This is a genomic window from Ideonella sp., assembly GCF_036277275.1.
GTDB lineage: Bacteria > Pseudomonadota > Gammaproteobacteria > Burkholderiales > Burkholderiaceae_C > Ideonella.
In genome coordinates, this window is record NZ_DASUNH010000025.1 from 1 (window position 1) to 115,343 (window position 115,343).

Sequence of the window (115,343 nt, forward strand, 5' to 3'; positions counted from 1 at the left end):
GTATTCTCGCCGCCGATCAACGATTCGGAACCCGGAGCCACGACCGTGTTCGGGCCTTCGTTCCAGGTGGCGGTATCGGTGACGCGGTACCACTGCTTGCCGGTGCCGGGCCACGGCAGCGTGAAGTTCACGTTGCCCGACCAGCCGTTATAAGCCACATAGATCGCGCTAGCCGAATCGCCGAACTCGCTGCCGTCGATGCGCCAGGCGATGGCGTGGTTGTTGGCATTGGTGAAATAGGCCGTGTCGGCTTGCGCGCCGTCCGGCTTGAACCAGCGCAGCTGCTCCATCACGTTGCCGTTGTTGTCGACGCTCGAATAGAAGTTGACAGGCCGCAGCGCCGGATGGGCCTTGCGGAAGGCCATCAGCCGGCTGCTGAAGGTCTTGTGGTTGGTGGCGTTGGTGTCGAGCGTCCAGCTCAGCCAGTTGGCCGATGAGTCGAGGTTGTACGGGTTGTTGTTGCCGTTGACGGTGCGCAGCATCTCGTCGCCGCCGGTGATCATCGGCACGCCAGCCGAGAGCATCATGAAGGCCAGCCCGGTGCGGTTGGCACGGCGCTGCGCCCAGGCGTCGCCGCCCTGGTCCCAGCTGTTGTTGTCGTTTTCGCCGCCGTCCGACGGGCCATAGGGCCAGGCCTGGTTGTTCTGCTTGCTGTTGTAGGCGTAGAGGTCGCGCATCGTGAAGCCATCGTGCGCGACCATGAAGTTGACCGAGTGCCAGGGCTTGCGGCCGTCGTCGCCGTACAGGTCGGACGAGCCGGCGAACCGTGACGCCAACTCGCCGGTGGTCACGACGTCGACGCCGAGCTTGTTCTGCGCCTTGCGCAGCGCGTCGCGGTATTTGCCGTTCCACTCGATCCAACCGCTGGGAAAGCCACCGACCTGGTACGAGTTGCCGCCGATCGCCCACGGCTCGGCGATCAGGTCGGGGCCGCTGCCGCCGCCAGCCGGTCGCGGCGGCAGTTCATTGACGATGCGGTTCAGCGCGTTGCCGCCGTCCATCTTGTCGAAGTTGAAACAGCCGTGCTCGCAGGTGTTGCCCAACACCGAGGCGAGGTCGAAGCGGAAGCCGTCGACACCGAGCGTGTTGCGCCAGTAGGCGAGCGAATCGACGATCAGGTTCTGCGCCGTCGTGTTGCGGGTGTTGTAGTTGCCGCCGACGCCGGTGTTGTCCCACGAGTATTGGAAGTTGCTCGTCAGCGAGTAGTAGGTCGGGTTGTCCAGGCCGCGAAAGCTCTGCACGTTGTAGACGGTCAGGCCGTCCGAGCCGCCCCAGGCGCCGCCCTCACCGGTGTGGTTGTAGACCACGTCGATGTAGACCTTGATGCCCGCATCGTGGAAGGCCTTGACCATCGCCTTGAACTCACGCGTCGGGCCGCCGGCGGTCTTGTCGCTCGAATAGCGCCGATCGGGTGCAAAGAAGGCCAGCGTCGAGTAGCCCCAGTAGTTGTCGCCGCTGGCGCTGTTGGGGTCGACGTCGTTGGTGTCGTTCTGCGTCTCCTGTACCGGCAGGAATTCGACCGCGGTGATGCCCAGCCCCGCCAGGTAACCGGCCTTGGCCGCCGCGCCGGCATAGGTGCCGCGCAGCGCCGGCGCGACGCTCGAGTCGCTCTTCGTCAGGCCACGCACATGGACCTCGTAGACGATGTCGTCCTTGAAGGCCCGTGTCGGCTTGGTGCCGGTGGACTGTGTGTCGGCCGCCAGCACGATGCCCTTGGGTGCGCAGGCGCCACTGTCCTTGGTGCGGTGCGTGGCACCCGAGGCGTAGAGCGTGCCGTCGCTGCAGCTGGTGGTCAGCATGTCCTGGCTGACCTCGCGCGCATACGGGTCGAGCAGCAGCTTGTTCGGGTTGAAGCGGTTGCCGCTGCCGTCGACGTCGTTCAGGAAACCGGTCCCACTGCCCTTGGTCCAGCCGCTGTTGTAGGGCCAGTTCGGGCCCCACGCACGGTAGCCATAGTAGACCGGGCCGGTGATGCCGTAGGTGTTCTGCAAGGTGGCGACCGAGACCGTCTTGGACCAGACGTTGGTCCCGGCGTCCTTGGTCATCACGTACTTGACCTTCTCTTGCGCACCGGACGCCGTCTTGTAGATCCAGACCTCGATGCGCGTCGCACGCGACGAATAGACGCGGAAGTTGATGCTGGCCTGGCTGCCGTCATAGCGGCCACCCAAGGTCAACGCATCGATCGCGGCCACGGCCGGCCCGGCCCACAGGCCCGCCACCAGCCCCCACACCAACGCGCATGCGGCGCCCCAGCGCCGCCACGCGTGCCCACTGCATCCCGACTTCATGCTGGACCTCGCCGACTCGATGTGCGCCGACCAAGATCTGCCCCAAGTTGCGGCACGAGCGCACTCGATGCAGGCATCGACGGACCGCGGGCAGGTAGTAAAACTAGCGTCCAATCGTAGTGAGCACCGGATCAGTGCACAACCGGTTCACCGTCCAGAGTTACCCGCGCTAGCGCTTACCCGCAGGCGTCATCCTACGCGCTGAGCGGTTCAATGTAGTTTTTATGTAGTCAAAGTACACCAGTTTCGCCGGAAGATTGAACCGGATCGGTCAGGTGCGGTTCGACAGCACTTCCCAGCGCTCCAGCAAACCCATCAGTTCGTCCTCGATCGCTGCGTGGCGCCCGGTGACCTCGGCGATGCGCTGAGGTGTCTCGGTGTACAGCGCGCTGCCGCCGATCTCGGCGGCGAGCCGGGCCTGCTCGGCCTCGAGCGCCTCGATGCGTGCCGGCAACTCTTCCAGCTCGCGCTGCTCCTTGTAGCTGAGCTTGCGCCTGGCGGCAGCCGTCGGCGCAACAGTCTCTGCCGTGGCGCGAACCTGCGGCGGCGGGGGGGCCACCGCTCGGGAGGCGGCTTCCGCCAGTGCAGCGCTGCGCGCGGCCTGCGCCTGCCAATCGGCAATGCCCCCTTCGTACTCGCGCCAGCGGCCGTCGCCTTCGGCCACCACCGTGCTGGTGACGACGTTGTCGACGAAGCGGCGGTCGTGGCTGACCAGGAACACCGTGCCGTCATAGTCCTGCAGCAGCTCTTCGAGCAGCTCCAGCGTCTCGATGTCGAGGTCGTTGGTCGGCTCGTCGAGCACCAGCACATTGGCCGGCCGCGCGAACAGGCGCGCGAGCAGCAGCCGGTTGCGCTCGCCACCCGAGAGACTCTTGACCGGCGAGTTGGCCCGCGCCGGCGCGAACAGGAAGTCGCCGAGGTAGCTCATCACATGCTTGCGCTGCGACCCGATCTCGATCCACTCGCTGCCGGGGCTGATGGTGTCGGCCAGTGTCTTGTTCGGGTCCAGCGCTTCGCGCATCTGGTCGAAGTAGGCAATCTGCATGTTCGAGCCGGTGCGTACGGTGCCGCTGTCGGGCGCCAGCTGACCGAGGATCATCTTCAGCAGCGTGGTCTTGCCGGCGCCGTTGGGGCCGACCAGGCCGACCTTGTCGCGGCGCAGGAAGATGGCCGAGAAGTCGCGCACGATCGTCTTGTCGCCATAGGCTTTCGACACGCCTTCCAGTTCAGCCACCAGCTTGCCCGAGGCCGCGCCGCGGTCGATGTCCAGCCGCACGCGGCCTTGCTGCTCGCGCCGCGCGGCATGCTCTTCGCGAAGCTTGTGCAGCCGCTGCACGCGGGCCACGCTGCGGGTGCGGCGGGCTTCGACACCCTTGCGGATCCACACCTCTTCCTGCGCCAGCAGCTTGTCGAAGCGGGCGCTGGCCAAGGCCTCGGCGTCCAGCTCACGCTGCTTGGCCGCTTCGAAGGCGGCGAAGTTGCCGGGGTAGCCGTGCAGGTGGCCGCGGTCCAGCTCGACGATGCGGGTGGCCACCGCGTCGAGGAACGCCCGGTCGTGGGTGATCAAGACCAGCGCGCCGCGGAAGTTGGTCAACAGGCCCGCCAGCCAGTCGATCGCGTCCAGGTCCAGGTGGTTGGTCGGCTCGTCGAGCAGCAGCACGTCGGGTGCGGCCACCAACGCGCGGGCCAGGGCCACGCGCTTCTTCGTGCCGCCGGAGAGCTGTTCGATCGTGCCGGTGGCGTCCAGCCGCAGGCGCTGCAGCGTTTCATCGACGCGCTGCTCCCACGTCCAGCCGTCGAGCGCTTCGAGCCGCGTCTGCAGCGCATCGAGGTCTTCATGCGGCTCATGGGCCTCGAAACGGGCGCGCAGTTCGCGCGCCTCAGCCACACCCTCGGCGACGGTGTCGAACACGGTCGAGGCATGGTCGAAGACAGGCTCTTGCGGCACGTAGATGACACGCACGCCGCTTTGCAGTTGCAGGTTGCCGTCGTCGGGCCGCTCCAAGCCGGCCAGGATCTTCAGCAGCGACGACTTGCCGGTGCCGTTGCGGCCGATCAGGCCGACCCGCTCGCCGGCTTCGAGAGAGAAATCGGCGCCGTCGAGCAAGGGCACATGGCCGAAAGCGAGGTGGGCGTTGGTGAGGGTCAGCAGGGCCATGGGTGCATTGTCGGCGCTCTGCGCAGCCGAGGCTGAGGGGCGACCGCCTCCGCTCATGCCCCCCGCGCCAGGCGTTGCCTGACGCTCCTCCTTTACTTCGCTGCGCCAGTCATCCCACAGCCCCGGCAGGCACCGTTCCGGCTGTTTCGACCTTCAACAACCGCGACGGTGGACTTCAGGGGGACGGGGCGTCCCCCGCAGCGAAGTATTAGGAGGAGCCGGCGGCCGCAGGCCGATGGCGGGGGACATGAGCGGAGGGGGACACCCCAGCGCCCTGGCGCGCCACGCCTCAACCAGGCAGCGCGTTCTCCAATGCATCGACAAACATCGCCGCGACATCGAATCCCGCCTGGTCGGTGATCTCCTGGAAGCAGGTCGGGCTGGTGACGTTGATCTCGGTGAGCTGGTCACCGATCACGTCCAGCCCGATCAGCAGCAGGCCACGGGCGGCGAGCTTGGGGCCGATCGTCTCGGCGATCTCGCGGTCACGCGCGGTCAGCGGCTGCGCGACGCCCTTGCCTCCGGCCGCCAGGTTGCCGCGGATCTCGCTGCCCTGCGGGATGCGCGCGAGCGAATACGGCACCGGCTTGCCGCCGATCACCAGCACGCGCTTGTCGCCGGCGCTGATGGCCGGCAGGTACTTCTGCACCATCACCGTCTGCGCGCCGTCGCGGTTCAGCGTCTCGATGATGCTGCCCAGGTTCAAGCCGTCTTCCTTGACGCGGAAGATGCCCATGCCGCCCATGCCGTCGAGCGGCTTCAGGATGATGTCTTTCTGCTCGTCGTGGAAAGTGCGGATGTCGGCGGCATTGCGGGTCACCAGCGTCGGCGTGATGAACTCGGGGAACTCCAGGATCGCGAGCTTCTCGGGATGGTCGCGTAGCGCCTGCGGCGAGTTGAACACGCGGGCGCCTTCGGCTTCGGCGCGGCCCAGCAGGTGCGTCGCGTAGAAGTATTCGCTGTCGAATGGCGGGTCCTGGCGCATCAGCACCGCGTCGAACTCGGCCAGCGCGACTCGGGTTTCGTCCTCGACCTTGAACCAGTCCTTGACGCCGTAGCCGGACGCACCGGTCAGCGTGATGTGGCGCACATGGGCCTCGACGCGGCCACCACGCCGCCATGACAGGTCGTTGGCCTCGCAGGCGTACAGCACATGGCCGCGCCTGGCAGCCTCGCGCATCATCGCGAAGGTCGAATCCTTGTGGATCTTGAAACCCGCGAGCGGGTCGGCAACGAAGAGGAGCTTCATGGGCAGCGAGTGTGCCCCGAACTGTTCAACCCGTGCTGTCGCAAGGCAACCCCTCGGTCGCGCCGGACCGCCCGCCACCGAGGCGCAGGCGCCCTGGCGCTGCGCCCTCAGGCCGGCGTGACCGGCTCGGTGCGCGTCATCAACCAGGCCAAGGCATCGCCGCTGAGTTTGGGCGCCAGGCGCTCGCGCACCATCGCGTGGTAGCGATTCAGCCAATCGGCTTCGTCGGCGCGCAACAGGCCCAGGTCCAGGCAGCGGGTATCGATCGGGCACAGCGTCAACGTCTCGAACTCGAGGAACTCGCCGAACTCGCTGGCCGGCGCCGGCACATTCAGCACCAGGTTCTCGATCCGCACGCCCCAACGGCCCGGGCGGTACAGCCCTGGCTCGATCGAGGTGATCATGCCGGGCTCCATCGCCATGTTCGCGTCGGGAATGGCCTTGCTGATCGACTGCGGGCCCTCGTGCACGTTGAGGAAGTAGCCGACGCCGTGGCCGGTGCCGTGGCCGTATTCGAGGCTCTCGGCCCACAACGGGGCGCGCGCCAGTGCGTCGAGCATCGGGCTCAGCGTGCCGCGCGGGAAACGGGCGCGGCTCAGCTGCAGCGTGCCCTTGAGCACCAGCGTGTAGTCGCGCTTTTGCTCCACCGTCGGCGTGCCGACCGGCCAGACACGGGTGATGTCGGTCGTGCCACCGATGTACTGCGCACCGGAGTCGATCAGCAGCAGGCCGTTGCCCCCGATTACTGCATGGTGCTCAGGGGTCGCGCGGTAGTGCGGCATGGCGCCGTTGGCGTTGTAGCCGGCGATGGTCGGGAAGCTCAGGCCGACGAAGCCCGGCCGCTTCGCGCGCTCGGCGCTCAGCCTCTCGTCGATCGTGATCTCGGTGATGCGCTCGCCGCTCGCCAGCGCCGGCTCGAGCCAGGCGTAGAACGCGCACATCGCGGCGCCGTCTTCTTCCATTGCCTGGCGCACGAACACCGCCTCGGCCGCGGTCTTGCGGCTCTTCATCAGCGTGCTGGGGTTGATCGCCTCGATCACGGTGAGCCCCTCGGGCGCCGCCTCGCGCAGCCCCAGCGTGACACGCTTCGGGTCGATCAGCAGGCGCGTGCCCGGGCCCAGGGCAGCCAGCGCCGCCGGCGCCTGGCCGTAGTCGGCCAGCGTGATGCCATCGGCGGCGAGTTTGGCGGCCAGCTCGGCATTGACCTTGCCTGCGCCAACGAACAGGGTCGCCGCCTGATGGCTGATCAGCAGGTGGGCCAGGAACACCGGGTTGTACGCCACGTCGGCGCCGCGCAGGTTGGTGACCCACGCGATGTCGTCGACGGTCGAGACGAAGTGGTGGGTGGCGCCATGGCGCGCCATCGCCTCGCGAACCAGCGCCAGCTTGGCCGGGCGGGCCACCGGCGCCTGCGGCGCCACGTGGTCGAAGACCGCGGCGGTCGGCAGGCTGGGCCGATCGATCCAGGCCGATTCGAGCAGGTCGACGTTGGTCAGCAGGCGGATGCCGGCACGTTCGGTCACCGCGCGCAGCTGTTGTGCCGAGGCCAGCCCCAGCACCTGGCCATCGACCGCCAGCGCCTGGCCGGGCTTCACATGCTCGGCGATCCAGTCCAGGTAGTGCGTCGCGGCGCCGGTCGGGATCTTGACCAGCGCAATGCCGCTGCCCTGCAGCTCAGCCTCCGCCTGCGTCCAGTAGCGGCTGTCGGCAAACAGCGCGGCCTCGCCGATCGTGACGACCAGCGTCGCCATCGAGCCGGTGAAGCCGGAGAACCATTCGCGGCCCTGCCAGCGGCCGGGCAGGTATTCGGACAGGTGGGGGTCGCTCGACGGCACCAGCACGGCGTCCACATGGTTCGCGGCCATCACCTCGCGCAAGCGGGCGATGCGTAGGCGGGCGGGGGCGGTGCGGGTGTCCATCGTGGGGCTCCGTTGGGGCAGGTCGGCCGGCGGCGCAAACCGGGTCGGTCCACGCTCGGCCGCAGGGGTGAGAGGCCGGCCTGCTCTGAGCCGGGTCAATCGATTCTAGGAGTCAGCCCACCGAAGGAAATTCAGAAAGCCCATGCTGGCAGGGGCGTCTGCCGAATGTTCGGCATCAGCAGGTCGCTCGTTCGCCATTTTGACATTCGTAACCATTTGCATCAAACGCAACTGCAAATGCGCAGCGCTTAAAGCAGCGGCAGCACAGCCGACGACACCGTCACAAACGGCAACGACGCACGTTTGTATTTTCAGGGAGCGCGTCATGCAGAGAAGATCCTTCGTGCAGGCTTTGTCTGCGGCATCTGCCGTGGGCCTGGGCACTTCGATGGGGGCGTGGCCCCTCGTGAGCCGCGCGGACACCCGCGTCGTGCGTTTCGGACAGTCGGCATCCCTGACCGGTGGCCAAGCCACCTACGGCCAGGACATGCGCAACGGTATCGCCGCTGCCTTCATGGCGGCCAATACCCAAAACAACGGTGTTCGCTTCGAGCTGAACTGCCTGGACGATGGTGGCCTGCGCGCGACCTGCATGAAGAACGTGCTGTCACTGGCGGAGACCGATACCCTCGCCCTGATCGGCCTGACCAGCGGCGTTGGCGCCGAAGCCAGCCTGCCGGTATTCGAGGATTCGCGCATCGCACTGCTGGGCACCGCCAGCGGCAACCTCGGCCTGCGCGGCAACAACGTCAAGAATGTCTACAACGTGCGGGTCGGCCACGACGCCGAGTACCGCCGCATGATCGGTTATGCGAAGGACTTCGGCCTGAAGGGCGTGGGCATCGTCTACATGGGCGACGCCGCGGCCAGCAACCTGAATGCGCTGAAGCAGGCGCTGGCCGACGTGAACATGTCGCCCAAGGTGGCGGTGGCGATCGACCGCAACGCGTCCAACTTCGAAGCCGCCGCGCGCGAGCTGCTGGCCAGCCGGCCGGATTGCGTGATGTTCACGACCAACGCCGAGCCGATCGCCAAGATCATCGAGCTGATGTCGGCCGCCAAGTACTCGGGCCTCTATTACGCCTCGTCGTACTCGGGTCAGACCTTGATCGACAAGCTGGTCGCACGCCAGCAGGGCTGCGTGATGAGCCTGGTGGTGCCGCGCCCGTCGAGCATGGGCACGCCAGTCGTCAACCAGTGCCAACGCGACCTGGCACTGCTGAACAACGGCACCCGCCTGGGCGTGACCACGCTCGAGGGCTACATCGTCGGCCGCATCGCCGTCGAGGCCACGCACTCGGCGATCAACAGCGGCCGGCTGAGCCGGGCCCGCTTCGGCGACGTGCTGGCTGGGCTGCGCACCGACCTCGGCGGCTTCCGCGTCGACTTCGGCGGCGGCACGCAAGGCTCCAAGTTCGTCGACCTGATGGCCGTCGACCGTTACGGTCGTCTGGTGGGCTGATTTGTCTGAAAGTTCGAGAAAGCGCAGCATGCAACGCCGCCACTTCATGATCGCAGGCGCCGCAGGTTGCGCCACCTGGCCCCACCTGAGCCACGCCGCCGGCAAGGCCGTGCGCATTGGCCAATCGGCCTCGCTGACGGGAACCCAGACCCAGTACGGCAAGGACGTGAACCTGGGCCTGAACGCTGCGCTGGTAGCCGCCAACAAGGCCGAGGGTCCGAACGGACTGAACTTCGAACTGCTGGCGCTGGACGACGGCGGCGTCAAGGAGCGCGTGGTCTCCAACGCCAAGAGCCTGATCGACGTCGGCGCGTCGGCGCTGGTGGGTTTCACCAACGGCATTGGCGCCCAGGACTGTTTGCCGTTGCTGCAAGAGCACCAGATCGCGATGATCGGCACCGCCAGCGGCAACATGGGCATCCGGGTTGGCAGCCAGCCCGGCACGGCGCATGTGCGGGCCGGCTACGACGTTGAGTACCGGCAGATGATCAACTACGTGAAGACCTTCGGGCTCAAGAAGGTCGGCTACGTCTATCTGCAAGACACCTCGAAGATCAACCTCGCAACGATGACCGCGGTGATGGACAGCGCCGGCATCAAGCCACCGATCGCCTTGGGGGTTGACCGCAACATCAAGGGCATCGAGGTGGCCGCCAAGCAACTGCTCGACGCCAAGCTCGACTGCGTCTTCTTCACGACCAACGCCGCCCCAGTGCTGGCGATCATGAAGCTCATGAACGAGGGTGGCTTCCCCGGCATGTTCTTCGCCACCTCGCTGGCAGGGCAGGACCTGATCAACGGCGTGGCATCGATAGGGCGCAGCGTCGTGATGAGCCTGGTGGTGCCGCGCCCGACGGCGTTGGGCATCGGTGTCGTGTCGCAGTGCACCCGCGATGTGGCGGCCATCAATGCCAACGCCAAAATGGGCGTCACGGTGCTCGAAGGCTACATCGCCGGGCGCGTCGCCGTCGAAGCGGCACGCGCCGCCGCACAGCGCGGCGGCGACGTGAGCCGCCAGCGCATCCGCGACGCGCTGGCCAACCTGAAGGTCGACCTCGGTGGTTATCGCGTGGGCTACGAATCGGGCAGCAGCCAGGGCTCGCAGTACGTGGACCTGGTCGTCGTCGACCGCTTCGGCCGAATTGCTGGTTGACCCCCACGGCCCCTTTCGGGGCCTGCCCCCAAGGGGGCTGAGCCCGGACATGAACAGTCCTGAGGACTGTTCATGCCTGGCGAAGGGGCGGGCCTCTGGCCCGCCGCGGTCTGCAAGACCGCGCAGCGGCCGGCAAAGCCGGATCCGCGCACGCCACTGGATGGTGAGCGGCGCTGCGCGCGCTCAGACCGTCTGGGCACGGCCGAGCGAAGCGGTACATCAAAGACTCGTGCGGAGTTTCCAGATTTCGGGGAACAGCACCGTGTCCAGCATCTTGCGCAGGTAGCTGACACCGCCGGTGCCGCCGGTGCCGCGTTTGAACCCGATCACCCGCTCGACGGTCGTCACATGGCGGAAGCGCCAGAGGCGGAACGCGTCTTCGAGGTCGGTCAGCTCTTCGCCGAGCTGGTATAGGTCCCAGTTCGCTTCGGGCTTTCGATAGACCTGCAGCCAGGCCTGCTCGACGCCGTCGTCGGCCTCGTACGGCTGGGTCCAGTCGCGTTCCAGGTGGCTCGCGGGCACGCCAATACCGCGGCGCGCCAGCAGACGCAGCGATTCGTCGTACAGCGAGGGCGCTTTCCACGCCGTCTCGACGATGGCCAACAAGTCCGGTCGATGCGAATGCGGCTTCAGCATCGCAGCGTTCTTGTTGCCCAGCATGAACTCGATGCAGCGGTACTGCCAGCTCTGGAAGCCGCTGGACTGCGCCAGGTACGGCCGGATCGCTGAATACTCGGGCGGCGTCATCGTCGCCAGCACGTCCCAGGCGTGCACCAGCTGCTCCATGATCTTCGAGACGCGGGCCAGCATCTTGAAGGCCGGCGGCAACTGGTCCGCCGCGATCGCCGCCACCGCCGCACGCAGCTCGTGCAGCATCAGCTTCATCCACAACTCGCTGGTCTGGTGCTGCACGATGAACAGCATCTCGTTGTGGTCGGGCGACAGCGGGTGTTGGGCGTTCAGCACCGCGTCGAGGTGCAGGTAATCGCCGTAGCTCATGTCGCGCGAGAAGTCGAGCTGGGCCCCCTCCTCCCGCACGATGGCCTCTCCGCTGCCGGGAGCGACTTCGGCCTTGTCATGCATTGGACAACTCATGTCACCGCCGCCTTCTGGTTGAAGCGCGCTTCGCGCCATTGCTCGGTCGACAGGATCTCGGCCAGCGCGGTGACCGCGTCGAACACGTCGACGAAGCGGGTGTACAGCGGCGTGAAGCCGAAGCGCAGCAAATCAGGCTCGACTTCCGAGCCGTCACCGGCGCGGAAGTCGCCGATGACGCCCCGCGCGATCAGCGCCTGCATCGCGGCGTAGCCGGGGACGCCCGGGCAGGCCAGCGAGACCTGGCTGCCGCGGCGTTGGCGGTCGGCTGGCGTCACCGAACGCAGGCCATGGCCGGCGCAGCGCGCCTCGACCTGCGCGAGGAACAGGTCGGTCAAGGCGAGCGACTTGGCACGCAGCGCCGCCATGCCACCCATCGGCTCGGCCGCCAGCAGCGTGTCGACGCCACACTCGAGCACCGACAGCCCGATCACCGATGGTGTTCCGCAGAGATAGCGCGAGACACCCTCGGCCGGCCGATAAGCAGTGTCGAAGGTGAACGGCGACGCATGGCCCATCCAGCCCGACAGCGGCTGCCAGAAGCGGCTCGCGTGGCGCGGGTGAGCCCAGACGAACGCGGGCGCCCCTGGGCCACCGTTCAGGTACTTGTAGCCGCAGCCGATCGCGAAGTCGGCGTCCGCGCCATTCAGGTCGACCGGCAGCGCACCCGCCGAATGGCACAGGTCCCACAACGCCAGCACTCCCTTGGCATGGGCCTGCGCGGTCAGCGCCGCCATGTCGTGGATCGCGCCGGTGCGGTAGTTCACTTGCGTCAGCATCAGCACCGCGACGCGCACGTCCAGCCGCGCGGCGATCTGGTCGCTCGTCGCCAGCTCCAGCTCGAAGCCGTGCTGCTTGGCCAGCGACTGCGCGATGTACAGGTCGGTCGGAAAGTTGCTGCGCTCCGACAGGATCACCTTGCGGCCCGGGTGGTCCTGCTTGGCGATCTCGATCGCCGCGCTGAGCACCTTGTACAGGTTGATCGAGGTCGAATCGGCCGTCACCAGCTCACCCGGTTTCGCGCCGACCAGGCGGCCGATCTTGTCGCCCACGCGCTGCGGCAGCGTGATCCAGCCGGCCGTGTTCCAGCTGCGGATCAGGCCCTCGCCCCACTCTTGTTGCACCACTTGTGCGGCGCGCGCCGGCGCCGCGGCAGGTAGCACACCGAGCGAGTTGCCATCGAGGTAGTTCACACCGTCGGGCAGCATGAACAAGGCGCGCAACGAGCGCAGCGGATCGGCCGCGTCGAGCGCGGCGCAGGCCTGTCGGGTCAAGGGTTCGGTCATCGTTGGCTCACAGCTCTCGTAACACGGCGCGGACTGGTGAGGCGTCCGCAGTGATCAGTTTCAAAGGCAACGCGATCAGCTCGTAGTCGCCTTCGGGGACATCGTCGAGCACCAGGTTCTCCAGCACACGCACGTTGTGCCGCCGCAGCACCTGGTGGCTCGGCAGCTCCTTGCTCGCGGCCGGGTCGACGCTGGAAGTGTCGATGCCCACGAGCAGCACGCCGCGTTCGGCGAACGCCTCGATCACGGCGGCGTCGAAGGCCGGCAGGTCGTTGTCGAAGTGGTCCTGCGGCGCCTTCTTGTAGGTGCGCACCAGCACGCGCGGCGGCAGGTCAGCCAACGCGTGGGAGACATGCTCGGTGCGCACCAGTGGGCCACAGTCGATCGCATGGATCACGCGGCAGCGGCCCAGGTAGGGCGTCAGGTCGACCTCGCCGATCGGCGCACCGTCGGGGTCGTAGTGCAGCGGCGCATCGGCGTGCGCACCGACATGCGGCGACAGCGTGATGGCCGAGACGTTGACCGGGCAACCCGGCGTGATCGTCGCGACCCATTCCTGGCGGTAGGCGGTGTCCCCGGGGAACACCGGCGCGCCGGCATGCACGGGGGGCGAAATGTCCCAGAGGCGTTTGCTCATCGGGCCAGCATAGGGCGAGGGGTGAGGCGGCGGCAAGGCGGCGCGGAGCGCCTCAGCCGGGTTCGGAAAAAGTATAGACCTGAATAGTTGACAAGTGAAGTAATTCGACCTAGATTTTGGTCAGCCCAACCTGGGAGCCTGTTCCATGCCCTTGCCGCTGCTGCCCAGCGCCCTTGCCGATTCGTTCGCCCGCGACCGCTTGCCACCACCGGAGCAATGGCCCGAGCTGGTGTTCGACCTGCCCGAGCTGCGCTTTGCCGATCAACTGAACTGCGCGGCGGCATTGCTCGATGCGCGCGTGGCCCGAGGCGACGGACAGCGTCTCGCTGTCCAGGGCGAAGGCGTGCGTTGGACCTACGCCGAGCTGCAAGCCCAGGTCAACCGCATCGCCAACGAGCTGGTCCACGGCCTCGGCCTGGTCAGCGGCAACCGGGTGCTGCTGCGCGGCGCAAACACGCCGATGCTCGCGGCGTGCTGGTTGGCCGTCGTCAAGGCCGGGGGCATCGCGGTCGGCAGCATGCCGCTGCTGCGTGCGAAAGAGCTGAAGCAGATCGTCGACAAAGCGCAGATCAGCCATGCGCTGTGCGACGCCCGGCTGGCCGAAGAGCTGCAGCTGGCGCGCGCCGACGGCGGCGCAGCGAGCCTGCGCGAGGTTGTGTTGTTCCACGGCGATGCGCCCGACGCGCTGGAGGCTCGCGCCGCTTGCCGATCGGACCATTTCGCCGCGGCCACCACATCGGCCGACGACGTCTGCCTGATGGCTTTCACCTCGGGCACCACCGGCACGCCGAAGGCGACGATGCACTTCCACCGCGACGTGATGGCGGCCTGCGCCTGCTGGCCGGTGCACGTGTTGCGCGCCACGCGCGATGATGTCTTCATCGGCAGCCCGCCGCTGGCCTTCACCTTCGGGCTGGGTGGCCTGCTGCTGTTCCCGATGTCGGTCGGCGCCTCGACGGTGCTGATCGAGAAGGCCACGCCGGACACGCTCCCGGCCGCGATCGAACGCTACCGTGCGACCGTCTGCTTCACCGCGCCGACCTCGTACCGCGCAATCGCCCTGGCGCTGTCCAACGGCGGACCGAAACACGACCTCGGCTCGCTGCGCAAGTGCGTCTCGGCCGGCGAGGCATTGCCCGCGGCGACGCGCAAGCTGTGGCGTGACACCACCGGCATCGAGATCATCGACGGCATCGGTTCGACCGAGATGCTGCACATCTTCATCTCGGCCGACGAGGCCCATGCCCGCCCCGGCGCGACCGGCACGCCGGTGCCCGGCTACCGCGCCTGCATTGTCGACGACGAAGGCCGCCAACTGCCGCCGGGCCAGGTCGGCCGGCTCGCCGTCAAAGGCCCGACGGGCTGCAAATACCTGGCCGACGAGCGCCAACGCCAGTACGTGCAGAACGGCTGGAACCTGACCGGCGACGCCTACCTTATCGACACCGACGGCCAGTACGTCTACCAGGCCCGCACCGACGACATGATCATCAGCGGCGGCTACAACATCGCCGGGCCGGAGGTCGAAAGCGCACTGCTGCTGCACCCGGCCGTGGCCGAATGCGGCGTGATCGGCGTGGCTGACGCGGACCGCGGCCAGATCGTCAAGGCCTTCGTCGTGCTGAAGGCCGGGCATGAGGCCGATGAGACCATGACCAAGGCGCTGCAGGACTTCGTCAAGCAGTCGATCGCGCCGTACAAGTACCCGCGGGCGATCGAATACCTCGCTCAATTGCCGCGCACCGAGACCGGCAAGCTGCAACGCTTCCGCCTGCGCCAACCCGCTTGAACAAGAAAGACGAGACGATGCACAAGGTCCTGCAACCTTCGCACTGGGCGCCGCCACGCGGTTATGTCAACGGCGTGGCCGCGCGCGGCACGCAGGTCTTCGTCGCCGGCCAAATTGGCTGGAATGCCGACTGCGCGTTCGACACCGATGACCTGGTCGAGCAGACCCGCCAGGCACTGCTGAACGTGATCGCGGTGCTGGCCGAGGCCGGCGCGACGCCGGATCACATCGTGCGAATGACCTGGTATTTGGTCGATCGCAGCGAGTACCTCGCCCGCGGCAAGGAGATCGGCACCGTCTTCCGCGACACGATCGGCTCCTACGCCATCGCGATGACCGCGGTGCAGGTGGCGGCGCTGATCGAATCGCGCGCCAAGGTCGAGATCGAGGTGACGGCGGTCATTCCGGGCTGATCGATCCGCCCGTCAATGACAAAGGCCACCCGAAGGTGGCCTTTGATCGTGCAGCGAGTACGGGTCAGACCGTGAAGCTCGACCCGCAGCCACAGGTCGTCGACGCGTTCGGGTTCTTGATCACGAACTGGGCGCCCTGCAAGTCTTCCTTGTAGTCGATCTCGGCGCCCATCAGGTACTGCAGGCTCATCGCGTCGATCAGCAGCGTGACGCCGTTCTTGCTCATCTGCGTGTCGTCTTCGTTGACGATTTCGTCGAAGGTGAAACCGTACTGGAAGCCGGAACAGCCACCACCTTGCACGAACACGCGCAGCTTCAGGTCCGGGTTGCCCTCTTCGGCCACGAGATCGGCCACCTTGGCAGCAGCGCTGTCGGTGAACAGGATCGGGGCGGGCATCACGCCGGCGTCAGGGGTGGTGGTTTCGGCCAGGGCGCTCATGGGGCTTCCTTCGAGAACAGGTCAAATCTTCAGGTCTTGGGATCGGGCGGCCATCATGCGTCGTTCGAAGCCGCCAAGATCAGCGCGGGCTTTTCGCCCTGGCTCGAATGGTGACGCAATTCACCATCAATGGTGGCGCCTTGGTGCATTTCAAGGGTCTCATAGCGAACTTCGCCAGCGATTCGGGCCTTCGGCTGGATTTCCAGCAGCTCCGTCGAATGGACGGGCCCCACAATCTCGCCGTTGATGATCACATGGGCAGCGATCACCCTGCCATGCACCCGGGCATTTTCGCTGATCACGAGCAAGGTCGGGCGGTCGCCTGCGGCGATGACGTCGCCATGCACCTCGCCGTCAATGCGCAGGCCATCGCCAAAACGCAATTCGCCATGAACGGCCGTGCCTTCGCCGATCAGGCTGCGGATCGGGGGTTGTTTCTTGCTGAACCACATGGGTGTGTCCTTTGCTGCTTTCCCAACTCGTCGCGTGCCTCATCGCGCCGCGTGCACCGGCGCCGGGGCGCATCAAAGCTTGGCCATCTGCGTGGCCATGACGGCTCCTGAGCCGTTCAACACCCTCACTTGCACGGTTTTTACCACGGCCCCTTCGGGATGGTCGATGCGGCCCTCGACCCGTGCATACTGTTTCACCTGCAGGGGTTTGGTGCCGCCAGGCAGGCTCGCCGACCATGGTTGGCCCTCGAGCTCGCCGTTCATCGTCAACTCATAGCGCCCCTCGAATGGCGCCGATGGTCGGCCGTTCTGCATGACCAGGAGCTGAAAGCGCAACTGGCTGGCGGTCGCCGGCTCCACATGGAAGCCCCGCACGGTCAACGCCCCGCCCGCGGCTGCGCCGCCCGCCACCGGCAGCAGACGCTCGAAAAATCCAAGGTCGGCCTTCAGCGCCAGGTTTTCCGCCTCCGCCTGTTTCAACTGGGCGGCCAGCCGTTCCTGCGCCACCTTCTCGGCCTTGAGCAGACTGTCTGCCGTGTTCGCAATCGCCTGCGCGCGCTCGGACTCCTCCTTCAGGCCGTCCAACTCGGCCCTCAGGCGCATCACTTCCTCTCTCGAGCTGCGGTCCAGGCCGGCGATGTCCTTGCCGAACTCGAAGGCCCACAGCGCGATGGCGGCAGAGAAACCCAGCGCAACGGCATAGATCACCCAGCGCAGGGGCCAGGGCAGGTGGCTGCGCACGATCATGCGCGGGGCACTGATCGACAGGCGGCGACGCAACAGCTTGAAGCGCATCGTGTCCGGAGGTGAACGGGGCCTGAAGACGCGAAAGGCCGCAAGAGCGGCCTTTCGTTTTGGGACAACGAACCTGTCGTTGAAGCGGAATCAGCGCTTGCTGAACTGCTTGCGGCGGCGAGCGCCGTGCAGACCGACTTTCTTACGCTCGACTTCACGCGCATCACGCGTCACGAAGCCGGCGCGGCTCAGGTCGGGCTTCAGCGCAGCGTCGTAGTCGATCAGCGCGCGGGTGATGCCGTGGCGAACGGCGCCAGCCTGGCCTGATTCACCGCCGCCGTGCACGTTCACCTTGATGTCGAAGGCCTCGCCATTGCCCGTCAGCAGCAGCGGCTGCTTGACGATCATGATCGAGGTCTGGCGGCCGAAATACTCGTCGACGGTCTTGCCGTTGACGACGATCTGGCCGGTGCCCTTCTTGATGAACACGCGAGCGACCGACGATTTGCGGCGGCCGGTGCCATAGTTCCAATTACCGATCATCACCGCTCCTTAGATTTCCAGCGCCTTGGGCTGCTGGGCGGCGTGCGGGTGCGTATCGCCCGCGTACACCTTCAGCTTCTTGATCATCGCGTAGCCGAGCGGGCCCTTGGGCAGCATGCCCTTGACGGCCTTTTCCAGGGCGCGGCCCGGGTGCTTGGCTTGCATGTCCTTGAACTTGGTGGCGTAGATGCCGCCCGGGAAGCCCGAGTGACGGTAGTACACCTTGTCGTTGGCCTTGTTGCCAGTGACGCGGATCTTGTCGGCGTTCAGGATGATGATGAAATCACCGGTGTCGACGTGAGGCGTGTAGATGGCCTTGTGCTTGCCGCGCAAACGGAGTGCCACTTCGCTGGCAACACGTCCGAGCACCTTGTCGGTGGCGTCAATCACAAGCCACTCGTGCGTCACTTCGGCCGGCTTGGCGCTGAAGGTCTTCATGAGGGTCTCTTGATGAGAGAAAAAACGGCTGTCTGAACGGCTCGTCCGGCTCCTTCGGCGCCGCTTGGAGGCCCAGCCTGCTGAATCAGCAGGCTCGACCGGCGGCCTCTCAGGCTCACCGGGCACCTTGCGCCACAGGGCGGGCGACCTATAGGCCGCGCCATGCGGGCAAAGCCCGTTCTCCCCGCCGAATAACGGGAAAGCCCGCGAGTATACCGCAGGCCATGCGTTCGCCAAACAACAGGCCAAGAAGCATTCGGGGGGCATTGGAGCCCGCTCCTCAATCAGCCTCGCTAGACTAGGGTTATCACCAAGATCCTGGAGGCCACCCCCATGGGCCAGTCCGATGATCGCCCCGAGCCTGCCGACGCGCATACCCCGCGCGCCGGCCCGGCACCGGGCACCGCCCCGGCCGCTACCGCGCCGGAATTCAGGTGGATTCCGATCCGCTCCCTTGCGCAACGCCACAGGCCAAAAGTGCTTGCTCACTTGCTGGCATTGGACCCGCAAGACCGCTATCTTCGCTTCGGCTACGCCGCCAGCGACACCCAGGTCAGCCGCTATGTCGATCTGCTCGATTTCGACCGGGACGAGGTGTTTGGCATTTTCAACCGCCGCCTGGCGCTGATCGCCCAGGCCCACTTGGCCTACCTGCCGGATTCGACCCGCCTGCGCCAGGCGGCCGAGTTCGGCGTGTCGGTGTTGCCCAAGGCGCGAGGCCGCGGTTATGGCGCGCGCCTGTTCGACCACGCGATGCTGCACGCCCGCAACCGTGGCGTCGACACGATGATCATCCATGCGTTGAGCGAAAACGCCGCGATGCTGAAGATCGCACGCAACGCTGGCGCCACCGTCGAGCGCGAGGGCGGTGAGGCCGAGGCCCGGCTGCGCCTGCCCCCCGAAACCCTGGGCTCGGTGATCGAGGAGATGGTCGAAAGCCAGGCCGCCGAGATCGACTACCAGCTGAAGAGCAATGCCCAGCGGGTGGACCAGCTGCGCCAGCTGTTCGGTGAAATCAAGGCCGGTATCCGCAAGGTGCGTGATTCGACGATCGAGTGAGCCGGCGCTTACCATGCGCCGATGCCTGACCACAGCACCGACGCCCCCTACGCCGACCTCGACCCCGCCACTGTGCTGGGGGCGCTGCAGGACGCCGGTTTCTGCTGCGACGGCCGGCTGCTGCAGCTGAACTCGTACGAGAACCGCGTCTACCAGGCACCGCTGGACGACGGTCGTGTGGTCGTCGCAAAGTTCTACCGGCCGGGCCGCTGGAGCGATGCGCAGATCGCCGAGGAACACCGCTTTGCCACTGAGCTGGCCGAGGCCGAACTGCCGGTCGTTCCGCCGCTGACGCTCGGCATCGAAAGCCCGGCCCTGACGCTGTCGGCCGACGCGCGCACGCTGGGTCACTACCACGCCGCGCCGGGCCGGGTCTTCCGCTTCTCGGTCAGTGAACGCTGGGCCGGCCGGGCCCCCGAGCTCGAGCGCCCGGACACGTTGGCCTGGACAGGTCGCCTGATCGCCCGCATGCACCGTGTCGGCACGCGCGAGGTTTTTGCCCACCGGCGCACGATCGACGCGCAGACGTTCGGCCACCAGCCGCGCCGACGCCTGATCGACCTGGGCTTCGTCGACCCCGAAATCGACCGCGGCTGGATCAACGCCAGTGCGGCGGCGCTGGAAGCCGTCGACCGGGCGTTCGAGCGCCAAGGCCCGCCTCGCCACCTGCGACTGCACGGTGACTGCCACGCCGGCAACGTGCTCTGGCGCGACGAAGGCGTCGGCGCCGGTCCACATTTCGTCGACCTCGACGACTGCTGCATGGGCCCGGCGATCCAGGATCTGTGGATGCTGCTGCCGGGCGAGCGCGGCCCGGTCGAAGCCGCCTTGCACCACCTGCTCGATGGCTACCGCGACTTCATGGATTTCGACGACCGCGAGCTGCTGCTGATCGAGCCGCTGCGCACGCTGCGCATGATCCACCACAGTGCGTGGCTGGCCGAACGCTGGCGCGACCCGGCCTTCCCGATCGCCTTCCCGTGGTTCGCCAGCCCGTCCTATTGGAACCAACAGGCCGCCGACCTGCGGGAACAGATCGAGCGGATGCAGGACGCCTCGGCAGCCGCTGGGCCACCTCTAGGCGACTGATCCCCTCGGGGGACCGACGCCGGAGGCGGCGCAAGGCGCAGACTCAGGCCGCCAGCAGCTTGGTCACCCGCTGCACATAGGCCGCCGGGTTTTCGAGCTGGCCGCCTTCGGCCAGCAGCGCCTGGTCGAACAGGATTTGCGCCAGGTCGTCGAAGCGCGGGTCGCCGTCCAGGCGCTTGACCAGCGCATGCTCGGGGTTGACCTCGAGGATCGGCTTCGATGCCGGCGCATCCTGGCCGGCTTGCTTCAGCATGCGGGCCAGGTGGGCGCTCATGTCGCCTTCGTCGACCACGATGCAGGCGGGTGAATCGACCAGGCGGGTCGTCACGCGGACGTCCTTGGCGCGGTCCTTCAGCGATTCCTTCAGACGCTCCAGCACCGGTTTGAAGGCCTCGGCGACCGCCTCGGCCTGCTTCTTCTCTTCCTCGTCCTGCAGCTTGCCGAGGTCGAACGCGCCCTTGGTCACGCTTTGCAGCGTGTGGCCGTCGAACTCGTGCAGGTGCGACAGCAGCCACTCGTCGACGCGATCGGTCAGCAGCAGCACCTCGAGTCCCTTCTTGCGGAAGATCTCGAGCTGCGGGCTGGACTTGGCCGCGGCCAGCGAGTCGGCGGTGATCACGTAGATCGCCTCCTGGCCTTCCTTCATGCGCTGGACGTAGTCGGCCAGCGACACGCCCTCGTCGGCATGGGTCGAGGCAAAGCGGAACAGCTTGGCCAGACGCTCCTGGTTCTGGAAGTCTTCGCCGATGCCTTCTTTGAGAACCGCACCGAACTCGTTCCAGAATGACTGGTACTTGGCCTTGTCGTCGGCCGAGTCGCTGTCGGCCAGGCTTTCGAGCATGCCCAGCACGCGCTTGGTCGAGCCTTCGCGGATCGCCTTCACATCGCGGCTTTCCTGCAGCAGCTCACGGCTGACGTTCAACGGCAGGTCGGCCGAGTCGATCACGCCCTTGACGAACCGCAGGTAGACCGGCATCAGCGCCTCGGCGTCGTCCATGATGAACACGCGCTTGACGTACAGCTTGACACCGCCGCGCTTGTCACGGTTCCACAGGTCGTACGGCGCCTTGGCCGGGATGTACAGCAGCTGCGTGTACTCGCTGCGGCCTTCGACCCGGTTGTGGGTGTAGGCCAGCGGCGCCTGGGCGTCGTAGCTCAGCTGCTTGTAGAACTCCTGGTACTCGGCATCGGTGACCTCGCTCTTCGGGCGGGCCCACAGCGCCGCCGCCTTGTTGACGGTCTCCCAGTCGTCCTTCGCAACGTACTTGCTGGCCTCCTGATCCCACTCCTCCTTGCGCATCAGGATCGGCAGCGAGATGTGGTCGGAGTACTTCGAGATGATCGAGCGCAGCTTCCAGGCGGCCAGGAACTCGGCCTCCTCGTCGCGCAGGTGCAGGATCACGTCGGTGCCGCGGGTGGGCTTGTCGATCGTCTCCAGGTCGTACTCGCCGGTGCCCTCGGAGCTCCAGCGCACGCCCTCGTTGGTGGGCAGGCCGGCGCGGCGCGATTCCACCGTGATGCGGTCGGCGACGATGAAGCCGGAGTAGAAGCCGACACCGAACTGGCCGATCAGGTTGGCATCTTTCTTCTTGTCGCTTTCGAGCTGCGCCATGAACTCGCGCGTGCCGCTCTTGGCAATCGTGCCCAGGTGCGACGCGGCCTCTTCGGCACTCATGCCGACGCCGTTGTCGCGGATCGTGACCGTCTTCGCCTCGGGGTCGAACAGGACCCGGATCTCGAGGTTCGGCTGGTCTTCGAACAGCTCGGGCTTGTCCAGCGCCTCGAAGCGCAGCTTGTCGCAGGCGTCGGACGCGTTGGAGACCAGCTCGCGCAGGAAGATCTCCTTGTTCGAGTACAGCGAGTGGGTGACGAGGTGCAGGATCTGCTTGACTTCGGCCTGGAAGGCGTGGGTGTGCTTGCTCATGGTGTTCGGCAACAAGAAGTGGCTGGTGACGCACGCCGGCCCATGACAAAAGGCGATCGGCGCGCACCGGCGGCAAGTGGGGCCGGCGGTCGGGGCTTTCAAGCCCCGCCTCGGCCCCCGATGGCGCGCGAGTCTAGCCCAGCGAAGGCGCCGTCCACGCCCCGGCCTCGGCCGCCGCGCGGGCATAGGCGGCGAACGGTCGCGGTGCGCGGCCCAGCGCCTGCTGCACGCCGTCGGCCGGCCTGGTGTTGCGGCCGTCCAGCACCGTGGCAAACAGGTACAGCGCCAGGTCGACCGCCTCGGCGGGCGTGCCGGCCTTCAGCATCTCGTCGCGAAAGGCTTCTGACCGCACGGGCATGAACTGCAGCGGCCGGCCGCTGGCCTGCGCGATTTCGTCCACGGCCTGCGCAAACGTCAGCGCCTCGGGGCCGGTCAGTTCGTAGAGCTTGCCCAGATGGCCCGGCTCCGTCAGCGCCGCCACGGCCACGTCGGCAATGTCGTCGACATCGACAAACGGCTCGGCCACGTTCGACACCGGCAACGCGAGCATGCCGCCATGCTGCAGCGGCTCTTGGAAGAAGCCCTCGCTGAAGTTCTGCGCGAACCAGCTGGCGCGCAGCACCGTCCACGGCACGCCCGACGCCGCCAGCGCCTGCTCGGCCTGCGCCGCCTCGACCTCGCCCCGGCCGGACAGCAGGACGATGTGCTGGACGTTCGCCCGCTTGGCATCGGCGAAGAACGCGCTCACCGTTTCCAACGCGCCAGGCACCGCCAGGTCGGGCTGGTAGCTCACATACACACTGGTGCAGCCGGCCAGGGCGCCGGCCCAGGTGGCGGGCAGTTCCCAATCAAAGGCCGGCTGGGCGCTGCGGGAGCCGGCGCGAACCCGCACGCCCCGCGCTTGCAGTTGTTGCAGTACCCGGCGGCCGGTCTTGCCGGTGGCGCCCAGGACGAGAACCTGTGCATCCGAGGTCGAGAAAGTGTTCATCACGCATTGCTCCTGATAAAGTGAGACAGCCTCACTTTTAAAAGATGATAAGTACTCATCTTTTGATCGTCAACACCATGGGAAAAAATCCGCCTGCGAAAACAGCCACGGCAGAAGCCGCCCCCGCCACCGGCCGCCAGCCGGTGCAAGACCGCAGCCGCGCGCGGCAAGAGCACATCCTGGGCATCGCCGCAGAGTTGCTGACAAGCGGTGGCAGCGAGCACCTGCGCATGAGTGAGGTGGCCAAGCAAGCCGGCATCTCGATCGGCTCGCTCTACCAATATTTCCCGGACAAGGCCGCGCTGATGCACAGCCTGGCGCAGAAGCATTTCGACGCCAGCCGCGCCTGCATCGAAGCCGCGTTCGCCGAAGCGCAAGACTTGCCCGCGCTGCGTCGCGCGTTCGAGCAACTGGTCGACGAGTGCTTCGAGATCTGCGCCGCCGAGCCGGTGGTGCGCGAGGTCTGGGCTGGTCTGCAGGCCGACCCGGCGCTGCGCGAGATCGAGTTGAAGGAGTCGGCCGCATGCGGCGCGTTGCTGGCCCAGGCGCTGGCGCGCGTGCGGCCCGCCGGCAAGGACTTGTCGTCAGCGTCTTTCCTGGCCTGGCACCTCGGTGAAGCCACGGTGCGCCTGGCGCTGGGCGTGCCCAAGGCCGAGGGCAGGCGGCTGCTGACAGCCTACAAGCAGATGGTCACGGCGTCGCTGTTCGAAGCGGCCTGATCGGGCCTGCGGCGGACCGAATCACCAGCGCTTCCACCAGGGCTTGGGGGTCTGAAGGGGTTTGGGCATGACCGGCCCATCGTGAAGCTCGGTCCAGCGCGCCTCTGAACCGGCATCGCCCTCGTCATGCTTGAAGCCGGTCACGCGCTGCGCCAGTTTCGGTGGCACCTGGAACAGGTGGTCGATCGCCGCGTTGGCGCCACCGGCCGCCGCCTGCAGCCTGCGGTGATCCACCGCGATGCTGGCAAATGGCGCCGGCGGCTCGCCGATGATGCGCAGGTGGTCGTGGCTTTGCTGGCCATCGTGCAGCACCTGCCAGACCTGCTCGCCGGCACGCCACAGCCCGGCGCTGCTGAACAGCCGGTGCTCGTCGACGGTGCAGGCCAGCAGTTCGGCGCTGGCCGACAGCAGGCCCAGCGTGTCCGGGTCCATCCACGGATGATCCGTCTGCATCGCGAACACGGCATACCAGCCGCTGCGCAGCCTGCGGCCACCCAGACGACGCTCGGCAAAGTCGATCTCGGCACCCGTCGGCGTCGCGTTCAGGTCGGCCAGCACCTGCTCGGGCAGCTTGCCGCGCACGGCCAACCAGGACAAGGCATAACCCACGTCGCGTTTCCTCTGTCGTCAGGGCGCTTTCAGCGCATGCGTCATCAGGTACTTGGCGATGCCATCGCCGTAGCCCTCGATCGTCGCCACCACCTCATAGCCGAGCGAGCGGTACAAGGCTGGCGCCTGGAAGCTGAAGGTCTCCAGGTAGGCCAAACGGCAGCCCCGCTCGATCGCCCGCTGCTCGAAGGCCCGAATCAGGCGCGTACCCAGCCCTTCGCCCCGTCGCTCGGGCTGGACCCACAGCTGCTGCAGCTCGACGCAGCGGCCCCACGTGCGGCCGACCGCACCGCCGACCACTTGGCCTTCGGGTGTACGGACGAAGCACTGCAGCGGCTGCACCTCGTGCAACGGTGCCGCCTGTTCGTTCGACGTACCCAGCCCTTCGTCGACGATCGCCGCGGCTTCGCGCCAGGGCTCGTCGTGCACGGTCAAATCAAGCGTGTTCGTCATCCGTTGCTCTTGCTCCGTGTGCGGGCCAGCAGCGCCTCGCGCCGGGCCAGGCTGTCGGCCGGCCAGAGGTGCTCTCGGTCGTAGTACTCGGGCACCGCTGGCGTGCCCGGCGGCAGCACCACCCACGGCTGCTTCGAGGCGGTGAAGATGTGGATATCCGGCGGCAGGCGCTCAGGCTCGTCGAGCGTGCCGACCCGCACGAAGCCGACCGCCGGGCCGGCCCCGGCGTAGTGGCTCCACAGCGCGACCCAGCAATGCGGGCAGCGCCAGATCTGCTGGCCCGCGCCACTGGCCGATGGCGTGTGCACCTTCGTCGGCACGGCGGCCAGCAGCGTCAGCCGGTCGGACTCGATCATCGCGTTCAATGCAAAGGACGCGCCGGTCTCACGCTGGCACCAGCGGCAGTGGCAGCAGTGCACGAACAGCGGGCGCGCTTCCATCCGGTAGCGGATGGCCCGGCAATCGCAGCCCCCTTCGATGGGAAACCCTTCTCCGCTCATGTGCCGGCCTCTTGCCGCCAATGCCAGACCCCGGCCTGGCGCGCCACGCGGCCGTCCTGTTCGAGCTTGATCAGGTGCGCCGTCAACGAACGCGCCGCGATCGCGTGACGCGAACTCGGCACGTCGCCGTATACCGCCGGCACCAGGGCCTCGGGTGTGCCGCTGCCGGCCGCCTGCAGCGCGGCCGCCACCTTGGCCTCGCGTGCCAGCCGATGCAGCACGAGCCGGCGCACTTCCGTCTGCGGCTCGGCCATCAGGAAGCCATGGCCAGGCGCGAACCACTGCAGGCCGTCGATCGACAACAGCCTTTCCAGTGAGGCGAGGTAGGCCGCCATGTCACCGTCCGGCGGGTTGATGACCACGGTCGAGCCCTGCATCACATGGTCGCCGGTGAACAGCAGCCCTTCTTCTTCGAGCAGCCAGCAGACGTGGTTGGATGCATGGCCCGGCGTCACGACCGCACGCAGCGTCGCGTTCGGCCCCAGCACCATGCGCTCGCCGTCGACCGGGGTTTGCCGTGGGTGGAACGCGGTGTCCTGCCACTCGGGGTGGTCGGCGACGCGGCCGATCAAAGGCGCGTCGGTCAGGGCCGCCAGTCGCTGCGCGGCCGGCGAATGGTCTTTGTGGGTGTGGGTCACGACGATGCGCACGATCTTGCCCGGCGCGGCCGCGGCCAGCACGGCCTGCAGGTGGCCGTCAGTGTGGTCGTCCAACGGGCCGGGGTCGATCACCGTCACCTCCTGGCTGCCGGGCGAGCGGACGAGGTAGGTGTTGGTGCCCGGGCCGGTCATCACCGAGCCATTCGAGCAGGTGACGCGCGTGACGCGGTCGGACAGCCGCACCGGCTGCAGCGGCGGCAACTCGAAGCAGACGTTGCCCAGCCCCACCGGGTCGAGCCGGCCGATCTCGGCGTACGCCCATTCACCCGGCAGCACCGGCCGCACCTTGCCGGTGGCGTCGCGGCCCAGCCGCGGCATCATCCGCGGCGGATGGCGGCGGGCATGGGCGTCGGCCAGGCAATCGGCCACGCTGCTGAAGCGGGCCAGGTCCTTCAGCGTTTCGCGGGTCACCGGCAGCAGCTTCAGCCCGCGCGCTTTCTCCAGCGCCTGCGCCGGCGTCAACCAGGCCGACTCGAGCGCCTCACCGGCGTCGACCACCGCGGCCTGGCCTTGCGGAGCGCGGGCGACGAAGAAACGGGTGTCGAAGCGCTTGGGCATGCCCGGCGGCGTCAACCAGTGGCTGTGGTACGCCAGTGCCCCAGCATCCAGCCGCAGGTGGTGACGCTCGCACAGCGCGACGAAGTCCTCGCCGCGTCGCACCAGCGCGCGCTCGCGCGCCGCCGCGTCGACATCACCCGCCGTCGCGTACAGCAGGCCCACCTCTTCGAAGCACTCCCGCAACGCTGCCACGGTGTAGGCCAGCGCGCCGGCGTCCAAGCCCAGCCGCTCGTTCGCACTGGCTTCGTTGTCACCGTCACAACGGGCCGCCAGCGCTTCATCTTCGGCGTCCAGCACGCCACCGGGGAAGACCCAGACGCCGCTGCGCATGTCGTCGTCACGCTCGGCGCGCCGCAACAGCAGCACCTCGGGCGCACCGTCGGCGCCGTCGCGCAGCACGATCACGCTCGCGGCGCGGCGCGCGCCCTCGGCGTCGCGGTCGTCGGCAACGACGGGCTTGTCGGCAGCAGGGATGGCACTCATGCCGGCATTGTCTGCCTGGCGCTTCCTCCTGCCAGCAGCGTGGCAATCTCGGTCTCGCTGTAGCCGGCCTCGGCCAGCAGCTCACGGGTGTGCTGGCCGATCAACGGCGCCGGCCGCGGCGTGCCGGGCCGGCTGCGGCCAAAACGCGGTGTCGGTGCGGGCTGCGTCACGCCGTCGACGTCGACGAACGACTGGCGCTGCTGCGCCTGCGGGTGCTGCGTGGCCTCGGTCATCGACAGCACCGGCGTCACGCAGGCATCGCTGCCCTCGAACAATGCCGCCCACTCGTCGCGCGGGCGACTGCGCAGGATGGCCGCCAACGCCTCCCGCATCTCGGGCCACAGCCTGCGGTCGTACTGGCGCTGGACGAAGCGCGCCCCCAGCCCCACCAGCTGGGCCAGCTCGGCAAAGAACTTCGGCTCCAGCGCGCCGACCGCCAGCCAGCCACCATCGGCCGTCTCGTAGGTCGCATAGAACGGCGCGCCACCGTCCAGCAGGTTGGCAGCCCGCCGGCTGACATCCCATTGGCCACCGGCGGCCAGGCCGTGGAACAGCGCCAGCAGCGACCCGACCCCGTCGACCATCGCCGCATCGACCACCTGGCCGCGTCCTGAACGCTGGCGTTCGTACAGCGCGGCCAGCACGCCGAATGCGAGGTACAGCGCGCCGCCGCCGTAGTCACCGACCAGGTTCAACGGCGGCACCGGTGCGCCCGCCTGGCCATCGTGACCGCCGATCGCATGCAAGGCGCCAGTCAACGCGATGTAGTTGATGTCGTGGCCCGCCGTCTGCGCCAGCGGGCCGGTCTGGCCATAACCCGTCATGCGGCCGTAGACCAGGCCGGGGTGGCGCGCATGACAGTCTTCCGGCCCCAAACCCAGGCGCTCGGCCACACCGGGGCGCCAGCCCTCGATCAGCACGTCGGCCGAGCCGATCAGCCGGCGCGCGGCCTCGCGGCCGGCGTCGCTCTTGAGGTCGAGCGCGATCGAGCGGCGGCTGCGGCCGGGCACGTCGAAGCGCGTCTGGACCGGCACGCCCAGCCCGCTCGGCTCGATGCGGTCGATGCGCACCACCTCGGCGCCCAAGTCGGCCAGCAGCATCGCGCACATCGGGCCGGGCCCGATGCTCGCCAGCTCGATCACCCTCAGTCCATGCAAAGGCCCCATCACTCCGCCTTGTCGTTGTGTCGTCAGCGAGAAGGCTAGCATCGGGGCAGTGACCACGGTCTCCCCCTCCCCTAGATTGCTCATCGAGCCGCAGGGCTGGGCCTTGCCGGTCGGGCCCGGCCAGAGCCTGCTCGAAGCGGCGCAGGCCGCCGGCGTGCAACTGCCGCGCTCGTGCCGCAATGGCAGCTGTCGCGCCTGCCGCTGCAAGCTGCTGCATGGCCAGGTGCGCTACCGCATCGACTGGCCAGGCCTGCTGGCGGAAGAAAAAGCCGAGGGCTGGATCCTGCCGTGCGTGGCGCTACCGGCGCTCGACATACCGGGCGACGTGGTCATCGAAGCGCCGTTCGCCAGCAAGGCACCGCAATTGCCGTCGGAGGTCACCTGATGTTCAAGGCACTCATGCTGACGCAGCACGACAAGCAAACCCAGGCGACCCTGGTCGACCTGGACGAGGCCGCGTTGCCACCCGGCGACGTGCGGGTGCGCGTCGACTACTCCAGCCTCAACTACAAGGACGCCCTGGCCGTGACAGGCCGCGGCGCGATCGTGCGCAGCTGGCCGATGGTGCCGGGCATCGATCTGGCCGGTGTGGTCGAGCACAGCGTCGACGCCGCCTGGCGGGTCGGCGACCGGGTCGTCGTCAACGGCTGGGGCCTGGGCGAAACCGCCTGGGGGGGGCTGGCGGAGAAAGCCAGCCTGAAGGCCGGTTGGCTGCTGCGCCTGCCTGAGCGTTTCACGACGCGGGACTCGATGGCCGTGGCGACCGCCGGCTACACCGCCGCCCTGTGCGTGATGGCGCTGCAAAAGCATGGCCTGCAGCCCGGCGACGGCGACGTGCTGGTCACCGGTGCCACTGGTGGGGTCGGCTCGGTGGCCGTGGCGCTGCTGGCCGGCCTGGGGTTCGAGGTCACCGCATCGACCGGCCGGCCGCAGGAGGCCGACTACCTGCGCGTGATGGGCGCACGGCACATCGTCGACCGCAGCGAGCTGTCGTTGCCCGGCAAGCCGCTGCAGAGCGAGCGCTGGGCGGGTGTCGTCGATTCGGTCGGCAGCCACACGCTGGTCAACGCGCTGGCACAGACCCGCTGGAGCGGCGCGGTCGCCGGCTGCGGCCTGGCCGGCGGCAGCGACCTGCCCGGCACGGTGATGCCGTTCATCCTGCGCGGCGTCACGCTGTACGGCATCAACTGCGTGTTCCAGCCGAACGGCGTACGCGATCAGGCCTGGGCGCTGCTGGCCGAGCACCTGAAGCCCGCACAGCTGGCACAGATGACACACGAGGTCGGCTTGAGCGACGTGGTGCAGGCCAGCGGCGACCTGCTGGCCGGTCGCATCCGTGGCCGCACCGTGGTGGACGTCCACCGATGAGCGCCGCGCCCGAACGCGATGACGACGAGACCCGCATCGTCGTCATCGACGACTACCCGGACGCGGTGGCCTCGCTGGTCGCGGCGCTGCAAGAGCATGGCTGCACCGTGCGTTCGGCCAGCGACGGCCTGAGCGCACTCGAGCTGATCGAGCGTTTCGAACCACATTGCGTGCTGTTGGACATCCAGATGCCGGGGCTGGACGGCCTGACGCTGGCACAGCGCCTGCGCGACCGGCACGGCAACGACATCGTGCTGATCGCGATCACCGGCGGCAGCCCGGCCGACAAGACGGTGGCCGCCACTTTCGACCTGGTGGACCACTGGTTCACCAAGCCGATCGATATCAAGAAGCTGATGCAGCTCGTTCGAGCGGGGTGATTTGGCCCCCACGGGCCCTTCCGGGCCCTGCCCCCCGAGGGGGCTCGCGCAGCGGACCGGCGAAGCCGGATCCGCGCACGCCACTTGGTCGGCGGCGGGGCTTCGCGCGCCTTAGAAGACGGGTCCCCTCGACATCAAAGGAATCGTTCGAGCAAGCGCTTTGAATGCCGGTCCAGCGCCAGCAGGTTCGGCACCTTGAAGACGATGCCATGGCCGCTGGTGATCAGCAACGCGGCGTGGCTGCCGGGCAGGCGGCGGATGTCTTCCTCACCCTTGAGCACCAGCTGCGTCGGGCCACGGTCGGTCTCGACATCCCAGGTGCTGGGGGTCGAGAAGGTCGACACTTTCAACAGGTGCTTGATCTCGGGCGTGAACTCGCGGCTGGCCAGCTCTTCCTCGAGCAGCGCACGGATGGCCGGCGACAGGCCCGACAACCGTGGCACCCACGCCAGCTCGCGGCCCTCGGTGCTGACCAGCGACAGCCCTTCGTCAGGTGCGCCAATCGGGAACGCGCGCACCGGCGTGATGCCCTCGTGAACCGCGCCGTCGCCGCCGATGAAGACCAGCCGCCCCAACGCGTCGCGCGACAGCTGGAAATCTCCCATTTCCGATCCGACGGCGCTCATTGACTCGCCTCCACGTGTGCCGACGGTTGCTGCAAGGTGCTGGCGATCAGCACCGCGTCATGGTCGGTGCCCTCGCCGTCGCTGCGTTCGGCCTCGGCCTTGCGGGCTTGCGCCTCGTACAGCCGCCAGTAGGCGCCCTGCTTGGCCATCAACTCGTCGTGCGGGCCGACCTCGACCACCTCGCCGCGGTCCATCACGACCAGCCGGTCGGCCTTGCGCAGGGTCGACAGCCGGTGCGCGATCGCGATCGTCGTGCGGCCCTTGACCAGGTTGTCGAGCGCCTTCTGGATTTCCTTCTCGGTCTCGGTGTCGACCGCCGACGTCGCCTCGTCGAGGATCAGCAGGCGCGGGTCGATCAGCAGCGCCCGGGCGATCGAGATGCGCTGGCGTTCACCGCCCGACAGGCCCTGGCCGCGCTCGCCGACCAGCGAGTCATAGCCCTGCGGCAAGCGCAGGATGAACTCGTGCGCATGCGCCGCGCGTGCCGCGGCGACGATCTCGTCACGCGTCGCGCCGGGCTTGCCGTAGGCGATGTTCTCGGCCACGGTGCCGAAGAACAGGAACGGCTCCTGCAGCACCAGGCCGATGTGGCGCCGGTAGTCGGACACCGCGAAGCGCCGGATGTCGACGCCATCGACCAGGATGCGGCCGTCGGTCACGTCGTAGAAACGACAGATCAGGTTGACCAGCGTGCTCTTGCCCGAACCGCTGTGGCCGACCAGGCCGATCATCTCGCCCGGGTTGATCTCGAGGTTCAGGCCGCGGATCACCGAGCGGTTGCCGTAGCGAAAGCCGATGCCGTCCATCGTCACGCCGCCCTGCAGCGCGCCGCCGGGCAACTCGCTCAACTTCACCGGGTTGGCCGGCTCGGGCACGTTCGACACATGGTCGAGGATGTCGAAGATGCGCTTGGCGCCGGCCGCGGCCTTTTGCGTCACCGAGACGATGCGGCTCATCGAATCGAGCCGGCCGTAGAAACGCCCGATGTAGGCGATGAACGCGGTCAGCACACCGACCGTGATCTCGCCCTTGCTGACCTGCCAGATGCCGAAGGCCCAGACCACCAGCAGGCCGATGTCGGTCAACAGCGAGACCGTCGGGCCGAACAGGCTCCAGGTCTTGTTCAGGCGGTCATTGACCAGCAGGTTTTGCTTGTTCGCGTCGCGAAAGCGCCCGGCCTCGCGCGCTTCCTGCGCAAACGCCTTGACCACGCGGATGCCGGGGATGGTGTCGGCCAGCACGTTGGTCACGTCGCCCCAGACACGGTCGATCTTCTCGAAGCCGGTGCGCAACCGGTCGCGCACCATGTGGATCATCCAGGCGATGAAGGGCAGCGGCAGCAAGGTGACCAGCGCCAGCCACGGGTTGATCGAGAACAGGATCGCCGAGGTCATGCCGAGCAGCAGCACGTCGGTCGCGAAGTCGAGCGCGTGCAACGACAGGAAGACCGAGATGCGGTCGGTCTCCGAGCCGATGCGGCTCATCAGGTCGCCGGTGCGCTTGGCGCCGAAGTAGTCGAGCGACAGTTGCAGCAGGTGCTCGAACGCCCCGACGCGCAGGTCGGCAGCGATGCGCTCGGAGACGATCGCGAGCAGCCAGGTCCGCGCCCAGCCCAGGCTCCAGGCCAGCAGTGCCGAGCCCAGCAGCCCCGACAGCAGCAGCATCACGTAGTCGGGATCGATCTTCTGCCCGTTCTGGAACGGGATCAGCACCTCGTCCATCAGCGGAATCGTCAGGTAAGGCGGCACCAGGTGCGCGCCGGTCGACGCCAGCGTCAGCAGGAAACCGATCAACAGCCGGCCCTGGTAGGGTTTGGCAAAGCGCCACAGCCGCAGCAGCACCCAGGTCGACGGCGGCTCGGTCAGCTCGCGGGTGCACATCGGGCATTCGTCCGAGTCCGGCGGCAGCGGGGCGCGGCAGCTCGGACACCGGGTCGGGTCGTCGCCCTCCGGCGTTACGCCCAAGGCGCGGGCATGTTGCAACTGTTCGAAACGTTTGACCAGCCGCAGCGCCTGGACATTTGCCCCCAGCGTGAAGCGCCAGCGGGTAATCAGACGATGCGCATCGGCCAGTTCCAGCGTGCCGACGCCCGCGTGGTCGTGGTGGCGCAGCGTCAGCCCAGGCACAAGGTCGTAACGTTGCCAGCCGCCGGTGGGCCCCAGGCGCGCCAACAATGCACCCTCGCTGAGCACCAGCTGGCCGGTGGAAAAGTGCAAGTCCTCGTCAAGGTCAACCTGGAGCGCGGCGAGCACGTTGTCCCCGGCAGCCAGGGGCGCTGCCGCAGGGGCAGCCGGGGTATTTTGTTGATGTTGCATGCTGAGCGCGGCATTTTCCTTGAAAGCGCGGCTGGCGCGCCCCCCGTGCCAGCCCCAGGCAGCGGCCGAGGCGCGGCGGGCGCAAAATTCGCTCCTCGCGCCAGCCGCCGGCAACTAGCGCTCCCTGGCCTGCCCACCCTGTAAACCCATCCATGACCGCCCAGAAGAACGACATCCAGCTCCAGCGCATCACCTACCTGCGCGGCCCCAACATCTGGACCTACCGCTCGGTGCTCGAAGTCTGGCTCGACCTCGGCGAACTCGAAGACCACCCCTCCGACAAGCTGCCCGGCTTCACCGACCGGCTGCTGCTGCTGCTGCCGGCGCTGGCCGAGCACCATTGCGGCGTCGGCGAGCGCGGCGGCTTTCTGCAGCGCCTGCGCGAAGGTACCTGGGCCGGCCACGTGCTGGAACACTGCGTGATCGAGCTGCTGAATCTGGCCGGCATGCCCACCGGCTTCGGCCAGACGCGCTCGACCAGCCAGCACGGCGTCTACCGCATGGTGTTCCGTTCGCGCAATGAACAGGTCGGCCGCACCGCGCTGGCCGAAGGCCATGCGCTGCTGATGGCAGCCATCAACGACAAGCCGTTCGACGTGCCCGCCGCCGTCGCCAAGGTGCGCGACGCGATCGACGACTGCTACCTGGGCCCCTCCACCGCCTGCATCGTCGCCGCGGCCACCGACCGCCGCATCCCGCACATCCGGCTGAACGACGGCAACCTGGTGCAACTGGGCTACGGCGCCCGCCAGCGCCGCATCTGGACGGCCGAAACCGACCTGACCGGCGCGATCGCCGAGACCATCGCCTGCGACAAGGACCTGACCAAGAGCCTGTTGACGGCCTGCGGCGTGCCGGTGCCTGAAGGCGAGATCGTCGACAGCCCGGCCGCGGCCTGGCGCGCCGCGCAGGATTTCGACGCCCCGGTCGTCGTCAAGCCAACCGACGGCAACCACGGCCGTGGCGTGACGCTCGATCTGACCCAAGAAGCCGACGTGCACGCCGCCTACGAGGTGGCCGCGCGCCACGGCAGCGAGGTGATGGTCGAGCGCTACATCCCTGGCCAGGAGCACCGGCTGCTGGTGGTCGGTGGCCGCGTCGTTGCCGCCGCCCGTGGCGAAACCGCCTGGGTCACCGGTGACGGCCAGCACAACGTGGCCGACCTGGTCGACCAGCAGATCAACAACGACCCGCGCCGCGGCACCACCGAAGACCACCCGCTGAACCGGTTGAACCCGCGCGAAGACGGCGTGATGCTGCTCGACCTGCAGCGCCAGGGCTTCACGCCAGACTCGGTGCCCCCCGCGGGCAAGCGGGTGCTGGTGCAGCGCAACGGCAACGTCGCGATCGACTGCACCGATGACGTTCACCCCGAGGTCGACCACTACGTTTCGCTGGCCGCGCGGGCCGTCGGGCTGGACATCGCCGGCATCGACGTGGTCGCCGAAGACATCAGCCGCCCGCTGCACGAGCAAGGCGGCGCAGTGGTCGAGGTCAACGCCGGCCCCGGGCTGCTGAGTCACCTGAAGCCGGCGGTCGGCAAGCCGCGGCCGGTCGGCCAGGCGATCGTCGAGCAGCTGTTCCCGAGCGACGAGCACGACGCGCACCCCGGCCGCATCCCGATCGTCGGCGTCGCCGGCACGCGCAACACCGACGTGATCGCCCGCGCGATCGCCTGGCTGGTGCACCTGTCGGGCCGTCACACCGCGCTGGCCTGCCGCGGCGGCCTGTTCGTCGGCCAACGCCGCACCGAGCCGGCCGTCGCCAAGAGCTCGGCCTACTGGGAAGCCAGCCACCGCCTGCTGATGAACCGCGATGCCCAGGCCGCGGTGTTCGAGAACGGCCCGGCGCTGATCCTCGACGAAGGCCTGCCGTACGACCGCTGCCATGTCGGCGTGGTGACCGATTTCGACGGCGCGCACGACCTGAAGCGGCACGACATCAGCGAGTCCGACCAGCTGTACAAGGTGCTGCGCACCCAGATCGACGTGGTGCTGGACGACGGTGTCTCGGTGCTGAACGCGAACGACCCGCGCATCACCGAACTGGCCGACCTGAGCGATGGCGAGGTGCTGTATTACGCGATCGACGGCGGCGGCGACGCGCCGCAGCTGCTGCGCGACCACAGCCTCGACGGCGGCCGCGCGGCGATCCTGCGCAACGGCCGCGTGATGCTGATGACCGGCGCCAGCGAACATGCCGGGCCCGACCTGCACGGCATCCTGCGACGCCACGGCCACGGCGGTGCCGGCGAGCTGGCCGCGCTGTCCGAAGCGCTGCTGGCCGCCGTTGCCGCGGCCTGGGCCTTCGGCATTTCGCCAGAGTTGATCGCCGCCGGCGTCGAGACGTTCGACGTCGGCCCGGCCCGCGCCTGATCGCCCTTGCAGCACAAGACCTGACGACGACCGCCCCATGGACATTTCCCGCATCCGCACCCTGCGTGGCCCCAACCTCTGGAGCCGCCACACCGCCGTCGAGGCCATCGTCTCGTGTACCGAGCCCGAGCGTGCGCTGAGCACGCTGCCCGGTTTCGAGGCCCGGCTGCGCGCCCTGTTCCCCGGCCTGGGCGCGCTTCGCCGCCGGCCTGAAGAGGCCTCGCTGGCCCATGTGCTCGAAGCCGCCACGCTGGCACTGCAGACGCAGGCCGGCTGCCCGGTCACCTTCAGCCGCTGCACCGCCACGGTGGATCCCGGCGTCTACCAGGTGGTCGTCGAGTACAGCGAAGAAAAGGTCGGCCGCCAGGCGCTCGAAGCCGCCGAGGCATTGATCCGCTCGGCATTGGCCGAAGAATCGGTGGCGCCGTTCGATTGCGACACCACGATCCACGCGCTGCGCGAACTGGACGAAGACATTCGCCTTGGTCCCTCGACCGGCTCGATCGTCAACGCCGGCATCGCCCGCGGCATCCCGTTCCGCCGCCTGACCAGCGGCAGCCTGGTGCAGTTCGGCTGGGGCGCCAAGCAGCGCCGCATCTGGGCCGCCGAGGTCGACTCGACCAGCGCGGTGTCCGAATCGATCGCGCAGGACAAGGACCTGTGCAAGACGCTGCTGCGCGCCGCCGGCGTGCCCGTGCCGCTGGGCCGCCCGGTGGCCAGCATCGAGGATGCGATCGCCGCGGCCGAAGAGATCGGCTGGCCGGTGGTCTGCAAGCCGCAGGACGGCAACCAGGGCAAGGGTGTCACCGTCAACATCACCGACACCGACGGCCTGGCTGCGGCCTACAAGACGGCCGAGGAGATCGGCCACCCGATGGTCGAGAAGTTCCTGCCGGGCAGCGACTTCCGCATGCTGGTGGTTGGCAACAGGCTGATCGCCGCCGCGCGGCGTGACCCGCCGCAGGTCAGCGGCGACGGTGTGCACACGGTGCGCCAGCTGGTCGACCAGGTCAACGCCGACCCGAAACGCGGCGACGGCCATGCGACCTCGTTGACCAAGATCCGCTTCGACGACATCGCCGTCGCGCGGCTGGCGATGCAGGGGCTGACGCCGGAGTCGGTGCCGCCCAAGGGCCAGCGCGTGACGCTGCGCAACAACGCGAACCTGTCGACCGGCGGCACCGCGACCGACGTGACCGACGACGTGCACCCCGAGGTCGCCGCGCGTGCGGTGGCCGCCGCGCGCATGGTGGGCCTGGACATCTGCGGTGTCGACGTGGTCTGCGAGACCGTGATCCGCCCGCTCGAAGAACAGCATGGCGGCGTGGTCGAGGTGAATGCCGCGCCGGGGCTGCGCATGCACCTGTCGCCGTCGTACGGCAAGGGCCGGGCGGTCGGCGAAGCCATCATCAACCACCTGTATCCGCCGGGCGACGATGGCCGCATCCCGGTCGTCGCCGTCACCGGCACCAATGGCAAGACGACCACCACGCGGCTGATCGCCCACCTGTTCGGCGCCAGCGGCCTGCGTGTCGGCATGACCAACACCGACGGCGTGCACGTCAACGGCCGCCAGATCGACTCGGGCGACTGCTCGGGCCCGAAGAGCGCGCGCAACGTGCTGATGAACCCGCAGGTCGACGCCGCGGTGTTCGAAACGGCACGCGGCGGCATCCTGCGCGAGGGGTTGGGCTACGACCGCTGCCAGGTCGCCGTCGTCACCAACATCGGCGCCGGCGACCACCTTGGCCTGAACTACATCACCACGGTCGAAGACCTGGCGGTGTTGAAGCGCGTGATCGTGCAGAACGTGGCCCCCACCGGCTACGCGGTGCTGAACGCGACCGATGCGCACTGCGTCAACATGGCCACCACCTGCCCCGGCGGCATCATCTACTTCGCGCAGGACCGCCACCACCCGGTGCTGGCCACGCACCGCGCGCAGGGCCAACGCTGCGTCTACGTCGAAGGCGACCAGATCGTCGTCGCCGAAGGCAACTGGCGCGAGTTCGTCGCGCTGCGGGACATCCCGCTGACGCGCCACGGCACGATCGGCTTCCAGATCGACAACGCGATGGCCGCGATCGCCGCCGCGTGGGGCGTCGGTCTGAGCTGGGACGCGATCCGCTCGGGTCTGGCCAGCTTCGTCAACGATGCCGACAACGCGCCCGGCCGCTTCAATGTGATGGACTATCGCGGTGCGACGCTGATCGCCGACTACGGCCACAACCCGGACGCGATGCGCGCGCTGGTGGCCGCCGTGGCCGCGATGCCGGCCAAGCGCCGCTCGGTCGTCATCTCGGGCGCCGGCGACCGCCGCGACGAAGACATCCGCGAGCAGACCCAGATCCTGGGCACCGCCTTCGACGAGGTGATCCTGTACCAGGACGCCTGCCAACGGGGCCGCGAAGACGGCGAGGTGCTGGCCTTGCTGCGCCAGGGCCTGGAAGGTGCGCAGCGCACCCGCCACATCCAGGAAATCACCGGCGAGTTCATCGCCATCGACACCGCGCTGGCGCGGCTGGAGCCGGGTGACCTGTGCCTGGTGCTGGTCGACCAGGTCGAAGAAGCGCTCGCCCACCTGGCCAAGCGGGTCGCTGAATAGAGCCCCCACGGGCCCTTCCGGGCCCTGCCCCCCGAGGGGGCTCGCGCAGCGGACCGGCAAAGCCGGATCCGCGCACGCCACTTGATGGACGGCTGCCCTGCGGGCGCCTGTAGTTGCGCGGGAGTTGTTTCCTTCTCCGTTCGGGCTGAGCTTGTCGAAGCCCAGGCCACCGCTCTACGGCAACACCTTGGCATTTCGTCCGGGTTTTCGGCGCTTCAGCCCGCCAATCGGACGCTTCGTCCTTTCCCGGATCGTATTTGTAACGGCTTGCAGTTAAGGTGCCCATCACCCGTCAAGCGCCCACCGGCGCCCGACGGGTTAGACCCGGGCGCCTATCCACGGCGCCTTTCGCTTGTTGGAAACCGCTGCTGATGAACACCCTGAAACTGTCGACGCTCGCCGTCCTCGTACACCTGGCCGCGGCCAGCTTCGCCGCTGCCCCTGTCGCGGGCCTGGACCGCCCGGGCTTCGACCCCGCGGTGCGCGCCCAGGACGACCTGTTCCATGCGGCCAACGGCGGCTGGATCAAGGCCACCGAGATCCCCGCCGACAAGTCGGAGTACGGCAGCTTCATCCAGCTGCGGGACCTGTCCGACCGGCGCGCCCGCGCGATCGTCGAAGAGCTGGCCAAGCAGCAGCTCAAACCCGGCAGCGTCGACCAGAAGGTCGGTACTTTCTATGCCACCTACCTCGACACCGACGCGATCGACAAGGCCGGCTTGGGCCCGATCCAGCCGACGCTGGCCGAGATCGACGCGATCAAGACGCCGAAGGAGCTGGCGACCTGGCTCGGCAAGGTGCAAGGCCGCGTCGAGGCGCCGATCCAGCTCTACGTGATGGCGGATTTCAAGAACCCGACGATGAACCAGGCATTGACCTGGCAAGGCGGGTTGGGCCTGCCGGACCGCGACTACTACCTGAAGAAGGAAGAAGAACGCTTCATCAAGGCCCGCGCCGCGTACGAAACCTACCTGACCACGCTGGCCACGCTGGCCGGCCTGAAGGACCCGGCCGACACCGCCAAGCGCGTGATGGCGATCGAGTACCGCATCGCCGAGGCACACTGGGACAAGGTCGAGAACCGCAACCCGGTCAAGATCTACAACCCGATGACGGTGGCCGAGTTGGCCAAGGCCGCGCCGGGGCTGGACTGGGCGACCTTCCTGCAGGCCGCCAACCTGGGGCAGGTCGAGCGCCTGTCGGTGTCGCAGCCGAGCACCGCGACCGCCGTCGCCAAGCTGTACGCCGAGGTGCCGCTGGCGGACTGGAAGCTGTATTTCAAGCTGCGCAGCCTGGACGAGGCCGGCCCGGTGCTGCCCAAGGCCTTCCGTGATGCACGCTTTGCCTTCCGCGGCACGGCGTTGACCGGCGCCAAGGAGGAGAAGCCGCGCTGGCAGCTGGGCATCGCCCAGGTCAACGGCGCGCTCGGCGAAGCGGTGGGCCAGCTCTACGTGGCCAAGCACTTCCCGCCCGAATACAAGGCCCGCATGCAGGAGCTGGTGGGCAACCTGCTGGCGTCGTACAAGGAGTCGATCGATGGCCTGACCTGGATGACGCCGGCCACCAAGGCCCAGGCGCAGGCCAAGCTGGCCAAGTACATGACCAAGATCGGCTACCCCGACCAGTGGCGCGACTACAGCAAGCTCGAGGTCCGCTCGGGCGACGCGCTGGGCAACGCGCAGCGGGCCTCGCGCTTCGAGTGGAACCGCATCGCCGCCAAGGCCGGCAAGCCGGTCGACCGCGCCGAGTGGGGCATGACGCCGCAGACCGTCAACGCCTACTACAACCCGAGCCTGAACGAGATCGTCTTCCCGGCCGCGATCCTGCAGCCGCCGTTCTTCGACATGGCTGCCGACGACGCCGTCAACTACGGCGCGATCGGTGCGGTGATCGGCCACGAGATCAGCCACGGTTTCGACGACCAGGGCAGCCAGTTCGACGGCGAAGGCGTGCTGCGCAACTGGTGGACCGACGACGACCGCAAGGCCTTCGAGGCGGTGGGCAGCAAGCTGATCGCGCAGTACGAAGGCTACGAGCCGCTGCCCGGCAAGAAGCTCAACGGCAAGCTGACGCTGGGCGAGAACATCGCCGACCTGTCGGGCTTGCAGATCGCCTACAAGGCCTACCAGCGTTCGCTCAAGGGCAAGCCGGCTCCGGTGATCGAGGGCTACACCGGCACGCAGCGCTTCTTCCTCGGCTGGTCGCAGGCCTGGCGCGAGAAGGTGCGTGAAGAGCGCGCGATGCAGCTGCTGACGACGGATCCGCACTCGCCGCCGGAATTCCGCGCCAACGGCGCCGCGGTGAACCACGACGGCTTCCACGAAGCCTTCGGCACCAAGGCCGGCGACAAGATGTTCAAGGCCCCGGACGAGCGCATCCGCATCTGGTGACGCCAGCCCGGCGGGCCGGCCTTGGGTAGTTCCGGCCCGCCGGCGGTGTGCGTGTGCCGCTCAGAAGCTGTGAATGAATCCGGCGCGCCCGAGCAGGTCGCCCAAGCGTGGCCAATCTAGACGCAAAGCACAGCCATAGCTCGGGCTATGGCGAGCATTTGCAACAACGAGTGGCCGCGTTTGGGCGGGCTGAGCGGGTGGGGGGATTCGTTCACAGCTTCTCAGGCCCCGCGCAAGCCGAACAGGTTGCCCCACGGGTCCTTGAACTGGGCCATCGTGCGGCCCGCGTCGATGAGCATCGGGCCACGGTACAGCTGCGCACCCAGGGCTTCGGCATGCGCGCGCATGGCCTGGAAGTCGTCGACCGGCCAGTAGACAACCGAGCCGGCGGCGCCGCTGGCGACCTTGGCATCGGCCGGCACGAATTCCATCTGCACACCGTCATGCACCAGCAGATCGAAGGGCGCAGGGTCGATCAAGTGCACCAGGCGCGCGGCGGGCCAGAGCCGGTGGTACCAGGCCAGCGCCGCGACCGGGTCGGCGCAGTGGATCAGCACCGCCATCGCCGGGCGCGTGGCCAGCACCGGCGACCTGCCCGGCAACGGGCACACCATCCAGGTTTCGTCTTGCGCCTGGCCGTCGACCCAGCCGGCCGCCGGTTCGGTGCCCCAGGCCACGAAGCCCAGCGACCGGTACAGCGCAAGGGCCGGCCCGTTGTGGGCGTTCACGCCCAGCATCACCTGGCGCAGGCTCGGCTCGCCGGCGGCTTGCGCCAGCACGTGGGCCACCAGCAACTGGGCGACACCCTGCCGCCGCCAGTCGGGCGCGACATACATGCCCCACAGCACTGCCTTGTGCGCCATCTTGGCCATCGATTCGCGGCCCAGGCCGGCCACACCCACCAGCCAGTCGTCCGCGGCGAACGCGCCGTAGACACAGAAGATCCCTTCGCCCTCCAGTCGCGCAGCGACCTCGGTCACCGGTTCGCCGGCCTCTTCCGCGTGGCTGGAGGCAAATGCCGACGGGCATTCGAGCAGGCCTTGCAGGCGCAGCGCCTGAAAGGCCGCGGCATCGGCGGGGCCCAGGCGCCGGATGGTGGCCGTCATGCCGGCACCTCCGGCCGACGCCATTGGGTGATCTGCGCTGGCGTGTCGAGCAGGTAGCGCGGCGCTTCGGCCTGCAGTTCGTCGCGGCTGCCATGACCCCACAGCACACCGGCCGCGGCCAGACCATTGCGGTGCGCGGCGATCAGGTCGAACGCGCGGTCACCGACCATCAGGCTGGCATCGCCGACCTGACCGGCCGCGCGCAGCGCCTCGATCTGCTGCCACTTGTGCACGCCGATCTCGCCGCCATCGACGAACCGGAACAGGTGGTCGAGCTGGAACAGCGCCAGGATCTTGCAGGCGAAATCGCGCCGCTTCGAGGTGCACAGCCCCAAAGGCACGCCGGCATCGGCAAGCGCCGTCAAGGCTTCGGGGATACCGGCGTAGAGCTGGTTCTCGGCATAGCCGATGTCGCCATAGCGTTCACGGTACGCAGCCACCAGCGCGTGGATCGTGCTGTCGTCGTCGCGGCCGGTGATGGCGCGAAAACTCTCGTCCAGCGGCGGGCCGATGAAACGCGAAACCGCGCCCGGCGCCAGCGGCATGAAGCCGTGGCGTTCGAGCGCGTGGTTGATCGAGCGGCCGATGCCGAGCTGCGGATCGCTCAGCGTGCCGTCGAGATCGAACAGGATCAGGTCGTGTGGCATCGACGGGCAGTATGCCCGCCGCGCCGCACGACGCCGACGCCCAAGCTCAGGGGTTGTAGAGCTTGATTTCCTTGTTCCAGCGGAACATCGTGGTCGCCTGGCCCGAGTAGACATGCATCTCGACCGTGTGCGAGCCCTGCGCGACGCTGGCGAAGGTCTGGTAGTTCATGACCTGGTAGCCGCCACCGGCACGGATGATGCCGTTGAACGGGCAGTTGATGTAGCTGCCGTCGATCATCAAGCAGACCGCGGCGTTGTTCTCGGTCGCCACGGCGGCCAGTTGCGCGTTCATGTTGGCGGCGATCGTGCAACCGGCGGCGTTGCCGCAGTTCAGCGTCAGCGTGGTGCCGACGACGTTGAAGCCCGGGTTGATCGCGACCGATGCGCTGTCGGTGTCGAAGTAGGTCTTCTTCAGTGCGTGCGGCGTGCTGATGGCCTCGGCCGACATTTTCTTGGCCGAATGCACGCCCGGGGGCTCGCCGCCGGCAAAGGCGCTGAAGGCGAAAGCGGCCGCGACGGCAGCCAGGGACAACTTGGCAACATAAGACATGGAACCTCCTGAATTGCTGGGGGTTGGGGCGCGGTGGGCTGTGTGCCCTTCTTGCCCCACCTGCCGCGGTGAACTGCGGCTGGCGTGCGCATTGTTGAGAAGGGCCTCGCCGTGCGACACCCTGCATCCGAAGGGTCCGCCCCCCTTGCTCGTGGGGCCTCTTGGGGGGCTCCCCACTGCAGCTTGTGCTCCCGGTTCAGGCGAATGGCTGTGCTGGTGCAAGACGCAGACGACGTGGGTGCGCCCGGCTGCGTCGGGCCGTGAGTGGGCCAGTTGTGCGGGAGAAGAAAGGGAAAGGGCCATGCCGCACCGGCGGTTTCAGCGCCGCCGATGCCAGCATGACCCGTTCAACGTCGAGACCGCTCAGGGGCGATACAGCTTGAACTCCTTGTTCCAGCGATGCAGGTTGGTGGCCACCGACGTGAAGATGCGCATCTGCACCGTGTGGTTGCCCAGCGCCACGGAGGTGAAGGTCTGGTAGTTCATGACCTGGAAGCCACTGCCCGCGCGGATGATGCCGTTGAAGGGGCAGCTGACGCTGGAGCCGTCGACGATCAGGCAGATCGCCGCGGCGTTCTCGGTCGCCGCAGCGGCCAGCTGCGCATTCATGTTGCCGGCGATGGTGCAGCCGGCCGTGTTCGCGCAGTTGACCGTCAGCACGGTGCCGATGTCGTTGTTGCCGACGGCCAGCGGCGTCGACGTGCTGGAGGTGTCGAAGAAGGTCTTCTGCAGCTTGTGCGAGGTGCTGATCGCCATCGGCGAGACCTTGCTGACCGCCTTCGATCCAGGCGGCTCGCTGCCGGCCTGAGCGCCGGCGGACATGGCCAGGGCTGCGGCGGCAGCCAGCGAGAGCTTAAGGAGTTGGGACACGGGTGACCTCCAGACTTGGTATGGCACGAACAAGCTGCCGAGGCCCGGGGGCACTCGGCCCACTGCCACCGTTGTTTCGGCGGCAGGCCGTGCATGTTCGAAGGCACACCGACGTGCGTCACCCCCGCAGACAGCAGGGGGTCTGTCCCTCTTTTGCGGCGTGTCCCCCCTCGTTTGAAGCGGGCCGCTCTCGCTCAGGCGGCGTTGGCAGTGGCCGGTGCCGGCGTGCGGATCAGGTGGTCGAACGCGCCCAGCGCGGCCTTCGCGCCATCGCCGGTCGCGATGATGATCTGCTTGAACGGGACCGTGGTCACATCGCCAGCGGCGAACACGCCCGGCACACTGGTCTGGCCCTTCGCGTCGACGACGATCTCGCCGTGGCGACTCAGCTCGACCACGCCCTTCAACCACTCGGTGTTGGGCACGAGGCCGATCTGCACGAAGACACCTTCGAGCGGCACCTGGTGCGACTGGCCGCTGGCGCGGTCGGTGTAGACCAGCCCGTTGACCTTCTGGCCGTCGCCGGTGATCTCGGTGGTCTGCGCCTTCGTGTGCACGGTGACGTTCGGCAAGCTGTCGAGCTTGTTGACCAGCACCGCGTCGGCGCGCAGCGCGTCGGCGAACTCCAGCAGCGTCACGTGTTGCACGACGCCGGCCAGGTCGATTGCGGCCTCGACACCCGAGTTGCCGCCGCCGATCACCGCGACGCGCTTGCCCTTGAACAGCGGGCCGTCGCAATGCGGGCAGTAGGCCACGCCCTTGTTCTTGTACTCGGCCTCGCCGGGCACGTTGACGTTGCGCCAGCGCGCGCCGGTCGAGATGACGATCGAGCGGCTCTTCAGCGATGCGCCATTGGCCAGTTGCACCTCGACCAGGCCACCCGGCTCGGCCGCCGGCACCAGCTTGTCGGCGCGCTGGTTGTTCATGATGTCGACCTCGTAGGTGCGCACGTGCTGCTCGAGTGCCGCCGCGAACTTCGGCCCTTCGGTCTCTTTCACCGAGATGAAATTCTCGATCGCCAGCGTGTCCAGCACCTGGCCGCCGAAGCGCTCGGCGACCACGCCGGTGCGAATGCCCTTGCGCGCGGCATAGATCGCCGCGGCCGCGCCGGCCGGGCCACCACCGACGACCAGCATGTCGTACGGGGCCTTCTCGGCCAGCTTCGCGGCTTCGCGCTCGGCGGCGCCACTGTCGACCTTGGCCAGGATCTCGGCCAGCTCCATGCGGCCGGTGCCGAAGGGCTGCCCATTCAGGTAGACCGAGGGCACGACCATCACCTGGCGCTCGTCGACCTCGCGCTGGAACAGGCCCCCGTCGATCGCCACATGGCGCACGCGCGGGTTCAGCACGGCCATCAGGTTCAGCGCCTGCACGACATCGGGGCAGTTGTGGCAGGTCAGCGACATGTAGGTCTCGAAGACGAAATCGCCTTCGAGACCGCGGATCTGCTCGATCACGTCGGGCTCGACCTTGGGCGGGTGGCCGCCAGCCTGCAGCAGCGCCAGCACCAGCGAGGTGAACTCGTGGCCCATCGGGATCGCGGCGAAGCGCACGCCGATGTCGGCACCGATGCGGTTGATCGAGAACGACGGCCGGCGTGCATCGTCACCGTCGTAGCGCACGCTGATCTGGCCAGCCGGCGCCAACTCGGCCAATTCGCCGAGCAGCTCGCGCATCTCGGCCGAGGCCGGCCGGTCGTCGAGGCTCGCCACCAGTTCGATCGGCTGGGCGATGCGCTCGAAATAGGCCCGCAACTGGGCTTGGGTGGCGGTGTCCAACATGGGTCGATTCCTTGTGATCGGGCAAGGCTGCGCCCACTCGGCTTGGCAAATGCCAGCCTCTGCGCAACTGAGAGAGGGGAAAGTGAGTAAGCGGAACGAAGTAGCCTGGATCCCGTTGCGAGCCCGTCAAGGTCGGAGCCGAGCCGCACAGCCGTACTCCCGTACGGCGAGCAGCGCAGGCCCGAGATTGGCGGGCGCAGCAGGGAGACGGGCTGCTTCGTTAGATCTTGCCGACCAGGTCCAGCGACGGGGTCAGCGCCTTGGCGCCCTCGTTCCACTTGGCCGGGCAGACCTGGTTCGGGTTCTTGGCCACGAACTGGGCCGCCTTCAGCTTGCGCAGCGTTTCCTTCACGTCACGGGCGATTGCGTTGTCGTGCACTTCCATCGTCTTGATCGTGCCTTCCGGGTCGATCACGAAGGTGCCGCGCAGCGCCAGGCCTTCTTCAGGGATGTGCACGCCGAACGCGTTGGTCAGCACATGGGTCGGGTCGCCGACCAACGGGAACTTGGCCTTGCTGACCGCCGGCGAGGTCTCGTGCCACACCTTGTGCGCGAAGTGCGTGTCGGTCGTGACGATGTAGACCTCGGCGCCGGCCTTCTGGAATTCGGCATAGTTGTCGGCCGCGTCTTCGACCTCGGTCGGGCAGTTGAAGGTGAAGGCGGCCGGCATGAAGATCAGCACCGACCACTTGCCCTTGAGCGACTCCTCGGTGAGCGCGATGAACTTGCCATTGTGGAAAGCTTCGGCCTTGAACGGTTGGACCTTGGTGTTGATCAGCGACATGGTGGAGATTCCTTCTATAAAGCAGGGGTTGAACGGATGGGACGAATGTTAGGTGCGTTGCAGCATTTGCATGATTGATTGATCTGATTCGTCTTATTGAGAGGATCTATTGACCACGTCGTCCCTTGAAGAGTCCGACCGCTGCCCGCGCTGCGGCAGTGGCTTTCATTGCGGTGTCGCTGACACCACCCCCTGCGCTTGCAGCACTCTCCGGCTGAGTGAGGACTTACGCGCAACGCTCAGGGCCCGCTACACCGGCTGTCTGTGCCTGGCTTGTCTGCGGGCACTCAGCCAGGGCGCGACGCTGGAGCCGACGCCGAGTCGGCCGTCTGCACGGTAAATCGAGTCAAGCAGCGGGATCGCGGGCCGATAAGCCGACAAGCACCACAAGCAAGCGTGGTGCCCGTTTGCCATTGCCCGCCCACTGCCCCGCCCGATGTCCCGTCCGATCCCGCCCACCGGCCACGCCGCACCTGGCGCCGCGTCCACCGGCGATGCCCTGGCCGCCGCGCTGGAGCGCCTGCCGCAGGCGGGCGAGGCGGTGTGGTTGCGCGGCTTGCTGGGCGTGGTGGTCGCGGTCCTGATCCTGGCGGCCTGGGCCTTCGTAGCCGCCGCCGACAACCTGGCGGTGTCCAGCGCCGGCGACGCCGAGGCGCTGAACCTCGCAGGGCGCCAGGTCTTTCTGGCCGAACACATGGCCGCCGACGCGCTGGCCGCCGGCAACGGCGTGGACAGTGCGCTGCCGCTCGAAGAGACCCTGCACAAGATGCGAACCGACGCGGTCCGGCTGCACGAGCTGCGAGGGGTCTGGGGCAGCGGTGACGACGAACCCGGGCACTGGACCGCGCGGCGCGAGCGGCTGTGGGCAGCGGCCCAGTCGCTGCAGATGGCACGCGAACGTGGCGACCTGCAGCTCGAGCATTACGTGGCCCGGGTGCAAGGCGAGTCACGCCAGTTCATCACCGCGATGGAACAGGCCGTCAGCGAGCTGCAGACGGCCGCCGAAGACCGCCACCGCGAGACCCGCCATGCCCATGCGGTGCTGGTGGGCCTGCTGGCGCTGGGCATCACGACACTGCTGCTCGGTCTGGGCGAGCCGCTGGCGCGGCGGATCCAGCAGCACCACGCCAAGCTCGCGGCGCAGACGCAGCAGCTGCAGCGGCTGGCGCTGGTGGCCGACCGCACCCAGAACGCCGTGGTGATCACCGACGCCCAGGCGCGCGTCGTCTGGGCCAACGCCGCCTTCACCGGCGTCACGGGCTACAGCCTCGAAGAAGCCTGTGGCCTTCGCCTGGGCACGCTGATGCAGGCCAGCGAGACCGACGACGCCGCTGCATCGGCCCCCCGTGTCGCGCTGAGCCGGGCCCTGGACGAAGGCACGCCGCTGCGGGTCGAACTGCTCAACCGCGGCAAGCACGGCCGCAGCTACTGGGTCGACCTGGACATCCAGCCCTTGCGCGACGACGCCGGCACCTTGACCGGCTTCGTCGCGGTCGAGACCGACATCACCTCGCAGGTCGAACGGCGCCAGTACCTGGACGCGATCCTGCGCGCGCTGCCCGCCGGCCTGCTGGTGCAGGACGCGCGAGGCCGCATCGTCGATGCCAACCAGAAGGCCGAGCAGCTGACCGGGATACCGCGTGATGAACTCATCGGCCGCGAGAGCGTCGACCCGCGCTGGGCGATGGTCAACGCCGAAGGCCTGCCGCTGCGGCCGGTCGATCTGCCGTCGCTGGTCACGCTGCGCACCGGCGAGGCCCTGGAAGACCGGCCGATCGGCGTGCGCACGCCCGAGGGCCAACGCCGCTGGTTGCGCGTCAACACCCAGACGCTGAGGGGCCCCGACGGGTCACCGCAAGGCGTCGTCACCTGCTTCCTCGACGAGACCGAGGTGCGCGCCCAGCGCAACCTGTTGCGCACGACGATCGACGGCGCCGGCGTCGGCACCTGGGACTGGGACATGCAGACCGGGCGCATCGATTACAACGACCGCTGGGCCCGGATGTTCGGCTTCGGGCCGGACGAGGTGCCGCGCACCCTGGACAGCTGGCAAAACCTGGTCCATCCCGACGATGCGACACAGGCCCGGCTCGCGCTGCGGGCCCACCTGGCCGACCCCGACGTGCCCTACCGCACCGAGTTCCGCATGCGGCACCAGTCCGGCGACTGGCGCTGGGTGCTGGCGGCCGGCGCGGTGATCGAGCGCGGGCCGGACGGCCGCGGCCGCCGCATGGCCGGCGTCAACGTCGACATCCATGCCCGCAAGCGGCTGGAGCAGGCCTTGAGCGATGCCGCGCTGACAGACACACTGACCCAGCTGCCCAACCGCGCCGGCATCCAGCAGGCACTGGCCCGCTGCGTCGAGCGTGTGCACGCGAGCCCGGGCGCCGTCTTCGCCGTGCTGTTCATGGACTTCGACCGCTTCAAGCTGGTCAACGACAGCCTGGGCCACGACGCCGGCGACGAGTTGCTGCGCCAGATTGCCGCCCGCGTGAAGCTGACGCTGCGTCCCGGCGACGACATCGCCCGCCTGGCCGACCTGCCGGAGGTGGCCGGTCGCCTGGGCGGCGACGAGTTCGTCGTGCTGCTCGAACGCATCACCCAGCCGAGCGATGCCACCAGTGTGGCGCAGCGGCTGCTCGACGCGCTGGCCGCTCCGTACCAGGTGGCCGGCCGCTCGGTGCAGTCGAGCGTCAGTTTGGGCATCGTCACCAGCGATGTGTCTTCGGCGAGCGTCGAATCGGTGCTGCGCGACGCCGACACGGCGATGTACGAAGCCAAGCGCCGCGGCCGTGGCCGCTACGTGGTGTTCGACCCGGAGATGCACCGCCGCATCCGCCATGCGATGGACCTCGAAGCCGATTTGCGCCAGGCCTTGCAGCAGGAGCAGCTCTACGTCGTCTACCAGCCCATCGTCGCGCTGCAGGGCCGCCGCCCGGTCGGACTGGAGGCGCTGGCACGCTGGCAGCACCCGAAGCGCGGGCTGGTCTCGCCGGCCGAGTTCGTGCCGCTGGCAGAGGAGGCCGGGCTGATCGAGCAGTTGGGCGAATGGGTGCTGCGCCGCGCCTGCGCCGACCTGGCCGCGTGGCAGCGCCAGATGGGCGGGGCCGCCCCGCAATCGGTGGCGGTGAACCTGAGCCGCGCCCAGCTGCGCCCCGGTCACCTGGCGGCCGCGGTGCGGGCCGCGCTCGACGACACCGGCCTGGCGCCGTCCGCGCTGCGGCTGGAGATCACCGAGACGCTGGCGATGCAAGGCGAGTCGGCCCAGGCGGTGCTGGCCGAGCTGCGCGCGATGGGTGTCAGCCTCGCGCTCGACGATTTCGGCACCGGCTATTCGTCGCTGGCGTCACTCGACCAGTTGCCGATCGACACGGTCAAGATCGACCGCTCGTTCGTCATGAAGATGGTGCACAGCTCCTACCAGACCGCGCTGGTCAAGTCGACCGTGCAGGTCGCCGACGCGCTGGCGCTGCGGGTGGTGGCCGAAGGTGTCGAGACCGAGGCCCAGGCCGAGACGCTGGCGGCGCTGGGCTGCCACGCCGGCCAGGGCTACCTGTTCGGCCGGCCGATGGCCGCCGACGACTTCGCCGCCTGGTGGGTGATGCAGCGCCAGACGGACGACGCGCGCGAAGCGCTCGCCGTCTGACGCGGCCCCACCGGCCCGGGCACCCGGGCGCCGTGGGGGCCCGGTGAGGCTGGTGCTCAGTTCGGCTCGCGCAAGGTCCACAGTGTGTAGCTGCCGGTGCCGCTGTACTGGTTGATGCGCCAGCGGTAGGTGCCCGCCCCTGCGTTGTAGGTCAGGCTTTCGTCCGCGCCGGGGCCGTCGCTGCCGGCCACGCGGTCCCACTCGCCGGTGCTGCTGTTGTAGCGCCCGAGGATCAGGTCGAAATCGGTGCCGGCCGCGCCCCGCAGCCATCCGCTGAGCTTGCCGCCGGCGAAGCTGAAGCCGCTGCTGCTCGGGTGGTAGTTGACACCGTTCGAGCCGGTGAAGCTGCCGGTGTACTTGTCGCACCCTTCGCCGGTGCAGGGGTCACCGGGCGGCGGAGTCTTGCCGTGGCCGTAGTTGATCAGACCCGACTGGCCGGCGTACACGCGCTTGCCGTTGCGCTCGGCGTAGCCGCTGTAGGGCTGGCTGCCTTCGAACCAGACCCAGCCGCCGATCAGCTTGTTGTGCACGGCTTCGGCGGCACCGCTGTCGCGCCACAGCGTCCAGTGCACGTGGTCACCGCTGGCGCTGCCGCCGCAGGGCAGCTCGACCCCGCTATTGCCGATGAACTGCCCTTCGACCAGGACCTGGCCGTTGCTGATGGCGGCCTGGTTGCGCAGATGGTAGTAGCCGGTGGCCCAGCCGTTCTTGTGCATCAGCTTGATGTAGGGCCAGCGCGAATTGGTGCAGTACTTGTAGGCGGTGCCCTTGCGCGACGCCAGCACGCGGGCGTCGCCGCCCCAGAAATCGATCGCGTTGTACGGGCGGCTGGAGCCGCTGTCGCCGTGCACGCCGGCCGTGCCCCAGGTCGAGCCCAGCTTCTTGAACGGCATCCCCAGGCCGACGTCCACCGCGAGCGTCGATTCCTCGCCCGCCGCCTCGCGCGCGCGGATCGCGACCAGCCGCTCGGCGAACAGCTCGCGCTCGTCTGCGCTCATCACACTGTCCGGTGCGCGCTTGGCAAGCGCATTGAAGCGCTCGCTGTCTTCCAGCGCGACCTCCCAGCCGTGCATTGAATGCCTGGCGATGAACTGCACAGCGACCGGGCTGGCATGCACGCCATCCGGCACGGGGAAGTAAACGCCGCCGGTCAGCCAGTGGAAATCAGCCGACTGGCGATGCGGCTCGACCACCGGCGCGGTCACGTGACCATAGCTTGCGCGCACTTGATCGCCGAGCGCGACGAGCACCGCCTGTCGAACAGCCTGATCGAGCCCGCCGTGGCGTGCAGTGAGGATGGCCTCGGCGTTACCCCTCCCTTCTTCTGGTGCGGCAGTGAACTTGGCACTGCCTTCATCGGCTGAGGCGATGGCCGCCCAAACGGCCAAGGTCAGCGCAGCGATGACGGGGGTGGTGTGTCTCATTCATTTCTCCTCTGGTGAGTCTTTCTGCGGGCATGACGATCCCGCGACGCACCATACAAGTGCACTCGGGCACTTGGCGGTATCCGTCGGTTTGATTGCATCTCGATGTGTTCCGGTACCGTTTGCACGGCACCACGCGCGGGTTGTCAGCCGCGGCTTGACGCGCTGCCGGCGGAGGCAGGCTCGTCGTCCAGACGAACCCAGCGCAAGGACATCAGCGCCGCCGCCTGGTCCAGCAAGGCGGCGCGGTCGACCGGTTTGGCCAGGAAGGCCTGGGCGCCGGCTTCGATCGCCAGGCGCTGGTCCTCGGGGCCGGCGCTGGCCGAGACGGCAACGATCGGCACGTCCCTCAAGCCAGGCAGCAGGCGCATGCGACGGATCACGTCGAGCCCGTTCAGATCGGGCATCACGATGTCCATCAGGATCAGGTCGGGCCGGTGCGCCAGGGCACGCGCCACGCCCTCGTCACCACCGGCCGCCTCGGCCACCTCGAAGCCGAGCGGTTGCATCATCCCGGCCAGCAGGGCGCGGTGGTCGGCCACATCGTCGACCACCAGCACCCGCCGCCGGGCACCCTGGTAGCCGTCGACGGCCCGGTTGGCCGGCGGCGGCGCGGCGGGTTGCGCCACCGGCGCGGCGATCTCGACAGCGAAGGTGCTGCCCTCGCCCGGCCGGCTCGTCACCTCGACGTCGCCGCCCAGCAGCCGCGCCAGCTGCCGGCTGATCACCAGCCCGAGCCCGGTGCCGCCACTGCGGCGCGACGGGTCGCTGACCTGCTCGAACGGCAGGAACAGGTGCGACATTTGTTCTTCGTCCATGCCCACGCCGGTGTCTTCCACCTCGACGCGCAGCCGCGCCGAAGGCAGGTAGCGCACGCGCAGCGTGACACGGCCGTGGTCGGCAAACTTCACCGCGTTGTCGAGCAGGTTCAGCAGCACCTGGCGCAGCCGCCGCTCGTCGGCGCGGATGCCCACCGGCAGGTCGGGCGCGAAATCGCAGGCCAGCGCCAGCCCCGGCTTCTGCGCCACCCGCACGCGGATGACCTCGCACACTCCGTTCAGGAACGGCGTCAGCTCGACGTCGCCCGGACAGACTTCGAGCTTGCCGGCCTCGATCTTGGCCAGGTCGAGGATGTCGTTGATCAGCGTCAGCAGGTGCTCACCGCACTGCAGGATGGCGTTGCCGGCAGTGCGTTGGCGCTCGTTGAGCGAGGCGTCGTGCTGCAGCAACTGGGCAAAACCGAGGATGCCGTTGAGCGGCGTGCGCAGGTCATGGCTCATGTGCGCGAGGAACGCGCTCTTGGCGCGGTTGGCCACCTCGGCGCGCTCCTTGGCGACGATCAGCTCAGCGGTGCGCTCCTGCAGCGCCCGGTGCGCGTGGCGCAGGGCCTCGTCGGCGTGGCTGCGGCCGATCGCATAGCGGATCGCCCGCACCAGCAACGCGCTGTCGACCTGGCCTTTGACCAAGTAGTCCTGCGCGCCGCGTTGCAGCGAACGCACGGCCACCTCTTCGTCGGTCAAGCCGCTCAGCACCACCAGCGTCGGCACAGTCGCGTCCTGGTCGAGCAGGCGCTGCAAGGTGTCCAGGCCGCGGCTGCCGGGCAGGCCCAGGTCGAGCAGCACGACATCGATGCGGCCTGCGCGCAGCTTGTCGATGCCTTCGGCCAGGTTGTCGACCCAGGTCAGATCGAAGTTCAGCCCCTTGGCCTGGGCGAGCATCAGCTGGATCAGCCGCGCATCGCCAGGGCTGTCCTCGATCAGCAGCACATGGATGGGGGGGGTCACGGCTGTCGCGGCGGCAGCGTCACCACTGTCAGCCAGAACTGTTCGATGCCCTGCACGATGCGCTTGAACTGCTCGAAGTCGACCGGCTTGGTCACGTAGCAGTTGGCATTCAGCTTGTAGGCGCGCACCACGTCTTCCTCGGCCTGCGAGGTGGTCAGGATCACGACCGGGATCGTCTTCAGCAGCTCGTCCGACTTGATGCTGGCCAGCACCTGCCGGCCGTCCTTGCGCGGCAGGTTGAGGTCGAGCAGCACGAGGTCCGGCCGAGGGGCCTGCTCGTAGGGCGGCCGGCGATGCAGAAAGTCGAGCGCGGCGACGCCGTCTTCGACCACGTGCAACTCGTTCGACACCTTGTGGTGTTTGAGCGCTTCGCGCGTCAGGCGCACGTCGCCGGGGTTGTCCTCGACCATCAGGATCTCGATGGCCCGCAGGCTGTTGGGGAGCTGCGTCGACATCTCACGCCTCCTCGGTGTCCTCGCACGCGTTCGGTCGCCCTTGGCGGTCGACTTCGATGTCCAGTCCCTGGCCGTTACGTTGAATCTTGCGCCTTCCGGATCCCCTTGTCACCGGGGGTTACTGCGACGGCCAGCGGAGCGGAAAGGCGATCATTCCTCCTCGGCGCGTTCGAGCTTGGCGGCGGTGTCGTCGCGCAGGCGTTCGACCAGCTGAAGGATCGCGGCCGACTGGAACCGCTCGGCCAGGTCGAGCAGGCGGCGCGCGAGCGGCCGATGGGCCGGGCCGAGCGTTTCCAGGTGCTCGGCCTGGGCGCGGATGCCGCTCATGTTGCCCATCTGCGCCAGCCGGTACAGCGCCTGCAACTCCTCGCTCGGCAGCTTCGATGGCGCCGCCTCCTGCGCCGGCGGCGGCGCCGGCACAACGTCCGGCCCCGGCAGCCACTGCAGGCCGAGCAGGCGGCCGATCTCGCTGAGCAGCAGGTCGAAGTCGACCGGTTTGGGCAGGAAGCCGTCGGCCCCGACCGCCAGGCTGCTCTGCACATCCGCCGCCGAGGCGCTGGCCGAGATCATGATGATGGGCAGCGTCGCCAGGCCCGGCAACTGGCGCAGCCGGCGCGTGGTCTCGAGGCCGCTGATGCCGGGCATGACGTTGTCGATCAGCGCCAGGTCCGGCCGCAGCGTGCCGGCCAGTTCCAGCCCGGCCTCGCCACTGGCGGCCTCGTGCATCTGGAAGCCCAGCGGTCCCAGGTAGTCGACCAGCATGGCGCGGTTGCCGGCCACGTCGTCGATCACCAGCAGCTGGCGCGGCCGGCCCTGGTAGCCGGTGATGCGGCGGCCGAGCCGGGGCGCCACCTCCACCGGCTCGGTCGACTCGGCCAGCGGCAGCTCCAGGTCGAACCAGAAGCGGCTGCCCTGCCCACGCTGGCTCTCGACCCGGATCTCGCTGCCCATCAGGCCGACGAGCTGCTGGCTGATCGCCAGCCCCAGCCCGGCGCCGCCATAGCGCCGCTGCACCTCGGCGCCCTGCTCGAACGGACGAAAGATGCCGCCGAGCTGGTCTTCCGCAATGCCGATGCCGGTGTCTTCGACGACGAAGCGCAGGCTCACCGTCGGCGCTCCCGGGTGGTCGTGGTGGCCGTCCAGGCGCTGCACGCGCAGCGTCACCGCACCGTGTTCGGTGAACTTCACCGCGTTGCTCAGCAGGTTGAGCAGCACCTGGTCGAGCCGCTTGCCATCGACGTGCACCAGCTGCGGCAGCTCGGGCCCAGCCTCGCAGCGATAGGCCAGGCCCTTGCCTTCGGCCTGCAGCCGGATGATGCCGTTGACCGTGTTCAGCATCAGCGGCAGGTTGACGGTCTCCGGGTACAGCTCGACCTTGCCGGCCTCGATGCGCGCCAGGTCGAGCACCCCGTTGATCAGCGTCAACAGGTGCTCGCCACTGCGGCGGATGGTGTCGAGCGCGGCGGTTTCGCGCTGGCTCAGCCCCGGCTCGCGCTGCAGGATCTGCGCATAACCGAGCACCGCATTCAGCGGCGTGCGCAGCTCATGGCTCATGTTGGCCAGGAACACGCTCTTGGCCCGATTCGCGCTCTCGGCCGCGTCGCGCGCACGCTGCGCGTCGGCGAACACGCTCTCCAGGTGCGCGATGGTCGCGACCAGGCGCTCGGTCATCGTCGTGATGCTGCGCGCCAGCACGCCGATCTCGTCTTGCGACTCGACCGCCGCGCGGGCCGACAGGTCACCCTGCGCCACCCGCCGCGCCACCGCGGTGAGCCGCTGCGCTGGCTCGACGATGCTGCGCCGGAACGCGAACACCATCGTCACGCCGATCAGCACGGCGAACAAGCCGCCGACAGCCGTCTGCAGCCGCCCGTCGGCCAGGCTCAAGCGCGCACGGGCCAGGCCACTTTGCAGCTCGCGCTGCTGGTTGACCGTCACCGTGGCCAACAAGGCCAGCATGTCCTCGGCCTGCGGCGTGACCCGGGTGCGGTAGAGGTAGAGGTCTTCGTAGGCGCGGTCACCGCTGAGGATGGCGACGATTTCCAGCGCCAGGCTGGCCACCTCGGCACGCAAACGCGTGACGTTGTCGAACATGGCCCGCTGCTCGGCGGTGAGCCGGCCGCGCTTGGCCACCAGCTGGTTCCAGATCGCCGCATTGGTGGCCAGCTGCGGTCCATAGGCGAGCTTGAAATTCAGCTCGCCCGAAGCGCCATAGGCCATCAGGTTGGTCGCCATCGCATCGAACGAGGTCTGGAACCGCAGAAGGTCGGCCAATAGCTCGCGGTTCTGCAACGTGGCTTCGCGCGCTTTCTGGTCGCCGATCATCCCGTCCAGGTCCGCCAGGATGTGCACGCGCCGCTCCTGCACTTCGACGCGCGCCAGCCGCAGCGCGGGGCGATTGCGCAGCGGGTTGTCGTGCAGCTCGAACAGCTGCCGCGGCAGCTCGGCCCATCGGCCATAGCGCTGCGTCAGCTCGGTCACCGAACGGGCGTCCTCTTCGGCCCAACGGCCCGACATGGCCTGCAGCTCGGCCAGGCTGCGCTCGAACGACGCCTTGGCGGTCTGGTACTGCTCGAGATCTTGCGGATCACTGAGCACCAGGTAGCCGCGCACATGCAGCTGCATGCGCAGCAGGCTGGCCTGGGCTTCGGCCGACGCCAGCGACGCTGGAGCGCGTACGCCCTCCGTCAGATTGATGTCCTGGGTCGCGCGGCGTCCCGCCACGAAGCCCAACGCGACGACGAGCAACGTGATGCCGATCAACGCGCCGAACGCGAGGGTCAACTTGCTGCCGATGGACTGGGGGGTAATCCGCCTCAGCCACCCCATGTCAGTGTCCTGTCACGATCATCACCATCTGGTCGACCCCTCAATGACAGTTGTTGGCGGGAAGGACACTACAGCCCCATCGACGCCCGATAGACACGCCGCTGTTCTTCACGGCCCAGCCGCAGCGTGATCTCTTCAAAGTCGACCACGGCCGCCCGCAGCGCCGCCTCCGGGCTGAGCTGCCCGCCCACCGCCTCCGCCAAGTGGATGTCGAGCGCCTGCCAGTAGCTGAAAGTGCCGAGGATCCGCAGGTACGGCACCTGCAACTGGTTGTTGTAGTTGTCGAAGTAGGCCTGCAGGTATTCGCGGATGTCGCCTTCATCCCAGCCGAAGCGCAGGTAGTCCTCGATCTTCGCGCTGCCGCGCGGGGGCAGGAAGTGGCTGGTGCGGCCGGGGTCGACACCGTCGGTGCCACGGGCCGCGTAGACCAGCGACTTGCCTGCATTCGCCATCAGCGCGAGCAGGTAGTAGGACGCCTCGGGCACCTTCGAGTCGCGCGAGATCACCCCAGCCCAGGAGCCGCCGGTGACGTTGCCGACCCGGTTCGGGGCCTCGGTCTTGATCCACTTGCCGTCGGCGATGCTGTAGTACTCGCGCGTGCCGGGGATCGGGGCCGCGCCGATCTTGCCCTTGATCCTGCTGCCCTCTTCCTGCGACAGTGCACCCAGGTCGCCCCAGGTGAAGGTCAGCGCCGCTCGACCGGCGAGGAAGTGGTTCCAGCTCTGGCGCAGGTCCCAGCCCAGCATGTCGCGCGGCCCGAACTTCACCAGGTCGACCAGGGCGCTCAGCGCGCGCACGTGGCCCGGGCTGTCCATCAAGGGTCGCATCGTCTTCGGGTCGAACCAGTACAGCTTAGGGTTGCGCGGGCCGATGACGAAGGGGGCGGAGAACGACATGAAGTGGAACATGCCCTGCGCCCCGACCTTCAGGTGCAGCGACACACCGTGGTCCGGCACGCCGTCGGCGTTGAGGTCCTTGCCGTTGAAGTACTCGGACACGTCGCGGAACTGGTCCCAGGTCTGCGGCACCGCCAGTGCGTAGCCGTACTGCTTCTTGAACGCTTCCTGGTGGCGCGCGTCGGCCAGGAGGTCGCGCCGGTAGTACATCACCTGGCCGTCGTGGTCGTTGGCGACCATGTACCTCTTGCCGCCATACAGCAGCAGGCTGCGCGGCCCCGGCAGCACATCGTCGATGCTCCACTTCGGGAAGCGCGGATCGCCGTAGTAGCGGTCATAGGAGGTGATGAAGTCACCCCCGGCCAGCGCGCCCAACCACCAGGCCCCGGCGATCGAGACGTCGTACTTGCCGGTGTGGTTGGTGACGTCGGAGATGAAATTGGCGAAGTGCTCGTCGAGCGAGACCGCCGAGATCTCGAGCTTCGCGCCGGTGGCCGCCTCGAACTCGTCCTTCACTTCGCGCAGGTTCGTGCCCATCAGGTCGGCGTTGACGATCACACGCACCGACTGTCCGGCGAACAGGCAATGCGCGGGCGTGCACGGTGGCACCACCAGTGGCGGCACCAAGGCGCCGGCCCTGGCCACCGGCTTGGCGGCCGCAGCGGGCTGCGCCCCTTCGGCCATCAGCGGTGGAGGCGCGCACAGCGCCAGCAAAAGAATCGACGTTCTCCAGCCCCGCCACTTGGATGCGCCCATGGCAGCCTCACGCGTGGGGGTCGCTTCGGCCGCGACCTCGAATGGACTCCCCTGGCCGTTGTCGTTGCCCAGCGTCTCCAGGCCAACCCATGGCCTGCGAACTGGGACAACGATCATCTTGCGCCTTCCGCCCCGTCTTGTCACCGGCCGTCATGGCCGGGGCAGGCTGAAGAAGAAGGTCGACCCGCGGCCCTCTTGCGAGCTCACGCCGATGTGGCCGCCGTGGTGTTCGACGATCTTCTTGCACAGCGCCAGGCCGATGCCGGTGCCGGCGTATTCGCGCCGGCCGTGCAGGCGCTGGAACAGCACGAAGATCAGCTCGAAGTACTCGGACGAGATGCCGATGCCGTTGTCGCTGACCGCGAAGCGCCAGCCCTCGGCCACCGGCTCGACCGAGACCCGGACCTCGGGCGCCTCGGCGCGGCGGAACTTGATCGCGTTGGCGATCAGGTTCTGGAACAACTGGGTGAGCTGGGTCGCGTCCCCCATCACCGTCGGCAGCTCGTCGACCTGGATGCGCGCGCCGCTTTCTTCGATGGCCACGCGCAGGTCAGCCAGCACCGTCTCGACGATGCGGCGGCAATCGGTCGGCTGGAAAGGCCGCGCCTTGGTGTTGACGCGCGAGTAGGCCAGCAGGTCGTTGATCAGGGCCTGCATGCGCATCGCACCATCGACCGCGAAGCCGATGAATTCGTCGGCATCGGCATCCAGCCGGCCCTGGTAGCGCTGGGCCACCAGCTGCAGGTAGCTCGCGACCATGCGCAGCGGCTCCTGCATGTCGTGCGAGGCTACGTAGGCCAACTGCTCCAGCTCGGCATTCGAGCGCTCCAGTGCGGCCTGGATCTCCTGGCGCGCGGCGATCTCTTGCTGCAACTGCTCGTTGCGCGCGGCGAGCTGGCGGCGCAAGGTGTAAAGCGCCAGGTGGGTCTCGATGCGCGCCAGCACCTCGGCACCGTCGAGCGGCTTGGTCATGTAGTCGACCGCGCCCGCGGCGAAGCCGGCCAGCTTGTCGCCGGTCTCACCCAAGGCCGTCATGAAGATGACCGGGATGTCGCGCGTGCTCTCGCGCGCCTTCAGGCGACGGCAGGTCTCGAAACCATCGAGGCCGGGCATCAGCGCGTCGAGCAGGATCAGGTCGGGCCGCGCGAACTCGGCGCGGGCGATGGCTTCCTCGCCACCCAGCGCGACCAGCGCGCAGTAGCCATGGCCCTTGAGGTGGTCAGAGACCACCGCCAGGTTGGCCGGCGTGTCGTCGACGATCAGGATCGTCTTGCCCGGCGAATCGGCCTTGTCCGGGAACTCCATCGTGACCTCCGTCCCGCCGGCCGAGTTTGACATCGCGCGCGGCGCCGGACAAGCGCCGTTTCCGCCGTTGCTCATACCCGCGCCGCGGGCCGGGGCATCCACGCCCCGGGCGACCGGGACACACCACACTGCCCAGTGTCCTGCCCCACAAACAACTGCCATTGAGATTCGACCAGATGGTGATGTTTGCGGGACAGAACACCAGTTCATCACGTTGTGGCCACGACCCGCGCCACGCAAACAGCCAGGGAGACAAGCATGTTCGATTCACTGCGCACCGACCCCACCTTCCACCCCTCGCCGCGCCTGGCGATGGAAGCCGAGCGCGAGCGCATCGCCTACACCGCGCTGCTGTCGCCCGATGGCTCGAAGCCCGACGCGCTGGCGGTGGTCGATCTCGACCCCGATTCGGCCACCTACGGCACGGTGCTGCACCGGCTGGACATGCCGTACCGCGGCGATGAGCTGCACCACTTCGGCTGGAACGCCTGCAGCTCGGCACTGTCACCGATGTCGGGCCACGCGTTCGTCAAGCGCCGCTACCTCGTCATCCCGGGCCTGCGCTCGTCACGGCTGTACATCGTCGACACCCTGCCCGACCCGACGCGGCCGACGGTCGCCCGCGTGATCGAGCCCGAAGAGGTGATGCGCAAGACCGGCTACTCGCGCCCGCACACCGTGCACTGCGGGCCCGAGGGCATCTACATCAGCACGCTGGGCGGTGGCGGCGCCGACGGCACGCAGGGCCGGCCGGGCGTGTTCCTGCTCGACTGCGAGAGCTTCGAGCTGCTCGGCCAGTGGGAGATCGACCCCGGCCCGCAGAAGCTGCACTACGACTTCTGGTGGAACCTGCCGCGCGACTACATGGTGTCGAGCGAATGGGGCCTGCCGCCGCAGTTCGAGAACGGCATCGTCGCCGAGGACCTGATGGCCAACCGCTATGGCCACCGCCTGCATTTCTGGGAGCTGCGTGCGCGCCGCCATCTGCAGACCATCGACCTTGGCGCCAACCACCAGATGGCGCTCGAGATCCGCCCGGCCCACGACCCGACGAGGGAGTACGGCTTTCTCGGCGTGGTGATCGACACCACCAACCTCGAAGGCTCGATCTGGACCTGGTACCGCGAGGGCGGCCAGTTCCACGCGAAGAAGACCGCGGTGATCCCATCCGAGCCAGCGGATGCGTCGCGGTTGCCGGCGCTGCTCAAGGGCTTCGGCGCGGTGCCGCCGCTGATCAGCGACATCGACCTGTCGCTCGACGACCGCTTCCTCTACGTCGCCTGCTGGGGCACCGGCGAGCTGCGGCAGTACGACGTGACCGACCCGATGAACCCACGCCTGGCCGGCAGCGTGCGCATCGGCGGCATCGCGCGCCACACGCCGCACTCGAACGGTTCGGCCTTCGGCGGCGGGCCGCAGATGGTGGAGGTCAGCCGCGACGGCCGGCGCGTGTATTTCACGAACTCGCTCTACAGCAGTTGGGACCAGCAGTTCTACCCTCACGGCGTGCCAGGCCGCCAGGTCCTGTGCCACGCCGGCAAGGACGGTGGGCTGCGGCTGGACGACAACTTCGTCGTCAACTTCGGGCCCGATTACAGCGCGCACCAGATCCGGCTGCAGGGCGGCGACTGCTCGACCGATTCGTTCTGCTACCCGTCGGCTTGAGCGCACCGCCGCCGTGGCCAACGCAACGCTGTGGGCCGGCGTCGTCGCCATCGGGCTGTACCACGGCCTGAACCCGGCGATGGGCTGGCCGCTGGCGGTGGCCAACGGCCTGGGCCAGCGGCGCGGCGCGGCCGTGTTCGGCACCTGGCTGCCGCTGGGCACCGGCCACCTGCTGGCGATGGCGCTGGTGCTGGTGCCGTTCACGCTGCTCAGCTGGCTGCTGCAATGGAGCAGCGAGATCCGCCTCGCCGCGGGCAGCCTGGTGCTGCTGTTCGGCGTTTCGCGGCTGCTGTGGCGGCGCCATCCGCGCTGGCTGGTGCGCGTGCGACCGTCGCAGCTCGCGCTGTGGTCGTTCCTGATGGCCACCGCCCATGGCGCGGCGCTGATGCTGCTGCCAATTCTGCTGGGCTTGTGTGCAACGCCTGCAGCCTCGGCACCCACAGGCGCCTTTGATCACGAGGCGGTGATGCAGCTGATGCGCACGGGCCTGGTCACCGCGCTCGTGGTCTCGCTGGTGCACACCGCGGCCATGATCGGTTCCGGACTGGGCCTCGCGTGGGTCGTCTACCGCTACCTCGGCCTGCGGGCCCTCAGGGCCACCTGGTTCGACCTGGACCGCATCTGGGCGCTGGGCCTGATCGTCTCAGGCATCGCCGCAATCAGCTTGTCCGCTCACTGAACTGCCCGCCGTTCGACAAGCTCAGAGCGAACAGGCGCGCGCAGCGCCGCCGCCCTCAAGTGGCGTGCGCGGTCTTGCAGACCGCGGCGGGCCAGCGGCCCGCCGCTTCGCCAGGCATGAATGGTCCACTGGACCTTTCATGTCCGGGCTCAGCCCCCTCGGGAGACAGCCCGCCGGAGCGGGCGTGGGGGGTCAACAAGTGCGCAGAAAGCGTCTCAAGTCGGCGCCCAGCCGCGTCAGGTTCAGGGGCTTGGTCCAGTACTCGCTGGCACCGGCGGCGAGCGCCGCATCGACCGCTTCGGGCATCGCGCTGGCCGACAGCGCCACCACCGGCGAGCCGTGAAGCAGATCCTCCGCCCGTAGCTGCTGCAGCAACTCGGTGCCGTGCATGTCGGGCAGTTGCATGTCGAGCAGCACGAGGTCGAAAGGGGCTGCGCGCCCGTGCGCCTGCTGCAGCTGGGCGAGGCCGGCCGCGCCGGTGGCGGCGCTGCTCAGCGCCACCCCCGGCCAGCGCAGCAGAAACTCCTCGACCAGCATCAGGTTCACCGGGTTGTCCTCGATGTAGAGGATCGAGCCTTCGAGCTTGTCTTCCGCCTGCACCGCCGCGCCGTGCGCACTGCCAGGGTCGGTCAAACGCTGCCACGTCTCGGCCTCGCTGACGCGCGGCAGCCGCACGCTCATGCGCGTGCCGTGGCCGACACTGCTCTGCACGCTGATCGTGCCGTTCATCTTCAACACCAGCTGGCGCGTCAGGTGCAGGCCGATGCCGGTGCCTTCGACCAGGCTGCGCTCGCGACCGAGGCGGTTGAAGGGCTCGAACAGGTGGGCCAGCTGGTCCTCGGTCATGCCGACGCCGTTGTCGACCACGTCGATGCGCAGGATCTCACCTTCGTCCACCAGCTCGATCCGCAACTCGCCGCCCGGCCGGTTGTACTTGCAGCCGTTGGACAGCAGGTTCAGCACCACCTGGCGCAGCCGCGTCGCGTCGGCACGCACGGCCGGCGCGGCATCGCCCGGGTTCTGCGCCTGGCACAGCTGCACCTTGTGCCGTGCTGCCAACGGGGCCGCCACCGACAACGCAGCGTCGATCAGCGGCTGCAGCGCGACCGGCTCCAACTGCATGTCGAATTCGCCGGCCTCGATGCGCGACACGTCCAGCACATCGTCGATCAGCGCGAGCAGGTGCCAGCCGGCTTCCCGCATCAGCGCCAGGTGACGCTGCTGGCGCGTGCTCATCGGCTCGCGCGGGTCGTCGCTCAGCAGCTGGGCGAAGCCGAGCATCGCGTTCAGCGGCGTGCGCAGCTCATGGCTCATGCGCGACAGGAACTCGGTCTTGGCCTGGCTGGCGACCTCGGCCACGATGCGCGCTTCACGCGCGGCTTCAGCCGCCAGCCGCTCGGTCAGGTCGTGGATCACCGCCGTCATCGTGGTCTCGGCGCCTTCGCCCTGGCGCGACACGGCCGCTTCGAACGCGAAGCGCTCGCCGTCGGCCCGCAGGCCATAGAGCAGGCGGTCGCGGCCCAGCATGGTGTGTTCGCGGCCACTGTCGATGAAGGCCTGCAGGCCACGCCGGTGCCGCTCGCCCAGCTCGGTCGGGATGAAACCATCGAGCATCTGGCCCATCACTTGATCGGCGCTGACGCGGAACATCTCGCAGGCCGCCCGGTTGAACATCACCACCCGCTGCGATGCATCGAGCGTGATGATCGCGTCGAGCGCCGATTCGACGATGCCGGCCAGCTGGCGTTCGCGGGCCTGCAGCCCCTGTTCGGCGCGCCGGCGCGCGGTGATGTCGTGGCTGATCGTCAGCACCGCCGCCTGGCCGTCGTAGTCGATCAGTTCGCCGTTGACCAGGATGATGCGCTCGGTCCCGTCGGCGTTGACCACCTTGGCCTCGAAGTCACGCACCTTCCCTTCCGCCTGCATCGCCGACATCAGGCGCTGGTAGTCCTCGCGCGACATGCCCAGGCCCAGCTCATGCAGGCTGTGGCCGAGCAGCTGTTCGCGCGCCCGGCCGACGCGCTGCGCGAAGACCGGGTTCAGATCGAGCAGGCGGCCGTCGCTGAGCGCGCGCACCGAGATGCCTGTCGGCGAAGCATCGAAGATGCTCTTGAAGCGACGGTGGTCGGTGGCGGCCTGGCGCTGCGCTTCGAGCCGGGCCTGCTCGCGCTGCAGGTTGTCCAGCGCAAAGGCCAGGTCGTCAGTCAGTTGCCGCAGCAGGTCGACCGTGGCGTCATCGAACCAGTCGGTCTCGTCCACGTGCAGCAGCAGCACCCCGACGATGGCACCGGCACAGCGCAGCGGGAACACCGCCATTGCCCGCACTCCGGCGGCCGCGTGCTGCTGCCACTCGGCGGCATGCGCATCCTCGCTCAAGTCGTTGCAGACACCGGGCAGGCCGGCCAACAGCGCGCGGCCGGTCAGCGTGTCGGCAAAGCCCTCGGCCTGCCGATCGCGCCGCGCCGGCATGTTGCCGAACAGCCGCTCGGCAGGCCCCGCCCAGGCCACCGCCGCCAGCGCGTCGCCGTCCGTCAACCAGGCGCTGGCGATGCGTGCCTGGCCCGCATCGACACAAGCGTCACAGGCTTCCCGCAGCAGGTCTTCGCGCGGCGCCCGGTGGATGATGGCGCGCTGCGTGCGCGACAACGCGGTCAGGAACCCAGACAGCCGCAGCACCTGCTGTTCGGCACGGCGCTGGTCGGTGATGTCTTCGCCGATGCTGGCGCGGCCGACCACCAGGCCGCGTTCGTCACGCAGCACGGTGCTGCTCCAGCGCACCAGGCGATGTTCGCCGCCGCGCGTCAGCAATGGCGCTTCGTTGTGGGCCGGCAGGTGGCCGTTGCGCAAAGCCAGGTACCAGGCCTCACGCTCGTCCACGCTGCCGCGTGGCATGCAACGGTCGCCGAAATCGGCGCCGGCCAACTCCTCCAGCTGCCAACCGGTGCGCTGCAGGAAGAACTCGTTGCAGTAAGTGATGCGGCCTTCCCGGTCGGCCGCGATCGCGAACAGCTCGACCGTGTCCAGCATGTCCCGAAACCGCCGCTCGGACTCGGCCAGCCGCGCCTGCGCACGGTCGCGGCCGTCGAGCATGCGGTTGAACTCGCTGGCCACGGTGCGGAACTCGCCGGGCAGCTCCTCGTCGGCGCGGGCCTGTGGTTCGCCTTCGGCCACCGCGCGTGCGGTGGCGGCCAGATGCGCCAGCGGCGCGACCAGCCGGTGCGACAGGCGCCAGGCCAGCCACGACACCAGCGCCGACAGCAGCCCCAACGCGACGACCGCCTGCCGCGCCTGGTTGCGCGCCGGCTCCAGCACCGCCTCTTCCGGCACGCCGGCCACCACCGTCAGGCCCCAACCGCCCACCGGTGCGATGGCGTAGAAGCGCCGCACACCGTCGACACCGACGCCCAGCCCACGGCCTTCGGGCTGCTGGCGGCGAAACCCTTCCAAGCGGCTGGACTCGTCGCGGCCGATCCACTTCGCCGGCTCGGGATAGCGGCCGATCACGATGCCCTCGCGGTCCTGCAGCACCACCGTGCTGCCGGCCGGTTCGGCATGGCGGCGCCAGCTTTCGGACCAGGCCGTGAGGTCCAGCGTCAGCAGCAGCATGCCGACCGGTCGACCGTCCGCACCGGGCACGCTGCGCAGCATCGGCAGCACCAGCTTGTCGGCCACCGGGCCCCAGCGCGGCCGCCCGAGCATCAGCCCGGTGCCATGGCGGGCGGCGAGGAATTCGGGAAAGTCGGCCAGCGAGACCGGCATGCGCGCGCCGTCGACCGACGCACACAGCACCCGCCCGTCCGGGCTGACCAGGCCGGCATTGGCCAGCAGGGCGTCGACTCGCACCATGCCGGCCAGCAAGGCCTTGCAGCCGGTCACGTCGACGTTCTGGATCTCGGGCCGGCTGCTGAGGAAGTCGATCAGCTGGCGGCTGCGCTGCAGCGTGCCGTCGATCTCTTCGGCCAGCAGTTGCGAACGCTTCTGCGCGCTGTCGAGGACCCGGGTTTCGGCGGCCTGGCGTTCGTGAAAGATGTCGAGCGCCAACGCCAGCAGCCAGGGCAGGGTGACCACCCCGACCAGCAACAGCAGTCGGCCTAGGAAGGTGCGCGCGGGTTTCATGTCGGCGCCACGGCAGCAGGCGGGCGAGCGCCACCCTGCACCGTAGCCGCCCGAGGGTAGTGCAGGCGGCCTGGCCCGACAAGCAAGCGCATCCCCATGGCCGCCTGGTGGCGGACCCGGCCCAATGGCCACTGGGCATCCATCCAGTATGCTGGCGGGGTGTCAGTCGTCGTCGCCCCATCCCGCCCCGCCCCACCGGCCGCCGTCGGCCGTGTCGACCCGCTGGCCCAACTGAACGGCGAGCAGCGCGAAGCCGCCACCCACGGCCGTGGCCCGCTGCTGGTGATCGCTGGCGCCGGGGCCGGCAAGACGACGACGCTGGCGGCCCGGGTGACGCAACTGGTGCTCGATGGCGCCGACCCGAACCGCCTGCTGCTGCTGACCTTCTCGCGCCGTGCGGCGCAGGAGATGCAGCAACGCGTCGCGGCGATGCTGCAGGCCGCGCTGGGCCTGTCGGCCGCGGCCGCGCCGCAGCTGCCGTGGGCCGGCACCTTCCATGCGATCGGCGCCCGCCTGCTGCGCGAGCAGGCCACGCGTCTGGGCCTGTCGGAAGACTTCAGCATCCTCGACCGCGGCGACGCCGAAGACCTGATGGGTTGGGTGCGCGAAGCCCAGGGGCTGGCGCGGGCCGGCCAAGCAATCGCAGGGCCGGCCCTGGATTCCTCGCCTCCCTCGGCGGGCGGGACGGGCGGCGCCCGCTTCCCGCTCAAAGGCACCTGCCTCGCCATCTACTCGCGCGTCGTCAACAGCCAGGCACCGCTGGGCGACGTGCTGCGTGAAGCCTTCGCCTGGTGCACCGATTGCGAAGCCGGCCTGCGCACGCTGTTTCGTGCCTACGAAGCAGCCAAGCGCGAGCAGCAGGCGCTGGACTACGACGACCTGCTGCTGTGGTGGGCCGAGATGATGCGCGAGCCCGACATCGCCGCCTGGCTGGGCGAGCGCTTCACGCACGTGCTGGTCGACGAGTACCAGGACACCAACCGGCTGCAGGCCGCGATCCTGCTGGCGCTGAAGCCGCAGGGCGACGGGCTGACGGTGGTCGGCGACGACGCGCAGTCGATCTACGCGTTCCGCGCCGCCGAGGTCCGCAACATCCTGGACTTCCCGGCCGCTTTCTCACCGCCGGCCCGCATCGTCACGCTGGCGCGCAACTACCGCGCGACGCAGCCGCTGCTGGACGCCGCCAACGCGGTGATCGCGCTGGCGCCCGAACGCTTCGCCAAGCAGCTGTGGACCGAGCGGCCCGGGGCCGAGCGGCCGCAGCTGGTGGCGGTGGACGACGAATCGGCGCAGGCGCGCTGGGTCGTCGACGGCGTGCTGGCGCGGCGCGAGGGCGGGCTGAAGCTGAAGTCACAGGCGGTGCTGTTCCGCACGTCGTCGCACAGCGCCGCGTTGGAGCTGGAACTGGCGCGCCGCAACATCCCGTACGTCAAATACGGCGGCCTGAAGTTCCTCGAAGCGGCACATGTGAAAGACGTGCTGTCGGTGCTGCGCTGGGCCAGCAACCCGCGCCACCGGCTGGCCGGCTTTCGTGTCGCCCAGTTGGTTCCCGGCATCGGCCCGGCCACGGCGCGCCGCCTGCTCGACGCGATGGACGCCGGCGCCGATCCGCACGCCGCGCTGCAGGCCTTCGAGCCGCCCGCGCCTGCCCGCGGCGACTGGGCGCCATTGGCCGCGCTGCTGCGCCAGTTGAGCGAAGCCCCCGACTGGCCGAACGAGCTGGCGACGGTCGCCGACTGGTACCTGCCGCAGATGGAGCGGCTGCACGATCACCCGGCCCCGCGCCAGGCCGACATCGAGCAACTGGCCCGGCTGGCCGGTGGTCACGCCAGCCGCGAGCGTTTCATGACCGAGCTGACGCTGGACCCGCCGCAGGCCACCAGCGACGAGGCAGGTGACCCGCACCAGGACGAGGACTACCTGATCCTGTCGACGATCCACGCGGCCAAGGGCCAGGAATGGTCATCGGTGACGGTGTTGAACGTGGTCGACGGCTGCCTGCCCGGTGACCTGTCGACGGCCACGCGCATCCAGCTGGAGGAAGAACGCCGGCTGCTCTATGTGGCGATGACGCGCGCGCGCAACCACCTCGCGCTGATGGTGCCGCAGCGCTTTTACGTGACGCAGCAGCGCCGCTTCGGCGACCGCCATCTGTACGGCGGGTTGTCGCGCTTCATTCCGCCCGAGGTCGCGGCACACTTCGACAGCGTCGGCCCGAGCGCACCCACCTGGGCCAGCGGACCGCTGACACCGCCCCCCGGGCCGGTGCTGGATCTGGCGAAGCGGCTGCGCGAGCGCTGGTAGCGGCCGGCGCCGGTCTCCAGCTGCAGCAGAATCGCAGGGCGCCACATGCCCGGCAGCGGCCTTGTGCCCTTGCCTCGCGGTGCACCATGACACGCCCACCACACAAGATCTGGAGCCCTCATGAGCCAAGACCTGCCCTCCCTGCCGCGTCGCCACCTGCTTGCCGGCGGCGGCGCCGCCCTCGCTGCCACCAGCCTGGCCGTCTGGGGCCGAAGTGCCGCGGCGGCGGAAACCCCCGTCGCCACCGCCAAGCCATTGCCGCCCTACGCCGGCTGGAAGGACGCAACCGGCCTCATCGTGCACAGCAGCACCACGGTCGAAACCCGCCGGCACGTGTTCGGCACCAGCATCGTCACGCCCGCCGAGCAGCTCTACATCCGCAACAACCTGCCGCCGCCGGACGCTGCGATCCTGGCCGATCGCGACGCCTGGGTGCTGACGGTCGAAGGGGTCAAGGCACCGCGTCCGCTGACGCTGCGTGAACTCAAGGGCCTGGGGCTGGAGACGGTGGCGATGGTGCTGCAGTGCTCCGGCAACGGCCGCGGCTACTTCCCGAGCAAGCCCAGCGGCACGCCGTGGCAGGTCGGGGCGGCCGGCTGCGTGATGTGGAGCGGCGTCCCGGTGCGTTGGGTGGCCGAGGCCCTGGGCGGCGTCACCGAAGGCATGAAGTTCATGACCGGCACCGGCGGCGAGGTGCTGCCCGCGGGCGTGGACCCGAAGACCGTGGTCGTCGAGCGCTCGGTGCCGACGGCCGCGATGGCCGACGCCCTGCTGGCCTGGGAGATGAACGGCGCACCGATCCCGCTGGCCCACGGCGGGCCGCTGCGCCTGATCGTGCCCGGCTACACCGGCGTCAACAACATCAAGTACGTCAAGCGGCTGGCCTTCACCGCGCAGGAATCGGACGCCCGCATCATGTCGCACGGCTACCGCATGTCCCCGCCGGGCGGCAAGGGCGACCCGTCGCAACCCTCGGTCCAGGAGATGAGCGTCAAGTCCTGGATCAACGGCCCCGGCACCGATGGCAAGCCGCTCAAGGCCGGCGCGGTGCAGGTCCACGGCGTCGCCTTCGGCGGGCTGCACCCGGTGGCCAAGGTCGAGGTGTCGCTGGATGGCGGCAAGAGCTGGCACATGGCCCGCTTCGTCGGGCCCGACCTCGGCCGCTACGCCTGGCGCCAGTTCGTGCTGGCCACGCGCTTGCCGGTGGGGGAGTTCACGTTGGCCAGCCGCGCCACCGACACCGCCGGCAACGTGCAGCCTGAAGTCCGCCTGGAGAACGCCGGTGGCTACAACAACAGCAGCTGGGCCGACCACGCGGTGCGCGTGACGGTGGCATGAGCCTCGCGCGACGCTGGCCGGCGCTGCAGCGGCTGGCCACCGGCCTGCTGCTGCTCGCGACCGCCGCGCCGGCCTGGTCGGCCGAGCCGGCGCAACTGGCCCTGGGCCGCGAGCTCTTCACCAAGACCGCGGTGCCGGCCTGCGCGCTGTGCCACACCTTGCAGGATGCCGGCTCGGCCGGCGCGGTGGGCCCGGTGCTCGACGAGCTCAAGCCCGACGCCGCCCGCGTCGCCAAGGCCCTGCGTGGCGGCATCGGGGCGATGCCGTCTTACCAGGGCAAGCTCAGCGACGCACAGATCGCAGCGCTGGCGGCCTACGTCGCCCAGGCATCCGGCGCCGACCCTTGAAGCGACGCGTCGCGGCGCCTCAAGCAGAGGGCGCGCCAGCGCCGCCTCGGGAGACCAGGCGGCTGTTGGCAATGCCGACCCGCACGGCGCCCCAGTGACGACCGTTGACATGGATCGGCATCGACAGGTCGTTGATGACCTCGCCGGTGTCGCGCAGATAGCACTGGAACAGCGTGGGTTTGGTGTTGGCGGCCAGCTTGCGGCCCACCGGATCGTCGAACAGGCGCTTGTGGCGGGTACGCGCCAGGTCATGCTCGTAGTGGCCATTCGGCGGCTCGGAGAAGATCTTGTTGTGCGCCGGCGCGTAGCCCTTGGTGTCGACCGCCAGCGCATAGGCGCAACCTTCCAGCCGGCCCATGGCCTCGTCGTACAGCGCCTGCAGATCGGCTTCCACCTGTGCGTCGTAGCCCGTGGTGTAGCGCGGTGGGTTGGACCCCGGGATCTGCTGATAGCGCTGGTCGAAGATGTCCAGGCCCTTGGCCTGGTGGCGGGCCAGGCAGCTGGCCGTGCGTTCTCTCAAGGCGGCGGTCGATTCGACCAGGTCGTCGAAGACCGTGCCGCCGGTGCGAAAGATCGCCAGCGAGGCCTGGATCTCCTCGGTGCTCGAGCGCAGTTGGTCGACCCGCTCGGCCGAGTTGACCATCAACGCATGGACCTCGCCGGCCGACGCCGACACGGCGTCGATGCGTGCGTTCATCTCCCGGTTCACGGCGCCGAGCTCGTCGATCGCGCTGGCGATCTGTGCCACGTTGTGCGCCATCTCCCGAAAGTCGTGCATGAAGGCTTCGAACCGGCCCACGGTGCTGCTCACGCCAGTCACCGAGGTGCTGACACCCTCGTGGATCTGCCGTGCTCCGGCGGTGGTGGATTCGACCAGGCGCAGCATCGTGTCGCTGCGTTCGCTGATCTCCTTGGTCTCCGCATTGACCCGCGCGGCCAGGCCCCGGACTTCATTGGCCACCACCGCGAATCCTCTTCCGGCTTCACCGGCGCGCGCCGCTTCGATCGCGGCGTTCAGGGCCAGCAGGTTGGTCTGCATCGCGATGCCCTGAATCACCGAGCCGATATCGCCGATCGCCTTGGCGCCCTCGGCCAGCTGGGCCACGGTGCCGGCGAACTGCGCGACGGTCGTTTCCATCCGGGCGATGCGTTGTCGGACCTGCTCCAGTTCCTCCATCGAGGTGGCCGCGGCGGCCATCGAGCGCTCCGACATCTGCGTGATGACCTTCGCCGCCGCCTCGGCGTTGGTCGACAGCCGGGTCACCCGTGCCGCATCGGCGGACAGGGCCTCGGCGTCCTTGCGCTGCAGTTCCGCCTTGCTGGCCGTGATGTCGACCTGCTTCTTCAGGTGGGCCACGTCGTAGGCGGTGCGGATGCCGCCCGCGCGCGCCGCGATGATGAGCTCGCGGAAGTTCATCAGGAACTTGCGCAACCCGCGCGACAGGCGCGTCAACCGGTTCACCCGCACGTCGAGTGCCGCGCTTCCCTCGTTGATGCGCGCGATCGCCGACTGGGCCGAGCCTGGAATGCGAACCAGCTGCGCCCAGCTCCACTGGCCACGGCTTGTCGAACGAACGGCGGGCGGCGTCTCGGCTCGTGCAGCGCCCGCATGCGGGTGGGCCGGACTCGATACCGTTCGAACAGTGACGTCAGATCCGTTGGCCGACATGGTGTTGACTCCGCGTGCCGCAGCGCATCGCGGAATGGTCCGTGCGCTTCTCCGACAGCTTCATGATCACCCGCCGTCCCCGTCACGACCTTGACTCCCGTCAAGGTCGACGCGGGCCACGCCGATGGCAAGACACGCATGGCCCGGCCCCGCCCCCCCGGCGGGCCGCGGCCGATTCAGCTCATGGCGTCCACCAGTTGCCTGACACGGTGATCAGCACGTGCAGGCGGATCGCGTCGCCGAAGTAGTCGACCTTGGTGCCGTAGTCGCCACCGGTGATCGACGTCCACAGGCTGTTGAGCCAGCTCTGCGCGGCGGAGCCGCCCATCATCGCGTTGACGGCCATAGGGGCGGTGAACGCCAGCTCGTCGTAGTTGACGTACGAGTTGCCGTTGGGGCCGTTCTTGACGTAGTAGCCGGCGCGGATGCCCGTCGGCGAGCCGGCCTTGCCCTTGATCCACGACGCCATCTTCTGCTGCGGCGCACGCATGTCGGTGCGGCCGTTGTTGAGCCAGCTCATCGCCAGGCGCCACGGCGTGCGGCAGGCGTTGTAGTTGAAGTCGCCGTCGTGCTTGCTCTCGAGGTAGGTGCCCGACACCGGCACCCAGTTCGAACCCGAGCGGACCATGAAGTCCGGCATCAACCCGGTTGCGCCGCTGCCGTGGGTGTACTGGTAGTTCACGGCCTGCGAGATCGTGTTGTAGACGTTGTTCCACTTCGTCGTGTTCGCGGTGTCGTACTTCGCGAACGCGAGGATGTGGCCGGTCATGAAGTCCGACGGCCGGGTGTGGTTCGCATCGCTGCCCGACGCCCAGTCGCCCGGGGTCAGGTTCCAGTAGTTCTGGTTGACCTCGTAGTTGAGGATGTCGTGCATCACCTCCAGCGCGCGGGCCTTGTAGTTGATGCTGCCCGACGAGCCCCATTGCACATGGGCCAGCAGCAGCGAGTAGGCGATGTCGAGGTCACCGTCGGTGGCCGAGTCGCCGCCCTCGACGTTCTTCATCACGCCACCGGAGTACGTCTGCTTCCACGCCATCAGATGCGGGCCGACGTTGCTGTAGTGCTTCGTGAAGTACTTGTACATCGAGTCGAAGTTGGTCTTGTCGCCCATGTAGGCAGCCAGCACCATGCCGTACCCGTGCGCTTCGGACACCGTCGAGTTGGTGTCGTCGTACTTGACCCAGGTGCCCTGGCCGCCGAGTGTGCGCAGGTAATTGGTCTTCCAGGCGTTGTAGTGGGCGGTGACTTTGCTGTCCATCGCCGACTGGCTGACGTTGTTCGGCTTGATCGCCCCCGAGGTGTAGGTTACGTGGTAGGGGAACGGCCGGGCCGCGGCCTGCGGTGCGATGCGCTCGGCCTGATCGTCGGCAACGCTGGCCTGTTGGTCGGGGGTTTCGGCCCCCGCGGTTTCAGCCCCCGTCGTATCGGCGCGCGCCCCCGGGCTGCTGGGCCCGTGCTGCAGGCGCAGCCCGATGCGAGGCGAGTTCTGCGCGGTGTCGGTCGACGCGCTGTCGTCTTCGACACCGCCGCCGCAACCGCCGAGCAAGGCAGTGGTCAATGCCGCCAGCGTGAAGCCGGCCAATACCATCGGTCGAACAGCAATCATCACGCGTCTCTCCTCGTCAGGGTGGAATGTGGGCCGCATCTTCGGCCCGCAACCGCGCGACGGAAATCCGGCGGCTTGCTGCATCGACATGGGCGTTCTACCTAGGGGCAAATGCTTCTGGCGCAACAAGGTGTCACGCCGCGGAATCGGCGCCCACCCTGCATGCGTGCGCGGGAGACCTCACGATCGCGCCGTCGACTGACACGAGGCCGACAAGACCGAGCAGAAGCAGGGAATGACGGACGCCTTGCCCAGTCATTCACGTTGGCAGCCAGCAAGGGGCTCCCGCGCCGGTGAGCGTCTGGCGTAAGGCGGGCGGGACGCGGATGCCCTTTTCGCCTCGCCAGCAGGAGCGCGATGAGAAGTCGCGCATCGGCAGGATGTTGGCAGCGGCCTGCACAGCGGACGGCGAGGATACGGCCGGGCTCGCGTCAGACGCTCACGCCGACCCTATCCCCACCGTCCGGTGCCATGCACGGTGACTTGTGAAGCACCCATTTCCTGACAGCGTCGAATCAACTCTTCGGGCAGCCGCCCGGGGTTCGTCCCTGGCGGCGAATCAGCGCGTCAAGCCACGTTCGGTCGCTCGTAGCCAAAGCGATCGATGATGAACTTCTCGCGCTTGGCGACGATGTCGATGCTGGTCACGTCGTAGTAGTGCGCAAACGGGTGCGGCCGGGTCGACTTGTTGGTCGGCTTGGCCTCGTAGATCTTCTCGCGCTGCTTGTCGGTCAGCACGATCTGGCAGCTGTCCAGCGCATGCACCAGGTCGTCGGCCAGCGTGTGCTGGCGCACGATGTGCTTGACGGCGACGCGGTCGGCCTCGAACTTGCGCAGCATCTTCTGGGTGCTGATCGTCGGCGGGATCTCATCGGACCCCGGCACGAACAGGCTGAAGTAGCGGAAGGTCATCAAGCCGCCGAGCTTGCCCAACGGCGACTTGGCGAAGCCGTCTTCGACCAGGCGCCGTGCGTAGGGTGAACACACCAGGCGCAGCCACTCGCGAAACGCTTCGGCGTCGGCCGGGTCCTTGTAGTAGAAGTTCTTGGCCCGATCCACGCCGAGACGGTCAGGGATCAGGATCGGCTTCCACTTCTTCGGGCCCTGGCCGGCGGCCAGGCTGCGAACCTTTTCCTTCTGCACCTTGCGCGCTTCGACCAGCTTGGGCTGCACCCGCTCCCAGCGCTTCGGGTTGGTCAACCGCTGGTACAGCTTGCCCTGTTGCTGGCAGCCATACGACCACAGCGACAGGTACCAGCCCCAGGGGTCGCGCACCGAGCCGAGGAACTCGCGGCCGCTGCTCAGCAGCTCGGGCGTCGGCACGTTGTGTTTGCCGTCGTTCTTTCCGCCCAGCGTTTCCTTCAGCAGGTTCTTGATGTGGGTCGAGCCGGTTTTTTGCAGCTCGACGAATACGACTTTGTCGGTGATCAGCACGGCAGGCCTCGACATTCCATGGGGCGGGCGCAAGTGTCCATCGCCCAGGCACGGGGATGTAACTGACGAGTTGGGGAGGGATTCACCCGTACCGGGTTAACACCAGAGCGTGACGATGTGGTGCGATCCTATGATAGCTTTCACGATGTAAACGTTTCCATTTGCGAAACGGCAGTCTTCATGCCTCCATTTGCCCCAGCTCCGATCGAATTTCCCGCTAACTTCTTGTGGGGCGCTGCGACAGCTGCTTACCAAGTCGAAGGGTCCCCGCTGGCCGACGGGGCCGGGATCAGCAGCTGGCACCGCTTCGTGCGCACGCCTGGACGGGTGCGCGACGGCGACACCGGCGACATCGCCTGCGACCACTACCGCCGCTGGCCCGAGGACCTGCAGCTGATGCGCCAGCTTGGGCTGACGAGCTACCGCTTCAGCATTTCATGGTCGCGCATCCTGCCCGAGGGCCGCGGCCGCGTGAACCCGGCCGGCCTGGCGCACTACGAGCGCAAGGTCGACGCGCTGCTGGCCGCCGGCATCGCACCGAACATCACGCTCTACCACTGGGACTTGCCGGCCGCGCTGGACGATCGCGGCGGCTGGCTCAACCCCGACATCGTCGAGTGGTTCGGTGACTATGCCGAGGTGCTGTTCAAGGCTCTGGGCGACCGGGTGCCGATGTGGGCCACGCTGAACGAGCCGTGGGTGATCACCGACGGCGGCTACCTGCACGGCACGCTGGCGCCGGGACACCGCAGCGCGTTCGAAGCGGCGATCGCCGCGCGCCGCCTGATGGGCGCCCACGGCCGCGCCGTGCAAGCCTTCCGGGCACTGGTGCCAGCCAGGCCCGACCGACCCGAGCGAAAGATCGGCCTGGTCGTCAACATCGAGCCCAAGTACCCGGCCAGCAGCAGCGTCGCTGACCACGCGGCCGCGGCGCGCGCCGACGCCTACATGAACCGCCAGTTCCTCGACCCAGCGCTGCGCGGCCAGACGCCGCCCGAGCTGCCCGAGGTTTTCGGCGAGGCGTGGGAAGACTGGACGGCCGAAGAGCTGGCCCTGGCCCGGCAGCCGCTGGACTTCGTCGGCATCAACTACTACACCCGCGCCGTCGTGCGCGACGACCCCGCCGTCTGGCTGCAGCGCGCTGCACCGGTACGCCAGGTGCAGGCCACGCACACCGAAACCGCGTGGGAGGTCTACCCGCCAGGCTTGACTGACACGTTGCTCTGGTTCAAGCAGCAGTACGGCGACCTGCCGCTCTACGTGACCGAAAACGGCTCGGCCTTCTACGACCCGCCGACAGTCGACGGCCCCTGGCTCGAAGACCCGCTGCGCGTCGACTACCTGCGCCGCCACCTGCGGGCGCTGCATGCGGCTCGCGCAGGTGGCGTCAATCTGCACGGTTATTACGCTTGGTCACTATTGGATAACCTGGAGTGGGCGCATGGCTACTCGAAGCGCTTCGGACTGATCCATGTCGACTATGCAACCCAAAAGCGCACGCCCAAAGTCACTGCCGCGCTGTACGCCCAGGTGATCGCCAGCCAGGGGCGTTGCCTGAACGACACGGTCGACCCGCCGTCCGCCGGGCTGCTCCCGGTCTCACGGTAGAAACGCTCAAGTCGGGGTCCTGGTGATGGCGTCTAATGCGGCCAACGTTCTTCTCCGAGGCCCCGTGGTCGCCTCGCGGGCCATGGCGTGGCAGGCAGCAGATGCGCTTGTCAACGAGCCGGCGCGTGCGCTGCGGCCTCGCCAACCTCAACGCCCCCCCATGGCCACCACCATCAAAGACGTCGCCCGCGAGGCCGGTGTATCGGTCGCCACCGTCTCGCGCGTGATGAACGGCCACGCCGCCGTCACGCCCGAGACGCGCGAACGTATCCAGCGCATCGCCAAAGAGCTGCGCTTCACGCCGTCGAGCGCCGCGCGCAGCCTGATCACCCGCCGCACCCACACCGTCGGCGCGCTGCTGCCGGACCTTCACGGCGAGTTCTTCTCCGAGCTGATCCGCGGCATCGACGTCGCGGCCCGCGCGCGCGGGCTGCACCTGCTGGTGTCCAGCTCGCACGGCAACGAGGCCGAGGCCTCGGCGGCGCTGCGCGCGATGCACGGCCGCGTCGACGGGCTGCTGCTGATGTCGCCGCACATGGACCCGATCGCCATCAGTGGCAGCCTGCCAACCGGCATGCCGGCGGTGATCATGAACTCGGGTGTCGACGACCCGCTGCACACGACCTTCCGGGTCGACAACTTCGGCGGCGCCCAGGCGATGGTGCGCCACCTCGTCGCCGCCGGCCACCGCAGCATCGCCTTCATCGCCGGCCCCGAGCACAACCACGAAGCCCAAGAGCGGCTGCGCGGCTACCGCACCGCGCTGGCCGAGGCCCTGCCCGGCACACCCGAGCTGGTGCTGCCCGGCGACTTCACCGATGCCAGCGGCGAGCGCGCCGGCCACGAGCTGCTGGCGCTGTCGCAACGCCCCAGCGCGGTTTTCGCCGGCAACGACATGATGGCGCTCGGCTGCCTCGCAGTGCTGACGCAGCGGGGCCTGTCGGTGCCGCAGGACATCGCGCTGGCCGGCTTCGATGACATCCCGATTTGCCGTTATGTGCACCCACCGTTGACCACCGTACGGGTGCCGATCGTCGAACTGGGCGCCCTGGCCTTGGCCGAGCTGGCCTCGGCCATCGAGGTGCCCGATCGCCCACTTTCCGGCACGCGCACGCTGCGCGCCGAGTTGGTGGTGCGCCAGTCCAGCCAGCGCCCGGCCTGACCCGGGCGGGCACGACTGCTCTCTTTCGCAGCCCGAAGCAAGACAGAACGAACGGAGACACTCTCATGATCATGACGACCTCGCGTAAACGTTTACATCGCCACGCACTGTCCGCTGCCGCGGCACTGCTGCTGGCCACCGGCAGCAGCCTGGTCCAGGCCCAGCTGAGCACCGCCACGCTGCGTGGCGTGATCAGCTCCGGCGCCGCCGCTCCGCAGGCCGGCACCCCGGTGCAGGTGGTCAACAAGGACAACGGCAACACCTACCGCACCACCACCGCCGCCGACGGCAGCTATGTGCTGGTCGGCCTGGCACCGGGTCGCTACGAAGTGCGCGTCGGTGGCGCGGCGAGCGAGGTCGTCACGCTGCAGGTGGGCGAAACCGCGACGCTGGACCTGACGGTCGGCGGCACGCAGCAGGTCACGATCGTCGGCTCGCTGAACCGCAAGGACGTGAAGGACTCGCAACTCGGCACCAACGTGACCCGGCGCCAGATCGAGAGCCTGCCGCAAAGCACGCGCAACTTCCTCAGCTCGGTCGACCTGGCGCCGGGGGTCGCCTACACCGAGTCGCCGAACACCGGCCAGGTCAACCTGCAAAGCGGTGGGCAGGACCGCAACAACATCAACGTCTACATCGACGGCGTCGGCCAGAAGAACAACATCCTGCGCAACGGTGCCTCGGGCATGGATGCCACCCGCGGCAACCCCTTCCCGCAATCGGCGATCGCCGAGTACAAGGTGCTGACGCAGAACTACAAGGCCGAGTTCGACCAGGTCAGCGGCGCCGCGATCACCGCGATCACCAAGTCCGGCACGAACGAATTCCACGGCGACATCTACGTCGACCGCACCGGCACCAACTGGACCGAGAAGAACCCGTTCCAGGAAGAGGCCGAACGCAACGGCGTGCCGCGCCCGCCATCCACCCAGATGCAGTACGGCGGCGCCGTCGGTGGCCCTATCGTCAAGGACCGCATCCACTTCTTCGCCGCCTACGACGGCAAGCAGATCGACAACTCTCGCCAGGTCGTGGCGCAGAACACCAACCTGTTGCCGCTGGACAGGGGCATCGTGCCCGGGCTGCTGGCCAAGGCCGGCAGCACGGTCGACAAGTTCCATGAAGACCTGCTGCTCGGCAAGATCGACGCCCAGCTCAACGACGACCAGCGCCTGACCTTCAGCGTCAAGGTGCGCAAGGAAACCGACCGCGTGCCGGAAGACACGCGGCTCAGCGTGCCGGGCAACGACAAGGCCCGCAAGAACGACGAGACCCGCGTCGACCTGAAGCACGAGTGGACGCTCGGCAGCCTGTTCAGCGAGGCCCGCCTTGGCTGGGAGGAATACACCTACAACCCGAAGTCGGCCTCGACCGAGCCGTTCATCAAATACAAGGGCTCGACCTCCGGCACGAAGGACGGTTGGCAAGACGTGCTGTTCGACGGCGGCTCGCCCGACGCGCAATTCCGCCAGCAACGCGGCACCTTCGTCTCCGAGGAGCTGACCTGGACCGGCGCCAAAGGCCACGTGGTCAAGGGCGGTATCAAGGTCAAGGACATGAAGTACCGCCTCTCGGGCACCTCGCGCAGCGTGGACATGGTCCAGGCACTGATCGATCCCGTGGAAGGCTTCCTCTACTACGACGGCACCAACTGCCTGGGCGACAACCTCTCAGATACCGGCGGCGTGCAGAGCACCGACCAGTGCCACATCGACCGCGCGCTGGCGCCCGCCACGGTGGGCTATGGCAACCGGCAGTTCGGCCTGTACATCCAGGACGACTGGAGCGTGACCAAGCAGCTCGAAGTCAACCTCGGCGTGCGTTGGGACTACGAAACCAATATGCTGAACAACGGCTACGTGACACCGGCCGAGCGCGTCACGGCGCTGTACGCCGAGGACGGCCGCAACATCGCCGGCATCATCGCGCCGCCGGGGCAGACGTATGCGGATTCGCTCGCCCTGGGCGGCATCAACATCGGCGACTACATTGCCGACGGCAACTCACGCAAGCCGTTCAAGGGCGCGTTCGCACCGCGCGTCGGTGCGTCGTACGACCTGTTCGGCGACCGCAACTCGATCGTCTTCGGCGGCTGGGGCCGGTCTTACGACCGCACCATGGCCAACCACGCGCTGGACGAGCAGCAGAAGAATGCCCAGGCCAACGGCGAGATCTGGCTCATCAAGAACGACTTCAAGATGCCCTATGCCGACCAGTACACGCTGGGCTTGCGGCAGGCGCTGGGAACCTGGAACGCCGAAGTCGCCTACAGCCACGTGCATGCCCAGAACCAGTTCATCTGGTTCGGCGGCAACCGTGACCCACAAGGTGGCTGGGGCGCGCAGAGCCCGATCGATCCGTTGTGGGGCGGCCCCAATGGCTTCGGCACGTTGGTGCTGGGCGACTTCGTCGGCGAGAACAAGACCTCGTCGGTCTTCGTCAAGGCCGACAAGCCCTACAGCAGCGAGTCCGGCTGGGGCCTGACGCTGGCCTACACCTACACCGACGCGCAAACCACCGCACGCAACTGGGACGACGACGTCTTCGACTGGACCTATGGCCGCGACACTGCCGACTGGAACGCCTCGCGCCTGGTCGACAAGCACCGCGTGGTCGCCGCACTGGTCACCGACGGCCTGCTGCCCTGGGGCATCCAGGTGTCGGCCAAGGCGGTCTGGGCCAGCGGGAAGCCGCGCCAGATCACCGACTGCAGGGCCGGCGGGAGCGCCTGTGTCTACGTGGAAGGCGAAAGCCGCGAGTTCAACCAGTTCGACGTGGGGCTGGCCAAAGACTGGGCCATCGGCGTCGGCAAGCTCAACACCCGGCTCGACGTGCTGAACGTGTTCGACACGAAGAACTACGGCGGCTACAACGACTGGGCCGGCGGCCAGGGCGAACCCCTCAATCCGGAGCTCGGCAAGCCCAACTCGATGCGCGGGCCGATGCGCACGCTTCGCCTGGTGCTCGGCTACAAGTTCTGATCGCCACTGCAGCGAGCCGATTGCCGCTGCTGCATGGGCCCGCCACGATCGATGAGGTCGTGGCAGGCTCCGGTTTGATGTCCACCTCATTGCGTCGATGACTCTTCATCTGGAGCGCCCGGACCGGCGTCGCCTGCTCGTCGCGGCGGGCGCAGCCGCACTGGCCGGCTGGCTGCCTGGCTGCGGCAGCACACCGCAGCCAATGGCCTTTGGCGAAGGCCACACGCCTGCTCGCCTCGGCGATGCGGCGCTGCTGGACGACATCGAGGCGCGCACCTTCCGCTTCTTCTGGGAGACCGCCCATCCCGTCACCGGCCTCGTGCCGGACCGCTGGCCCGCAGCACCGACGATGGCCAGCGTCGCCTCGGTCGGCTTCGGCCTGACGGCCTACCTGGTGGGTGCCGAGCGGGGCCTCGTCACGCGCGCCCAGGCGGCCGAGCGTGTGCGCCGCACGCTGGACTTCCTGGCCCATGCGCCCCAGGGCGAGGCCGCACGCGGCGTCAGCGGGCACCGCGGTTTTTTCTATCATTTCCTCGACATGGCCAGCGGGGAGCGCTTCAACGAGCAGATCGAGCTGTCGACGATCGACACTGCGCTGCTCATGGGTGGCGTGCTGGCCGCGCAGTCGTATTTCACCGGCGCCGATGCCGTCGAGACGCGCATCCGGCAGCTGGCGGAGACGCTCTACACCCGCGTCGACTGGCGCTGGGCCCAGGTGCGCGGCGGCACCATCGCGATGGGCTGGGTGCCCGGCGCCGGCTTCGGGCCGTTCGTCGATTACCACGGCTACGACGAGGCGATGCTGCTGGTCCTGCTCGCGCTCGGCTCGCCCACCCACCCTGCGCGCGACGACAGCTGGGACGCCTTCTGCTCGACGTACCCGCGCACCTTTGGCAGCTTCATGGGCCAGGTGCACCTGGGCGGCGCACCGCTGTTCTGGCACCAGTACTCGCACGTCTGGGTCGACTTCCGCGGCATCCAGGACGCCTTCATGCGCGCGCACGGGTTCGACTACTTCGAGAACAGCCGCCGCGCGACGCTGGCCCAGCGCGCCTACGCGATCAGCAACCCCGGTGGGTGGAAGGACTACGGCGCGAACGTCTGGGGCCTGACCGCCTGCGATGGCCCGGGCTCGATCCGAACGGCCGATCACAGCGGCCGGGTGCGCGAGTTCCACGACTACCGCGCCCGCGGCGCCGGCAAGGCCGACCTGTTCGACGATGGCACGATCGCGCCGACCGCCGCCGCCGCCTCGCTGCCCTTCGCGCCGACCGAAGTGACCGCCGCGCTGCAGGCGATGCACCAGCGCTTCGGTGCCCACATCTACGGCCGCTACGGTTTTCTCGACGCCTTCAACACCAGCTTTGTCGATGCGTCGGCGAAGCTGTCCAATGGCCGCGTCGCGCCCGGCTTCGGCTGGGTCGACACCGACTACCTGGGCATCGACCAAGGCCCCATCGTCGCCATGATCGCCAACCACCGCCACGACCTGATCTGGCGCACGATGCGCGGCAACGCGCACCTGCGGCGCGGGCTGTCGCGCGCCGGCTTCGCCGGTGGCTGGCTGGACGCCCCGGCCCGCCCTGTTTCGCCCCATGACCGGCCGATCGCCCAGCCTGCCTGAGCGCCGCCGCTGGCTGCGGCGCGCGTCGCTGGTGGCCGCCGCGCTGCCACTGGCCGGCTGCGGGCGCCGCAGCGGCGGCCGCACGACGCTGCGCTTCTGGGCCATGGGCCGCGAGGGCGAGGTCGCGCATGAGCTACTGGCCGGCTTTCGCGCCGAACAGCCTCATGTCGAGCTGCGCATCGAGCAGTTGCCATGGACGGCCGCGCACGAAAAGCTGCTGACTGCCTTTGCCGGAGATGCGACGCCGGACGTCGCGCAGATCGGCAACACCTGGCTGCCGGAGATGGTGGCGCTGGGCGCCGTCGAGCCGCTGGACACCTGGCTGCACAGCAGCCCGACGATCGCACCGGACGACTACTTCAGCGGCATCTGGCGCACCAACCTGATCGACGGCAAGCTGCAAGGCCTGCCGTGGTATGTGGACACGCGGCTGCTCTACGTGCGCAGCGACCTGCTGGCGAAGGCCGGTTTCAATCGCATGCCCGACACCTGGGCCGGCTGGCAGCAGGCGATGCTCGGTCTGCAGCGTCTGGGCATTGCGCACCCGCAGCTGTTGCCGCTGAACGAGTTCGAGCCGCTGCTGGCACTGGCGCTGCAGCAAGACGATGAGCTGCTGCGCGACGGTGGACGTCGCGGCAACTTCTCAAGCCCCGGCTTCGAACGCGCGCTGGGGTTCTACCTGCAGATGTTCGAGCGCGGCTTCGCGCCCAGCCTGACCAACAACCAGGTCTCCAACCTGTGGCAGGAGTTCGGCCGTGGCCAGTTCGCACTCTACATTTCGGGGCCCTGGAACCTGGGCGAATTCCGCCGCCGGCTCGGGCCGGAGCAGCAAAGCCTATGGACCACCGCGCCGCTGCCCGGCCCGAACGGCCCCGGCGCATCGATCGCCGGCGGCTCGAGCCTGGTGATGTTCCGCCGCTCGCGCGCTCGGCGCGAGGCCTGGGCGTTGATCGAGTACCTGTCGCGGCCCGAGGTGCAGCAACAGTTCTACCGCCTGACCGGCAACCTGCCGCCGCGCCGCGCGAGCTGGTCGGCCGACGGCCTGGGGCGCGACCCTCAGGCCCTGGCGTTCGCCCAGCAGCTCGAACGCGTGCGGCCGGCGCCGGCAGTGCCGGAGTGGGAGCGCATCGCGCAGGAGATGCAGCTCTTCGCCGCGCGTGCCGCACACGACAAATCCGACCCGGCTGCGGTCGCACGGGCGCTGGACATGCGGGTCGACGAATTCCTGGCCAAGCGGCGCTGGATGCTGGATCGCGCGCGATGAAACGCAACCCCGTCGCCTGGGCCTTCGTGCTGCCCGCGCTCACGGTCATCGGCCTGTTCTTCGTCGTGCCGGTGCTCGCCGGCTTGGCCTTGAGCTTGACCGACTTCGACCTCTACGCGCTGGCCTCGCTCGACAACCTGCGCTTCGTCGGGCTGGAAAACTACCACCACGTGCTGACCCGCCCGCTGTTCTGGCAGGCGCTGGGCAACACCGCCTACTTCGTCGTGCTCGGTGTGCCCTTGTCGATCGTGTTGTCGCTCGGCTGCGCGGTGCTGCTGCAGTCGAAGCTGGCGCGGTTCAAGCCACTGTTCCGCACCGCGCTGTTTGCGCCGGTGGTCACCACGCTGGTCGCGGTGGCCGTCGTCTGGCGTTACCTCTTCCATGTGCGCTACGGCTGGATCAACCAGTTGCTCGGTCACGTCGGCATCGCGCCGATCGACTGGCTGGGCGACCCGCAGTGGTCGATGCCGGCGATCATCGTCTTCGCGGCGTGGAAGAACTTCGGCGGCAACATGATCATCTTCATCGCCGCGCTGCAAGCGGTACCCGAAGACCTGTACGAAGCCGCACGGCTGGATGGTGCCAACGCCTGGCGCCAGTTCTGGCACGTGACCTTGCCGATGCTCGGGCCGACGCTGCTGATGGTCAGCATCCTGACCATCGCCGGCTACTTCCAGCTCTTTGCCGAACCCTACGTGATGACGCAGGGCGGCCCACTGCAGAGCACGGTGAGCGTGCTGTACCTGATGTACGAAGAAGGCTTTCGCTGGTGGAACCTCGGCGCCGCGTCGGCGGTGGCGTTCGTGCTGTTCGTGATCATCGTCGCCGTCACGCGCGGCCTGATGCTGCTGGCACAACGCCAGGAGGCCGCATGAAAGGCCGCACGGTGCAAACGGTCGCCGTCAACGGCGTGCTCGCGCTGGCCGCGCTGCTGACGGTGGCGCCGCTGCTGTGGATGGTGGCAGCGTCGTTGATGCGCTCGGGCGAGGCCAGCAGCTTCCCGCCACCGCTGTTGCCGAGCGAGCCGACGCTGGACCACTACCGCGCGCTGATCACGCAAGGCGGCATCGTGCGCCAGTTCGCCAACAGCCTCGGGCTCGCGATCGCCGCGACGCTGCTGTCGACCACCTTCAACACACTGGCCGGCTACGCCTTCGCGAAGCTGCATTTCACCGGCCGCGACAAGCTCTTCAGCCTGCTGCTCGGCGCGCTGGTGATCCCGGCCCAGGTCGCGATGCTGCCGCTGTTCCTGATGCTCAAGAGCATGGGCCTGGTCAACAGCTACGCCGGCGTGCTGGTGCCATCGCTGGCCGGCATCTTCGGCATCTTCCTGGTGCGGCAGTACGCGCGCGGCATCCCGGACGAGTTGATCGAGGCCGCGCGCATGGACGGTGCCGGCGAGTTCCGCATCTTCTTCTCGGTCGTGTTGCCGCTGCTGACGCCGGTGCTGGCGACGCTGGCGGTGTTCGCCTTCCTCGGCAGCTGGAACGACTTCATGTGGCCGTTGATCGTGTTGACCGACGGCGAACTGCACACCTTGCCGGTGGCGCTGGCCAGCTTGAGTCGCGAGCATGTGCAAGACAGCGAGCTGATGATGGCCGGCGCCGTGATCACCGTGCTGCCGGTGCTGGCGCTGTTCCTGGTTCTGCAGCGCTACTACCTGCAAGGGCTGACGATGGGGGGCGTGAAGCAATGAAGCGCAGCGTGTGTGGGATTCTGCTGGGGTGCGCTGCAGCGGCCGTGGCTTCACCGGGCGACGTCACTCTGATCGACAGCTTCCGACCGAACGGAGGCTGGAGGATCGACGCGTCGGACCAGGTCGAAGCCCATTGGCGTGCCGACGCGCGCGGGCATTGTCTGGATTACGACTTCAACGGTGTTTCGGGCTATGCCGTTGCGCGGCGGACCCTGCCACCAGTCGACCTGCCACCGAACTACGAATACCGCCTGCGCGTGCGCGGCCACGGCCCGGCGAACCACTTCCAGTTCAAGCTGACCGACGCCAGCGGCGACAACGTCTGGTGGGTCAACCGGCCCGACATGCGCTTCGGCGCGCGGCCGCGCGAGCTGCGCTTCAAGCGGCGCCAGATCCAGTTCGCCTGGGGCCCGACGGCCGACAAGGTGCTGCGCCATCCCGAGGCGCTGGAGCTGGTGGTGGCCACCGGCAGCGGCGGCGGGCAGGGTTCAGTCTGCTTCGAGCGTCTCGACTTCGTCGAACGTGCGCCGCCGCCGGCTGCGTGGCCCGCTCCGCGCCTGACGGTGCGCGGCACCTCGGCAGCGGTCGATTTCGGCCTGACGCGCGAGTTCAGCGGCCTGCAGCTGCACTGGCCATCAACGGGCCAGCGGCCGCGCGACTACACCATCGACACCCAAGACGAAGCAGGGCGTTGGCGGCGGCTGGCGCAGGTGCGCCGCGGCGCCGGTCCGCTCGATGCGCTGTTCCTGCCCGAGCGCGAAGCGCGCCGGCTGCGCATCACGGCCGCCTCCGGCGAGGGCACGCGCGCGGGCCTGGCTGCCCTGCGCATCGAGCCGGTCGAGCCCGGCGCGTGGCGGTCGCAAGACGACGCCACCGCCGCACGCGCGAAACGTCTGCCGCCGGGGCTGTACCCGCGCACCTACCTCGGCGACCAGAACTACTGGACGCTGTTCGGCGTCGATGGTGGTGGTGGCTACGCGGCACTGCTGTCGGAAGATGGCGCTGTCGAGCCGGCGCCCGGCAGCCCCAGCATCGAGCCGTTCGTGCTGCTCGAAGGCGACAGCGGCAACCCGCCGACCCTCGTCGGCTGGGCCGATGTGAAGATCAGCCACTCGCTGCCCGAGGGCTACCTGCCGCAACCGCGCGTGCGCTGGGCACACCCGGCCTTCACGCTGGACATCGACGCCGGCGCGTCGGGCGACGGCACACGCCCGACCGGCCACGCCCGCTACACGCTGCGTGCGGCCGGCGAGCGGCCGTTGAAGGCCACGCTGCTGCTGGTCGCCCGGCCGTGGCAAGTCAACCCACCGCAGCAGTTCCTGAACCAGCCGGGCGGCGCCAGCCCCTTGTCGCGCGTGGCCTGGCAAGACGGCCTTTGGCACTTGAACGACAGGCTGGCATTGCGCCCCACGCCAGCCCCCGCCAGGGCCTGGGCCGGCGGCGGGGCCGACTGGCCGGTGGCCTTTGCATTGACCAACGGCGCGCCGGTTCAAGCCCTGCGGGAGGCCGCGTCGTGGCGCGACGCCGAGGGCCGCGCGGAGTCGGCATTGGCCTACCCGCTGCAGTTGCCGGCCGGTGGCGACGCGCAGCTCGCGCTGAGCTGGCGCATGACCGGCGTGCAGGAACTGCCGCCTCACCTCGGCGACGTCAACGCCGGCCTCGCTGCCAGCGCGGAAGCCTGGCGCGAGCGGCTGAACCGCGTCGGCCTGCAGTTGCCCGCCGCCGGTCAGCGCGTGCATGACACGCTGCGCAGCGCGCTCGCGCAGATCCTGCTGTCTCGGCGCGGTGCGGCACTGCAGCCAGGCACGCGCTCGTATGCGCGCAGCTGGGTACGCGACGGCGCGATGATGGTCGCCGGCCTGCTGCGGTTGGGAGAGACCGAGGCCTCGCGCGAGTTCGTCGACTGGTACGCGACGCAGCTGTTCGCCAGCGGCAAGGTGCCCTGCTGCGTCGACGCGCGCGGCGCCGACCCGGTGCCCGAGAACGACAGCCACGGGCAGTTCGTCTACTCGGTCGCCGAACTCTGGCGCTTCACGCACGACCGCACGCGGCTGCAACGCCACTGGCCCGCGGTTCAACGCGCCGTGCGCTACATGGAGCAGCTGCGACAGAGCGAACGCACGCCGGCCAACCGGCAGCCGGGTCGTGAAGCTTTCTACGGCCTGATGCCGGCTTCGATCAGCCACGAGGGCTATTCCGAGAAGGCGATGCATTCGTACTGGGACGACTTCTGGGCCTTGCGCGGCTACAACGACGCGGTGCTGTTGGCCCAGGCCGTCGGCGATGAAGCCGCCGCGCGTGAGTTCGCCGGTTGGCGCGACGAATTCGCCGCCGAGCTGGCGGCATCGATCCGCGCCGCCGCCGCGCAGCACCGCATCGATTTCATGCCCGGCGCAGCCGAGCTGGGCGACTTCGACGCCACCTCGACCACCGTCGCGCTGAACCCCGCGCAGGCACAAGCCCTGTTGCCGCCCGGGCTGCTGGACGCGACATTCGAGCGCTACTGGCGCGAATCGCAACAACGCACACGCGGCAAGCGGGCCTGGAAGGACTACACCCCGTACGAACTACGCAGCGTCGGTGCGCTGGTGCGGCTGCAACAACCCGAGCGGGCGCTGGCGATGCTCGACTTCTTCTTCGCCGACCAGCGCCCCGCCGGCTGGAACCAATGGGCCGAGGTCGTGATGCGCGACCCGCGCGAGATACGCTTCCTCGGCGACATGCCACACGCCTGGGTCGCGTCCGACGCGATCCGTTCGCTGCTGGACCTGTTCGTGCACGACGACGGCGACGGCCTGGTGCTGGCCGCCGGCCTGCCGCAGACTTGGCTGAATGACGGCGTGGCGGTACGCGACTTGCCGACGCCCCACGGCCGGCTGAGCTACCGCGCCCGGCGCGAGGCCGAAGGGCTGCACGTCGAGATCGACGCCGGGCTTGATCTGCCACCTGGCGGCCTTCGTTGGCGTTGGCAAGGCGGTGAGCAGCGCATCGACAGCTTGCCGGCGTCCCTGACGCTGGCCGATCGGGCGCCTGAGACCAACCAGAGAAAATGATGACCACCCACCACATCGATCGCCGCACGCTGATGGGCCTGCCGGCCGCGCTCGTCGCCGCATCGGCGGCGCAGGCGGCCCCGCCGCCCGCTGACAACCGCGCCTGGAACCCGGCCTATGCCGACCCCGGGCTGCTGGCCTGGCTGCTGGCGCGGGTGCGACCCGCCTGATGACGATGGCTCCATCTTCAGTGCACCGCATCAGCAGCCCGTCGGGCCTGGCCGCGAGCTTCAACGCCAACGGCTGCCTGCGCGAGCTGCGCTGGGGCGACGAGCTGTGCCTGCATCTGTTTCCCGGCAACGCGCTGGAGGCCGGCTCGACCCAGTTGGTGCTGCGCCGCTGGCCCGGCACCGGGGACGCTCAGCTGCTACCGCTGCTGGGCCCGCACAGCCCGGCACGCTGGCATGCCGAAGACGACCGCTTCATCGCACGCGGCGAGTGGCAGGGCCTGGCCTTCGAGCTGACGCTGCTGCTGGCCGCCAACGAGCCGGCGTGGTTCTGGCACCTGGCGCTGCACCACGTGCAAGGCGATGCCACCTGCATGGTCGATCTGCTGTACCAGCAGGACCTGTCGCTGGCGCCGCATTCCGCCGTGCGCCTGAACGAGTACTACGTCAGCCACTACATCGATTTCACGCCGCTGGACCACCCGCAGCGCGGCCGCCTGCTGGCGGTGCGGCAGAACCAGCCGGTCGGCGGCAGGCACCCGTGGGCGCTGCTCGGCTCACTGCGCCGCGCCCAGGCGTACGCGACCGATGCGCTGCAGGTGCTCGGCCTCGGCCACCGCTTCGGCGCGGCACCGGCGGCCTGGCGCCATGGCCTGCCCGATGCGCGGCTGCAGCACGAGCAGGCGATGGCCGCGCTGCAGGATGCGCCGCTGAGCCTGGCCCCGGGTGAACGCGCCACGCTCGGCTTCTTCGGTGGCCTGCAGGCGAACCACCCCGCCGCCAGTGGCCCGGACGATGCGGCCTGGGCCGACCAGTTGCTCGCGCTGCCGGAAGCCGCGCCGCCGCTCGCGCTGCCGGCCGCCGTGGTGCAGGCCAGCTGGCAGCCGCCGAGACCCAGCCTGTTCAGCCACGCACCGCGCCTGGTGGCATGCGCGTTCGACGAAGCCGACTGCGAGGCCCACTTCGGCCCTCAACGCGCTCATGAAGAGCGCGGCCCGGACGACACGCTGTGGTCGTTCTTCACCCCCGACGGCGAGCACGTCGTGCTGCCGGCCAAGGAGCGGGCGGTGCTGCGGCCGCACGGCCACTTGCTGCGCAGCGGCGAGCACCTGGTGCCCGACGAGGCCGCGATGACCTCGACCTGCTGGATGGCGGGTGTCTTCCATTCGATGGCCACGCAAGGCCATGTCAGCCTGAACCGCCTGCTGTCGACCGTTCACGGCTGGCTGGGCCAGAGCCACTCGCAAGGGCAGCGTGTGTTCGTGCGCCGCACGCGCGGCTGGCAGTTGCTGGACCAGCCGTCGGCGTTCGCGATCGGCGAGCGCCGCGTGCGCTGGTGGTACCGCGACGACGAAGGCCTGATCGAGGTCGTCGCCGCGGCCGCGGCGCAGGCACCGGAGCTGTCGTTGCACCTGCGCTTTCTCGAAGGCCCGCCGGCCGTCTGCCTCGTGACCCACCACCTCGCGCTCAGCGGCGACGACGGTGAGGTGCCGGGCCGCATCGACACGCCCAGCAGCGCCGACGGCAGCGTCTGGCTCGCGCCGCCGCCCGGCAGTGGCTTGCTCGCGCGCTTCCCGCACGGCGGCTTCACCATTGCCCCGATCGGCGAACACAGCCGGCTGCTCGAGGTGTCCGGCGCCGAAGCCCTGTTCGACGACGGCGACGACCACGGCGTGCCGATGCTGTGCCTGCGCTTCGCCGCCACGCCCGAGATCGCGCTGCGCATCCGTGGCGAGCTGGTCGAGGCCGCACCGGCCGGCGCGCCGACGCTCGACACCTTGGCGCCACCGCGGTTGTCATCGCCCACCGGACAGGCCGCGGCGCTGTCGACCGCGCTGCCCTGGTTCCAGCACAACGCGCTGGTGCACTACCTGGCGCCGCGCGGGCTGGAGCAGTACTCGGGTGGCGGCTGGGGCACGCGCGATGTCTGCCAGGGCCCGATCGAGCTGCTGCTGGCGCACGGCAGCCTCGCGCCGGCGCGCGACCTGCTGTGCCGCGTCTTCAGCGCGCAGAACGCCGATGGTGACTGGCCCCAATGGTTCACCTTCTTCGAGCGCGACCGGGCCATCCGCGCCGGTGACTCGCACGGTGACATCGTCTTCTGGCCGCTGCTGGCGCTGGGCCAGTACCTGCTCGCCTCGGGCGACGCCGGCCTGCTGGACGAGCCGCTGCCGTTCTACGCGGCGCCGGGTGACTTCGCCGACAACGCAACGCTGTGGCAACACGTCGAACGGGCGCTGACGGTCATCGCGCAGCGCCGCATCCCCGGCACTGCGCTGGCCGCCTACGGCCACGGCGACTGGAACGATTCGCTGCAGCCGGCCGACCCGCGATTGCGCGAGCACCTGTGCAGCAGCTGGAGCGTGACACTGCACGCGCAGGTGCTGGCGACGCTGGCCGAAGCCTTCGGCCTGCTGGGCCAGACCCACCGCGCCGAGGCGATGCACCAGGAGCGGCAGCAGGTTCAGGCGGACTTCCGGCGCTGGCTGATGCCGCCGACATCCTCAGCCCCGAACGCGCCAGCGGTACTGACCGGCTACGCGCTGTTCGACCCGCCGGGGCCATCGCCGCGGCCGCTGCTGCACCCGAGCGATCCGCACACCGGCGTGCGCTACAGCCTGTTGCCGATGATCCACGCGGTGTTGGCCGATCTGCTGAGCCTGGACGAGGCCGAAGCGCACTTCGCGCTGATCGAGCAGCACCTGCTGGGCCCGGACGGCGCGCGCCTGTTCGATGCGCCGTTCGCCTACCGCGGCGGGCCGCAGCAGCTGTTCCAGCGCGCCGAAAGCAGCAGCCACTTCGGCCGCGAGATCGGGCTGATGTACACCCACGCCCACCTGCGTTATGCCGAGGCGCTGGCCCACCTGGGCCGGGCCGAGGCGTTCTGGCAGGCGCTGAACCTCGCCCACCCGGTCGAGCTGAAGCAACGCCTGCCGAGCGCTGCGCCACGCCAGGCCAACTGCTACTTCTCCAGCTCCGACGCTGCCTTCGCCGACCGCCATGAAGCCAGCGCGCAGTACGAGCGCGCCCTGCGCGGCGAGGTGCCGCTCGAGGGCGGCTGGCGCGTCTATTCCAGCGGCGCCGGCATTGCACTCGGCCTGGTGCAGCGTTGCCTGCTCGGCCTGCGCCCACGGGCCGACGTCTGCGTGATCGACCCGGTGATCGCACCGTTGCTGGGCACGCTGCAAGCCGAGACCACGCTGGCGGGCCACCGGGTTTCGATCGACTGTCAGGTGGGCTCGCGCGGCCACGGCGTGCTGGCGGCGGAGTTGAACGGCACGGCTTTGCCTTTCACGTTCGAGCCAAACCCCTACCGCGAAGGCGGTGCCCGCATCGACTGGTCAGCGATGGCGCCGCTGTGGGCGACGGATGTCAACCGGTTGCGGCTGAGCATCGCCTGAAATCGTCGAACGAACTCCGCTGGCCTGCGGAATTAGGGATGTCGCACCGCCGCGGCGGTATCAAGATCGGCCCCCTGTCCAAACCTCAGGGAGCAAAGATGAACCGCACCGTCATCGGATTCGGCGCCACGGGCCTGCTCGCCCTGGCCGGCCTGAACGCTCACGCCGCCCTCACCACCTACACGTGCACCCACCTCGCCACCGAAGGCGGCCACAACATCGTCGAACCGTATGCAATCAACCGCCGGGGCGTCGCGGTCGGTTGCTGCAGCTACAGCAACCAATTCAGCAGCGGTGCCACGCTCTGGAAGGGCAATGGGCAGACCGTCGAACTGCATTCGCTGTCCAAAAGCCATTCCGTGTCCTACGACGTCAACGACCAGGGCCAGATCGTCGGCTATGGCATGGACGACGTTCGCGAGCAGCATGCGCTTGTCTGGTCGGATCACCGGGCAGTACCTCACAAGCTGATCCCCTTGCCAGACGGCGTCGCCCCCAAGGCTCGCGCTCTCAACAACAAGGGCCATATCGTCGGCACCAGTGGCATCGTGAACAACACCACCAACACTGTCCACGCCGTGCTCTGGCGTGACGGGCGGGTCATCGATCTGGGCACCCTGGGCGGTCGCAAGGGCCAGCACTTGAAGCGCAGCGAAGCCCGTGACATCAACGCCGCCGGCGTCATCGTCGGCACCAGCGATGCGGATCGACGCCGCACGCCGCATGCGGTGCGCTGGGACAACCCACGCACCATCGTCGATCTCGGCACACTGCCGGGAACTGACCTGATTTCACACGCGGTGGCCATCAACAGCACCGCCACCATCGTCGGCCACGGCAGCTACCAAACGGGGGACCTCACGAATGTTCACGCCATCGCGTGGCACGGTGGCGCCGTCATCGATCTGGGCGCCTTGCCCGGCGACGGCACCAGCCGGGCTACCGCGTTGAACGATGAAGGCGTGGTGGTGGGTTTCAGCCGCCTCGACTACCTGAAGGAGCGGGCCGTGATCTGGTACGGCCTGGATCAACCGCCGGTCGACCTGAACACGCTGCTGTCGGCCGGTGGCTGCATCGACGACGAAGGCGAGCCCTACCCGCTGCACCGGGCCACCAGCATCAACAGCCACAACGAAATCCTCGTGATGGGCATGGTCCGCGACTTCGCCGGCGACCCGAAGTACAGGATCTTCCGATTGAAGCCCGTCGCCCGGTAGTCGGCTGCTGATCACGCCGGCCGGCCGCCACCGGCGGTGCGTTGGCGGGCGCAAGGCATACCAGTTGTTGAGCCAGCTCCCCGTTTGAAACGGATTGATTCCCTCGTAACTTAGCTTCGTCTTTCAGCCGACATCGCTTAACTGGTCTTACTGGTCTTGTAGTGGTTTTCTCTCGTGACGGCCGAGATGCCAGGCCGGATCATCACGGCCGAGGGGCACGCAGCGCGTGCCCTGTGGTCCGTTCAAGAGATCAAACCAAGGAGTTGGAACCATGTCCGACCAAAGTTCGTCGCGGCGTGCGCGGCTCGACTGGCTGATGGCGCTGTCGGCGGCCGTCGCGGTCGCCGCGGGCGCCGCCCCGGTGGTGGCCCAGGCCGCACCGGTCAAGGTGGCCGCCCCTGCCTGCCAGCCGTGGTCTACCGACATCGCCTATGTGCAAGGCGACACCGTCACACGCAACGGCCTGACCTACCGCGCCAATTGGTGGACCAAGGGTGAAGACCCGGCCACCCACAACGGCGGCGACGGCAGCGGCCAGCCGTGGACGCAGGCCTCGAGCTGCGGCACACCGCCGCCGCCGCCCCCACCTCCCCCGCCGCCGCCTCCGCCACCTCCCCCGCCACCGCCGCCCCCACCGCCGGCTGACTGCGAGCCGTGGCAGGCCGACGTGCGCTACCTCAAGGGCTCGCTGGTGACCGACGACAACGTCGGCTACCGGGCGGTGCTGAAGAGCATCGGCAAGGACCCATCGGAAAACAGCGGGCCCAAGGGCAGCGGCGAGCCGTGGCGCAAGACCAAGGCCTGCGACACGCCGCCGCCGCCCCCGCCGCCGCCCGGTGGCCACCACCTGATCGGCTACTGGCACAACTTCACCAACCCGTCGGGCAACACCTTCCCGATCGCCCAGGTCAGCAACGACTGGGACGTGATCGTCGTTGCCTTCGCCGACAACGCCGGCAACGGCAATGTCAGCTTCACACTCGACCCGAACGCCGGCACCGAGGCCCAGTTCATCGCCGACATCAAGGCGAAGAAGGCCGCCGGCAAGAAGGTGGTGCTGTCATTCGGTGGCCAGAACGGCACCGTCTCGCTCGACAACGACGAGCAGGTCAACAACTTCGTCAACAGCACCTACGCGTTGCTGGTGAAGTACGGCTTCGACGGCGTCGACATCGACATCGAGCACGGCGTCTACAAGGACGCGCCGATCCAGGCCAATCTGGTCAAGGCGATCAAGCTGCTGAAGGCCAAGGTCGGCGCGAGCTTCTACCTGTCGATGGCGCCGGAGCACCCGTATGTGCAGGGCGGCCTGGTCACGCTGGCCGGCATCTGGGGTGCCTACCTGCCGATCATCGACGGTCTGCGCGACGACCTGAACGTGATCCACGTTCAGTTCTACAACAACGGCGGCTTCACCTACAACGACCCGCCGAAGTACACGATGGTGCAGGAAGGCACCGTCGACGGCCTGGTCGCCGGCAGCCTGATGCTGATCGAAGGCTTCACGACCGACTACAACACCGGCTGGAAGTTCGTCGGCCTGCGGCCCGACCAGGTGGCCTTCGGCGTGCCGTCAGGCCCCAGTTCGGCCAACACCGGCTTCGTGACCCCGGCGACCGTGTCGGCCACGCTGAACTGCCTGACGCGCCTGACCAACTGCGGCACGATCAAGCCCAAGGTCGCGTACCCGACCTACCGCGGCGCGATGACCTGGTCGATCAACTGGGACCGGCACGACGGCTACAACTTCTCGAAGCCGACCCGCGCGGCACTCGACAGCCTGCCTTGAGTTCTCCGGTGGGTTCTTGACCCACTTTCGCATGGTGGCCGGCGGGCCGCCATGCACCGCGCCCCGGCCGTCCAAGCGGCACGGGGCGTTTTTTCTCTCAAACTTGCGGCAGCAGGAAGCGCCGTTCCCAGGCACTGACCTCGCGGTCGTAGTGGTCGAACTCGACCTCTTTGACCGCCAGCAGCCCGGTGACGAAATCGTCACCGAGCAGGCGGCGCGCATGGGCGCTGTCGGCCAGGCGTTGCCAGGCTTCGCGCGGGCTGCGCGGCAAGGCATGACCATGCGCGTAACCGTCACCGCTGATCGGCGCGGTCGCCGAGAGGCCTTCTTCGATGCCAGCCAGGCCTGCGGCCAGCGTCGCCGCGACCGCGAGGTACGGGTTGGCATCGGCGCCCGCCACGCGCTGCTCGACGCGCCGCGCGGCCGGCCCGCTCTGCGGCACGCGCAAGCCTGCGGTGCGGTTGTCGTAGCCCCATTCCAGATGGATCGGCGCCTGGCTGCCTTTGACGAAGCGCCGGTACGAGTTGACGTGCGGCGCCAGCAGCAGCATCAGATCCGGCAGGTAGGTCTGCAGCCCGGCGATGAACTGGCGGAACAACGGCTGCTCGTCGCCATTGGCTGCACTGAAGACGTTGCGGCCATCGCGATCGACCAGGCTGACATGCAGGTGCATCGAGCTGCCGGCCTCATCGGGCAAGGGCTTGGCCAGGAACACGGCGTTGAGCCCGTGCTGGATCGCGATCTCGCGCGCCGCGTGCTTGAACAGGAACGCCTGGTCGGCCACCGACACCGCATCGCCGTGCCACAGGTTGATCTCGTACTGCGAGCAGCCGACCTCATGGATCCAGGTGTCGGCGCGGATGCCCAGCGTCTCGATCGCCTGCTGGAAAGCGCCCCAGAACGGAGCCAGCTCGTTGAGCATGTTCAGGCTGAAGGCCGATTGGCCAACCTCGGCGCGGCCCAACCGCCCGGGCGGCGGGCGCAGCGGCTCGGTTGGGTCGACGCAGGGTGCGCTCAGATAGAACTCGATCTCCGGCGCCACCACCGGCGCCCAACCGCACTCGGCGTAACGCGCAAGCACGGTCTTCAGCAGTTGGCGTGGCGCGAACGCGCAGGGCCGTCCGTCCAGCTCGACACAGTCGTGGATCGCCATCGCACGTGGCTGGTTCACCGGCGCCCACGGCGCCAGGCGCACGCTCGACATATCAGGCACCAGCCGCACGTCGGGATCGTCGTCCGGGAAGATGGGGTCGTACGAGTACTCACCGGTCACCGCCTGCATCGGGATCGCCTGCGCGATGCGCAGCTCCTGCCCGGCCAGGAAGGCGGCCGCGGGCATCAGCTTGCCGCGCGGGTAGCCGGTCACGTCGGGGAACAGGCACTCCACCTGGCGCACGCCGGCGCGCTGCAGCAGGTCGGCGATGTCGGCAGGCAACTCAGCACTCATGGATGAACAACGGCAATGGCAGAACGTCGATCTTCGCCGAACCCCGCCTGCGCGAGCCCGAACACAGTGTTCAGGCGATCAAACAGTCGCCGACGGTTCGGCCAGCAGGCGACGCAGCAACGGCGGCAGTTGCTCCAGTGTGAACTCCTTTTGCATCACGCTGCGCACGCCGATCCGCGTCGCCGAATCGAGCAGCGCTTCGGTCACATAGCCCGAGCTGATGACCACCGGCAGGCCCGGCCGCAGCGTCGCCAGCTCGGCCGCGACGTCCAGCCCCGACAGCCCCGGCATGTTGAAGTCGGTCAGCACCAGGTCGACCTCGTCCGGCCACGCCCGCAGCCGGCCCATGGCCTCGCGCGGGTCTTCGAAGGTGGTGACGCGGTAGCCCGCGTGTCGCAGCAACCCTTCGACCATCACCACCATCACCGGGTCGTCGTCGAGGTACATCACGTGGTGGCCGGCAGCCGGCGGCCCCGCGCTCGGCCCGCTCATGGGCGCCGCCCCCTCTGGCAGCTCGGCCTGCAGCGGGATGTACAGGTCGAAGCGGCTGCCGCGGCCCGGCGCGCTGGTCACGCCGATCGCGCCTTCGTGCGCCGAGACGATGCCGTGCACCACCGCCAGGCCCAGCCCGGTGCCCTGCCCCAGGGGCTTGGTGGTGAAGAAGGGTTCGAACAGGCGCTGACGCGTCGCCTCGTCCATGCCGCAGCCGCTGTCGCTGACCACCAGGTGGGCATGTGGCCCGGGCTGCAGGCCCAGGCGCTGGGCCGCGTCATCGTCCAGCGTTTGCCGGTCGAGCTGGATCTCGATCTGCCCGGCGGCGCCGTTCATCGCATGCCAGGCGTTGGTGCACAGGTTCATCAGCACCTGGTGCAGCTGTGTCGCATCGGCCTGCACCGTCATCGGGGCATCGGCCAGCACCAGCTCCAGCTCGACCATCGCCGGCAACAGCGGCCGCAACAGGCGCACCGACTCTTCGATCACCGGCGCCAGTGCCAGGCGCTTCAGGCTGTGCGGCTGGCGCCGGCTGAACGCGAGGATCTGCTGCACCAGGCTGCGCGCCCGCTCGGCCGACTGCGTGATCTGCGCCAGGCGCTCGTGCGCCTCGGCCGGATCCCGCTGCGCCAGCGCGACGTTGCCCAGGATCGCGGCGAGGATGTTGTTGAAGTCGTGCGCGATGCCACCGGCCAACGTGCCGATGGCCTCCATCTTTTGCGAAGCGCGCAGCTGCGACTCCAGCTCGGCCTGCGCGATCTCGGCCTGCTTCTGCTGCGTGATGTCGGTCACCATCGCCAGCGAGCCGTCGAAGTGGCCGGCGGCGTCGACGATCGGCGTGGTGGACACCAACGCCCACATGCGTCGGCCGTCGGCACGGCGCAGCCGGCGCTCGCGCCCGCCGTGCTGCTCGGCCGCCGCCGACGGGCCCAGCGTCTGCCCATTGACCAGGCCCATCGCCTTGGCCACCACCGCACCCGCCACGTTGTCAGGCTCGATGAATTCGGCCATCGGGCGGCCCAGCAGCGCCTGGCTGGTCAGGCCCAGCATCTGGGCCATCTTCGGGTTGGCAAAGACGGTACGGCCATCGGCATCGGTGACCCAGATGCCTTCGTCGGCGGTCTCGACGATGCGGCGGTAGCGCTCTTCGCTGGCGCGCAGCGCGACGGTCATGCGCAGCGCCGCCTCGTGGGCCCGCTGGCGGCCGGTGGCCAGCTGATGCGTCAGCAGCGCCAGCACCAGGCTCAGGCCGATGCCGGACAGCGCCATGATGGTGGCCGCCATCCCGCCAGGGCGGCGCTCGAACTCCGGCAGCGCCTGCACGTCGATCGTCCACGAGTGGCCGGCAAAGCCGATGTACTCGCGCGCCTCGAAAACCGGCGTCGAGCCTTCGCGCTGTGGCCCGGAGGCATACATCAGCGTGCCGTCGTTGACCTCCACGCCATCGTGGACGCGGATCTGCACCCCGCGCGCGGCCTCGCCGTAAAGGCTGGACATCAGGTCGCCCATGCGCACCGCCGCCAACACCCAGCCGGCGATCGCCGCACGCCGTGCGGCCACCGTGCCCGCGGGCTGCTGGCGGGTGTAGACCGGCAGTGCCATCAGGAAGCCCGGCTCCTGCTTGCCGGAAGCGTCGGCCGGCAGCATCAGGCGCGGCGTGATGGACAGGCCGCTGGAATCGCGCGCCAGCATCAGGGCGCCGCGCCTGGTGTCGTCGGCCAAGGTGTCTTCGCCCAGGGCTCGCAGGTTCAGGCCGGCGGCCGGGGCCACCTCGGCAATGCGCGCGGTGCCCTCCGGCCGCCAAGGCGCATAGGCGAACCACTGGATGCCGGAATAGTCGGCGCCGGCCAGCAGCGTGTCGACATAGGCCACGAAATCGCGCCGGTCGGCCCGCTCGACCGCCTGGTACAGGCCTTGCACGCCACGCAGCATCTGCTCATAGCTGGCCATGCGCTGCTCGATGCGGCCGGCCGTCTGGCGCACGCTGGCGTCGAAATCGGCCCGCAGCGCCTGCTGCGCGCTGCGTTGCTCGTGGCGCCACAAACCGGCGGTGACGGCCAGCGACACCGCGCCCACAGCCAGCGGCAACAGCACGGGCAAGGCGCGACGGACCTGCATGCCGCGCTCAGAACTGCGTCATGGCACGGGCCAGATCGCGGGTGAAGTACTTTTCGAAAATGCGTAGCACCGTGCCGTCGGCTCGCATGCCGTCGATCAACGCACGCCAGGCCTGCTGTTGGGCGCCACTCAACGCCTTTTTCGACATGATCAGCCCGTGCGGCACCGACGGATCGTCGAACTCCATGATCGTGGTCTGCTCACGCACCGGGCCGCTCTCGATCGCTGGATAGTCGAAGGGCTCGATGATCATCGCCTGCACCTGGTTGCCGAGCAGGATCTGGTAGAGCGGGTCCAGGCTGGTGGAGTAGCTCACGCGGTGCCCGGCGTCCAGCGCGTCGACCAGCTTGTTGGCGTTCGGGCTGTAGCGGAAGCTGCGGATCACGCCGAGCCTCAGCCCCGCCTGGCGCTCGAAGTCGGCCAGGCGCTGCACGCCGGCGTCCTTGCGCACCAGCAGGTAGTACTTGTTCGAGAAGTACCAGCCGAACGCGGCAAACCGCTCGCGGGCCTCGTTGCTGATGCCCGACAGGCTGAAATCGAGAGCGCCGGATTCGATCAGCTGCCAGATGCGGGCGCGCGGCATGACCGTGACGGCGACCTTGCAGCCGCTGCGACGGATCAGCTCGTCGGCGATGTCCTTGTCGATGCCCTCGCCGGTCTGGGCCGAATACAGCAGGCCATGCTCATGCAGCGCCAGGCTGAAGGGCCGCTCGCAGTCGGGCTTGTCGGCCGCCCGCGCCGCGGCGTGGCCGAACATGGCCAGGGCGACGACCCACGACACGGCGCGACGCATTCTTTTTCCCCTCCGGACGAGCGCCGACAGAGCTTATCCCACCCGGGGCCCCCGTGCCTGTGACGGAGTGCGGCGGGCGGCCATTTCCCGGCGCCTGACGGGTCCACCGCCTGTGCTGCCGGGCGTCGAGCCACCCATCCCTTCAGCGTAAAGTTCAGCCCATCCATGCTGCGCTTTGCCGCCAACCTGACACTGCTGTACCCGGACCTCGGCTTTGCCGAGCGCATCGGCGCGGCGGCACGCGATGGTTTCGATGGCCTCGAATGCCAGTTTCCGTACGACTGGCCGGCCGCCGAGCTGGCCACCCGCGCCACCGACGCCGGCCTGCCCTGGGTGCTGATCAACACGCCCGCCGGCGACTGGGCCGGTGGCGAACGCGGCCTGGCCGCCCTGCCCGGCCGTGAAACCGAGTTTCGTCGCGGCATCGACACCGCGCTGGCCTATGCCGACGCGCTGGGTTGTCGCCGGCTGCACACGCTGGCCGGTGTCATGCCCGACGGGGCCGACCGCCAGCGCTGCCTGGCCACCTACGCCGAAAACCTGGCCTGGGCGGCACGGCAGGCGGTCGGCGCCGGCTGCGACATCCTGATCGAGCCGCTGAACCCGCGCGACGTGCCCGGCTACCTGCTCGCCACGCAGGCCGACGCACACCGCTGGGTACAGGTGATCGGCGCGCCGAACCTGAAGGTGCAGATGGACCTCTACCATTGCCAGGTGAGCGAAGGCGACCTGGCGACCAAGCTGCGCCAGCACCTGCCCAGCGGCCGCGTCGGCCACCTGCAGATCGCCGGCGTGCCGGGTCGCCACGAGCCGGACGACGGTGAGCTGAACGCACCGTACCTGTTCGCGCTGATCGACCGGCTGGCCACCGGGCACGACCTCGACCCCTGCTGGATCGGTGCCGAGTACAACCCGCGGCGCGGCGCCGCGCCGGGTGGGACGGCTGCGGGGTTGGGCTGGCTGGCAGCGGCCCGCGCGCCACACGTCGTGGTGTAGCGTCTCGCACCAACGCGCCATCACGCTTGAATACACCCATGCCCATCGAACTGTCCAAAGAGGTCCACAAGGAAGCCGTGGCCTCGATCGAGCGCTATTTCCGCGACAACATGGAAGAGAAGATCGGCAACATTGCCGCCAGCGGTTTGCTGAGCTTCTTTCTCGAAGAGGTCGGCCCGAGCATCTACAACCAGGCCGTGGCCGACGTGCAGGAGCGCCTGCAGATGCGAGTCGCCGAAGTGGACATCGAGGTCCATGAAGAAGAATTCCAGTACTGGCGCAAGTTCGAGCGTCAGGCCAAGGGGCGCAAATGAGCCGGGCTGCGGCAGCGTTGATCCTCCTGGCCGCCGTTGTGCTCACGGGCGTGAGCTTGAACGCCACCGCCCAGGTCTCGCCCGGGCCGAATGTCGGCACCCGCGAGCAATACCGGGCCTGCCTCGACGATGAAGAAGCATTGAGAGCGCAGCGTGCTGCCCTGCTGAAGAACACCACCGCGCACAACGCCGAGTTGAAGCGGCTGCAAAGCGAGATCGATGCGCTGGTGGCGACACAGGATCAGGTGATGGCCGAGGGCGGCGACGCCATCAAGGCGTTCAACACGAAGCTCGAGGCACTCAACGCCCGTGCCCAAGTGATCAATCGGCGCAGCGACGAATACGACCGCGAGCAGGCCGAGCACAACGCCCGCGCCAAGGAATTGAATGCGCGCTGCGCGAACCTGCCCATCAGTTTCAAGGACCGCGACGCGGTATTCACCGAGCGCGCCGCCGCGCGCGCGAAATCCAAGCAGGCCCCACGCGCGATCGAGCTGAACCAGTCCAAACCCGACTGAACGACGCCAGCGTCTCCTGGCCTCTCGGCAACCTGCGCCCTACCGCACAGGGCGAGGGTCGATCACGCCAAATGGCGGGTGGGTGCACGCCCCCATTGAAAGCCGGCGCGGCGTACCCAGTTGGTGAGTTCCGCCCCGGAAGGGCGTTGCCAAAGGACCGGCGTGCCGTTCTCGCTCGATGCCCTGTCGCTGCTGCTGGGTGGCCTCGCGTTCGCCGCGTTGCTGCTGGCCGGCCTGTGGGGGCCGCGCGCCTGGCGCACCTGGCGCCGCCGCCGCATCTGGCAGCAGCCATTTCCGGCGGCCTGGCGCAGCATCCTGCGTCGCCGCATGCCGATGCTGCGGCGCCTGCCGCCCGATCTGCAGCTGCAGTTGAAGCGCCACATGCAGGTCTTTCTGGCCGAAAAGCCTTTCATCGGCTGCAACGGGCTCAAGGTGAACGAGGAAATGCGGGTGCTGGTCGCAGCGCAGGCCTGCCTGCTGATCCTGAACCGGCCGAGCGAATATTTCCCGAACCTGAGCCAGGTGCTGCTGTACCCGTCGGCCTACTGGGTCGACAGGCGCGAGGGCGACGGCAGCGGCGTGCAGCACGAGCGGCGCGAGGCGCGCAGCGGCGAGTCGTGGGTGCAGGGCCAGGTGATCCTGTCGTGGCCCGATGTGCTGGCCGGCGCCGCCGACCCGGGCGATGGGCAGAACCTGGTGATCCACGAATTTGCGCACCAGCTGGACCAGGAGCGCGGCCGCGCGACCGGGGCACCCTTCCTCGGCCATCGCAGCCGCTATGCCCGCTGGGCCCAGGTGATGAACGGCGAGTTCCACCAGCTGCGCCAGCAGCTGGCGCGCGGCGAAGAAACGCTGCTGTCGCCTTACGCGGCCACCGAACCGGCCGAGTTCTTCGCTGTCGCGTCCGAGGTCTTCTTCGAGCAACCGCGCGCGATGGCCGAGCGCCATGCCGCGCTGTACGGTGAGCTGGCCCGCTACTACGCGGTCGACCCACTGGCCTGGACGTAGAGACCAGCGCTCAGCAGGACTTCGCGGGCTGGGGTACGCTCCTGCCCGGCCGCGGGGACGACCCTGCTCACACGCCCACCTTCATCCCGGGGACGACCCCGACCACTTTGGAGAGTCAGGCATGTCCCGCGCCCTGCGCCTGTGGCCGCTGCTCACCGGCACCCACCGCTACGAGAAACTGGTCTCGACCCGCAACCGAGGCCACGGCCTCTACATCCACGCGCCGATCCTCGCCTACCTGATTGAAACGCCGAACGGCCGCATCCTCTACGACGTCGGCTGCAACTACGCGAAGATCGCGACGCCGGTACTGCGCGCGAAATACTTCGACCCGATGCGGCCGTTGTTCGACCCGCCCGAGATGTCGAACGAGCAGCGCATCCCGCGCTACCTGGCCCGGCTGGGCCTGACGCACCGCGACATCGACCTGGTCTTCCTCGGCCACCTGCACTTCGACCACGCCGGCGGCCTGTGCGATCTGCCTGGCTGCGAGGTCCACGTGCAGCGCGATGAACTGACCGCCGCCCAGTCACGCGAAGACGACGGCGTGTTCGACGACGAAATCGCGCAGTCCACCAGCTGGCAGCTTCGGCACGGCGAATACCAGGTGGCGACCGGCGTACACGCGATCGCGACACCCGGCCACACCGCCGGCCACATGTCGATGCTGGTCGAGCTGCCCAAGGGTCGGCCGGTGATCCTGTGCGGCGACGCCGCCGACCTGCAAGAGAACCTCACCGACGAGGTGGCGCCGGGCTATTGCTGGCAGGACAACGAGGCGCTGGCGCTGGCCAGCATTCGCAAGCTGAACGCGCTGGCGCGGGCCGAGAACGCCGAGCTGTGGCCGAACCACGACTTCGCGTTCTTCAACCGCCAAGCGCCGTTTCCGGCCTGGCGCGATTAGGCCTGAGCCGCTCGCGCTGCCGAGCATTCGGCGGCGGGTGGGAACAGCGTCGGCACCTGGCGGTCGCGCCAGCGCATCACCGGCTTCTCGACCAGGCGGTACAGCACCCAGCCGGCGAACAGGCACACCACGGTGACGAGGGCGATCAGCAGCGGCTGCGGCAAGGCATAGGCCGCCAGCGCCTTGGCCACGATCACCGCCACCGCCTTGTGCGTCAGGTAGACCGAGTACGACCATGCGGCCAGCGCCGCGGCGCCGGGCACGCGCCACTGGCGCAGTGGCGAGCCGGCACACAGCGCGGCCACCACCAGCGCGGCATAGGCCCAGGCGACGAGCGAGTAGCCGGCGATCGACATGAAGGCACCGTAGCCATAGCCATCGATGTAGTAATGATTGGCCACGCCGTACCAGGCGAGCGCCGTCGCGGCGATGGCGGCGAAGAACCAGGCCCGGCCATGGGCCGTGACGCGGGCCCAGCTGGCCGGGTGCGCATGGCGCCACAGCGCCACCGCCAGGCCGGGCATGAACTCGTCGATGCGGGTCAGCGTGGCGTAGTAGACGGCTGGGTAGTAGCCGGCGGTACCCAGGCCACCGCCGGCCACCTCGCGCCCGAATTGCTCCCACAACGATGCGCGCAGGGCCATCGCCGCCAGGGTCAGGCCGGCCATCAGGCCCCACAGCGTGCGGACCTTCAGGCCCCAGGCCGTGGCTGCGCGCATGCCAACCCAGACCAGCAGCGGCAACACGAGGTAGAACTGCTCCTCGATGCACAGCGACCAGGCGTGCGAGAAGGCGGTGCCAGGCTGCAGGTTCCAGTTCTGCGTGAAACTCAAGAAGCGCCACAACGCCGGCGGCGTGTTGCCACCCATCACCGCCGGGAACAGAAAGTAAAGCGCCAGCACGACCCAGAACGCCGGCATCGTGCGCAACAGGCGGCGCGCGTAGAACGCCGGCAGCGACAAGGTCTCGCCGCGCGCCAGGCCGGCGAAGACCTGGTGACCGATCAGGTAACCGCTGAGCACGAAGAACAGGTCGACCCCAGTCCAGCCGACGTTGCCAAGCCAGCCGAAGGTCGGCGCGCGGCTGACGAAGACCTGGTAGTGGTAGAAAAAGACCAGAGCGATCGCCAGGGCGCGCAGTGTGTCCAGGCCGGGCTGGCGGTGGGTGACGGCGGCGGTCGGCGCCGGCATCTGAGTCGTTAGGGTCGTGCTCATCGGCGCGCATCTTCCCATCCGGCGCGGCGTGTTCGCAGGGCCAGGGCCAAACCGATCGGCAGCGCACTGACAAACCTGCGGGTTAGTATCTAGATTCCGGGGCTTGGGCGGAGGGTGCATGCACCATGATGTGGTGGTGATCGGCGGCGGCGCGGGTGGGCTGGAGCTGGCCGCGCGCCTGGGGCGCAATCTGGGGCGACGTGCCGGCCCGCGGCGGGTGCTGTTGGTGGACCGCTCGGTGTTCCACATCTGGAAGCCGACGCTGCACGAGGTGGCCGCCGGCACGCTCGATTCGCACCAGGAGGGCCTGAGCTACACGGTGCTGGCCCGGCGCAACCATTTTGGTTTCACGCTTGGCGAACTGCGTGGGCTGGACACCGCCAACCGCACGCTCAAGCTCGGCGCGATCCACGACGAGCACGGCAAGCTGCTGGTGCCCGAACGTTCCTTGAGCTACCGCTGGCTGGTGCTGGCGATCGGCAGCGGCTCGAACTTCTTCGGCACGCCCGGCGCCGAGCATGCGTACGTGCTGGAGCAGACGGCCGACGCCGAACGCTTCCGCCGTCACCTGCAGGCCGCGTTCACGCGCAGCGCGTTCGCCGCCGACAAGCGGCTGGGCATCGTCATCGTCGGCGGCGGTGCCACCGGCGTCGAGCTGTCGGCCGAGCTGATCGAGGCGCACCAGGAAACCCTGGCCAGCCTGGACACCGAGAACGCCTTCCGGCTCGACCTGACGATCGTCGAGGCGGCGCCGCGCATCCTGGCCGGCCTGCCCGAGCGCATCTCGGCGCAGGCCAAGACCGCGCTGGAGCGCAAGCAGGTGCGGGTGATGGTCGACACCCGCGTGCAGGGGCTGCAACCGGACCGCCTGGTCACCAGCCAGGGCGAGATCCCGGCCGACCTGATCGTCTGGGCCGCCGGCATCAAAGCGGCCGAAGCCAATGCCGGCCTGGGGTTGGCAACGACGAAGGCGAACCAGTTCATCGTCAACGAGAAGCTCGAAACCTCGGTGCCGGGTGTCTATGCGCTGGGCGACTGCGCGGCCTGCCCGTGGGGCGGCAAGGGCAACGAAGGCAGGTGGGTGCCGTCGCGCGCGCAGGCCGCGCACCAGCAGGCGAGCTTCCTCTACGCGACCCTGAAGAGCCTGCTGCACGAGCGCGCACCGAGCGGCACGTTCCGCTACAAGGATTTCGGCTCACTCGTCTCGCTGGGCGAGAACAAGGGCGTCGGCAACCTGATGGGCGGCCTGGGCGGGCGCAACTTCTTCGTCGAGGGGCTGCTCGCGAAGTGGATGTACATGTCGCTGCACCTGATGCACCACCGCGCGATCCTCGGCACCAGCGGCACCTTCGTGCTGGCGCTGGCGCGGTTGCTGCAGCGGCGCGTGTCGGGCCGCCTGAAGCTGCACTGACCCGCGCCCGGACGGCGTCAGAACGACTTCTTCGCGATCTTCGCGTGCGCGCCGTTGACGAGCATCAGCGCGGCCGAGGCGTAGTGCTTGTGGTACTCGGCCACCATCTCGCCGTTGATCACCACCGGGTCGGTGGCGACCAGCGCCCGTGCCTCTTCGAGGTCGTCGGTGGCCAGCACGAACAGGCCGCGCCAGCCGTCGACGCCGTCCAGCGGGCCGGCGACCGCGAGCTTGCCTTCCTTCGCGAGCCGATTGATGTTGGCGAAGTGGCCGGCGAACATCGCATCCCGCTCGGGGCCCTTCGGCATCTGCTTGGGGCCCGTCTTCAGGATCACCAGCACATACGGTCGCATGCCGCGCTCGTCGGCACCGACCGAGCGCGCCAGCTCGGCATCGAACGCCGGTTTGGGCGGCTCGACCGGCGCCTCGGCCGACGCGATGGCGGACAACGCGGCGAAGCCCACGCCAGACAGACCTTGACGAACCCGGTTCATACCTCATCTCCTGCCGATGCCAGGCGTTGATGCTAAGGGGAGCGCCCGCCCTGCCGGCCATTGGGGTCGGCCCTAGAATCCAGCCCCTCGACAGCCCGAGCGGCCTCCCAGACGTGCCCCAAGACCTTTCCACCCGCCTCGGCCGCCTCCGGGCCTGGCTCAGCATGCACCTGGTGGACCATGGCTTCATCCGCGCGGTCTACAACAACTTCCACGATCTCGGCGGCGGCATGTACCGTCTGTCGCAGCCCAGCCCGGCGCAGATCCGCGCCTACAAAGAGCGCTTCGGCATCAAGACCATCGTCAACCTGCGCGGCGACCACGGCTACGGCTCGTACGCGATGGAAGCCGAGGCCTGCCGGGAGCTCGGCATCACGCTGGTCGACCACAAGCTGTACTCACGCCAGGCGCCCAACCTGCCGACGCTGGAAGCGACCCAGGCCTTGTTCGATTCGATCGAGTATCCAGCGCTGATCCATTGCAAATCGGGCGCCGACCGCGCGGGCCTGGGCAGCGTGCTGTACAAGCACTTCCGCATGGGCGTGCCGATCGCCGAGGCCAAGCGCGAGCTGAACTGGCGCTTCGGCCACTTTCGCATCGGCAAGACGGCGATCCTCGATTACTTCTTCGAGCGCTACCTGGCCGACAACGCGAAAGAGCCGATCGACTTCATGGACTGGGCGCGTCACCGCTACGTCAAGAAGGCGCTGCACCAGGACTTCCACCAGCTGCGCAAGGAAAACGGCATCGGCGACTGGATCCTCGACAAGGTGCTGCACCGTGAATGACAGCCTGATGCTGTACCGCCGGCTGCTGGGCTACGTGAAGCCCTATCGCCATGTGGTGGCGATCTCGCTGCTGGCGATGATCGTGACGGCGCTGCTCGAGCCGGTGTTGCCGGCACTGCTCAAGCCGCTGATCAACCACGGCTTTTCCGGCCAGGGCGGCGGGCCGGCGTGGCAGTTGCCGGCACTGCTGATGGGCGTATTCCTCGCCAAAGGCTTGGCCGAGTACTGCGCCAACCTGTCCAGCCAATGGATCGCGCAGCGGGCGATCACCGATTTGCGGCAGCAGGTGTTCCACCACCAGACGGGCCTGCCGCTGGCGGTGCACCAGGCCCAGACGCACGGCCGGATGCTTTCGCGCGTGCTGTACGACATCCCGCAGGTCGGCCAGGCCCTGTCGAACGCCTGGATCATCGTCGTGCGCGACACGATGATCATCATCGGCCTGACCGCGTTCCTGCTCTACACCGCCTGGCAGCTGACGCTGCTGATCGTTGTCGCCGCGCCTATCGTCGCGCTGATCATCCGCAGCGCCAGCCGCAAGCTGCGCGGCTCGAACAAGCAGGTGCAGCAACTTGTCGGCCAGGTCGCCGGGCAGGTCGAATCGGCGCTGAACGGCGTCAAGGAGATCAAGATCTTCGGTGCGCGTGACTACGAGGCCGGCCGCTTCAACGCACTGGCGGAACGGCTGCGCAAGGCGACGATGAAGACGATCCGCGTGCAGGCGGCCAACGTGCCGCTGGTGCAGGTGCTGGCGGCGACCGCGGTGTCGGGCGTGATCTTCATGGCCACCACCGTCACCTCGACCAACCCGCTGACGCCAGGCGACTTCGGCGCCTTCGTGGCTGCAATGGCGATGCTGTTCGAGCCGATCCGCCGACTGTCGAATGTCAATGCGACGATCCAGAACGGCCTGGCCGCCGCGCAAGGCATCTTCGCGCTGCTGGACACCCCGGTCGAGCCGGAACGCGAAGGCCAGCCGACGCCGGCCGCTGTCGACGGCAAGGCCCGGCCGCTGGAGTTTCGCCACGTCGGCTTCACCTACCCCGGCCAGGCCAAGCCGGCGCTGGCCGACTTCAACCTCGTGCTGACGCCGGGTCAGACGGTGGCGCTGGTCGGTGCGTCGGGCAGCGGCAAGTCGACGGTGACCAACCTGCTGGCGCGCTTCTACCTGCCCGAGGGTGGCCAGATCCTGTACGGCGACACGCCGATCGACGCGCTGCCACTGGCCGCGTGGCGCGAGCAGTTGGCGTTGGTCGGCCAGCAGGTCGTGCTGTTCGACGACACCTTGGCCGCCAACATCGCTTACGGCCGGCCCGACGTGCCGCGAGAAGCGGTCGAGCGCGCCGCGCGCGCCGCCCATGCGTGGGAATTCATCGAGAAAGCACCGCAGGGGCTGGACACGCCCTGCGGTGAGAACGGGCTGAACCTCTCAGGCGGCCAGCGCCAGCGCATCGCGATCGCCCGTGCGTTCTTGAAGGACGCGCCGGTGCTGATCCTCGACGAAGCGACTTCGGCGCTCGACAACGAGAGCGAGCGCCAGGTCCAGCAGGCGCTGCCCGAGCTGATGGTCGGCCGCACCACGCTGATCATTGCGCACCGCATGTCGACGATCGAGCACGCCGACCTCATCGTCGTGATGGACCAGGGCCGCATCGTCGAGCAGGGTCGTCATGGCGAGCTGCTGGCGCGCGGTGGGCACTACGCCAGGTTGCACCAGGCGCAGTTCAGCGCGGCCGGCGCCGCCAGCGAAGACTGAACCTGGTCGGCTCCCTCGGGCATCACCGGTTCACCTTGCCCGGCAGCGACAGGTCGCCCGAAGCGACCTTGAACACATCGGCCACGCACAGCAAAGGGCTGTGAACGCTGGCGTTGACGCGCAAGGCGGCGGTCACTGCATCGAACGACGCTGCGTTGACGGCTCCGATGTCGTCGAACGGCACGTGGACCTCGACCGATTGGCCATCGAAGCGCGGCACCCACCCCGGGCTGTCGATCAGGATGGGCAGGCCGGGCCAGGTCTTCGGCAACTTCGGCTTGGCGCCCTCGGGGATGTCGACCACCTTGAGCGCGCCCTTGCCGCAGGCATCGTCAGCCTGCAGCACGACCCAGTGCGAATGCCAGGCCCCCAACGGCGCCGGGAACAGCGGTGTGTCGTCGAAGTCGGGGTGCGCGGTCACCGCGAACGCGAGGATGCCACTCTTGGCTTCGAACCCCACCGCGGACGGGTCCAGCGAGGTGGGCCAGACATAGGAGTGCACCGTGCTGCCGGCCAGCTTGCCGATGACGGCCGGCTTGACCGACCCCGCCGGTCCGGAGGTGTGCATGTGGAACACCGCGACATGGCCTTTCGTCGTGACCTTGGCATGCAGGATGTCGTAGGGCGCCTGGACGGCCGGCGCCGCTGCAGCCTGCACACCACCGGCATGGGTGCCGTGCGCATGGGCCGTTCCCAGGCCGACGGGGCCCAGTGCCAGTGACAGCGGTGCGGCGAGCAGCAGGGTTCGAGTGCTTGGTTTCATGGTCTGTATTCCTTCGGGTTGGTCTCGTGCATCGAGGCACCACCCGAGTCTGAAAGCGATACCCGGACGATTCACATCCTTTCGTCCATGATTCATGCCATTTCATCCACAGCCAGCGCAATGGGCCGGCCGCCGCCAGCCCATCAACAGGCCGGCGGCCCGATCGATCACGTGCTGTCGCCGCCGTTGTCGATTTCAGGGTGACCCGATCGTCGTGAGAATAGGCGCCGCTGTGCGGCCCGTTCACTGCCAACCGAAAGGATTCACCATGGCTACCGGCACCGTCCGTCTCCACCGCGTCCTCCGCGCCAAGCCCGAGCGCGTCTACCGCGCCTTTCTCACCCCGGCCGCAGCGGCCAAGTGGCTGCCGCCCTACGGCTTCACCTGCACAGTCCACGAGATGGATGTGAAGGTCGGCGGCCGCTACAAGATGTCGTTCACCAACTTCACGAGCGGCAACAGCCACTCGTTCGGCGGCGAGTACGTCGAACTGACGCCGAACGAGCGCATCCTCTACACCGACGCCTTCGACGACCCGAACCTGAAGGGCGAGATGCGCACCACCATCATGCTGCGCGCGGTGTCATGCGGCACCGAGCTGACCATCGTGCAGGAGGGCCTGCCCGAGGTGATCCCGGTCGAGATGTGCTACATGGGCTGGCAGGAATCGCTCGAGCAGCTGGCCAAGCTGGTCGAGCCCGAAATTCCGGGCTGACCAGCGGCTCGGTGGCGCCGATGGCGCCGCCCCGCGGGGGGAGCCGCCCGCGACCTCCTGCTAGATGGGCCAGGTTCCGTAGTCGCGGTGGAAAACGCACTGCGGAATTGCAGGCGAATACCACGCAGTCAAGTTGTTGGGGCCCCACCCTGCGAAGGTCCAGAGCTGATACTGGAATTGGACGCCCGTGATTGCGTTACCGACGGCCACGGGGGCCAGATTGGCGGCCGACGTGGCGCAGGTGTAGCCGCTGAGGCATTGCTTGAGGACGGGCAAGACGGTCACCACGCCGGTCGTGCCGTTGATGAGCGTGACCTGGTTCACCAGAATCCTCGAGCCCGTGGTGTTCTGGAAACTGAAGGTCACGTCGGAACAGGCGAACGCCGGTGTCGCAAGGCCGACGTTCAGCAGTGCGGCGATGGCCCGCGCAGCGGGCCGGAGGGTGCGGTTCATGGTGAACTCCTTGAGTGATCGTTGAAGCGTCGTGCTAGCCAGGTGCTGCCACGCCTTCCTCCCGGTCGAGATGCGCTCCATGGCTGGCAGGAATCGCTCGATCAACTGACCAAGCTGGTGGAGCCCGAGATTCCGGGCTGACCTGCGGCTCGCTGGCGCCAGTGGCGCCGCCCGGCGCCGGGGGCAGCCCGGGACCGCCTTCTAGATCGGGTAGGTTCCGTAGTCACGGTGCGTCGCGCACACCTGGAGCGTCGGCGCAAACACCGGACTCAGGTAGTTGCCGCTCCAGCCCGAGCCGGTCCACTCCTGATAGCGGAATCGGACCCCCGTGATGTTGTCCCCAACGTTCACGGCCGGAGCCAGATTGATCGCGGGGGTGACGCAGGGGAAGCCGGCGGGGCAGTTCTTGAAGACCGAGAAGTTGGTCTGGACGCCCGTCGCGGCGTTGGCGACCGTGACCCGGTTCACGCGGATCAGCGTGCCCTGGGTGTTCGCGAAACTGAAGGTCACATCGGAACAGGCGAACGCGGGCGCCGCGACGATGGCACTGAGCAGTACGGCAATGGCCCGTGCAGCGGGCCGGATGGTGCGGTTCATGGTGAACTCCTTGAGTGATCGTTGAAACGTCGTGTCAGGTGTTGCCACGTCTGGCAGCACCTGCCGCACAGAGCACTCGCGCGCCCGCTTAGTACATGCCACGCGAACGACAGATGAGCGCCGCCGCCAGCTCGTTCGAGCCGACGTCCTCGCCGACGGCCCGAACGACGGGGTAGGCGAAGTCGCGGCCCATGCGCGCACGTGCGCTGAAGTACGAGATTCGCATCCGCTCGCTCAGCGCGTCGAGGTCCACGCAGCCCTGCTCGTCGCAAGGCACCGTGATGCCGCGTCCCCGGTCGAACAGCAAGGCGAACCGCAATTCGTGCATGCGACCTGCATCGTCCTTCGTGGTGTCGGCTCTCATGGCGCACCTCCATCGGTTGTGCTTGTCCGCACAGAGTGCAGGCCTCGCGCCTTCGTACGTGAGAGGCGGCCCGGCTTCCCACCGGTGTACGTTCAGGCGAACGCCGTGCTCTGTGTGGGGTGCGGCTGCGCGGTACTTGCCGTTCGAGCCGTGAGAAGTCAGATGCAGACGTGTTGCTCACTACCACCACCATGCGGGGCCGGTCGACTTGCGGGATCCTTGGTGGCATCATCATCCGCACGCCAGCCAGTTGGGGGAGCTGTGTGGATTGGAACGAAATTTCGGACGGCGATCTGGTCCGGCGCTGCGCGGCGGGCGACCGCGGCGCCTGGTGCGTCCTGGTTCGACGCTATGAGGCCCTGGTCTACACCATCCCGAGGCGCGCCCGTCTGCCGGATGCCGCAGTCGACGACGTTTTCCAGACCACCTTTCTTCGCCTGCTCGAACACCTGGACCGGCTGCATCAGCCCGACCGCGTGCGCGAGTGGCTGGTCACCACGGCCAAGTTCGAAACCTGGCGCCAGTGGCGCGAGGCAACCCGCACCGAGCCGGCGTCCGAGGAGGCACTCGAGTCGCTGGCAGACTCGCAGCCGCTGCCCGAAGAGTTCCTCGCGGAGGTGCAGACCTGGCACGCCGTGCAACGCGGGCTCGAGCGCCTCGAGCAGCGCTGCCGGCAGATCATCGAGTGGCTCTACCTGGCCGAGACGCCCCTGTCCTATGACGAGGTGGCAGATCGCCTCGGCATGCCCTCCAGCGGCCTCAGCCCGACCCGCCAGCGATGTCTGCGCAAGCTGCGGCTCCTTCTCGAGAACCCGTGAAGCGAGCCTGACAAGGTACGACCATGCATGAGTCCGACGACGCCCAGCTGCAGGCCCTGAAGAAGCTGCTGGCGCGCAGCCGTGGCCTCGAGCACGCCCCGGAGCGTCTGCTCGAGACAGTGTTCGATGCCTTCCAGGCGCCGCGCCGCGCGGCTGAGTCCCAAGAGCCGCCGACGTCTTTGCTGCAGCGGTGGTTGGCGGTGCTCTCGTTCGATGACATGGGCACCGCGTTGAGTCCGGTGCGTGCGGCCGGCCCGGTCGCGCGTCGCCTGGTCTTCAACGCCGGCGACCTTGACGTGGCGTTGAGCGTGACGCCCGGCCGCCAGCGCGGCAGCTGGCGCATCGATGGCCAGTGCCTCGGCGACGACGGGCCCGGCCACGTGCAACTAAGCTGCGGCGACCAGCGCATCGAGGCCGCTTCGAGCCCCCACTGGGAGTTCAGCCTCGAGCCGGTGCCGGCGGGCGCTTGCGAGCTCGTGCTGCGCACCGATCGGTGGGAGATGACCCTGCCGCCGTTCGAGCTGCCGCCGAACGGCTGACGGACGATGCAGCCGGCCTTGCTGGAACAGGCGTGGCAGCTGAAGGAGGCTTGCTACCAGGCCTGGCACACCGAGCCGGCCCGCGCGCGCGTGCTGGCCGATGAGCTGGCGTCGATGGTCGACGCGGCCACCGATGCGCCGGCCGACGTGCGCGCCGCCTTGGCGCCGATTCGTGACTGGGTCGAGGGCATCGCGCTGCTGGCGGAATCACGCCTGCCGGCGGCGCTGGCCCGGTTGGAGTCGGCGGGCCAGGGCTTCGCCGACCTCGCCGACACGCGCCACGAGGCCGAAACACTGCTGCCGCAGATGGTCGCGCACCTGCTGCTGGGCCACCAGGACGAGGTGGTCCGCGTCGGTGAGTTGGCGCTGTCGCGCTTCGAAGCCATCGACGACCAGCGCTCGGCGGGCAAGGTGCAGATCAATCTCGGCACGACGCTGTCGCGGCTGGACCGGCATGTCGAGGCCGAACGGATGTTCCGCGGCGCGGCGGCACGGTGCACCAGCGAGGGCGACGCCGAACTGCGCGCGATGGCCGAGGTCGGCCTGGCCAATGCATTGACCTGGCAGTTCAACGCCGACGAGGCGCTGGCGGCCTGCGACCGTGCGGAGCATCTCGCGCGCACGCATGGCTTCACGATCCTGCTGGCGCAATCGTTCGAGGCACGCGGCCGCATCGAGATCAACCGCGGCGGCCGGCTGGCGGCGCTGACGGCATTGACGCAAGCCACCGAGATCCTCGCGCGCGCCGGTGCCTCGCCGCAGCGACGGCTCGAGGCCGAAACGGCGCTGGCCGAAGCCTGCCAGTCGGTCAACCTGATTGAAGAGGCACTCGATCGCTACGAGCAGGTGGCCGCGTGGTCACGCGAGATCGGAGCCCCCAAGGAGCTGGCGTGGGCGCTGCTGCAGCGCTCGCGCCTGCTGGCCCGAGCCGAGCGCCCAGCTGATGCGCTGCCGGGCCTGGCCGAGGCGAGAACCTTGGGCGAGCAGCTCGGCAACACGGCCTTCGTCGCCGCGGTGGACTTGTGCCGTGTGCGCGTCGAGCGACGGTTGGGCGATGCGATGGCGGCACTGGCCAGCGCCGAGCAGGCGGGCACCGCCCTCGCGGGCAGCGGCATCGCCAACTGGCAGCTCGAGGCCCGCACGCTCGCGGCGGCGGCACGCTGCGACGCTGGCGACCCCGCGCTGGCCGAGACCTTGTTCGAAGCGATCCTGGCCGAGGCGCAAACCCATGGCCTGACGCCGGTGATTTTCGAGTGCCTGGCCGGCCTCGGTGCGGCACGGCATGCGCTGGGCCGCGCTGCGCCGGCGCGCGCCGCCTTCGAGCGCGCGCTGGCCAGCGTCGAGACCGATCGCGCGACGCTGCCGGGCGATGAGCTGCGCAGTGCGCTGGGTGTGGAACTCGCCGGCGTGCACGACCGATTGATCGACCTGTCGCTCATGGCTGGTGACGCGGAACAGCTGCTGGTGGACATCGAGCGTGGCAGCGCGCGGGCGCTGGCCTTGGGACTGGCCGATGGACCGCGCAACGAGGCTGACATCGCCGGCAGGGAAGTCAACCAGCAAATGGCCATTGCGCGCGAAGCTTGGCGCCAGGCGCTGGTGGCCGGCGAGACCGACCGGCTGGCCGGCCTGACCCGCGAAGTGGGCGCGCTGGAACAGGCGCTGACCCGCGGTTGGCGCCAACTCGATCTCGCCGCGGAGCGTTCCCGGCCCACGGCGGCCAGCCACTTCGACCCTCGATCGCTGCAGGCCGCGCTGGGGCCTGAGCGGGCGTTCGTGCTGTTCCGGCTGCACGGCGACCGGCTGCTGAGCCTGGTCGTCACGGCGCGAGGCATCGAGCACCTGGTGGCGCCGATCGGCGATCTCACCCAGCGCATCCGGGCATTGCGGCTCCAGATCGATGCCGCGCGCGGTGCGCCGCCGGCGCTCGGCCGGCATGCCTCGCAGTTGCGGCAGCGCCTGCTCGTCCATGCACAAGCGCTGTACACCCAGCTGTGGTCGCCTCTCGAAGCCCTGGTGGGAGGCTGCCAGCAGGTCGTCGTCGTGCCGCACGGCGCCTTGCACAATCTGCCGTTCGCCGCATTGCACGACGGGCAATCGTGGCTGGTCGAGCGTCATGTGCTCAACCAAGCCCCCAGCGCGGCCATATGGACCGCCGCCCAGGGCTGCTCATCGCCGCGTGAAGCGCGCACCAGACGCGCGGTCGTCGTCGGCGTCGCGGGTGACGATCTCCACCACGTGACGGCGGAACTGCAGACAGTGGCCGATACGCTGGGCCCCGCCGCGATGGTGCTGCGCGACGACGGCGCAACGAGGCAGGCCTTCTGTGAGGCCGCACGAGATGCCGAGCTGCTGCACCTGGCTTGCCACGCACGCTTTCGCGCCGACAACCCGACCTTCTCGTACCTCCGGCTGGCTGACGGTCCGCTGCCGATGCACGAGCTGGCGCGTGTGCGACTGGCGGCGGCGCCCCTGGTGGTGCTGTCGGCCTGCGAAACGGGTGCCAGCCGGGTCGCACCGGGTGACGAAGCCGTGGGGCTCGTGCGCGCCTTCGCGCTGGCCG

Annotated in this window: 90 protein-coding genes (1 of these 90 running past the window's edge); 44 read left to right on the forward strand and 46 right to left on the reverse strand. The window is 68.6% G+C overall.

The genetic code is table 11. From position 1 onward, the window contains the following. From VFY73_RS05460 to VFY73_RS05475, 4 genes are all read right to left on the reverse strand, one after another. The coding region (locus VFY73_RS05460) for an isoamylase (protein ID WP_329716908.1) at positions 1-2,291 on the reverse strand (2,291 nt) is incomplete at its 3' end. Positions 2,292-2,562: 271 nt separating this feature from the next. After that, a complete protein-coding gene (locus VFY73_RS05465; protein WP_329716909.1) occupies positions 2,563-4,449 on the reverse strand; it encodes an ATP-binding cassette domain-containing protein in 1,887 nt (628 codons plus the stop codon). A gap of 289 nt (positions 4,450-4,738) precedes the next feature. Then, a complete protein-coding gene (gene gshB, locus VFY73_RS05470) occupies positions 4,739-5,698 on the reverse strand; it encodes a glutathione synthase (RefSeq protein WP_329716910.1) in 960 nt (319 codons plus the stop codon). 107 nt (positions 5,699-5,805) lie between these two features. Then, positions 5,806-7,617 carry an aminopeptidase P family protein gene (locus VFY73_RS05475; RefSeq protein WP_329716911.1) on the reverse strand — a complete coding sequence of 604 codons (1,812 nt, stop codon included), beginning with the start codon at positions 7,615-7,617 and terminating at the stop codon, positions 5,806-5,808. Between the two features lie 325 nt (positions 7,618-7,942). Here VFY73_RS05475 and VFY73_RS05480 point away from each other — a divergent pair, with 325 nt between their 5' ends. Together VFY73_RS05480 and VFY73_RS05485 are read left to right on the forward strand one after the other, a co-directional pair. Further along, a complete protein-coding gene (locus tag VFY73_RS05480) occupies positions 7,943-9,079 on the forward strand; it encodes an ABC transporter substrate-binding protein (RefSeq protein WP_329716912.1) in 1,137 nt (378 codons plus the stop codon). A 28-nt stretch (positions 9,080-9,107) separates the two neighbouring features. Next, complete coding sequence (locus VFY73_RS05485; protein ID WP_329716913.1) at positions 9,108-10,232, forward strand: ABC transporter substrate-binding protein; 1,125 nt, start codon at positions 9,108-9,110, stop codon at positions 10,230-10,232. A gap of 219 nt (positions 10,233-10,451) precedes the next feature. Here the strand turns inward: VFY73_RS05485 and kynA are convergent, their stop codons facing one another. The 3 genes from kynA to kynB are packed head-to-tail and all read right to left on the reverse strand — an operon-like array spanning position 10,452 to position 13,250. Further along, positions 10,452-11,327 (reverse strand): tryptophan 2,3-dioxygenase, encoded by an 876-nt coding sequence (gene kynA / locus VFY73_RS05490; protein ID WP_414654405.1) that lies wholly within the window; start codon positions 11,325-11,327, stop codon positions 10,452-10,454. Beyond that, positions 11,324-12,613 (reverse strand): kynureninase, encoded by a 1,290-nt coding sequence (gene kynU / locus VFY73_RS05495; protein ID WP_329716915.1) that lies wholly within the window; start codon positions 12,611-12,613, stop codon positions 11,324-11,326. The genes kynA and kynU overlap by 4 nt, the downstream gene beginning before the upstream one ends. Positions 12,614-12,620: 7 nt before the next feature. Then, entirely contained in the window at positions 12,621-13,250 is a 630-nt protein-coding gene (gene kynB / locus VFY73_RS05500) for an arylformamidase (RefSeq protein WP_329716916.1), read from the reverse strand. Positions 13,251-13,395: 145 nt separating this feature from the next. Between kynB and VFY73_RS05505 the strand changes: the two genes are divergently transcribed. Both VFY73_RS05505 and VFY73_RS05510 read left to right on the forward strand, forming a co-directional pair. Next, complete coding sequence (locus VFY73_RS05505) at positions 13,396-15,039, forward strand: benzoate-CoA ligase family protein (RefSeq protein WP_329716917.1); 1,644 nt, start codon at positions 13,396-13,398, stop codon at positions 15,037-15,039. Between the two features lie 17 nt (positions 15,040-15,056). Further along, positions 15,057-15,452 carry a RidA family protein gene (locus VFY73_RS05510; protein ID WP_329716998.1) on the forward strand — a complete coding sequence of 132 codons (396 nt, stop codon included), beginning with the start codon at positions 15,057-15,059 and terminating at the stop codon, positions 15,450-15,452. Between the two features lie 64 nt (positions 15,453-15,516). Here the strand turns inward: VFY73_RS05510 and erpA are convergent, their stop codons facing one another. The 5 genes from erpA to rplM all read right to left on the reverse strand — a co-directional run bounded on the left by erpA (position 15,517) and on the right by rplM (position 18,059). Next, entirely contained in the window at positions 15,517-15,891 is a 375-nt protein-coding gene (gene erpA, locus VFY73_RS05515) for an iron-sulfur cluster insertion protein ErpA (RefSeq protein ID WP_329716918.1), read from the reverse strand. A 53-nt stretch (positions 15,892-15,944) separates the two neighbouring features. Further along, positions 15,945-16,343 (reverse strand): polymer-forming cytoskeletal protein, encoded by a 399-nt coding sequence (locus VFY73_RS05520; protein ID WP_329716919.1) that lies wholly within the window; start codon positions 16,341-16,343, stop codon positions 15,945-15,947. A gap of 72 nt (positions 16,344-16,415) precedes the next feature. Next, on the reverse strand, positions 16,416-17,090 hold the full coding sequence (locus tag VFY73_RS05525; RefSeq protein ID WP_329716920.1) for a DUF6776 family protein: 675 nt from the start codon (positions 17,088-17,090) through the stop codon (positions 16,416-16,418). A 138-nt stretch (positions 17,091-17,228) separates the two neighbouring features. Beyond that, positions 17,229-17,621 carry a 30S ribosomal protein S9 gene (rpsI, locus tag VFY73_RS05530; protein ID WP_329716921.1) on the reverse strand — a complete coding sequence of 131 codons (393 nt, stop codon included), beginning with the start codon at positions 17,619-17,621 and terminating at the stop codon, positions 17,229-17,231. A 9-nt stretch (positions 17,622-17,630) separates the two neighbouring features. Next, positions 17,631-18,059: a 50S ribosomal protein L13 gene (gene rplM, locus VFY73_RS05535; RefSeq protein ID WP_329716922.1), complete on the reverse strand. Its 429-nt coding sequence runs from the start codon at positions 18,057-18,059 to the stop codon at positions 17,631-17,633. 333 nt (positions 18,060-18,392) lie between these two features. Here rplM and VFY73_RS05540 point away from each other — a divergent pair, with 333 nt between their 5' ends. Then, the gene (locus VFY73_RS05540; RefSeq protein ID WP_329716923.1) at positions 18,393-19,118 is read left to right on the forward strand and encodes a GNAT family N-acetyltransferase; all 726 of its coding nucleotides are present in this window, start codon (positions 18,393-18,395) and stop codon (positions 19,116-19,118) included. 21 nt (positions 19,119-19,139) lie between these two features. Further along, the gene (locus VFY73_RS05545; RefSeq protein WP_329716924.1) at positions 19,140-20,207 is read left to right on the forward strand and encodes a serine/threonine protein kinase; all 1,068 of its coding nucleotides are present in this window, start codon (positions 19,140-19,142) and stop codon (positions 20,205-20,207) included. A gap of 43 nt (positions 20,208-20,250) precedes the next feature. Here the strand turns inward: VFY73_RS05545 and htpG are convergent, their stop codons facing one another. Together htpG and VFY73_RS05555 are read right to left on the reverse strand one after the other, a co-directional pair. After that, the gene (htpG, locus tag VFY73_RS05550; RefSeq protein WP_329716925.1) at positions 20,251-22,131 is read right to left on the reverse strand and encodes a molecular chaperone HtpG; all 1,881 of its coding nucleotides are present in this window, start codon (positions 22,129-22,131) and stop codon (positions 20,251-20,253) included. 133 nt (positions 22,132-22,264) lie between these two features. Continuing rightward, positions 22,265-23,119 (reverse strand): NAD(P)H-binding protein, encoded by an 855-nt coding sequence (locus tag VFY73_RS05555; RefSeq protein WP_329716926.1) that lies wholly within the window; start codon positions 23,117-23,119, stop codon positions 22,265-22,267. Positions 23,120-23,196: 77 nt separating this feature from the next. Between VFY73_RS05555 and VFY73_RS05560 the strand changes: the two genes are divergently transcribed. Then, complete coding sequence (locus tag VFY73_RS05560) at positions 23,197-23,838, forward strand: TetR/AcrR family transcriptional regulator (RefSeq protein ID WP_329716927.1); 642 nt, start codon at positions 23,197-23,199, stop codon at positions 23,836-23,838. Between the two features lie 21 nt (positions 23,839-23,859). Here the strand turns inward: VFY73_RS05560 and VFY73_RS05565 are convergent, their stop codons facing one another. The 5 genes from VFY73_RS05565 to VFY73_RS05585 are packed head-to-tail and all read right to left on the reverse strand — an operon-like array spanning position 23,860 to position 28,266. After that, on the reverse strand, positions 23,860-24,447 hold the full coding sequence (locus tag VFY73_RS05565) for a hypothetical protein (protein ID WP_329716928.1): 588 nt from the start codon (positions 24,445-24,447) through the stop codon (positions 23,860-23,862). A gap of 18 nt (positions 24,448-24,465) precedes the next feature. Beyond that, on the reverse strand, positions 24,466-24,900 hold the full coding sequence (locus VFY73_RS05570) for a GNAT family N-acetyltransferase (RefSeq protein ID WP_329716929.1): 435 nt from the start codon (positions 24,898-24,900) through the stop codon (positions 24,466-24,468). Next, on the reverse strand, positions 24,897-25,400 hold the full coding sequence (locus VFY73_RS05575) for a GFA family protein (RefSeq protein ID WP_329716930.1): 504 nt from the start codon (positions 25,398-25,400) through the stop codon (positions 24,897-24,899). The genes VFY73_RS05570 and VFY73_RS05575 overlap by 4 nt, the downstream gene beginning before the upstream one ends. Then, positions 25,397-27,100 carry an MBL fold metallo-hydrolase gene (locus VFY73_RS05580; protein WP_329716931.1) on the reverse strand — a complete coding sequence of 568 codons (1,704 nt, stop codon included), beginning with the start codon at positions 27,098-27,100 and terminating at the stop codon, positions 25,397-25,399. The genes VFY73_RS05575 and VFY73_RS05580 overlap by 4 nt, the downstream gene beginning before the upstream one ends. Continuing rightward, the gene (locus VFY73_RS05585; RefSeq protein WP_329716932.1) at positions 27,097-28,266 is read right to left on the reverse strand and encodes a CaiB/BaiF CoA-transferase family protein; all 1,170 of its coding nucleotides are present in this window, start codon (positions 28,264-28,266) and stop codon (positions 27,097-27,099) included. Before VFY73_RS05585 ends, VFY73_RS05580 begins: the two co-directional genes overlap by 4 nt. A gap of 49 nt (positions 28,267-28,315) precedes the next feature. Here VFY73_RS05585 and VFY73_RS05590 point away from each other — a divergent pair, with 49 nt between their 5' ends. The 3 genes from VFY73_RS05590 to VFY73_RS05600 are packed head-to-tail and all read left to right on the forward strand — an operon-like array spanning position 28,316 to position 30,014. Further along, positions 28,316-28,651, forward strand: coding sequence for a 2Fe-2S iron-sulfur cluster-binding protein (locus VFY73_RS05590; RefSeq protein WP_414654407.1), 336 nt, complete (start codon positions 28,316-28,318; stop codon positions 28,649-28,651). Next, on the forward strand, positions 28,651-29,634 hold the full coding sequence (locus VFY73_RS05595) for an MDR family oxidoreductase (protein WP_329716933.1): 984 nt from the start codon (positions 28,651-28,653) through the stop codon (positions 29,632-29,634). The genes VFY73_RS05590 and VFY73_RS05595 overlap by 1 nt, the downstream gene beginning before the upstream one ends. Next, positions 29,631-30,014 carry a response regulator gene (locus tag VFY73_RS05600; protein ID WP_329716934.1) on the forward strand — a complete coding sequence of 128 codons (384 nt, stop codon included), beginning with the start codon at positions 29,631-29,633 and terminating at the stop codon, positions 30,012-30,014. The genes VFY73_RS05595 and VFY73_RS05600 overlap by 4 nt, the downstream gene beginning before the upstream one ends. Positions 30,015-30,148: 134 nt before the next feature. On the opposite strand, the gene VFY73_RS05605 is transcribed toward VFY73_RS05600, so the two are convergent. Both VFY73_RS05605 and VFY73_RS05610 read right to left on the reverse strand, forming a co-directional pair. Next, a complete protein-coding gene (locus VFY73_RS05605; protein ID WP_329716935.1) occupies positions 30,149-30,640 on the reverse strand; it encodes a DUF1854 domain-containing protein in 492 nt (163 codons plus the stop codon). Then, positions 30,637-32,955 carry an ABC transporter ATP-binding protein gene (locus VFY73_RS05610; protein WP_329716936.1) on the reverse strand — a complete coding sequence of 773 codons (2,319 nt, stop codon included), beginning with the start codon at positions 32,953-32,955 and terminating at the stop codon, positions 30,637-30,639. Before VFY73_RS05610 ends, VFY73_RS05605 begins: the two co-directional genes overlap by 4 nt. Before the next feature lie 152 nt (positions 32,956-33,107). On the opposite strand from VFY73_RS05610, the gene cphA (VFY73_RS05615) reads away from it, so the two are divergent. From cphA (VFY73_RS05615) to VFY73_RS05625, 3 genes are all read left to right on the forward strand, one after another. Further along, entirely contained in the window at positions 33,108-35,330 is a 2,223-nt protein-coding gene (gene cphA, locus VFY73_RS05615; protein WP_329716937.1) for a cyanophycin synthetase, read from the forward strand. A gap of 37 nt (positions 35,331-35,367) precedes the next feature. Then, positions 35,368-37,935, forward strand: a complete 2,568-nt coding sequence (gene cphA / locus VFY73_RS05620) for a cyanophycin synthetase (RefSeq protein WP_329716938.1) — start codon at positions 35,368-35,370, stop codon at positions 37,933-37,935. Positions 37,936-38,306: 371 nt separating this feature from the next. Further along, positions 38,307-40,325, forward strand: a complete 2,019-nt coding sequence (locus tag VFY73_RS05625) for a M13 family metallopeptidase (RefSeq protein ID WP_329716939.1) — start codon at positions 38,307-38,309, stop codon at positions 40,323-40,325. A 221-nt stretch (positions 40,326-40,546) separates the two neighbouring features. Here VFY73_RS05625 and VFY73_RS05630 read toward each other — a convergent pair whose 3' ends face one another. The 6 genes from VFY73_RS05630 to ahpC form a co-directional block, all read right to left on the reverse strand. Next, complete coding sequence (locus VFY73_RS05630) at positions 40,547-41,431, reverse strand: GNAT family N-acetyltransferase (RefSeq protein WP_329716940.1); 885 nt, start codon at positions 41,429-41,431, stop codon at positions 40,547-40,549. Further along, positions 41,428-42,078 (reverse strand): HAD hydrolase-like protein, encoded by a 651-nt coding sequence (locus VFY73_RS05635; protein ID WP_329716941.1) that lies wholly within the window; start codon positions 42,076-42,078, stop codon positions 41,428-41,430. The genes VFY73_RS05630 and VFY73_RS05635 overlap by 4 nt, the downstream gene beginning before the upstream one ends. 46 nt (positions 42,079-42,124) lie before the next feature. After that, complete coding sequence (locus tag VFY73_RS05640) at positions 42,125-42,628, reverse strand: hypothetical protein (protein ID WP_329716942.1); 504 nt, start codon at positions 42,626-42,628, stop codon at positions 42,125-42,127. Between the two features lie 363 nt (positions 42,629-42,991). Next, positions 42,992-43,498 (reverse strand): hypothetical protein, encoded by a 507-nt coding sequence (locus VFY73_RS05645; protein WP_329716943.1) that lies wholly within the window; start codon positions 43,496-43,498, stop codon positions 42,992-42,994. A 194-nt stretch (positions 43,499-43,692) separates the two neighbouring features. Then, a complete protein-coding gene (gene ahpF, locus VFY73_RS05650; RefSeq protein ID WP_329716944.1) occupies positions 43,693-45,279 on the reverse strand; it encodes an alkyl hydroperoxide reductase subunit F in 1,587 nt (528 codons plus the stop codon). Positions 45,280-45,499: 220 nt separating this feature from the next. Continuing rightward, the gene (gene ahpC, locus VFY73_RS05655; RefSeq protein WP_329716945.1) at positions 45,500-46,063 is read right to left on the reverse strand and encodes an alkyl hydroperoxide reductase subunit C; all 564 of its coding nucleotides are present in this window, start codon (positions 46,061-46,063) and stop codon (positions 45,500-45,502) included. Positions 46,064-46,172: 109 nt separating this feature from the next. Between ahpC and VFY73_RS05660 the strand changes: the two genes are divergently transcribed. Next, the gene (locus tag VFY73_RS05660; protein WP_329716946.1) at positions 46,173-46,403 is read left to right on the forward strand and encodes a cysteine-rich CWC family protein; all 231 of its coding nucleotides are present in this window, start codon (positions 46,173-46,175) and stop codon (positions 46,401-46,403) included. A gap of 96 nt (positions 46,404-46,499) precedes the next feature. Further along, positions 46,500-49,709, forward strand: a complete 3,210-nt coding sequence (locus VFY73_RS05665; RefSeq protein ID WP_329716947.1) for a sensor domain-containing protein — start codon at positions 46,500-46,502, stop codon at positions 49,707-49,709. Positions 49,710-49,765: 56 nt separating this feature from the next. On the opposite strand, the gene VFY73_RS05670 is transcribed toward VFY73_RS05665, so the two are convergent. The 6 genes from VFY73_RS05670 to VFY73_RS05695 all read right to left on the reverse strand — a co-directional run bounded on the left by VFY73_RS05670 (position 49,766) and on the right by VFY73_RS05695 (position 59,158). Next, entirely contained in the window at positions 49,766-51,133 is a 1,368-nt protein-coding gene (locus tag VFY73_RS05670; protein WP_329716948.1) for a M23 family metallopeptidase, read from the reverse strand. A 146-nt stretch (positions 51,134-51,279) separates the two neighbouring features. Further along, a complete protein-coding gene (locus VFY73_RS05675; protein ID WP_329716949.1) occupies positions 51,280-52,917 on the reverse strand; it encodes a response regulator in 1,638 nt (545 codons plus the stop codon). Further along, a complete protein-coding gene (locus VFY73_RS05680) occupies positions 52,914-53,372 on the reverse strand; it encodes a response regulator (protein ID WP_329716950.1) in 459 nt (152 codons plus the stop codon). The genes VFY73_RS05675 and VFY73_RS05680 overlap by 4 nt, the downstream gene beginning before the upstream one ends. Positions 53,373-53,522: 150 nt before the next feature. After that, positions 53,523-56,201 carry an ATP-binding protein gene (locus VFY73_RS05685; protein ID WP_329716951.1) on the reverse strand — a complete coding sequence of 893 codons (2,679 nt, stop codon included), beginning with the start codon at positions 56,199-56,201 and terminating at the stop codon, positions 53,523-53,525. A gap of 68 nt (positions 56,202-56,269) precedes the next feature. Then, complete coding sequence (locus VFY73_RS05690) at positions 56,270-57,853, reverse strand: ABC transporter substrate-binding protein (RefSeq protein ID WP_329716952.1); 1,584 nt, start codon at positions 57,851-57,853, stop codon at positions 56,270-56,272. A gap of 150 nt (positions 57,854-58,003) precedes the next feature. After that, positions 58,004-59,158 (reverse strand): sensor histidine kinase, encoded by a 1,155-nt coding sequence (locus VFY73_RS05695; RefSeq protein ID WP_329716953.1) that lies wholly within the window; start codon positions 59,156-59,158, stop codon positions 58,004-58,006. A 258-nt stretch (positions 59,159-59,416) separates the two neighbouring features. Between VFY73_RS05695 and VFY73_RS05700 the strand changes: the two genes are divergently transcribed. Both VFY73_RS05700 and VFY73_RS05705 read left to right on the forward strand, forming a co-directional pair. Further along, entirely contained in the window at positions 59,417-60,823 is a 1,407-nt protein-coding gene (locus VFY73_RS05700) for a selenium-binding protein SBP56-related protein (protein WP_329716954.1), read from the forward strand. 13 nt (positions 60,824-60,836) lie between these two features. Beyond that, complete coding sequence (locus tag VFY73_RS05705) at positions 60,837-61,502, forward strand: hypothetical protein (protein ID WP_329716955.1); 666 nt, start codon at positions 60,837-60,839, stop codon at positions 61,500-61,502. Between the two features lie 192 nt (positions 61,503-61,694). On the opposite strand, the gene VFY73_RS05710 is transcribed toward VFY73_RS05705, so the two are convergent. Then, on the reverse strand, positions 61,695-65,618 hold the full coding sequence (locus tag VFY73_RS05710; protein ID WP_329716956.1) for a PAS domain S-box protein: 3,924 nt from the start codon (positions 65,616-65,618) through the stop codon (positions 61,695-61,697). 96 nt (positions 65,619-65,714) lie between these two features. On the opposite strand from VFY73_RS05710, the gene VFY73_RS05715 reads away from it, so the two are divergent. The 3 genes from VFY73_RS05715 (at position 65,715) to VFY73_RS05725 (ending at position 69,607) form a co-directional block, all read left to right on the forward strand. Beyond that, complete coding sequence (locus tag VFY73_RS05715; protein WP_414654409.1) at positions 65,715-67,922, forward strand: ATP-dependent helicase; 2,208 nt, start codon at positions 65,715-65,717, stop codon at positions 67,920-67,922. A 120-nt stretch (positions 67,923-68,042) separates the two neighbouring features. After that, entirely contained in the window at positions 68,043-69,260 is a 1,218-nt protein-coding gene (locus VFY73_RS05720) for a sulfite oxidase (protein WP_329716958.1), read from the forward strand. Then, positions 69,257-69,607, forward strand: coding sequence for a cytochrome c (locus tag VFY73_RS05725; RefSeq protein WP_329716959.1), 351 nt, complete (start codon positions 69,257-69,259; stop codon positions 69,605-69,607). The genes VFY73_RS05720 and VFY73_RS05725 overlap by 4 nt, the downstream gene beginning before the upstream one ends. Positions 69,608-69,626: 19 nt before the next feature. Here VFY73_RS05725 and VFY73_RS05730 read toward each other — a convergent pair whose 3' ends face one another. From VFY73_RS05730 to VFY73_RS05740, 3 genes are all read right to left on the reverse strand, one after another. Then, positions 69,627-71,276, reverse strand: a complete 1,650-nt coding sequence (locus VFY73_RS05730; RefSeq protein ID WP_329716960.1) for a methyl-accepting chemotaxis protein — start codon at positions 71,274-71,276, stop codon at positions 69,627-69,629. A 181-nt stretch (positions 71,277-71,457) separates the two neighbouring features. Further along, positions 71,458-72,882: a glycosyl hydrolase family 8 gene (locus VFY73_RS05735; RefSeq protein ID WP_329716961.1), complete on the reverse strand. Its 1,425-nt coding sequence runs from the start codon at positions 72,880-72,882 to the stop codon at positions 71,458-71,460. A 567-nt stretch (positions 72,883-73,449) separates the two neighbouring features. Next, on the reverse strand, positions 73,450-74,316 hold the full coding sequence (locus VFY73_RS05740) for a hypothetical protein (RefSeq protein WP_329716962.1): 867 nt from the start codon (positions 74,314-74,316) through the stop codon (positions 73,450-73,452). Between the two features lie 180 nt (positions 74,317-74,496). On the opposite strand from VFY73_RS05740, the gene VFY73_RS05745 reads away from it, so the two are divergent. The 12 genes from VFY73_RS05745 (at position 74,497) to VFY73_RS05800 (ending at position 94,278) form a co-directional block, all read left to right on the forward strand. Further along, a complete protein-coding gene (locus tag VFY73_RS05745) occupies positions 74,497-75,924 on the forward strand; it encodes a GH1 family beta-glucosidase (RefSeq protein ID WP_329716963.1) in 1,428 nt (475 codons plus the stop codon). Between the two features lie 160 nt (positions 75,925-76,084). Continuing rightward, a complete protein-coding gene (locus VFY73_RS05750) occupies positions 76,085-77,086 on the forward strand; it encodes a LacI family DNA-binding transcriptional regulator (RefSeq protein ID WP_329716964.1) in 1,002 nt (333 codons plus the stop codon). A 65-nt stretch (positions 77,087-77,151) separates the two neighbouring features. Further along, entirely contained in the window at positions 77,152-80,067 is a 2,916-nt protein-coding gene (locus VFY73_RS05755; protein ID WP_329716965.1) for a TonB-dependent receptor, read from the forward strand. A gap of 97 nt (positions 80,068-80,164) precedes the next feature. Continuing rightward, complete coding sequence (locus VFY73_RS05760) at positions 80,165-81,691, forward strand: glucoamylase family protein (RefSeq protein ID WP_329716966.1); 1,527 nt, start codon at positions 80,165-80,167, stop codon at positions 81,689-81,691. Beyond that, positions 81,663-82,955 (forward strand): sugar ABC transporter substrate-binding protein, encoded by a 1,293-nt coding sequence (locus VFY73_RS05765; protein WP_329716967.1) that lies wholly within the window; start codon positions 81,663-81,665, stop codon positions 82,953-82,955. The genes VFY73_RS05760 and VFY73_RS05765 overlap by 29 nt, the downstream gene beginning before the upstream one ends. Beyond that, positions 82,952-83,830 (forward strand): sugar ABC transporter permease, encoded by an 879-nt coding sequence (locus VFY73_RS05770; protein ID WP_329716968.1) that lies wholly within the window; start codon positions 82,952-82,954, stop codon positions 83,828-83,830. The genes VFY73_RS05765 and VFY73_RS05770 overlap by 4 nt, the downstream gene beginning before the upstream one ends. Beyond that, positions 83,827-84,651 (forward strand): carbohydrate ABC transporter permease, encoded by an 825-nt coding sequence (locus VFY73_RS05775; RefSeq protein WP_329716969.1) that lies wholly within the window; start codon positions 83,827-83,829, stop codon positions 84,649-84,651. The genes VFY73_RS05770 and VFY73_RS05775 overlap by 4 nt, the downstream gene beginning before the upstream one ends. A gap of 44 nt (positions 84,652-84,695) precedes the next feature. Next, positions 84,696-87,704, forward strand: a complete 3,009-nt coding sequence (locus VFY73_RS05780; protein WP_329716970.1) for a hypothetical protein — start codon at positions 84,696-84,698, stop codon at positions 87,702-87,704. Next, the gene (locus VFY73_RS05785) at positions 87,704-87,874 is read left to right on the forward strand and encodes a hypothetical protein (protein ID WP_329716971.1); all 171 of its coding nucleotides are present in this window, start codon (positions 87,704-87,706) and stop codon (positions 87,872-87,874) included. The genes VFY73_RS05780 and VFY73_RS05785 overlap by 1 nt, the downstream gene beginning before the upstream one ends. Positions 87,875-87,879: 5 nt before the next feature. Then, positions 87,880-91,272, forward strand: a complete 3,393-nt coding sequence (locus tag VFY73_RS05790; protein WP_329716972.1) for a GH36-type glycosyl hydrolase domain-containing protein — start codon at positions 87,880-87,882, stop codon at positions 91,270-91,272. Beyond that, a complete protein-coding gene (locus VFY73_RS05795) occupies positions 91,230-92,489 on the forward strand; it encodes a hypothetical protein (protein WP_329716973.1) in 1,260 nt (419 codons plus the stop codon). The genes VFY73_RS05790 and VFY73_RS05795 overlap by 43 nt, the downstream gene beginning before the upstream one ends. Before the next feature lie 271 nt (positions 92,490-92,760). Then, positions 92,761-94,278 carry a chitinase gene (locus VFY73_RS05800; RefSeq protein WP_329716974.1) on the forward strand — a complete coding sequence of 506 codons (1,518 nt, stop codon included), beginning with the start codon at positions 92,761-92,763 and terminating at the stop codon, positions 94,276-94,278. 97 nt (positions 94,279-94,375) lie between these two features. Here VFY73_RS05800 and VFY73_RS05805 read toward each other — a convergent pair whose 3' ends face one another. From VFY73_RS05805 to VFY73_RS05815, 3 genes are all read right to left on the reverse strand, one after another. Next, positions 94,376-95,725, reverse strand: coding sequence for a glutamine synthetase family protein (locus VFY73_RS05805; protein ID WP_329716975.1), 1,350 nt, complete (start codon positions 95,723-95,725; stop codon positions 94,376-94,378). Positions 95,726-95,803: 78 nt separating this feature from the next. After that, a complete protein-coding gene (locus VFY73_RS05810; protein WP_329716976.1) occupies positions 95,804-98,335 on the reverse strand; it encodes a CHASE domain-containing protein in 2,532 nt (843 codons plus the stop codon). A gap of 7 nt (positions 98,336-98,342) precedes the next feature. Continuing rightward, entirely contained in the window at positions 98,343-99,128 is a 786-nt protein-coding gene (locus VFY73_RS05815) for a substrate-binding periplasmic protein (RefSeq protein WP_414654410.1), read from the reverse strand. Positions 99,129-99,293: 165 nt separating this feature from the next. Between VFY73_RS05815 and VFY73_RS05820 the strand changes: the two genes are divergently transcribed. From VFY73_RS05820 to VFY73_RS05840, 5 genes are all read left to right on the forward strand, one after another. Further along, a complete protein-coding gene (locus tag VFY73_RS05820) occupies positions 99,294-100,124 on the forward strand; it encodes a hydroxypyruvate isomerase family protein (RefSeq protein WP_329716977.1) in 831 nt (276 codons plus the stop codon). A 38-nt stretch (positions 100,125-100,162) separates the two neighbouring features. Further along, entirely contained in the window at positions 100,163-100,438 is a 276-nt protein-coding gene (locus VFY73_RS05825; protein WP_329716978.1) for a DUF2164 domain-containing protein, read from the forward strand. Then, positions 100,435-100,956, forward strand: a complete 522-nt coding sequence (locus tag VFY73_RS05830) for a hypothetical protein (protein WP_329716979.1) — start codon at positions 100,435-100,437, stop codon at positions 100,954-100,956. Before VFY73_RS05825 ends, VFY73_RS05830 begins: the two co-directional genes overlap by 4 nt. 162 nt (positions 100,957-101,118) lie before the next feature. Then, the gene (locus VFY73_RS05835; protein WP_329716980.1) at positions 101,119-101,964 is read left to right on the forward strand and encodes a M90 family metallopeptidase; all 846 of its coding nucleotides are present in this window, start codon (positions 101,119-101,121) and stop codon (positions 101,962-101,964) included. Positions 101,965-102,085: 121 nt separating this feature from the next. Continuing rightward, on the forward strand, positions 102,086-102,868 hold the full coding sequence (locus tag VFY73_RS05840) for an N-acyl homoserine lactonase family protein (protein WP_329716981.1): 783 nt from the start codon (positions 102,086-102,088) through the stop codon (positions 102,866-102,868). Here VFY73_RS05840 and VFY73_RS05845 read toward each other — a convergent pair. After that, positions 102,865-104,082 carry an acyltransferase gene (locus VFY73_RS05845; protein ID WP_329716982.1) on the reverse strand — a complete coding sequence of 406 codons (1,218 nt, stop codon included), beginning with the start codon at positions 104,080-104,082 and terminating at the stop codon, positions 102,865-102,867. The two genes, VFY73_RS05840 and VFY73_RS05845, sit on opposite strands and share 4 nt — an antisense overlap. Before the next feature lie 118 nt (positions 104,083-104,200). On the opposite strand from VFY73_RS05845, the gene VFY73_RS05850 reads away from it, so the two are divergent. Then, positions 104,201-105,493, forward strand: a complete 1,293-nt coding sequence (locus VFY73_RS05850) for an NAD(P)/FAD-dependent oxidoreductase (protein ID WP_329716983.1) — start codon at positions 104,201-104,203, stop codon at positions 105,491-105,493. A 17-nt stretch (positions 105,494-105,510) separates the two neighbouring features. Here VFY73_RS05850 and VFY73_RS05855 read toward each other — a convergent pair whose 3' ends face one another. Then, positions 105,511-105,987 carry a YciI family protein gene (locus VFY73_RS05855; protein ID WP_329716984.1) on the reverse strand — a complete coding sequence of 159 codons (477 nt, stop codon included), beginning with the start codon at positions 105,985-105,987 and terminating at the stop codon, positions 105,511-105,513. A gap of 164 nt (positions 105,988-106,151) precedes the next feature. Here VFY73_RS05855 and VFY73_RS05860 point away from each other — a divergent pair, with 164 nt between their 5' ends. Both VFY73_RS05860 and msbA read left to right on the forward strand, forming a co-directional pair. Then, on the forward strand, positions 106,152-106,775 hold the full coding sequence (locus tag VFY73_RS05860; protein WP_329716985.1) for a hypothetical protein: 624 nt from the start codon (positions 106,152-106,154) through the stop codon (positions 106,773-106,775). Then, positions 106,768-108,531, forward strand: coding sequence for a lipid A export permease/ATP-binding protein MsbA (gene msbA / locus VFY73_RS05865; protein WP_329716986.1), 1,764 nt, complete (start codon positions 106,768-106,770; stop codon positions 108,529-108,531). Before VFY73_RS05860 ends, msbA begins: the two co-directional genes overlap by 8 nt. 22 nt (positions 108,532-108,553) lie before the next feature. Here msbA and VFY73_RS05870 read toward each other — a convergent pair whose 3' ends face one another. Next, complete coding sequence (locus VFY73_RS05870) at positions 108,554-109,294, reverse strand: hypothetical protein (RefSeq protein ID WP_329716987.1); 741 nt, start codon at positions 109,292-109,294, stop codon at positions 108,554-108,556. Positions 109,295-109,562: 268 nt separating this feature from the next. On the opposite strand from VFY73_RS05870, the gene VFY73_RS05875 reads away from it, so the two are divergent. Beyond that, on the forward strand, positions 109,563-110,009 hold the full coding sequence (locus VFY73_RS05875; RefSeq protein ID WP_329716988.1) for an SRPBCC family protein: 447 nt from the start codon (positions 109,563-109,565) through the stop codon (positions 110,007-110,009). A gap of 60 nt (positions 110,010-110,069) precedes the next feature. Here VFY73_RS05875 and VFY73_RS05880 read toward each other — a convergent pair whose 3' ends face one another. From VFY73_RS05880 to VFY73_RS05890, 3 genes are all read right to left on the reverse strand, one after another. Then, a complete protein-coding gene (locus tag VFY73_RS05880; RefSeq protein WP_329716989.1) occupies positions 110,070-110,462 on the reverse strand; it encodes a hypothetical protein in 393 nt (130 codons plus the stop codon). Positions 110,463-110,663: 201 nt separating this feature from the next. Further along, positions 110,664-111,059, reverse strand: a complete 396-nt coding sequence (locus tag VFY73_RS05885) for a hypothetical protein (RefSeq protein ID WP_329716990.1) — start codon at positions 111,057-111,059, stop codon at positions 110,664-110,666. A gap of 88 nt (positions 111,060-111,147) precedes the next feature. Further along, positions 111,148-111,423, reverse strand: coding sequence for a hypothetical protein (locus VFY73_RS05890; RefSeq protein WP_329716991.1), 276 nt, complete (start codon positions 111,421-111,423; stop codon positions 111,148-111,150). A gap of 173 nt (positions 111,424-111,596) precedes the next feature. Between VFY73_RS05890 and VFY73_RS05895 the strand changes: the two genes are divergently transcribed. The 3 genes in view from VFY73_RS05895 to VFY73_RS05905 are tightly spaced (at most 23 nt apart) and all read left to right on the forward strand, a layout consistent with a single transcriptional unit that may run on beyond the window. Beyond that, on the forward strand, positions 111,597-112,241 hold the full coding sequence (locus VFY73_RS05895) for a sigma-70 family RNA polymerase sigma factor (protein WP_329716992.1): 645 nt from the start codon (positions 111,597-111,599) through the stop codon (positions 112,239-112,241). Positions 112,242-112,264: 23 nt separating this feature from the next. Beyond that, positions 112,265-112,780: a hypothetical protein gene (locus tag VFY73_RS05900; RefSeq protein ID WP_329716993.1), complete on the forward strand. Its 516-nt coding sequence runs from the start codon at positions 112,265-112,267 to the stop codon at positions 112,778-112,780. A 6-nt stretch (positions 112,781-112,786) separates the two neighbouring features. Next, a protein-coding gene (locus VFY73_RS05905; RefSeq protein ID WP_329716994.1) for a CHAT domain-containing protein crosses the window boundary here: on the forward strand, positions 112,787-115,343 show its 5' portion. 194 nt of this gene lie beyond the right edge of the window; 2,557 of the gene's 2,751 nt are visible here — the first part of the coding sequence; the start codon lies at positions 112,787-112,789; its stop codon lies beyond the right edge, outside the window.

What these genes read in the sequence shown, in the direction of transcription:
- VFY73_RS05465 (WP_329716909.1), bottom strand. Translation starts at nt 4,449, where the DNA reads ATGGCCCTGCTGACCCTCACCAACGCCCACCTCGCTTTCGGCCATGTG.
- gshB (WP_329716910.1), bottom strand. Translation starts at nt 5,698, where the DNA reads ATGAAGCTCCTCTTCGTTGCCGACCCGCTCGCGGGTTTCAAGATCCAC.
- VFY73_RS05475 (WP_329716911.1), bottom strand. Translation starts at nt 7,617, where the DNA reads ATGGACACCCGCACCGCCCCCGCCCGCCTACGCATCGCCCGCTTGCGC.
- VFY73_RS05480 (WP_329716912.1), top strand. Translation starts at nt 7,943, where the DNA reads ATGCAGAGAAGATCCTTCGTGCAGGCTTTGTCTGCGGCATCTGCCGTG.
- VFY73_RS05485 (WP_329716913.1), top strand. Translation starts at nt 9,108, where the DNA reads ATGCAACGCCGCCACTTCATGATCGCAGGCGCCGCAGGTTGCGCCACC.
- kynA (WP_414654405.1), bottom strand. Translation starts at nt 11,327, where the DNA reads ATGAGTTGTCCAATGCATGACAAGGCCGAAGTCGCTCCCGGCAGCGGA.
- kynU (WP_329716915.1), bottom strand. Translation starts at nt 12,613, where the DNA reads ATGACCGAACCCTTGACCCGACAGGCCTGCGCCGCGCTCGACGCGGCC.
- kynB (WP_329716916.1), bottom strand. Translation starts at nt 13,250, where the DNA reads ATGAGCAAACGCCTCTGGGACATTTCGCCCCCCGTGCATGCCGGCGCG.
- VFY73_RS05505 (WP_329716917.1), top strand. Translation starts at nt 13,396, where the DNA reads ATGCCCTTGCCGCTGCTGCCCAGCGCCCTTGCCGATTCGTTCGCCCGC.
- VFY73_RS05510 (WP_329716998.1), top strand. Translation starts at nt 15,057, where the DNA reads ATGCACAAGGTCCTGCAACCTTCGCACTGGGCGCCGCCACGCGGTTAT.
- erpA (WP_329716918.1), bottom strand. Translation starts at nt 15,891, where the DNA reads ATGAGCGCCCTGGCCGAAACCACCACCCCTGACGCCGGCGTGATGCCC.
- VFY73_RS05520 (WP_329716919.1), bottom strand. Translation starts at nt 16,343, where the DNA reads ATGTGGTTCAGCAAGAAACAACCCCCGATCCGCAGCCTGATCGGCGAA.
- VFY73_RS05525 (WP_329716920.1), bottom strand. Translation starts at nt 17,090, where the DNA reads ATGATCGTGCGCAGCCACCTGCCCTGGCCCCTGCGCTGGGTGATCTAT.
- rpsI (WP_329716921.1), bottom strand. Translation starts at nt 17,621, where the DNA reads ATGATCGGTAATTGGAACTATGGCACCGGCCGCCGCAAATCGTCGGTC.
- rplM (WP_329716922.1), bottom strand. Translation starts at nt 18,059, where the DNA reads ATGAAGACCTTCAGCGCCAAGCCGGCCGAAGTGACGCACGAGTGGCTT.
- VFY73_RS05540 (WP_329716923.1), top strand. Translation starts at nt 18,393, where the DNA reads ATGGGCCAGTCCGATGATCGCCCCGAGCCTGCCGACGCGCATACCCCG.
- VFY73_RS05545 (WP_329716924.1), top strand. Translation starts at nt 19,140, where the DNA reads ATGCCTGACCACAGCACCGACGCCCCCTACGCCGACCTCGACCCCGCC.
- htpG (WP_329716925.1), bottom strand. Translation starts at nt 22,131, where the DNA reads ATGAGCAAGCACACCCACGCCTTCCAGGCCGAAGTCAAGCAGATCCTG.
- VFY73_RS05555 (WP_329716926.1), bottom strand. Translation starts at nt 23,119, where the DNA reads ATGAACACTTTCTCGACCTCGGATGCACAGGTTCTCGTCCTGGGCGCC.
- VFY73_RS05560 (WP_329716927.1), top strand. Translation starts at nt 23,197, where the DNA reads ATGGGAAAAAATCCGCCTGCGAAAACAGCCACGGCAGAAGCCGCCCCC.
- VFY73_RS05570 (WP_329716929.1), bottom strand. Translation starts at nt 24,900, where the DNA reads ATGACGAACACGCTTGATTTGACCGTGCACGACGAGCCCTGGCGCGAA.
- VFY73_RS05575 (WP_329716930.1), bottom strand. Translation starts at nt 25,400, where the DNA reads ATGAGCGGAGAAGGGTTTCCCATCGAAGGGGGCTGCGATTGCCGGGCC.
- VFY73_RS05580 (WP_329716931.1), bottom strand. Translation starts at nt 27,100, where the DNA reads ATGAGTGCCATCCCTGCTGCCGACAAGCCCGTCGTTGCCGACGACCGC.
- VFY73_RS05585 (WP_329716932.1), bottom strand. Translation starts at nt 28,266, where the DNA reads ATGGGGCCTTTGCATGGACTGAGGGTGATCGAGCTGGCGAGCATCGGG.
- VFY73_RS05595 (WP_329716933.1), top strand. Translation starts at nt 28,651, where the DNA reads ATGTTCAAGGCACTCATGCTGACGCAGCACGACAAGCAAACCCAGGCG.
- VFY73_RS05600 (WP_329716934.1), top strand. Translation starts at nt 29,631, where the DNA reads ATGAGCGCCGCGCCCGAACGCGATGACGACGAGACCCGCATCGTCGTC.
- VFY73_RS05605 (WP_329716935.1), bottom strand. Translation starts at nt 30,640, where the DNA reads ATGAGCGCCGTCGGATCGGAAATGGGAGATTTCCAGCTGTCGCGCGAC.
- VFY73_RS05610 (WP_329716936.1), bottom strand. Translation starts at nt 32,955, where the DNA reads ATGCAACATCAACAAAATACCCCGGCTGCCCCTGCGGCAGCGCCCCTG.
- cphA (WP_329716937.1), top strand. Translation starts at nt 33,108, where the DNA reads ATGACCGCCCAGAAGAACGACATCCAGCTCCAGCGCATCACCTACCTG.
- cphA (WP_329716938.1), top strand. Translation starts at nt 35,368, where the DNA reads ATGGACATTTCCCGCATCCGCACCCTGCGTGGCCCCAACCTCTGGAGC.
- VFY73_RS05625 (WP_329716939.1), top strand. Translation starts at nt 38,307, where the DNA reads ATGAACACCCTGAAACTGTCGACGCTCGCCGTCCTCGTACACCTGGCC.
- VFY73_RS05630 (WP_329716940.1), bottom strand. Translation starts at nt 41,431, where the DNA reads ATGACGGCCACCATCCGGCGCCTGGGCCCCGCCGATGCCGCGGCCTTT.
- VFY73_RS05635 (WP_329716941.1), bottom strand. Translation starts at nt 42,078, where the DNA reads ATGCCACACGACCTGATCCTGTTCGATCTCGACGGCACGCTGAGCGAT.
- VFY73_RS05640 (WP_329716942.1), bottom strand. Translation starts at nt 42,628, where the DNA reads ATGTCTTATGTTGCCAAGTTGTCCCTGGCTGCCGTCGCGGCCGCTTTC.
- ahpF (WP_329716944.1), bottom strand. Translation starts at nt 45,279, where the DNA reads ATGTTGGACACCGCCACCCAAGCCCAGTTGCGGGCCTATTTCGAGCGC.
- ahpC (WP_329716945.1), bottom strand. Translation starts at nt 46,063, where the DNA reads ATGTCGCTGATCAACACCAAGGTCCAACCGTTCAAGGCCGAAGCTTTC.
- VFY73_RS05665 (WP_329716947.1), top strand. Translation starts at nt 46,500, where the DNA reads ATGTCCCGTCCGATCCCGCCCACCGGCCACGCCGCACCTGGCGCCGCG.
- VFY73_RS05670 (WP_329716948.1), bottom strand. Translation starts at nt 51,133, where the DNA reads ATGAGACACACCACCCCCGTCATCGCTGCGCTGACCTTGGCCGTTTGG.
- VFY73_RS05680 (WP_329716950.1), bottom strand. Translation starts at nt 53,372, where the DNA reads ATGTCGACGCAGCTCCCCAACAGCCTGCGGGCCATCGAGATCCTGATG.
- VFY73_RS05685 (WP_329716951.1), bottom strand. Translation starts at nt 56,201, where the DNA reads ATGGGGTGGCTGAGGCGGATTACCCCCCAGTCCATCGGCAGCAAGTTG.
- VFY73_RS05690 (WP_329716952.1), bottom strand. Translation starts at nt 57,853, where the DNA reads ATGGGCGCATCCAAGTGGCGGGGCTGGAGAACGTCGATTCTTTTGCTG.
- VFY73_RS05695 (WP_329716953.1), bottom strand. Translation starts at nt 59,158, where the DNA reads ATGGAGTTCCCGGACAAGGCCGATTCGCCGGGCAAGACGATCCTGATC.
- VFY73_RS05700 (WP_329716954.1), top strand. Translation starts at nt 59,417, where the DNA reads ATGTTCGATTCACTGCGCACCGACCCCACCTTCCACCCCTCGCCGCGC.
- VFY73_RS05710 (WP_329716956.1), bottom strand. Translation starts at nt 65,618, where the DNA reads ATGAAACCCGCGCGCACCTTCCTAGGCCGACTGCTGTTGCTGGTCGGG.
- VFY73_RS05715 (WP_414654409.1), top strand. Translation starts at nt 65,715, where the DNA reads ATGGCCGCCTGGTGGCGGACCCGGCCCAATGGCCACTGGGCATCCATC.
- VFY73_RS05720 (WP_329716958.1), top strand. Translation starts at nt 68,043, where the DNA reads ATGAGCCAAGACCTGCCCTCCCTGCCGCGTCGCCACCTGCTTGCCGGC.
- VFY73_RS05725 (WP_329716959.1), top strand. Translation starts at nt 69,257, where the DNA reads ATGAGCCTCGCGCGACGCTGGCCGGCGCTGCAGCGGCTGGCCACCGGC.
- VFY73_RS05730 (WP_329716960.1), bottom strand. Translation starts at nt 71,276, where the DNA reads ATGTCGGCCAACGGATCTGACGTCACTGTTCGAACGGTATCGAGTCCG.
- VFY73_RS05735 (WP_329716961.1), bottom strand. Translation starts at nt 72,882, where the DNA reads ATGATTGCTGTTCGACCGATGGTATTGGCCGGCTTCACGCTGGCGGCA.
- VFY73_RS05745 (WP_329716963.1), top strand. Translation starts at nt 74,497, where the DNA reads ATGCCTCCATTTGCCCCAGCTCCGATCGAATTTCCCGCTAACTTCTTG.
- VFY73_RS05750 (WP_329716964.1), top strand. Translation starts at nt 76,085, where the DNA reads ATGGCCACCACCATCAAAGACGTCGCCCGCGAGGCCGGTGTATCGGTC.
- VFY73_RS05755 (WP_329716965.1), top strand. Translation starts at nt 77,152, where the DNA reads ATGATCATGACGACCTCGCGTAAACGTTTACATCGCCACGCACTGTCC.
- VFY73_RS05760 (WP_329716966.1), top strand. Translation starts at nt 80,165, where the DNA reads ATGACTCTTCATCTGGAGCGCCCGGACCGGCGTCGCCTGCTCGTCGCG.
- VFY73_RS05765 (WP_329716967.1), top strand. Translation starts at nt 81,663, where the DNA reads ATGACCGGCCGATCGCCCAGCCTGCCTGAGCGCCGCCGCTGGCTGCGG.
- VFY73_RS05770 (WP_329716968.1), top strand. Translation starts at nt 82,952, where the DNA reads ATGAAACGCAACCCCGTCGCCTGGGCCTTCGTGCTGCCCGCGCTCACG.
- VFY73_RS05775 (WP_329716969.1), top strand. Translation starts at nt 83,827, where the DNA reads ATGAAAGGCCGCACGGTGCAAACGGTCGCCGTCAACGGCGTGCTCGCG.
- VFY73_RS05785 (WP_329716971.1), top strand. Translation starts at nt 87,704, where the DNA reads ATGACCACCCACCACATCGATCGCCGCACGCTGATGGGCCTGCCGGCC.
- VFY73_RS05790 (WP_329716972.1), top strand. Translation starts at nt 87,880, where the DNA reads ATGGCTCCATCTTCAGTGCACCGCATCAGCAGCCCGTCGGGCCTGGCC.
- VFY73_RS05800 (WP_329716974.1), top strand. Translation starts at nt 92,761, where the DNA reads ATGTCCGACCAAAGTTCGTCGCGGCGTGCGCGGCTCGACTGGCTGATG.
- VFY73_RS05805 (WP_329716975.1), bottom strand. Translation starts at nt 95,725, where the DNA reads ATGAGTGCTGAGTTGCCTGCCGACATCGCCGACCTGCTGCAGCGCGCC.
- VFY73_RS05810 (WP_329716976.1), bottom strand. Translation starts at nt 98,335, where the DNA reads ATGCAGGTCCGTCGCGCCTTGCCCGTGCTGTTGCCGCTGGCTGTGGGC.
- VFY73_RS05815 (WP_414654410.1), bottom strand. Translation starts at nt 99,128, where the DNA reads ATGCGTCGCGCCGTGTCGTGGGTCGTCGCCCTGGCCATGTTCGGCCAC.
- VFY73_RS05820 (WP_329716977.1), top strand. Translation starts at nt 99,294, where the DNA reads ATGCTGCGCTTTGCCGCCAACCTGACACTGCTGTACCCGGACCTCGGC.
- VFY73_RS05825 (WP_329716978.1), top strand. Translation starts at nt 100,163, where the DNA reads ATGCCCATCGAACTGTCCAAAGAGGTCCACAAGGAAGCCGTGGCCTCG.
- VFY73_RS05830 (WP_329716979.1), top strand. Translation starts at nt 100,435, where the DNA reads ATGAGCCGGGCTGCGGCAGCGTTGATCCTCCTGGCCGCCGTTGTGCTC.
- VFY73_RS05840 (WP_329716981.1), top strand. Translation starts at nt 102,086, where the DNA reads ATGTCCCGCGCCCTGCGCCTGTGGCCGCTGCTCACCGGCACCCACCGC.
- VFY73_RS05845 (WP_329716982.1), bottom strand. Translation starts at nt 104,082, where the DNA reads ATGAGCACGACCCTAACGACTCAGATGCCGGCGCCGACCGCCGCCGTC.
- VFY73_RS05850 (WP_329716983.1), top strand. Translation starts at nt 104,201, where the DNA reads ATGCACCATGATGTGGTGGTGATCGGCGGCGGCGCGGGTGGGCTGGAG.
- VFY73_RS05855 (WP_329716984.1), bottom strand. Translation starts at nt 105,987, where the DNA reads ATGAACCGGGTTCGTCAAGGTCTGTCTGGCGTGGGCTTCGCCGCGTTG.
- VFY73_RS05860 (WP_329716985.1), top strand. Translation starts at nt 106,152, where the DNA reads ATGCACCTGGTGGACCATGGCTTCATCCGCGCGGTCTACAACAACTTC.
- VFY73_RS05870 (WP_329716987.1), bottom strand. Translation starts at nt 109,294, where the DNA reads ATGAAACCAAGCACTCGAACCCTGCTGCTCGCCGCACCGCTGTCACTG.
- VFY73_RS05875 (WP_329716988.1), top strand. Translation starts at nt 109,563, where the DNA reads ATGGCTACCGGCACCGTCCGTCTCCACCGCGTCCTCCGCGCCAAGCCC.
- VFY73_RS05880 (WP_329716989.1), bottom strand. Translation starts at nt 110,462, where the DNA reads ATGAACCGCACCCTCCGGCCCGCTGCGCGGGCCATCGCCGCACTGCTG.
- VFY73_RS05885 (WP_329716990.1), bottom strand. Translation starts at nt 111,059, where the DNA reads ATGAACCGCACCATCCGGCCCGCTGCACGGGCCATTGCCGTACTGCTC.
- VFY73_RS05890 (WP_329716991.1), bottom strand. Translation starts at nt 111,423, where the DNA reads ATGAGAGCCGACACCACGAAGGACGATGCAGGTCGCATGCACGAATTG.
- VFY73_RS05900 (WP_329716993.1), top strand. Translation starts at nt 112,265, where the DNA reads ATGCATGAGTCCGACGACGCCCAGCTGCAGGCCCTGAAGAAGCTGCTG.